Origin of the sequence: Autumnicola aciditolerans, assembly GCF_041679265.1 — a bacterium.
Taxonomy (GTDB): domain Bacteria; phylum Bacteroidota; class Bacteroidia; order Flavobacteriales; family Flavobacteriaceae; genus Autumnicola.
Window position 1 is genome coordinate 1 of the sequence record NZ_JBGFSM010000002.1, and the last position, 115,343, is coordinate 115,343.

A 115,343-nucleotide genomic window follows, 5' to 3' on the forward strand; every position below is an offset into this window, starting at 1 on the left:
TGGTTGGACGTTCAAGTTGGTAATAAGTGGTATACTTTTAAATTGAAATGTGGGGTAGTTCTATATTAATATATACAGTGGAGCATGCTTTTGCCATTAACACCAGGGGGGAAGTTATCCCCCTGAGCTGGCAGCTGCGCCGGGATAACCTTAAAGTGGAAGCCCTGGCGCACCTGGAATTGTTTCATCGTTATTTCTACGGCTTATCCCCGGCTACCTACGAGCAGCGGCTTGAGAAGGCGCTGTGGCTTGGGAATAGTTCCGTGGATAACGTGTATCGCCAGAAAAGAGCTGATGGGGTATATAACCGCATCCTGCAATATGCCCTTGTCCAGCAGATCGATACCGTGGAGTCGGAAGTGGAGCTGGACCAGGCACCTTATCCTTTTAGCACCCGTACGGTTTTTCGCATTAACCGGGGCAGTATTGAAGATACCTATGAACTGATTACCACTGGAAAACTGCTGCCGGTAGAACGACAGTTTCCCCAGAATACCCATGGCCTTCTGATCACGGACTTCTTTGAGAAGCGCCTGCGGAAAATGCCTGCGCAATAGAAGTTTAAATAAAACCATAAAACAAAAAACATGAAAATCGATAAGAAGAAAGTGGTATTCGGCTCCGTGCTGATCTGTGTCCTTGGGTTTATTATCTCCTATTGCCTGGTGGTTTTTGGAGGAGACCAAGAACAGGAGCAGGAAACAATTTCGGACCCCGAAGTGCCGCAGTTGAAGGAGGAAACCAAATCCTACGATTCCAGGCTTAATGCCATCAACGATCTCCGGGAGAAAAAGCCATCCCTGGCGCCAAGCCTTTATGATGAGATGGAAGAAGAACAGCAGGAGCGGTCGGAGGGTCAAAAAGGGGAATCCACCGATTCCTTACCTCCACAACAAGCCTGGACCATGGAGTCCTGGAGCTTTAACCGTGAAAATGCTGAAGATAGTATAACAGCTGCTTTTCCGGGAACACATGAGGTTGGTATAGCGGAAGCAGATACATCCAAAGGAACTTCCACAATGGAACTGGCCCTGGCCCAGGAGCTGTTTTTTAGCAGTACTATTGTGAATAACAATACAGTGGGTGGTAAAATGGATTCGGTGATTTGGGTCTTTGTGGACGGGCAACAGGTGGCCAGGGCAAATTCCCGCCTCCGCCTGCGGCTGATGGAACCTGCCCGGATAGGAGGAAAGTACCTGCCACGGCTTACCCCGTTATACGGGTTTGTAAGTTTTGCAGCCAACCGGGTGATGGTAAATATCGAGCAGGTCATGCATCGGCCTGTTTCCCTGAAGGCATACGATGTCCAGGATGGCAGCGAAGGGATCTACGTGGAATATAACTTCCGGGCAGAGGCTTCGCGGGAAATCCTGGATGACGCGTTGGGGGAAATCAATATTCCCAGCCTGCCACAGGTCAGTGGTATTAGCAGGCTGTTTCAAAAACATAACCGCAATATTAAGGTAAGCATTAGCGATCGCTACCAGTTACTGCTTAAACCGGAACTCTAAAATTTATTCCTATGAAAACTTTAGCACCCCTTCTTCTAGACATCTTTATACTGCTTTGCGGCAATTTAATTTATGCGCAGTCGCACCGGACTCCTGATACCCTCTATGCTAATGATCACCAGCAGGTTGCCCTCTTCTTCCCGGCTCCAATTCGCCAGGCGGTTACCGGGGCTCCTCACATGGTTTTTACTTATAACAAAGACCGGCCGCAGTATTTTGGGCTGCTGCAGGCCAAAGCAGGAGTGGTAAGCAACCTGTTTGTAATTGATCAGCAGGGAAATATCTTTTCCTTTGTACTAAAGTTCCGGGAAGAACTGCAGCATTTCTATTATTTGTTTACCGGTAAGGATGCGGTGGGTCGTGAAGCTTCTGTAAAGAAGGATACTGGGGCAACTGCTAAGGCTGAGTCTTCTCCCTACCTGGAACGGCTTTCGGAACATTTTCTCAATAGGGCAAAAGGAACGCTTCGGCGGCAGAAGAAATCCAACGTGGTACTGCGGGTAAACGATATTGTGTTTTTTAGTGAAAATTTTTTCGTGGTCATGGAAATAGAGAATCGCTCCGGGATCAGCTATGAACCTGATCAGCTTGATTTTTATGTCAGCACCAGAAAGCAGGGGAAACGAAAGTCCATGCAAAGCCTCCCATTGGAAAAAAAGTATACTTATAGCTTTCCGGAAAAAGTCCTGGCGGGAACAACAGATCGTTTTGTCGTGGTACTGCCCAAGTTCACTTTACCCAATAATAATGAAGTACTGGTCAGGCTTTTTGAGAAGCACGGGGCAAGGAATATTGAGCTAAAACTTCTCACAAAGCATATCAATGGGAAGAATGCAGCTAAATATACCACAAATAAGTAAAATCGAGGTGCAAATATGAGATCCTATTGCGACAAGCCAGGTCTGTTATAAAGTAAAAACTAAATTTTTAATCTAAATTTTTTCAATTATGAGTAATCTACGTAATAAAGTACAGCTAATCGGGAATGTAGGAAATACTCCTGAAGTCAGGAACCTGGAAAGTGGCAAAAAGGTAGCCGGGTTCTCCATCGCTACCAATGAATTTTATCGCACCTCAGGTGGAGAGAAAGTGCAGGATACCCAGTGGCACAATATCGTGGCTTGGGGAAAAACCGCCGAAATTGTGGAGAAGTACGTATCTAAAGGCAAAGAAATTGCCGTTGAAGGAAAACTGACTTCCCGTTCTTTTGAGTCCGAAGACGGCACCAAAAAATATGTGACTGAAATCATTGCGGGAGAAATTCTCCTGATAGGTAAGGGGTAATAATGTTTAAATACAGGCTAAAGAAGGGGGGATTTATCCAAAGTACCTCCCCCTTTACATATATTAAGAAGATTAAGATAAAACTGAGAATGGAAGTTTCAAATGGTCACATGGAAAACTCAACGTAAAAAGGTTTGAAATTAGCTATTCTGGTATATCACATTCCTAGGGAATATTAAAAGTATGGGTGTAGTTTGTAGGATGGATTAAAGCTCTTGATCGGCATTTCCATCCTATTGGGACCTGTAGATCAAAGCTTTAGTCGTCTTAGGACAGCCGATTTGTAAGTTTCTCCTATTGGTATTTTTGTGTTGCTGAGAAGTATACGGGATTTTTGCATAGCTGTAATAAAATCTAAATTCACAACGTAAGAGCGGTGAACCCTTAAAAATCTGTAGGATGGCAGTTTTTCCAGGATTTCCCTGAAATTAGACAAGGTGAGTACGGGTTTGGCCTGATCCTGCAAATGGATCTTTATGTAATCCTTAAGGCCTTCAATATATTTGATATCTTTAAGGTTTATCCTTAGTTTTTCATATTCGGCCTTTACAAATATGAAATCATCTTCTACCGCCGGGGAAGACATGTTTTTCATACCCCGATGCTCCATATCTAAAATTTTTCCGGATTCAAATTTTTCCCTGGCACGAGAAATCGCCTTCAGAAAACGGTGAAATGGGATTGGTTTTACCAGATAATCTGTGGCATTAAGATTAAAGCCATCCAATGCATATTGGGGATAAGCTGTTGTAAAAATGAATTGCGGAAGATTATCTATGCTTTTTACTAGATCTATCCCGTTTAAATTTGGCATTTCAATATCCAAAAAAACCAAATCTATTTTGTACTTATTCAAAACCTGAATCGCCTGCAACGGATTGGTGCATTTAGCGATGATTTCTACATCGCCCACCTGTTCAAGATATGATTCCACCACTTCTATCGCAAGCGGTTCATCATCTATTATTATGCACTTCATCTAGCTTAATTCTAAAACCAAATTTACAACAAATCGGTTTTCTTCTTCAGAAATCTCCAGCAAATGCCTATCCGGATATAAAAGATTCAATCTTTCTTTAGTGTTGGCAAGCCCAATTCCCGCATTCTCACTACCTGCTTTTTCACGTCCTATCAAATTTACACAGCTAAACCTTAAACGTTTCGGTTCTACAAGAATAGCAATTTTTACTTCAGTATTCCCTCTGAAATCTGTTCCGTATTTAAAGGCATTTTCAATAAAGGAAATAAGTAACAGCGGCCTTATTTTCTGATCGGTAACCGGCCCTTTGATATTTAACGTAACATTTTCATTGTTCGCTATCCGTATGCGCTGCAATTTGAGAAAATTTTGAATATACTCCAGTTCATCTTTAAGCGGAACAACATCAGTATTTGTTTGGTACAGCATATATCGCATTAGTTCAGAAAGTGTAATTACAGCTTCGGGAGCATCGGAAGATTTTTTGACACATAGTGAATAAATACTGTTAAGACTATTAAATAAAAAATGTGGACTTAGCTGATTTTTTAGAAAGTGTAATTCCGTTTTACTTTTCTGGTTTTCTATTTCTTTCTTTTTTATCTCATTCTGATTCCATTCAGAATACATTTTTATGGAAGTTCCCACAACCACAAAAGCAAGATTTACAATAAAGGGAATAAAAAAATGAAAAGGTATTCGAGGTCCCCTGTTCATAGGAAAACCTTCAGGCGGTGCAGGTGGAGGCGGTCCAGGTGGGTTATAAAATTGAACGAAAACGGGTAGTGCAATTAACACAGCCGCTAATAGAAGGTAAGCGAAGGTTTTCTTCTTCAACAAAAAATGTGGTACCAAAAAAAGATAATTCACATAAAAAACAATAAAATTTATTCCAAGAATCACCACGAGGCGCAATGCAATATCTCCGTTACCGGAGTATATTTGTAAAAGACAAATAATAAAAAAAACGAGCCACACGGCAGTATGCACCACCAGTACCTGTTTCTTATCCTTTAAGAAGCTGTTTGCCATATGTTCAATTCTGTTTTATATATATCCCTAATTTCTTTAGCTCTCCACAGCTAATACTAGGTTTTATTCTCCTTCTTAATTTTGCTCGAACCATACAACCTACCTTCTCCGCATCTGTGGCGGTAGAAAAAGAAATTTTTTCTTCTATAGCCGGAATATATTCCTGTTTTATTAAAGGTTTACCTTCCGCATTTATACTGTAACCGTAGCCATTGTCACCTTTGAAAACCACTACACTAAGATTATCTTTCCCAACAGTGGATCCCCATTTTACTGTACCAGCAACAATAATGAAAATAAGGACTAAACTAAATAAAATGCGGTAACCTAACTTAAAAAGCATAATTTTAAAAATTTTAAAAACCCAAAGCATCTAACGGAGGGCACAGTTAAAAATGCCTTGGGTTTTCTACTAAACAAACTAAAAATAAAAACCAACTAACTTAATCTTCATCATCATATTCCTCTTGAGGAAATAATTCGTAAATATCATCTAGGTATAAACTTCCAGACCTGCCAAGTAAAACAAAGGCCCTTTCACCGGTAGAAAAACTCACGGCATCCTGCCTTACGGTTCCTTCCAACTGGGTGATTTCTTCCCAGGTATCACCTGCAGGCTCATACTCCCATATACTCGAAACCGCACCCCCGGTATATCCCGTGGCTATGTATCCCAACCCCTCAAGGCTAAAGCCTACGGCATTAGCCCTGGTGATGTAATAATCGTCATCCTCATCTAAATCATTTAAGCGGGTAAACACCTCCGTCTGTGGGTCAAACATCCAAAAGTCATCTTTATAAAGCCCATTACTAACTCCGGTTCCAATGTAGACAAGGCCATCTATGGTAAACGTTGTGGCATTCCTGCGTTTATCGCCGCCAAATCCTACCAGCTCTGACCATTCGTCTATAGAAGGATCGTACTTATAAAAATCCTTTTTATCATTTTCACCATCATAACCGGTACCTATGTATCCTGTACTTTCCATCCCAAAACCTATAGCTGCACGCCTGGGACCACCTGAGAAATCTGCTTTCCTTTCCCAGATATTGGCAGATGCATTATATTCATAAAAATCACTTAATTCTTCTTCCCCATTGTAGCCTATACCTATGTAACCGAGATCATTAATTGCAAATCCTGTTGCAGAACTTCTTGCCTCCCCGGGAAAGTCGGCTTTCTGAATCCAGTAATTGCCTTCTATATTATACTCCCAAAAATCAGCGAGATAATCGTCTCCATCGTAACCTGTACCAATATATCCATTTCCATCAATTACAAATGAAACTGCATTGCTCCTTGGCACCCCGTCAAAAACCGAACGGGCTACCCAGTTGCCTCTTTCTTCCTCGTCATCATCACCCGAACAACCACCGAGCAGTAAGCCCAAAAGGCATAATTGAATAATATAACTTCTGTTCTTTATCATTTTTTAATTTGATTTGGTTTTTATATTGAATTTCACACCGGTTGTAAAAAACGGCTTTTCGTTAATATTGAAACTGAACAATTCCTCTCCTTCAGAATCATTTAAATTATAATTACTATTAAGCATATAGCCTCCTCCCAGACTGAATGACCAGGTATCGTCCATACGATATTCATACTCCAGTCCAAGGCTTCCGGTATTTATTTCAGCCTTTTCAGCCGTATTTCGTGTATCTGGTACCAGGCCTCCACTTAGATTTACATAAACACCTCTAAAATCGAGATTAGCTTTAAACAGGTGGTCTTGTTTATAATGGTAGGCAATTTCACTTTTTGGAAAACCTGCCTCAATAGATAAATCGTTACCTAACCAGGTAAAATAACTTACCACAGGATAAATTTCAGGTTTGCCAAAATAGGTATAGTATCCGGCTCCAAGACTAAGGCCGGAAGGTTTAGCTTCTTCCCCCCATTTTCTTGTTAAATACCCACCACCTGTAAGCAATACATCTTCAGTAGAAAGACCGGCGTGAAAATTTGATGCCAGCCCAATGCCCATTTCAGCATAAAGCTCCCATTGCTTTGTGGGTTTATAATTTAAGCCAATGGTATTGCGAAGGTTATAAAGATTATTTAAAGCATCTGTATTAAAACTGGTTTTCGCGGGATAGGTAAGCTGATAATATTTAAAAGCAGTAGTATTTTTTATCGTCCATTGATTAAAGTCATAGCTAAAAAAACTCGTAAGCCCTGTCTTATTAAAACTTACATTATCACTTCCATTGGGATAAAGAAGGTAATTCATTTCAAAAACCCCTTCCCGAAGCTGGCAGAATGATTTAGTCCCTATACCAATCATAAGAATCATCACAAGTTTTTTTCGCATTAGGATTTAAAGTTTGGCCAAAACTACACGGGCTTTTTTCCACAGGAAAATTAATTAGACGAGACAGGGCTTTTTCTATATGAGTAAGAAATATCTGCCGATAAACACTAATGCTATGTATTCATAGAGGAAAACAGGAAGCCGGTCGGGAAAAACACAGCACTTATATAAGTATTTTTATTTAGAAAGTCTGTTGAAGTAGGTTCGCTAAAAATTCATCGTTTATGAAGAATAGTTTGAATGTGAAATTGAGCTTATCCTGCTTTTTCCTATTGCTGACGTTTATTTCCTGCAATCAGGATGATTACTCTGCTATTGGCGAAGACTGGACCAGCAGTAATACCAAGGTAATGTCTATAGATACTCTGAGCGTGCTTTCTTCAACTTTTAAATTCGATTCTATTCCTGTTTCAGGCACAAACCGTCTCCTTATTGGTTCCTACGATGATCCTGTTTTTGGCCGTACCAGTGCCGAATCCTATGTGCAGCTTTCCAATAACACCTACACTCTGGACAATGATGCTGAATTTGATTCCATAGCGCTTATTTTAAAATATGATGGTTACACTTATAATGACACCATTCCTCTACAAAAATTTATGGTTGCCGAGGTTTTAGAAGATATAGAACCTGAAGAAGACTATTATTACAACACTACCACTTTTAATGCTGCGGAAAATTATCTTGGAGAAAAATTATTTAATCCTCTCCCCCACATCAGGGACTCCATTCAAATAAACGTGAATGATGATTACGGAAGGACAATGTTTGAAAAACTACGGGATAATGATATTAATAGTTCTGACGAATTTTTGCGGGAATACCCGGGACTGGTAATTTCTTCCGACGATTCCAATACGGCAATTCTTGGGTTTTCCAAAGAAAGTTACTTAAGGATATATTATTCAATTGAATCGGAAACCGAAGATGATGAACGCCACTTAGACTTCGCTTTTAATTTTACAAACAGCTTCCATCATATAGCTTCCAGTTTTAGCGGTACATTCTTTGAAGATATTGAAGATCAGGAAGATTATCTTTCCAGCACTACCACAGAAGACAAAAGTTATATACAAAGTGGTACCGGAATTGCCACCCGCTTAGATTTCCCTAGCCTTGAAAGATTAAACGATATTGCCGGGACTGGTGCTATTATAGAAGCGAATTTAAAAGTCTCACTCAAACAAACCCGGGAAGAAGCTGAACTTACCACAAGGGATTCTCTTCAGTTTTACATTATTAATCAACGTTCTGAGGTTTTAGAAAACCTGGTGGACTATAACGGCAATACCGTGTATGGTAGAATTGCTGAAGAGCATGAGGAGTATAATATCCTAACTTATACTATACCCCTAAAATATTATCTGGATACCAAAGCTACGACCTATAATGGTGACAAATGGTATTTAGCAATGTATCCCCAGGAGTTTGCTTCTTCTGTAGACCGGTATATTATTTACGGAGAAAAAGCGGCCCCTTCTTTAAAACTCAAACTGGAATTAATATATGCTGTTTACGATGAATAAACCATTGCCCCTGTCACTTATAATTTGCCTGATTATTATCTCGGGATTGCAGGCACAATCCAACCTGCTCTCCAATTCGCCTTATTCTTTATATGGATTAGGAGTTTCCAATAATTTAAGTACAGGAAAAACCAATGCTTTAGGGAATACCGGGATAGCTTTGCCTTCGGCTACAGAAATCAACAATTTAAATCCGGCTTCTTATGGTGCAATTCCCTCCAAAAGCTTCTTTTATGACATTGGCCTGAAGTATGAAATTACAACATTAAATGAAGGGAGCAGTGAAGAAGTAAAAACGAACGGGAATTTTTCCAATCTTGCTTTTGCCCTCGCATTAAATGAGAAATCGGGGATTGGGTTAAGCCTTATCCCATATACCAACGTGGGATATTCTGTTTCCGCTATCGAAACGGCTATAGAAGGGTCCCAGGAAAATTTCTACACTTATATAGAGGGTCACGGCGGGTTAAATGAATTTAAACTGAATTATGGCTATTCCCTTTCCCCATCTTTTAGAATAGGTGCCACAGGATCCCTCCTGTTTGGAAAAATAACTGAAGATGAAACTGATTATATTGGCACCAATATCCTTGAAATAAAGGAAGAAAACCGATATAGCGGGATGAGGCTGGGATTAGGTATGCAATACGATCTGTCTGAGAAATTCTCTCTTGGCTCCACGATTAATTTACCTGCAAGTCTTGGCGCAGAACAGGATCAGGAAGTATACCAATATTATAGCTCCACGCTAATTAACAGTACAACAGAAGATAATAATATTGATAATTTTAAACTCCCACTGGAACTTGGATTGGGAATAAATGCCAAAATCAGAAGAAACCTTTCCTTCTATGTAGATTATAAGAGGGAATTTTGGGATGCCACCGGCCAAACAGATGAACTTGGCTCTTTTACAGACCAGGATATTATAAGTGCCGGCCTGGAATTAATTCCAGGGGGAAACCCTCTTAAATATACCAATTACATCCAGTACCGCGCCGGGTTCAACTATAACTCCGGCTACCTGAGGGTTAATGAAGACAAAGTAAATAGTTATGGCTTAAGCCTGGGAATTGGCTTACCTGTTAAAACCGGCACCGCTTCCATGTTTAACCTAACATATTCCTATGGCAGGAAAGGGCAGGTAAACAATGGGCTTATTCAGGAAAATTACCATCTGTTAACCCTTAATATCAGCTTACAGGATTTTTGGTTCCAGCAGCTAAAATTTAATTAAAGGTGAAGTAAAAAGTCATTCTTAAGATATTGATAAATAAAGTATCAACACCCTTAAATTTACTGTAAAGCAGTTGTGCTTTTTTTAAAATGCATTAAGTACTTGAAACCTACTTGGTTTGAAGACAACAGAAAGAGATAGTCTGAATTATTATTTCAAATAACTTTGGTATAGACCTCTTTAACTTCTCCAAAGAAGCTAAGTATTCTCCAATCTCTTGAGGAAAAGCTACGCAGGGCGGGAATCACTTCGTTTAGAGGTTAAGAAACTTCTCGTTTCGTCTTTACGTTCCATGCTCCAGCTTGCCATTTTCAGAATTGGAGCACTTCACTTCAAGCCAAAACCGCAAGGAGATTAATCCCGGTTGGAAATTTCCATACTTGCATTTGGCTGCGCTTCCTGTGTGTTGGTACTTCTCCGGGAGCCTTTAGCCTTACTACCGGCCCATCACTGTACTTCCCTTTTTTTGTTGGCAAAGATACCAGGATTTAGAAGTTAGACGCACTGCATAAGCCAGTCGTGCCTCCTTTTTATAAGTGCTCCCTAATTCTAAATCCTGTAAAATGTATCAGCAACAAAAAAGGTAACAGCGACGGCTCTACGGGAAGTAAATCTAAAATGACTCTTATGAAATCGTACAAAAACATCAAAAAGGAAGCGCATCCAAAAAAACAAAAAAGGGAAAACGCTCAGGATACAATAAGTAAATCAATGTTTAATTTAAATTTTTCAATTATGAGTAATCTACGTAACAAAGTACAGCTGATCGGGAATGTTGGAAACACTCCTGAAATCAAAAACCTTGAAAGCGGCAAAAAAGTAGCCGGTTTTTCTATCGCTACCAATGATTTTTACCGCACCTCAGGTGGTGAGAAAGTACAGGATACCCAGTGGCATAATATCGTGGCATGGGGAAAAACCGCCGAAATTGTGGAGAAGTACGTGTCCAAAGGCAAAGAAATCGCCGTTGAAGGTAAACTTACTTCCCGCTCTTATGAAACTGCGGACGGCACCAAAAGGTATGTGACTGAAATTATTGCCGGGGAAATCCTCCTGCTTGGAGGGAATACAGCCAATGAATAGGCAATAAAATTAAGAGGGCGGTTAGAACCCATTCTATTTCCGCCCTCTTTTCATTATTAACTATAATGTAATTACCTATGAAATCTAAAGTTAACGAAATTTCGATAAAGTACAGGGGGAATTTGAAAGTAAAAGAAGCTCCCAAGATCAGCTCCTCCCTTTGCGCTAAAGAACTGCTTTTTAACCAGTGGAATAAAGACCATATCGCCCTTCACGAATGCTTTAAAATCCTGCTGCTTAATAATGCCAACAGGGTAAAAGGGATATTTGAAGTCTCCACAGGAGGGATTACCGGAACCCTGGTGGATGTGCGGATTGTTTTTGCGGTGGCGCTGAAGTCATTAACCACGGCGATGATCATTTCCCATAACCATCCCTCGGGAACTTTAAAGCCCAGTGAAAATGATAAACGCCTGACCCGGAAAATTAAAAGCGCCGGCGAATTTCTTGATATAAGGCTGCTGGACCACCTTATTATTACTCCCGATGGCAGTTATTTTAGCTTTGCCGATGAAGGAATTTTGTAACACCTAAACCGCTGCTTCCAAAGTAGCGGTTTTTTCTAATTTTATATGATGGTTCATTTAAAATTGACTATATTGAATTGACTTTTTTACACTCCGATCTTCACAAAGAAGGCGCCGTTTTTTCTGACTTTCAAAAGGTGCCGGTAACATAAGTTCAACATAGAATGGGAACGAAATTCCTAAACCAGTAGCGGTTTGCCGACAGGGAAATCGTGGCATTTTTGATCCGGCCCGCCGGGGAAAAAGGACAAGCAAGAGGGTAACACGCTGCGCGATGTTACGGGTCCTTTTTAAAATCATAAGTAAATGATTGTCAATTATTTACGATTAACTATAAGTGCCTGGTACAGAGATAAGAAGCTGGTTTTTTACTAAAAAATGCCGGCAGCCCAATGTTCCCGTTCGAATTTTTACTAAAAGATGGATACCTCACACCAAAAAGAGCCTTTTGAAACTTTTAAGCTTAAAGCTTCGGTAGGCCGGAAATTCAGGAAATATGCCCGGCATTTGGGCTGCTCCCAATCGATGACCCTGCTGCTGATGTTGGAGTTTTTTGAGACCAACCAGCTTTCTCCCAAAGAGAATTTGGGCCCGCATATGCAAACCCTGGAGCGCCTGGTTAAAAAACGTATCGATGCCCTGATCGCCATCGTGCGCAGTATCGAAAAAAACCAGACCAAACCCACCACCCTGATGTTGCAGTCTTTATTCGAAGAGGAGCACACGCCTTCCCAGCCGAAATTCAAAGAAAAGAAGTTCCAGGCAAAAGAGGAACCGGTACAGTTTCGTGAAAAGAAATCAAATAATTAAATACTTAAGCTCATGTACATTACAATCTCTCCACAGAAGACCGGTGGCTCCTTCCCGAAAAGCAGCAGCGGGTTCGTCAGTTACCTGGAAAAGGAAAATGAAGGCAAATCCCCGGAAGCGCAGGAATTCTTTTTTAACCAGGATGAAGACCGGGTTACCCCGGAGACGGTTATTAAAGAAATCGACGGCAATACCGCGAAACTTAAAAATTCGGAACCCAAGTTCTATTCCATTACCTTAAATCCCAGTGCCTACGAGCTGAAACAATTACAATCCAATGAGCAGCTGAAGGAATATACCCGGGAAGTTATGAAAGCCTACGCCGCATCTTTTAACCGGGAAATCGAGGGAAGGCCGGTCAACGTGAATGATCTTAAGTATTTTGCCAAGCTGGAAACACAGCGAACCTATAAAGGAACGGACTGGAAGATCAAAGAAAACCAGCCGTATGCCACCCGTATCCTGGAGCTTAAAAACGACATGCGGCGTATCCGGCAGGGGGAAACCACCGGAGATCTTAAATCCCTGCAGCAGCAAATCGATAAGCTGGAACGTGAAGCGCCGCACCAGCTAAACGGGCAGCGGATTACCCAGGGCATGCCCAAAGAAGGCAACCAGGCGCATATTCATATTATCATCAGTCGTAAAGATGCCTCCAACCGCTATAGTCTCTCCCCGGGCAGTAAATACAAAGCTTCCGGGGTAATGATGAACGGAAAAATGGTGCAAAGAGGTTTTGACCGGAATCATTTTTTTAAACAGGCAGAAAAGGTGTTTGACCGCCAATTCGGTTACCAGAGAAACTTTGTGGAATCCTACAAGGCCCGGAAAATGTTTCTGCAGCAGCCTAAAAGTTATCTGCATCAATTAACAAAATTACCCACTCCTGAAAAACGGATCGCATTCCAAATGCTTCGTGCTTCCGGTCTTCCTAATCTTCCTGCTATCCCCACCAACAAAGTACAGCTTGCCCTGAAGGTTTTTAAGAGCCTTAAGCGGGGAGTCGATATTGCTATTAAATCAGGTTCAATCGGTATATAAATTAAATCATTATGCTTGTAGATCTTTTTCATCCTTTAGTGGTCCTTTCCCTATGGTGTTTTGCCGGGGGAGGCTTTCTGGCCCTGCTTAAATATTCAAAATATGGTTTCTGGCTAAACCTTTTGCTGCTGGGGTCGTTGTTATGGCTGTTAAGCTTCCGGTACCCGGAAGGAGAGAGCTTGCGACTCACCCTTTGCTATGGCTGCCCGTTATTGCTGATCAACACCGCCCTTTACGTTTTTTTCGGAAAAGAAGCTTTTGATGAAAACGTGGAGGAGAAATACCGGGTAAACTTTAAGACTGCTAAAGGAAAATTTTCTATTGCCAATGTGCGCCGCGGCGTCTCCATTATAGGGGCCGCCGGGAGCGGAAAAACGGAAAGCGTGGTTTATCCTTTTCTGCAACATTTTCGCAGGTATAACTTCTCCGGGGTCATCCATGATTATAAGGATTTTGAACTGACCGAAATGGCGTACCCGCTGTATAAGGATAGCGATGTGCCGCTCTATATCATTTCCTTTGATAAGATCGTACACCGGGTCAATCCCATTGCCCCGCATTACCTGCCCAACGAGGAAAGCGTCAATGAAGTTTCCCGGGTATTACTGGAAAACCTGCTGGAACAGAAAGAAAGCGGCGGTTTCGGTTCTTCCAAATTCTTTAATGATGCCGTGGAAGGCCTGATAGGAGGGATTATCTGGCGCCTGCGCACGGATTACCAGGAGTATTGCACGCTGCCGCACCTGATTGCCATATACCAGCTGCTGGATACCGATAGCCTGATTGCCTTTCTCTCCGGGAACCAGACCTCCAAAGCAATGGCCAGTGCTTTTATCCAGGGCAAGGATTCCGAACGGCAAACCGCAGGGGTAAAAAGTACCCTGGCCAATGCCCTTAAGAAAATTACCACCGAAAAGATCTTTTACGTACTCTCCGGGGATGAAGTGCCCCTGGATATCAATAATCCCGAAAATCCCGCGGTAATCTCCATGGTCAATAATCCTAAGTATGACGCCGCATATTCCCCAATTATCGCCACCATCATGCATACCATTATTAAACAAATGAGTACCCGTAACCGGGAATCTTCGTTTGTACTGATGGAAGAGGCCCCGACCATTCGGCTCCTCAATATGCACCGGGTCCCGGCTACCCTTCGCAGTTACGACATCGCCACGCTTTACGTGATGCAGGATAAAATCCAGAACGACCTCATGTACGGGGAAAAGGCCAGTAAGGCTATTTTAAGCAATCTAAGCTACCAGTTTTTCGGAAAGGCTAATGATCCCGATACGGCCAGGTACTATGAGCGCTTTTTCGAATTGGTAAAACAACCTACCACCAGTGTAAATCGTAGTCATAGTCTTGCTTTTGATACCCGCGTGACAACAGGAGAGCGGGAGGTGGCAAAGATCAGGGCAAGCCGGTTCTTTGCATTAAAGCCAGGAGAGTTTGTTGTTTATGCGGATGGGGAGGAAAAGGTTCTTGATTTTAAGCTTAGAGGGATAGACAGGGCCTTGTTCAACCGGGAAGAGGTGCCGCCAGATGATGTAAGGAAATGTTTTGATGGAATATTTGCCGACATAAAAGATATGTTTGAAAGCTAGTCTGGGTAATATTAGCACAAAATTTTCCTCCTGAATATAAAGCGTCTATATTAGGATTTTATACATCATTATTTCTTGCAAACAGCAGTAAAAATGGGCTAAATGGAGTATCTTTATAGTACAAAATCTTTAGCCATGAAAAGAAAGATTTTTACCCCTCTCTCCCTTTTTTGCTTTCTAATTATTTCAGCTCAAAATCCGGAAAATATGGTGGGCTCCTGGACGCTTATTTCTGGTCAGCACAAAATTTCTGAAAAATGGAGTATTCCTACTATCACTATTCTTCAACATTATCGTGTTTATGAAGATTTTCAATTTGTGCTGGCCAGAACCGGTTTAAGTTATAGGTTCAATCCCATGGTACAGGCTACTCTGGGCTACGATTATTTTCATTCAAAACCCTTTGATGGCTCAGCAGCTTCTGGAAAAGATCAAAACAGGCTTTTTGAGGAGCTGGTGCTGAAGAATGCCTACGGGAAACTTGGTCTCTCTCACCGTTACCGCCTGGAAACTATCTGGACCAGTCAAAATTCTGAACATAGCTTTGGTCACCGCACAAGGTATAGGTTACGTTTACAATATCCTGTTTACAAAAAACTTTATGCGACAGCCTTTGATGAAGTTTTTATCATGCTGGAAAAGCCGTATTTCAATCAAAACCGTTTACACCTGGGAATTGGGTATGGGTTTAGCCCAAATTACAAAATGGAATTGGGCTACTTTAAAAATGATTTCAACACGGCATCTTATGACAGAGTTCGGATAGCAATCATCTTTAATACCGATCTAAGGAAAAGTTGAAGTAACTTTTATTGCTTATGAAAAATTCAAATGTGTCGGTTTTGATGTAAATGATTTTTAGCTATAATTTCTAAATTTACTAGGATAATATTTTCGTACTTTAGCTAAGCATCAATAAAAAAGACCGCAGTCTTAAAAAGAAGCATTGCGGTCTTTTCATTCGGCCTTCAGACTTCTATAGATCCGAAGGTATTTTGTGATGCTCATCAATCAATGGACCTCCTGCTACAATCTCCTGAGTAGCTTTAGGGGCGAATTTTTCAAAATTAAGATGGAAGGAATGAGCCAGTTGAATAGCCTTTTGAATGTAAGCTCCTTTCTGAAGCCAGGTGTTGATCGGGTTTAGCATTTCAGAAGGTACGCCATGACAATATTTTGGCATTTTTAACCCGAAAATAGGATGGGTTTCATAATCTACATCCTGTAGATTGCCTTTCAGGATTTCAGAGATCATGCTTCGGGTATATTTCAATTTAATCCTGGAGCCCACGCCATAAGGGCCGCCACTCCAGCCGGTATTTATAAGCCATACATTAACATTTGCTTCCTGCATTTTTTCACTGAGCATTTCAGCATAAACAGTAGGATGCAAAGGCATAAAGGGCTCGCCAAAACAGGCGGAAAATGACGGAACTGGTTCCGTAATTCCCGCTTCAGTACCGGCAACTTTGGCGGTGTAACCGGAAATAAAATGATACGCGGCCTGGCCTGGAGTGAGTTTGGAGACTGGAGGTAGTACTCCAAAAGCATCGCAGGTAAGAAAGAAAATATTTTGCGGATTTTCAGCATAAGAATCCTCCTGGATATTCTTAATATGATCTATTGGATAACTTACCCTCGTGTTTTGGGTAATACTGCTGTCAAAATAATCAACTTCGCCGGAGCCTTCTTTAAAAACCACATTTTCAAGAAGTGCTCCCGGTTTAATGGCGCGGTAAATATCGGGTTCGTTTTCTTCAGTCAGGCCAATCACCTTGGCATAACAACCACCTTCAAAATTAAATATCACATCATTTGGGGTCCAGCCGTGTTCATCATCCCCAATCAGCTTTCTTTCGGGATCTGCGGATAAGGTGGTTTTCCCGGTACCCGAAAGTCCGAAGAAAATAGCCGTGTCACCGTCTTTCCCAACATTGGCAGAGCAGTGCATTGGAAGTACATCTTTTTCGAGAGGAAGAATAAGGTTCAATGCTGAAAAAATACCCTTTTTCATTTCTCCCGTATATGCAGAGCCTGCAACAAGGGCAATTTTTTTGGTGAAGTTAAGAATGCTGAAGTTGCCCTGGCGCAAACCGTATTTTTCAGGATTTTCTTCAAGGTAACCAGGAGCACATAAAACCAGCCAGTCTTCTTCGAAATTTTCCAGTTGTTCTTTGTTAAACCTCAAAAACATGTTCTTTACGAAGAAGTTGGACCAGGGATATTCGGTGATGGTTCTTACGTCTAGCCGGTATTCAGCATACGCACAAACATATCCGTCATGCACGTAAATTTCCTTGCCTGAAAGATAAGCGGTCACTCTGTCATACAACAAATCAAAATTTTCGGGGGAAATGGGTTTGTTTATTTTTCCCCACCAGACTTTGCTGGTGTAATCGTCCTGAACAAGAAACCTGTCCTGTGGAGATCTTCCGGTAAACCGCCCGGTATTTACAGCAAGAGTGCCATTTTCGGTTTCCCTGCCCATGCCTTTTTCGACAGTGATTTTCTGAAGTTCTTCTCCGCTGAGATTCCACTGTATCAAGTTATCCTTTAAACCATACTTTTTAAGATTTCTGGCTTTTGGATGGTTGAGAACATTTTCCATAATAGTTGATTTTAAATTAGTTTATTTTAATAAGGCCAGATTACCGGAACCAGTAGAATGGTGGTAGCAAACATCAATAAAAGTAGGGGAGCTCCTACTTTAAAGTAATCCGCAAATTTATAGTTGCCTGCAGACATTACCATGGCATTGGTAGGTGTGGCCACAGGGGTAAGGCAGGCAGTAGAAGCGCTGATGGCGACAGTTATTAAAAATGGTGCCGGTGAAACATCTAAAGTGGTAGAGGCAATAAGTGCAATTGGTGCCATCAAAATGGCAGTGGCAGAATTGCTGATCGCCTGGCTAAATACAGAAGTCACTAAAAAGAATCCGGCCAGCAGGGCTGTTGGATGTATTTGCCCCAGACTATCTACAAGTGCCCCGGCGGTAATTTGTGCCAGGCCGGTTTTTTCCAGTGCAGCACCCATTGGTATCATGGCGGCAATCATTACCACACTGGTCCAGCTAATATTGCTGTAGGCTTTGGTAATGGGAACACATCCGGTCAACATCACCACTCCCGCACAAACTAAGGCAGCAACCGCACCGGGGAAAACATCGAGTACAAGCAAAAGTATCATGGCTAGTAAGGCGCCCATTGCGATGTAGGATTTTAGGCCTAAAACATCTACATCTTTGCTCATGTTCTCGGGACTGCCCACTATCACCAGGTTTTCATGCATGGCCTTAAGGGATTCAATATTTTCCCAGGAGCCTCTTACCAAAAGTGCATCTCCAGCCTGTATCCTAATATTACTGTCTTTTAAAGCTTTACTGCCGCGGTTTGCTCCAAGCAATTGAATATCACTTTTCTGAAGATAGCGACCTATACCAATATTCTCCCCAACAAGTCGGGAACCTGGAGTTACCAGCATTTCTGCCATTCCAACATCTTGATTGATAAGTTCTTCTTTCAGTCCTTTCTCATCAGGAGGGGAAGGGATAATGTCCAGGTTGAATAATAAAATAAGCTTATCTACTGCTTCTGCACTTCCTTTAACGGTAATAATATCGTGATAAAGCAATTTGGTTTCCTGTACAGGGAACTCAACATAAGAATGAATTCCTTTAAATGGATTTGGATGCCTCCTGCGTAACCTAACGATAGAGATATTGTATTTATCCTCCAGGTTCCAATCCTTTATCCTGGTATTCAAAAGCTGGGACATAGATCTTATTCTTAGGCGATAAAGATTATCCCCAATACTAAAATGTTCAATCCACTTATGCATTTCAGAATCAATATTAGCCGGCCTGCCTGCAGATTCTCTTTCAGGCAATAGCTTATGTCCAAAGAACCTGAAGTATAATAGCGTAACAATAAGTAGCGGTACCCCGATAAGGCTAAACTCAAAGAAGGAAAAGCCTTCAAAACCATTCTGCGCCAACGCATTGCTGACAATAATATTAGGGGGAGTACCGGTTAAAGTCAAAAGCCCGCCGGTATTTGAGCCGTACGCCATTGGAATAAGTAATTTAGAAGGTATGGTGCCGGCATTCCAGGCTGCAGAAGCTGTCATGGGCATCAAGGCTGCAACCGCGCCGGTATTGCTGACAAATCCCGAAAGAACTCCAGATCCTAAGGTTATAAGTATAAGCAGCCTGTTGGTGCTCTTTTTAGCCATGGCTACGAATTTTTTACCGGCAAGGGCAGTCCAACCGGTTCTGGAAAGTCCTTCTCCTATTATAAACAAGGCGGCTATCATAATTACCGTTGGATTGCTAAACCCACTAAGGGTTTCCGGGAGGTTCAGAATTCCGGTTAGGAAAAGTGCGAGCATAGACATTAATGCTACGACATCTGGCGGATATTTATCCCATATAAACATCCCCAGAGTGATCACAAGTATAATTAGGAGGATATACATTTTATAAGGCTTTAGTTACTAATCGAGCACCAGTAAGGGAGTTTGAGTATGCAAGGTTAATATCCTGGTGAGTTTTCCTTCAGAAGCATTTCCGTTTTCCAAATGAGTATTTGGCATTATCGCCAGCATATCAACCTTATGGGCATCCAGATATTCCATTATGCCTTTCTCGATATCTTCATTTTCAAGGAAGGAATGATGAGAATAAAACATTTCCAGAAAATACTGCAGGGTATTTTCATTGCCCTCATCATCTTCGGAATAACCCATTGCAGATTTATCTTTATCAATGGTGAGAATATGAACTTCAGCCTTAAACCTACGGGAGACTTCAAGCAAAGTGAATAAAACCTCTTTATCAGCTATTTTTTCTTTGCCAAGGGTAAGGATAATAGTCTTTAATTGAAAGTGTTTGGTGTTTTCAGGAATAACCAAAACCGGAAGATCGGCTTCCTGTACAAATTTTGAAGTTTTTGTGGCTATATTTTCTTCACCAGTTTCAGCTCCTTTAGTACCCATAATCACCAGGTCAATTTTCAATTCCTCCTGTATTTTGAGTATGGAGGGAATTAAATCTCCACTGCGTACCAGAACCTGGATTTTTGGTGTTAAAGATTTTTTATATTTAGATACAACATTTTCCAGTTTTTCCTGAATTTCTTTCTCATCTGTATCTTTTTCTTTCATGTGAAGAAGATAAAGAAGAATAGAAGGGTCTTCGGTTGAAAATTCAACCGCATAATCCAAAGCGTTAATTGAGGCTTTGGAAAAATCGAAGGGAATTAGCACGTTTTCCATGACTGGTGGATTTATAATTGGAATTTGATGATTTCTGATTTATCCTGAGCATTGCAATAAATATAGCGGCGAAATTCTACTGAAAATATGACTGTTGTCAGTTCTTAGGCGTTTGATTTCAACATGTTATCCCGATAACGATTGAAGTTAAGTAGCCTGAAATATTTCTATTAAACCCTTTGACGTATATCAAAAACTATAGGTAACGAATAGGATACTCTCACCGGCCTGTTTCGCTGTCTGCCGGGTATCATTTTCGGCAATAATTTTATTACCCGTTCAGCTTCTTCTTCCAGGCGTTTGTGAGGGCCTCTTGATCTTATATCGACTATATCCCCATTCTCGCTAATTTTAAAAACAACAATTATTCTATTAATCCCGCTTAAACCCAGTTCGGCACCAATCTCATTATTAAATTCATTTTGAACGAAAGCATCTATTTTCTTTGCCATACAGGCTTTCTTTGCTTCATTGTCCTTTTCGTTTTCACAACCAGGAAAAACAGGGACGTGTTCAACAAGTACAAAAGGTACTTGTTCTACCACCTCTTCAACCTTTTCCTCCTTAATCTCCGCTACCTGTACCACCTTTCCAATTTTTTCTTCCTGGCTGCTTTCGGTGGAAGTTATAAGGTCCTCCTCAACGTCCAGTTCATCTTCTACTATTGTAATCACTTCCGGAATAACAGGAGGTGGTGGGGGAGGAGGTGGAGGTGTAGTGATTTGAGTTATTGGAATTTCTTCCTGGACTTCATAAGGCACTTCTATTTTTAAATTTTCAATATCATTTTTTTCAGAAGTCCTCCATTCCAGGGCAAAATAAGTCGATGATAGAATCAGAATGAGCCCAATCTGAAAGAAGATAACACTTCCCCTGGAAAGATCTGCTTTTGGATTTTTTTTGGTTTCCATGGCGCATGTTTTAAAAAAATTACAAATCAGTTATTGCATTATTCTTTAATTTGTTCTTTTAGTATTTGTTTATAACAATGTTATTTCTCCAGTACAAAAATCCTTGATTAGGAAGGATGGAAGCCCGGAATATTTTCAAATACCGAACTGTATTTTGAAAAATATCCTACTAAACAGCATATTAAAATTAAGAAGTACAATGAGGAGGGACTATGACATATGTCAGTTAATGAAGGAATTTTCAAAAAAAGGCGAAACCTTTTTCAGCCAGAATATTTTTAAGCTAAACAATATTTCACCACTGACCCACCTGCTTTTAACTGTCCAATTAAATTAAAAATGAATCCGTTAATTAATGTGACCGGGAGAGATAAATTTGGAAACGGAAAGGGGGAAATGGCAATCAAAGTGTTTTCTCTTATTCCCGTTGTAAATGCAGGAAATAATGAAAAAGTAAATCAGGCAACATTACAGCGATATTTGGCTGAAATCGTTTGGTTTCCATCTGCCGCTTTGAGTCCTTATATAAGTTGGAAACCATTAAACGATAATTCTGCCCAGGCAACAATGGATTATAATGGAACAACTGGTTCGGGTGTTTTCCATTTTGACCTAAATGGTAATTTTCAAAAGTTCGTAGCCATGCGTTATAAAGATATTAAAGACACTATTCCTAAAGAATGGACTGTGTCGATGATCAAAAGTGAAATCCAAAATGGAATTAAAATACCCGTGGAATGTGAGGTGAGTTGGCTATTAGAAAATCAAGATTGGAGGTGGCTAAAACTGAGGGTAAAAAATATCCAGTATAACATAAAATAAGAGCTTTTTTAGCTAAGGGAAGTCTGGGTTTTAAGCTTTTCTAAGATCAATTGCTCACTCGGGTCTCCAGTTCTCGACACTGCAAGCGTGATCTGTTATCTAACTCCAAAATTATTCATTGCTAATATGATTTGGCTCATAAACTAAAGAGTATCTATTGCTCAACTTTGTAACGTAGAAAATTTAAAAACATACGTTATGAATACGCTGGAAACAAAAACGGTAGCCGATCTGGTAACTGAAAATATTAAAACCGCCCATATTTTTAAGAAGTACGGTATTGACTTTTGCTGCGGAGGAGGAATCTCTATTCAAAGAGCCTGTGAAAAGGCAAATATTAATTTTGAAGATTTAGAAAGGGATCTGCTTAACGTTGATCAAAGCAGGGATCGTGCGACAAATTACAATAGCTGGGAACTGGACTTTTTAACTGATCATATCATTAATGTTCATCATTCTTATGTAGAAGAGAACATCCCACTGCTCATCCAATATGCAGCTAAGGTAGCCAAAGTACATGGCGATCGAGATCCCGAGTTACTGGAAATTCAAAAGCTTTTTGCTCTTGTAGCTACTGAACTTAGCGGCCATTTACGTAAAGAGGAACTTATTCTCTTTCCTTTTATTAAAAAACTGGTAAAGGCGAAAAAAGATGGAGCAGCATTGCCAAAAGCTAATTTTGGTACTGTGGACAATCCTATAAAAATGATGGAAGCAGAACATGAAGAAGCGGGCGAGATCTTGAGAAAAATAGCAAAGCTCAGCAATAATTATACTCCGCCGGAAGGAGCCTGCAATACCTATCGTGCTTTCTTTGCAAAGCTTGATGAATTTGAACAGGATCTTCATCAACACGTGCACCTGGAAAATAACATTCTTTTTCCAAAAGCGATGCACCTGGAAGAACAATTACAATAAGAATCGAAACATTTACAGCCTTTTAGACTTGACCTACAACTGCTGTATTAACCGGAGGCAAAATGCAGTAGGTTTTGCCTCTTAAATAATTTTTTATGACCAAAGAAAGAAAGTTGTGGATCACATTTATCCTGGTGATGACGGCATCTTTTGCTGTACTGGGATACTATGGATTTGAAATTTATCAACAGGCACCGCCCTTGCCTGAAAAAGTGATCACTACAGATGGAAACACTGTATTTGAAGGGCAGGATATAAAAGACGGGCAGAACGTATGGCAAAGTATCGGAGGACAGGAAGTAGGATCGGTATGGGGACATGGGGCATATACTGCGCCGGATTGGACTGCCGATTGGCTGCACCGGGAAGCTCTGTTCTTTTTAGATCACTGGGCTCAGCAGGATTTTGATAAACCATATAAAGAATTGAGCAGTGAAAATAAGGCGGCTCTGGAAAAAAGGCTTCAGCTTGAACTAAGGAAAAACACCTATGATGAAGGAAGTGGTATGATAACAATTTCTCCCCTTAGGGCTAAAGCTGCCGCTTTTTTAAGTAATTACTATAGCGGCCTTTTTATGGAAAATCCGGAACTGGATGAGTTACGATCAAATTATGCCATTCCCAAGAATTCTATTAAAGATGAGCAGCGAATGCAGCAGATGAATGCTTTCTTTTTTTGGGCATCCTGGGCTGCAATAACAGAGCGGCCTGGTAATGAAGTAACATATACGCACAACTGGCCGGCAGATGATTTAATAGGCAATAAAGCAACCGGAGACCTGATTATTTGGACCGGATTTAGCATTATCCTGTTGCTTTTTGGAATAGGAATTATGATTTTCTATCATGCCCGGATGAAAGAAGAAGATGAGCCGGAAATGCCACGGGAAGATCCGCTGATGAGGCAGACTATTACCCCGTCTATGCTTGCCGTGAAAAAATATATGTGGGTGGTAAGCCTGCTCATTCTTATCCAGGTAACCTTTGGAGTGGTTACCGCGCATTATGGTGTTGAGGGTGATGCTTTCTACGGGTTGAATTTAGCTGAAGTTATGCCTTATTCCATTTCCAGAACCTGGCATGTGCAGCTGGGGATCCTCTGGATTGCCACCGCATGGCTCGCCACAGGTTTATATATTGCGCCGGCGGTATCTGGAAAAGACCCAAAATTCCAGCGGGTTGGTGTAAATTTCCTTTTTTTCTGCTTACTCATAATTGTACTAGGCTCTATGGTTGGCCAATGGATGGGAGTAATGCAAAAGCTAGGGCTGGCAGAGAACTTTTGGTTTGGACACCAGGGCTATGAATATGTAGATCTGGGCAGGTTTTGGCAAATCTTCCTGCTGGTTGGCTTATTTGTATGGCTCACCCTTATGGTAAGGCCTTTAATTCCGGTACTAAAAAGTAAAACTTCAGAAAAGAACCTGTTAATCATGTTCCTGGTATCTTCCGCAGCGATCGCGCTATTTTATGGTGCCGGGCTAATGTGGGGGAGACAAACCAATCTTGCCATTGCAGAATACTGGAGATGGTGGGTGGTACACCTTTGGGTGGAGGGCTTCTTTGAAGTTTTTGCCACCGTGGTTTCAGCATTTCTATTTGTCAGACTGGGATTACTTCGTACTAAAACAGCAACATTAAGTGTTTTACTGGCAACCATAATTTTCCTTTCCGGAGGAATACTTGGAACTTTTCACCACCTTTATTTCAGCGGAACGCCTACTGCAGTAATGGCTCTTGGGGCTACATTCAGTGCGCTGGAAGTAGTGCCGCTGGTATTAATTGGTTATGAAGTTTATGAAAACTACAAACTCAGCCGGGCTACAGAATGGATCAAAGATTATAAATGGCCAATTTACTGCCTTATAGCTGTAGCTTTCTGGAACTTCCTGGGAGCTGGAATCTTTGGTTTTGTAATAAACCCTCCTATAGCGCTCTATTATATGCAGGGATTAAATACCACCGCAGTGCATGCTCATACCGCCCTCTTTGGAGTTTACGGAATGCTTGGAATCGGTTTAATGTTATTCGTACTCCGAAGCCTTTACAGGGTGCAGGTTTGGAACGATAAATTACTCCGCTTCTCTTTTTGGAGCATCAATATTGGTCTGTTGCTAATGGTGGTGCTAAGTGTACTGCCAATTGGCCTATTGCAAACTGTTGCCAGTGTTAATGAAGGTATGTGGTATGCCCGTTCTGCCGAATTTATGCAACAGCCGGGTATGAATACTCTTAGATGGTTAAGGGTAATAGGGGATACCATTTTTGCCATAGGACTGATTGCTTTTGTTTGGTTTGTATTCAGCCTGGATAGCATGAAGAAATTACCTGAAGATAAAAAAGCTGCCCTTAAGGATTAGAAGTTTTAGGAAAAGAACTGGCTGGATTTCTTTTTTTGCAAATGAATCACAAGAGAGAAATTCAGTCACCTTTTGTTATTTTTATTTAATGATAAACTTGAAAAGACACACGAATATAGCATTAGGCTATTTTCTGTTGGTAGGTAGCATGGGAGTCCTTCTCAGGCTCTTTTTCGTTATGCCAATTTCAGAGACTTATGGGTTTATAGTCCATACACATTCACACATAGCTTTACTGGGTTGGGTTTATATCGGCTTAAGTACAATGATATACAGAATGTATTTTACCGATACTCTTAAAGACAATATTTATAAAAGGATATTCCTGTTTACCAATTTCACCCTGCTAGGAATGATGTTCTCCTTTCCTTTACAGGGGTATGCCTTGTTTTCAATTATCTTTTCTACGCTTTTTCTTTTTGCTTCTTATTTCCTGGCGTGGTTTGTTTTTAAATATGTTCCTCAGCGGTTTAGAGATCGTTTCTCCTATAGATGTATAAAGGCGGCATTGTGTTACATGGTTATTTCAAGCATTGGCCCCTGGGCAGTTGGAGGCGTTATGGCCATTTTGGGAAAAGCTTCCATCTGGTACAAATTGTCCATCTATTTTTATCTACATTTTCAATATAATGGCTGGTTTATTCTGGCGCTTACCGGCATTCTGCTTTTTATTGCTGAAAAAACCAAAGTCGCAATTAATAAAAAAAAATTCAGGGCTTTTTTCCTGCTTATGAATGCCGGAATTATTCTTAGTTTCTTCCTTTCAGTTTTATGGACCAATCCGCCGGTGGTTTTCTATTGGCTTGCCGCAGCTGGAGCGGTGTTACAGGTCCTGGCTTGCCTCCAATTTTTTGAAATTCTGAAAAAATCCTGGAAGAAAATTCATAATAGTCTTCAGCCGATTGTTGCTTTTCTTTTAGAGCTGAGCGGTATTTTACTAGTCGTAAAAGTTTTGCTTCAACTCAGCACCGCGCTGCCTTTTTTTGCGGAATTGTCTTTTCTATATACAGATTTTGTCATCGGCTATCTGCACTGGACCTTCCTGGGTGTGGTAAGCCTGGCGTTATTTGCTTTTCTCCATCATTTTGATTTTTTGAAAATCTCCCGCACGACCTTCTGGATTTATTTTTGCGGTTTTTCTTTATCTGAAGCTTTAATCTTTTACAAAGGCACGTCTTTATGGCTTCACCTGGTCTTACCTGGCAATTATTCCCTTTGGCTGGTGCTCATAAGCGCACTTATTCCTCTTTCCGTGGGAGTAATTTTATTTCAAAACATCACAAGCAGTAGAAGTAGATTAGAGAAATAGACTGGAATTCCTCTGTTTTAGGATGTATATAACCAGGGAAACAATTTAAATACTTCCTTTAATGAAAATAAAGTCATGGAGGCGCAATTATTGGATAATATCAGGAATCAGTCTTCAATACTTATATCCAAAGAAGAGAAATTCATTTTGATCTTAATCATAATGAGAATTTACAGGGCTTTAAAATGAAAATTTCGCAAAAGTTTGTGATTTTAAAATTCTCCTAAATTTGATTTTGATCATTTCTGTATACAGGTGAAATTTTCAATTTTGAACAAAAGTTTATTATGATTGATGAAAATGTACTCCTGGAATTTGGGGCCGGAAAAAGTAGTTATAGCAAAGGAGATCAACTTTTTGCGGAAGGGGAGGTGGCCCAAAATTATTATCAGGTTGCTTCGGGAGAGATAAAAATGAACAATTATAATCTTGATGGCAAGGAATTTATCCAGGGGATTTTTAAGAAAGGCGAGAGTTTTGGAGAACCCCCGCTGTTTGCTAACGTAAAATATCCTGCAAATGCGGAGGCTATCGCAGATAGTGAAGTGCTAAAACTTCACAAGCCACAATTTCTGACGCTACTGGCTGCACGACCAGAAATTCACCTTAGCATTACCCAAACTTTAGCCAAAAGACTTTACTACAAAGCTATAATGGCATCGGAAATCTCCAGCCAGGAGCCGGAACATCGTATCTTGCGGGTGCTGGATTACCTGAAAAAACATGTGCACAAAAAGGAAATACTCTTCTCTTTTAAAGTAGATCTTACCCGTCAGCAGATTGCGGATCTTACAGGTTTAAGGGTAGAGACTGTTATTCGGGCTACCAAATCCCTGGAGAGAAAAGGAGAGTTGAAGATAAAAAACCGAAAAGTTTACCGCTAGTAGATCTTTTGTGAAACTGTTCTGCTATTCTCCAAAATCAGGCTGCACTCCATTTTAAATTATTGCAGAAGATATAAAAGTCTTGTTGAACTTGAATTTCCAGGATTTTTAAAAATATTTGGTTTTAAACATAGGATTAAATTGCAGTTTGACAATTTTTCCTAAACCAGTGATAATGCCTAATTCCTGTTATTTATCTAATTTTGACCCTCTCGCTACGAACTAATTCCTGTATTTCATTTAATATAGCTTCTCCTTTATTATTGTTGTATCACAATTGTAAACTTTTTTAATATATCATCTATTTTCCCATTTTCATTCCGATATTCCTGAACCAGTTTGGTGGCCGCTACAGAGCGGGGGCCCATATATGAAAAATTTCCATATCTTGGTTTAGCATGATAAGCTTGGGAATAGAACGTGCGGCATTAGTTAGGAATAAATTAATTAAATCGCTATTGTCATCCCGTAGTAGGATCCTTAGATCAATTTTTTCTGAAAGCTCGGCAACCTTATTGAAAATTGGCAGGCTTTGAGCAGCATCCCCATACCAGGGTTCAGTAATGACCAGCCAAGTTCGCTTTTCATTTAAATTTTAAAAACATTCCTTTTGATCTTTTGAAATCATAATAGTTTTCTCCAATCGTTTACTACGTCTGTAATTCAACTTAATGTAAGTAATCTTTTCCTCAGTAGGCTCTCCCGTTGTTATTCCTTTGGTAACCATCTGTTTAAATAAGAGCTGATATTGATAATAATCCATTGCTTTTTTCAAGGTTTTATCTATGAACTGCTTCATAGTCTGTAATCAATACTAGTTCCACTATATGTTCCTATAATACTTGAAGAGATAGCCGTTCAACCTGTTGTTTCATCGCTGCTATCTCGGCTTCTGCAAGTTCCAGGGCTTTTTTGAATTTTTGTTCTTCAGGGATCAATTTTTCGTCAGTTAAAGTACGGTAGTAGTCGATTCCATTTTTTAAATTTTCTGAAAAGCTATTCCATTCTCTTATTTTTCTTTTGTCGGGAAAGGCAATCTCATCCAGCTGTTCTTTGAAAAAATCCAGGTATAACTGAAGTTCTTTTACAAAAAAGTGGGGCCGTTCTTTCTTTGATAAAATATTGGTCCGACCGTAAATATGGTCAGTCATTTCCTTTAGACTTACTTTTTTATCGAAATAAATAATATTAGGGCCGGGACAAATGGTCACTGCGTGTTGCTTTTTAAAAAAGGGAACCTGATATTTTATGGAAGCTGAATTGCTTAAGCCCACGCACAAACATTCCTTGCTAAGAACCTCATTCATCTGCCTTTCACGTTCTTTCTCGGGTAAATCTGATGCCTTTATCTGTGCTATTTTCTTTTTCTGGTATTTCCGGGAGGCAGTACAGATGGGACTTTTGCTAAACTCGGTGTTTGAAATGAGGAATTTCTCGGTACAGGGGCTTCCGGCCACCTCATTGTCTATTCGGTTCAATCTTTCTATTTCTCCGGTAGTTCCCTTCAGGTAGTTGAAACCCACGCCTAAAGGTGAAGCTTTGCTCCTGATAACATCTTTTTTTCCTGAGGAAAGAAGTAGCTCCATTGTCTTGTTATCTACCGTGGTTGCTTCCGGACACAACAGGAACGGAGTACCCCAGCCACTACCGTCCATTCCATAATGCTTACGCAAGAAAGCATCTTCCTCATAAGTACCTATCCCGCCCTGGACGGTAATTTTTAGTGGGTGGGGACTGGAGAATCGGGGTTTACCTTTTTGTTCCAGTGCAGCAGAATAAAGGCTGAAAAGACTTTCGATCAAGACTTCTCTATTTTCCCTGAATTCCCTTAAAATAGGTCCCAGTAATAATCCCTGGGTGGCAAAAACATGTCCCCCGCAATTGAGACCGGATTCAATCCTGAATTCGCTTACCCAGATACCTTTTTTGGCGAGATATTTTCCCTGGATAAGTGCCGATCGATAATCGCTTACTTTTATGATCACCTTTTTTTTAAAATCTCCCCAACCCAAAGCATCAAATTGGCTGAAATTTTCCAGATAATTATAAAGTCTTGGGTTCATACCTGCCGAGAAAATGATGGCCGAATTACTCAGGTCGCTTTGGGCATAAGCCCTTAAAGAAATCAGCGCATCCGATCCATTTTCTACAGGATGTCCTTCACTGTCTGTATTGTCTTTATCAACTTTGGTCATCACATTTACTTCAATAGCTCCGGGAACGATCTTCTCTTTTAAGCTGGACAAAAGCGCTGTTCTTTCCTGCTCATTTTCGATAGATAGAAGATGAAGGTATTTTTCCTTTAAACTACTTCCGTCGGGTAACATTTCGAAATATTTGCACAGTTCCGATCCCGTTTCAAAAGCAGAATTCTTTAATTTTTCGATTTTTAAACTTACCAACCTTTGTACAAGATTCAGATAATCGGTAATACGCCTGGCGCGGTAATCGGGTTCTTTAGTTGAAATTGGTATGTATTCTTCGTTGTTTTCCCTGTAATAATGCCTGCGCATGGCTTCTATCAGGTTATCCTCAATGATTGACATAGCGGAACTAATACCATAGCAGGCTACCTTGATTGGAGAATCTATAGAAAAGGCCAGTCCCATTACTGGGATATGAAAAGTATGTGGTGATGGTGTTTGCATTATAATATTTTGGAGCTCAAAGATGAGCTACCAAATTTTCCTTTTCTATGACGCTTATCATATAATCTAATATTTTTCTGCCTTTGCATTCGAGCAGGATGAGTGTATTGGAAAGTTCACCGGATTGAGCATGGTGGCAGCCAGGGAATATTATCCGAGGATACGCTTCAAATAAGCGTACGCCTTCTGGAGCAGTCCTTATAAACATTGCTTTTGTTGAATATTTAGTTACGTGACGAGTATCATATTTTGGAAATATTAGAGCCACTATTTTTGATTTTCCAAAATATAAAAACATGGAACAAAATTTAATTTCCAAATACAATGTTCCCGGCCCCCGTTATACCAGTTATCCTACGGTGCCATATTGGGACGAAAGCACATTTACGCTGAAAAAATGGCAAAAGGGTCTTCAAAAAAGTTTCCGGGAAAGCAACCATTCCGAAGGTATTAGTATCTATATTCACCTGCCTTTTTGTGAAAGTTTGTGTACTTTTTGCGGTTGCAACAAAAGGATCACTAGAAACCATTCAGTTGAGGTTCCTTATTTAGAATCTGTTCTGAAGGAATGGGAGCTGTATGTCAAGCTTTTTGATGAAAAACCCATAATAAAAGAACTTCATTTGGGAGGAGGGACGCCTACGTTCTTTTCGGCTGAAAACTTAAAATTATTACTGAATGGTATTTTTAAAAATTCTTCCAGAGCTGAAAACGCTGAATTGAGTTTTGAAGGTCACCCCAATAATACGAGTTCTGAACACCTCCGTCTTTTTTCTTCCTTTGGGTTTACCAGGGTAAGCTATGGAGTTCAGGATTATAATGAAAAGGTACAAAAAGCCATACATCGTGTGCAGCCACTTGAGAATGTAAAGAAAGCGACCGAGGTGGCCCGGGAAACTGGTTTTACTTCTGTGGGACACGATATTATTTTTGGCCTTCCGTTTCAAACCAAAGAACATATTATCCATACGATAGAAAGAACCAAAGAATTAATGCCAGATCGTATTGCTTTTTACAGTTACGCACATGTGCCCTGGATTAAAGGTAATGGCCAGCGGGGCTTTAAAGACAAAGATCTTCCCAGCGCCGATGAAAAACGGGTGCAGTACGAAACGGGAAAGAAAATGCTCCTGGATGCCGGATATATGGAAATTGGAATGGATCATTTCGCCTTGCAGTCCGATAGCCTGTATGCAGCTTTGGAAAACAAAAGGATACATCGAAATTTTATGGGCTATACCGCTTCAAAAACCCAGGCTATGATTGGGTTGGGGGTTTCAGCCATCAGTGATAGCTGGTATGGGTTTGCTCAAAATGTAAAACAGGTGGAAGCATACCAAAACCTTGTAAATAACGATAAGTTTCCTGTTTACAGAGGACATATCTTGAATGAAGAAGACTTAATCATCCGTAAACATGTCCTGAATTTAATGTGTACATTAAGAACACCCTGGTATATCGGCAATAAATTTCCTAAAGGCTTGCCTGCTGCTCTGGACCATTTAAAAGAGATGCAAAAAGACGGACTTGTGGAAATTGATAAAAACTTTCTCGAGATTACCGAAAAAGGGAGGCCTTTTATGCGAAATGTATGTATGGCATTCGACATGCGCTTGCAACGTAAAAAACCAGAAACACAACTGTTCTCTATGACAGTTTAGCACGTAACTATATTTTAAAATTTATCCCAATGCTCATAGCTACGAAAATTGGAATTCATATTTAAATCTTCTTTAAGATACTTAACAATTATAATTGTGTATCTTAATAAGAAAAATGAAAATTAAACCGCTCACCTGGCTCTATATCACCACAATTGTTCTGGTTTTGGTGACGGTATTTTCATATTTCAACTTCCCGTTCCCGGTAATTTTTTTCCTTGTTGTTGGCGGCCAGGGACTATTGATTTATACCGTTTACAGGATTCTTACCGACAACTATTCTACACGTAAAACCTTTGATGATTTTTACGAGGATCATCCGATGGAATAAAATCTTTAAAACTCTCAAAAACCTTGTGGTTTAAAAAAGCATTTTCCTGATGTCCGTCATATTTTCACAGGGATGCTTTTTTCAGTTTTGTAAGCGTAAAATCAATAACAATCAATGGAGAATTGTTTTCATTGCGGTGAAGAATGCCTGGACGAGACAGTATTTTATTATGATAAAACCTTTTGTTGTTCCGGCTGTAAAACTGTTTTTGAGATATTGAACAGTAATAACCTTTCCTATTATTATGATCTTGAAAGAAACCCCGGTATTTCCCCCAGGATCAGGGAAGGGAAATTTGATTATCTGGAAAATGCAGAGATCATAGACAGGTTGCTGGAATTTGATCATGGCAGTACTCAAATTGTCTCTTTTGACATTCCGTCTATTCATTGTAGTTCCTGCATATGGGTCTTGGAAAATCTAAATAAATTAAATAAAGCAGTAAAAAGCTCACAGGTAGATTTCCCTAAAAAGAAGATCAGGTTGAGCTTTTCTTCGGAAGAAATTTCATTAAAGGACCTGGTTCTTTTACTTGGCGGGATAGGATATGAGCCAAATATTTCTCTTGATAACTTCGAAGAGAAACAAACTGGCTTGGATAGAAGCCTTATCTACAAACTTGGCGTGGCTGGTTTTGCCTTTGGGAATGTGATGTTTCTTTCTTTTCCCGAATATTTTAACCTGTCTGCCGGTCAGGCAGAAGTACAGGAATTCTGGCTGGACCAGTTTAAATTCCTCTTTCGCTGGTTAATGTTTGGCTTTTCGCTGCCGGTGGTTTTTTATAGTGGGTGGGACTACTTTGTTTCGGCATACAAAGGCCTGCGGGCAAAAATGCTCAATATTGATGTGCCTATTGCACTGGGAATTGCGGTATTGTTTATCCGCAGTTCCGCAGAAATTATCCTGAATCTGGGAGCAGGATTTTTCGACAGTCTTACGGGACTGGTTTTCTTCTTGCTCCTCGGAAGGTTTTTTCAGCAGAAAACCTATGCTTATTTATCTTTTGAGAGGGATTATAAATCTTATTTCCCTATTGCGGTAACGCGGATTTCTTCCGAAGAAAATAAACTTAAAGAAGAGCAGGTACAGGTTTATGATATCAAAAAAGGTGATCGTATTGTCATTAGAAATGAAGAATTGATCCCCATGGACGCCATTCTTATAAAAGGAAATGCGCTCATAGATTACAGTTTTGTTACGGGTGAGGCAGATCCCGTGGCAAAAGCTGGGGGTGATAAAATATATGCCGGCGGAAGGCAACAAGGCGGCATTATTGAGATTGAGGCATTAAAACCGGTAAAACAGAGTTACCTCACCCAACTGTGGAGCGATGAAGTGTTTAGCAAAGATAAACGTAGCGCCTTCCAATCGCTTACCAACAGGATTAGCAAAAAATTTACCACTGCAGTCTTAGCTATTGCTTTTCTTTCCGCGCTTTTTTGGCTGATTTATGATCCTTCAAAAGCCTTAAATGTGTTTACGGCGGTTTTGATTATCGCTTGTCCCTGCGCCATTGCCCTCGCCGCTCCCTTTACACTGGGAAACCTGCTGCGGATTTTTGGCAAAAATAAATTTTACATCAAAGAAGCCGCCGTAATTGAACAAATGGCGCAAATAGACACTATAGTGTTTGATAAGACAGGAACCATTACCTGTAACAGCAAAAATACCATTTCTTATGAAGGTGTGGAATTAAGTCCTGCGGAAGAGGAAATTTTGGGCAGCAGCTTTCGAGCCTCCGGTCATCCGCTTAGCCGCGCCTTATACGAACTCTTGAAAAAGCATAATATCAGCACTCCCGATGAATTTAAAGAAATTACCGGAAAAGGAATTGAAAGCCGCTACAAAGGCATCCAAATGAAAATTGGGTCCGAAGCTTTTGTGAAAGAAAAATCTACAGTTTCCACCCTGGAGAAGCCGAACAAAACCGCCGTTCATATTTGCAGTAATAATAGTTACAAGGGCTGTTATGTTTTTCAAAATACTTACCGGAAAGAAGTTTCAGCTTTATTTGAAGATTTAGGGAAAAATAAAAACCTGGTGATCCTTTCAGGGGATAATGATGGTGAAAAGGAAAATCTACAAAAACTTTTGCCTCACAACACGCAGCTTTTCTTTAATCAAAAACCTAAAGACAAACTCACTTTCATCAAAAACCTTCAGCAGCAGGGAAAAAAGGTGATGATGGTGGGCGATGGATTAAATGATGCCGGGGCACTGGCGCAAAGCCATGTGGGAATAGTAATTTCAGAAAATATAAACGTCTTTTCTCCTGCATGCGACGGGATCCTGGATGCTTCAGAATTCGGCAATTTCAGCAGATTTCTTCAGCTTTCAGCAAAAGGAATAAAGGTGATAAAATGGAGTTTTTTGCTGTCCCTCTGTTATAACATTATTGGGATATCTTTCGCAATTAGTGGCCATTTAGCGCCTGTTGTTGCTGCTATTCTTATGCCGCTAAGTTCTATAAGTATTGTCCTCTTTACCAGCTTTATGACCTATCTATTGGGGAAGAAGCTCAACCGGTTTAAATAAATTCTTTCTGCCCAACTGCGAATAAGCAGTAAAAAATAATTGCAGATTACCGTTTACTAGTTCAATAAGATAAATTCTTAATAAAAACTTAAAACCTGATAATGATCATTTTTTAGGGTTGCTGCTCAGAATACATTTACAGCATCATTATTTAAGCTATGGAAATAATTTACATGTTGCTGGGATTAAGCCTTATCGTTGCGCTCGTCTTTTTTGTAGCCTTTATTCTTTCGGTTAAAAAAGGCCAGTATGACGATGTTTACACCCCTTCTGTACGAATGCTTTTTGATGACGAATTAGTTAAACCGCAATCTGATAACAACACTACCAAACACGAGAAATCTAATTAAAACTATGGAAGTACAGCAATTTTATTACGATAACAAGATCGTAAAGAAGTTTATCGTGGCCACTATGTTCTGGGGCATCGTGGGAATGAGCGTGGGGCTGCTCCTCGCCTTTATGTTTTTGTTTCCTAACCTTACCGATGGTATTTCCTGGCTAAGTTTTGGCCGCCTTCGTCCGTTGCATACCAATGCGGTGATTTTTGCCTTTGTTGGAAACGCGATTTTCGCCGGTGTTTATTACTCCACCCAACGGTTGCTTAAGGCAAGGATGTTCAGTGACTTTTTAAGCAGTCTCAATTTTTGGGGCTGGCAGGCGATTATTGTGGCAGCAGCCATTACCCTGCCGCTTGGCTTTACTTCCTCTAAAGAATATGCCGAGCTGGAATGGCCAATAGATATAGCCATTGCATTAGTATGGGTTGCCTTTGGGATTAACCTGATAGGTACGATTTTAAAAAGAAGGCAACGCCATCTTTACGTGGCAATATGGTTTTACCTGGCAACATTTGTAACCGTAGCCGTACTTCATATTTTTAATAATATAGAACTTCCTGTAGGAGCTTTAAAAAGTTATTCTGTATATGCAGGGGTCCAGGATGCGCTGGTACAGTGGTGGTACGGCCACAACGCAGTGGCATTCTTCCTTACCACGCCGTTTTTGGGGCTTATGTATTATTTTGTTCCGAAAGCGGCAAACCGCCCGGTGTACTCTTATAGGCTGTCAATTGTGCATTTTTGGTCGCTCATTTTTATATACATTTGGGCTGGGCCACACCACCTGTTGTATTCCGCTTTACCAGACTGGGCGCAAAATCTCGGAGTTGCTTTTTCTGTAATGCTGCTATTCCCTTCCTGGGGCGGAATGATAAACGGTTTGCTCACCCTGCGTGGCGCATGGGATAAAGTAAGAGTAGATCCCGTACTTAAATTTATGGTGGTGGCTATTACCGGCTACGGAATGGCAACTTTTGAAGGACCAATGCTTTCGCTTAAAAATATCAATGCTGTTGCGCATTTTAGTGACTGGATTATTGCCCACGTACACGTTGGCGCATTGGCCTGGAACGGATTTTTAACTTTCGGAATGGTTTATTGGCTGGTGCCAAGGTTGTTTAAAACCCGGTTATGGTCGGTCAAACTTGCCAACACCCACTTCTGGATAGGAACACTGGGAATGATTATGTATGCGCTGCCTATGTACGTTGCCGGATTTGCCCAGGCTTCTATGTGGAAACAGTTTAACCCCGATGGCACTTTAGTTTATGGAAACTTCCTTGAAACCGTTAGTGAAATTATCCCCATGTACTGGATGCGTGCCATTGGAGGAAGCCTCTACATTTGCGGAGCTTTGGTAATGCTTTATAACATTGTAAAAACTGCAAAACAGGGAAGCATTGTACAGGATGAGTTAGCTGAAGCCGCCGCCCTTGCAACGGTAACCTCAAAACGTACTGCAGGAGAAGCATACCATAGCTGGCTGGAAAGAAGGCCGGTAAAACTTACCATTTTCGCCACAATTGCCATTCTTATTGGTGGGATGGTACAAATTATCCCGTCTTTAATGGTAGATAAATATGTACCGGTAATTTCCAGCGTAAAGCCTTATACGCCGCTGGAACTGGAAGGCCGGGATCTTTATATTCGTGAAGGATGTGTTTCCTGCCATTCCCAGATGATACGCCCTTTCCGCAGTGAGGTGGAACGTTATGGGGAGTATGCCAAACCCGGAGAATTTGTTTACGACCACCCGTTCCTTTGGGGAAGCAAACGTACCGGGCCCGATTTGCTTCGTGTAGGTGGAAAATATTCTGATAACTGGCATTTAAACCACCTGTATGATCCGCAGAGTACATCTTCAGGTTCCATAATGCCTTCTTATAAATGGCTTGTGCAAAATGAGCTGGACAAGAGCAATACTGAAGATAAAATGCGGGCCATGGTACAACTTGGGGTGCCTTATTCCGAAGAAGAAATAGCACGAGCCCAGGAATGGATGGCTGAACAGGGGACTAAAATTGAAGAAAATCTTTATAACGACCCAGATTTTGCCAAAACTTATGAAGCAGATAAACAATATGCCCAGGAAAACAACCTGGAGTTTACCGAAATGCGGAACAGGGAAATCGTGGCACTTATTGCTTACCTCCAACGCCTGGGAACCGATATAAAAGTTAAAAATGCACAAGAAGTATCCAGTAATTAAAAAATCACCATCATGTTGAAATTTATTAAAGGACCAATGGAAAGTATAGAAGGGGTGGCAATCTACCCTATTATTTCCCTGCTTATTTTCTTCATCTTTTTTGCCGCCCTCTTCTGGTGGGTGGTGACCGCAAAAAGAGATTACATCAAAGAAGTGAGCAATTTACCACTGGATACTAACCAAAACGAAGATTATAAATGAGAACCACAGCTTTCATATTAAGAATAACAGGCTTTGTATTGCTCGCCTATGTGCTGATGGAGTTTACGCTGGATACGGGAGATAAATACGCAATTCAGGAATACCCGGTGATATGGCTTATCCTGGGAGTGATTATGGTCTTTGCCATAGCCATAGAAGTTTCTGTACATGCACTGCAAAGCGTGCTTTATAAAGCCCTGAAGCCCGATGCGAAAATAAGATATGACCTTGCCGTAAAAGAGCGGGAGGAAAAACGCTATGCCTGGATAAGGAACACCTATAAAAAGCTGGTTGATAAAAAACCTATAGAAAAAGAAGACGAAATCCTGCTGGACCATAATTATGACGGCATTAGGGAACTGGACAACAACCTGCCGCCATGGTGGTTATATGGATTTTATATCAGTATTCTATTTGCTGCTGTTTACCTGGCGAAATATCACATTTTTGACGGGACAGACCAGGCAGAAGAATACAGAATGGAAATTGCCGCCGCCCGGGAAGCAATAGAAGAGTACAAACGAACCGCTAAGGATTTAATAGATGAGAATACGGTTGAACTGCTTACCGGTGAGGAAGATATCAATGCCGGAAAAGCTATTTTCACTGCTAATTGTACCGCCTGCCACCGTGCAGACGCGGGAGGTGCCATAGGCCCTAACCTCACGGATGATTACTGGATTTTGGGTGGCGGTATTAAGAATGTATTCCACACCATTTCTGAAGGAGGCCGCGCCGGGAAAGGAATGGTTTCCTGGAAAACAGATTTAAAGCCCAGCGAGATGGCCCAGGTGGCAAGTTATGTTTTAAGCCTGCATGGCAGCGAACCGTTAGATCCTAAGGAACCCCAGGGTGAGATTTGGATAGATCCCGATGCGCGCATAGAAGAAGCCGATGTGGATGTTATCGACTCTACCCATATAGAAATGGAAATGGGCTATGACGAAGATGTGAAATTTGAAATGAAATAGAACGATACTTTTTGAAGATGGCAGTGGCAGAGAAACAGGAAAAATTTCGAGATAGTATTTCTACAGTAAACAGCGAGGGTAAAAGATCCTGGGTTTATCCCAAAAAACCTTCTGGAAAACTGTACACCTATCGCAAATATGTAAGTTATATACTGCTCGGGTTTCTCTTTGCCGCCCCGTTTATCAAAGTAAACAGCAATCAGTTCCTCATGTTCAATGTGCTGGAGAGAAGGTTCAATATATTTGGGTTTCCTTTCTGGCCACAGGATTTCCACCTTTTCGTGATGAGCATGCTTATTGGGGTTGTTTTTATAATCCTCTTTACTGTTGCCTTCGGAAGAATTTTTTGCGGGTGGATTTGCCCGCAAACTATCTTTATGGAAATGGTTTTCCGCCGGATCGAGTACTGGATTGAAGGTGATCGTGGAAAACAGATAAGGCTGGACAAGCAACCGTGGAATGCTGAAAAAATCAGGAAAAAGTCATTGAAGTGGCTGTCTTTCCTGGTAATTTCCTTTCTTATTGCAAATGTTTTTCTAGCTTATCTTATTGGCAGCGATCGGCTCATACAATATGTAGTGGACGGCCCTGCCGCACATGCCAGCACCCTTGTTTCGCTTTCAATTTTTACGGCAGTCTTTTATTTTGTTTTCGCCTGGTTCAGGGAACAGGTTTGTGTGATCGCTTGCCCTTACGGCCGGCTTCAAAGTGTGCTGCTGGATAATAAATCTATAGTGGTTGCCTACGATCATAAGCGGGGAGAAAAAGAAAAAGGACGTGCAAAATTCAGAAGAAATGAAGACAGGGCTGCTACGGGAAAAGGAGATTGTATAGATTGTTCCCAGTGTGTACAGGTTTGCCCTACGGGAATAGACATCAGGAACGGTACGCAGCTGGAATGCATCAACTGTACCGCATGTATTGATGCCTGCAACAATATGATGGAAGCCGTAGACCTTCCAAAAGGCCTTATTCGCTATGCCAGTGAAGAAAATATAGAGAAGAAAGCCAGATTTCATTTTTCCGCACGCCTTAAAGGATATACTGTTGTACTAGGAATTCTTGTAGCTGTTCTCAGCGGAATGTTGTTTTTAAGGAGCGACGTGGAAGCCAGAATTCTAAGGTTGCCCGGGCAGCTTTATGAGCATAAAGCCAATAACATCATCAGTAATGTTTACACTTATAAACTGGTGAACAAAACGGTGGATGATATCGATAATGTACATTTTGAACTCAGCTCCCATAAAGGAACTATAAAAATGGTAAAAAATCATGATGTAAATGTGCCGGGACAGGGTCTGGCAGAAGGAACTTTATTTATAGAAATAAACAGCGCAGCTTTGGAAGACGATAAAGAAAAATTAAAGATAGATGTTTACAGCGGCGGCAGGTTTGTAGAAAGTACCTCTACCACTTTCCTGGGGCCAAGAAGTTATAATTAAATAGACTTGAAAGTAATAAAAGAGGAAAGAGGTAAGAATAAGATATTGAAAATTTCACATTCCACTCTCCACTCTTCACTTTTCACTAAAAAAGACAATTATGAAAATAAACTGGGGAACAGGACTGGCAATAGGCATGACTGCTTTTATAAGCTTTATCATGTATTTTGTGATCACCATGCTTACAGACAAAAAGTTTGACCATGATCTGGTAACTGAAGAGTATTACGCGGCAGAACTGCATTTCCAGCAGGAAATTAATGCTGAAGAGAATGCCAATGCTCTTCCTGAAAACGTTAAAAGCCGAAGAACTGCCAAGGGATGGCTAATCACCTTTCCAAAGAACCTGGAATTATCAGAAATTAATGGAAAAGTATTGGTCTACAGGCCTTCAAACAAGCTATTGGATTTTGAAATTCCGCTGAAACTTACCAACAGGGAATTGCTTATTCCTGATGAAAAACTAATTGGCGGCCGCTGGAATATTACCGTAAACTGGGAATATAAGGGTAAAGAATACCTGTATAAAAACGAAATAGTGTATTAAATTATGTTGTTTTCAGCCTTAATATTCGGCTTTTTGGGAAGTTTTCACTGCGTAGGGATGTGTGGCCCAATTGCTTTTCTATTGCCCGTAGACCGCAACAACAAACTTAAAAAACTCAGCCAGATTTTTATTTATCACTTCGGAAGAATTCTTGCTTACAGCATAATTGGTTTCACCTTTGGCCTGGTAGGAAAAAGCCTTAGCCTTTTTGGAATGCAACAGCAACTTTCAATTTTAATAGGTACTTTAATGATAATTGCCATATTAATACCTTCTCATAAATTTCAAAAATTGAATTTATCAAAACCTGTTTTTAAGACGATTTCAAGAATTAAAACCAGTCTTGGAAAAGAACTGCGTAAGAAAACGCCCGACACTTTTCTAACTGTTGGATTTTTGAACGGTTTCCTTCCCTGCGGACTTGTATATATGGCAGTTTTAGGAGCTATTGCCGGGGGCAGCGCCTTAGAGGGCGGTTTCTATATGAGTTTATTTGGAATTGGCACTATTCCTTTAATGACAGCGGTATTATGGTTGGGAAATTTTATTAGTGGTAAAGCCAGGCAACATATTCGTCGTGCCATTCCTGTATTTGTTATTTTGATGGGCTTGCTTTTTATTATTCGCGGTCTTGGACTTGGAATTCCGTATATCTCTCCAGAGATTAATAATGTGAAAATTTCAGCATCCTATTTTTGTTATTAGCAACAGTTTTAAGCATGTAACTTCAATTCTTTTTACTCAGCTGATAAATGTTCCATAACTAGTTGTGTCTTACAGCATTTTTTCTACTGCAAAGTAAGGATCTTTACGCTTAATTTCACATCGTTCTCAACTGTTCCAAAGGTGAGCCCAATAGATTCGCCCCTGGTCAGCTCTTGGTCCATTCCACGTTAGGAACTTGTTTTTCTACTTGTTTACATTCGGAGCTAGTTTTAATATAGCTTTAGAAGCTGAAATTAATTCTTACTCTTTTTTCTTCTTTTTATGATCTGTAGGTTTTTTAGCTTCTTTTTCTGCCAATTTCATTTTTAATGCTTTCATATCATCACTAATTTTTCGGTTTACGATTTTTGCATAGTGCTGGGTAGTTCTTAAATCCTGGTGCCCCAACATTTTACTTACGGATTCTATGGGCACGCCATTGGTGAGCGTAATTGTAGTTGCAAAAGTGTGCCTGGCCAGGTGAGTGGTGAGTGGTTTCTGTATGCCACATAGTGCCGCGATCTCTTTTAAAAAGGCATTGGATTTCTGGTTGCTCAATACGGGTAAAACATATTTCCCGTCTTTTACTTCCGGGTGGTCTTTATAACGGTCTAAAATTTCTTCGGCAACGGGTAGCAGAGGGATGCTGCTCAGAGATTTTGTCTTGGTTCTTTTAATCCGGATCCATTTCCCACCGTCTATGCCTTTAGTGATATCTGCACTGCTCAGTTTCTTTACATCAGAATATGCCAGGCCGGTATAACAACTAAAAACAAACATATCTCTCACCAGTTTAAGCCGGTCCAAGTGAAGATCTTTTTCGATCAGCTTCTGCACTTCCTCTTCATTTAAAAATTCTCGTTCCACTGTTTCAAACTGGACTTTGTAATTATAGAACGGGTCACGGTCCATCCATTGGTTGGCCAAAGCGATTCGAATGATCTTTTTAAAATTGTTTACGTACTTCAAAGCGGAGTTATGATTACACTCCCGCTTGGTCTTCAAAAAGTACTCGAATTTAGTGATGAACTGGTGGTTGATATCGTTCATCGGGTAATCTTTGGTCTTATATTCTTCTTTGAGAAACTGCTCAACATGATTATAACATGTCCAGTAACGCTTAGCAGTGCTTTTAGAGATGCTTTTACCTGAAAGGCGATCCATTTGTTCATTATGCTCTTTAAAAACTTCCAGAGTCATTTTAGGCTTGGGTTTGTTGTCACCTTTCAATTCTCCAATCATTACGTCAGCCGTAATGAGTTGGTCATTGTCAGATAATACCTGGTGAATTTTATTGAGCTTATGGCGAAGATTGTTGATATGAGTGTTGATTTCTTTCTCGTTTGGATTATTCCCCATTACCTTTTGTAGTTTGGTACTCCAGTATTCCGGTTGTATCCTACGGGATATACTGTATTCTGTTCTTTTCCTGTCAACGGTAAGTCTCAAGTAAATAGGTGCAAGCCCTCGTTTATTTTTCTTTTTTGCGAGGAGGTGAAAATGGACGTGGAAATCAGTTCTCATAAGCTTTAAAATTTTAGGTCTCGATTGGTCTCCCAAAGTACCTAAAAAGGGCTTACGATTTTAAACTTTAACTTTATGTAAAGAATTGAAAAACAGTATTTTGATGGCTTAGCGAGACCCCTTTTTTGGTTTTCCAATAGGTCACCGTATTGGTCTCGTTTCAGGTGCAATTATTTGCCATCAAATGACTTCATTAAAAATGAAAAACCCTGTAAATCATACATTTACAGGGTTTTTGTTATTAGCTGGTAGCCAAAGAGTGGAGTCGGAGGGGTTCGAACCCTCGTCCAAACAAGCAATTCAGAAGCTTTCTACACGTTTAGTCTTCGTTTGGTTGTCGATGCAAAGCCGGCCGAAAACCACCAACTTTACACGTATCCTCAATTAAGTTTCAGAAACTCATCAAGGCCCTGAGCTTCCTATATTTACTTTATCGGTGCCCCTGTTGCGAATGCCGTAAATCAAGGCCTTCGCGGGACATCTTGGCTCCCTGTCTTACAGGGACTAAGTATAACCTACTATAATTCGGTTACGCAGCCAAGGCGTAGTTATTCTCGCCGTTTAAAAAAGTGTGAAATATGAGATTAAAGAGCTATATCCCAGCGCTCTACGTGCTTACAACTCAATTAGACTCGCTGTCAAAACCAAGTCGACCCCATAAAATAAAGAACATTTCGAAGTACGAGTTACGAAGTTTGAAGTTAGAACTTCCAATATTTCGTAGTTCGTCCTTCATACTTCTAATTTCAATAATGGCGTTCCGCTCCTGCTATCGCAGTCGCGGCGGGCTATCCGCTGCAATCTTTTTGCGCGTCAGGCTGAGCCTGTCGAAGCGCGCAAAAAGGATTTCCGCTGCTATCCCTAACGCAAAAATTTCAAAGAAATCCGACTGTAGTTTACAATCGGGCCTGCAAAGATACAGAATTTAATTTATATCTTTGAGACACTTCAAAATTGTGCAAAACCCATACCAGAAAATGATCAAATTTGCCCTTATCAAAGAACGAAAAACCCCGCCAGATCGCCGCGTGGTTTTTTCACCTTCAAAATTAAAGGAAGCGGTACAAAAATTTCCCGAAGCCGAGTTTAAAGTTGAAAGTTCTGATATTCGCATTTTTAGCGATCAGCAATATCGGGAGGCAGGTTTTGAAGTTTCAGAAGATATTTCAGATTGTGATATTCTATTGGGGGTAAAGGAAGTGCCCATCCCGGCATTGATTCCGAATAAAAAATACTTTTTCTTTTCTCATACCATTAAAAAACAGCCCTACAACCGTGACCTTTTACGCGAAATTCTAAATAAGAATATTGAGCTTTGCGATCATGAAGTGATTATTAACGAAAAAGGGGCTAGGTTAATCGGTTTTGGCAGGTATGCCGGTTTGGTGGGAACGTATAACATTTTCAGGGCAATTGGATTAAAGGAAAATACTTTCAGTATTCCTAAAGCTGAAAGTCTGCCCGACCTGAATGCCATGTTGGCAGAACTGGATAAAAATAAAATACCGCCGTTCAAATTTGTACTTACCGGTAGCGGAAAAGTGGCTTATGGAGCAAAGGAAATCCTCGATCATCTTCAAATTAAAGAAGTAGGGGTAGAGGAATACCTGGGGCAGGATTTCGAGGAGCCGGTTTATTGCCATATCGATGTACTGGATTATAACAAAAGAAAAGATGGTTCTGCAGGAACTATTGAAGAATTTTTTCAGCATTCTGAAAAATATGAATCTGATTTCTGGAGATTTGCCGTGGCCAGCGATGTATTTATTGCGGGGCATTTTTACGGGCAGGGCGCGCCAAAATTTTATACCAAAGAGGAAGCAAAATTGCCCGATTTCAGAATAAAATATGTAGCCGATATTTCCTGCGATATTGCCGGACCAATCGCCAGTACTATCCGACCTTCCACCATTGCCGAGCCTCTTTACGGTTACGATCCGGAGAGTGAAGCTGAAGTCGATTTCCGCGAAAAGAATTCCATCTGCGTAATGGCGGTAGATAACCTGCCCTGTGAATTGCCTAAAGACGCCAGCGAAGGTTTTGGCGCAATGTTTCTTCAAAACGTGTTGCCGGCTTTTTTTAATGGCGATAAAAACGGAATTTTAGAAAGGGCAAGAATGACCAAAAACGGTAAACTCACCAAACGTTTTGAGTATCTTCAGGATTACGTGCAGAGTTAAATAAAGAAATACTAATATTCCAAAAAGACATTGAGAGGCGATAGCCGAAGCAATCTTTTTGTCAAGAATAGTACTATGTTTTTCTAAGCATTGAATTATGGTAAAATTCGATTCCTGCCGTAAATAAAATTCCCAGCGTGTAAGCCAATAAATCCCAAACCGAAAAGCTGCTTCCCAGAACGATCATCACCACCTTTGGCGGCTGGTATTGCAGCACTTTTACAATATTTATAAGCTGAAAAAACTCTACTGCAAAAGAAAACAGTAACACGATCATCAAAGCGCGCAAAACCGAAAGATTGCTTATCGTCATTAAAAAGCAATAGATTAAAATCACCACCAGGAAATCCCCTAAATATGGCCTGATAAAGTCATCTTTTATCCATATCGCGATGGAAATTTCTATTAAAAGCAGCATTAAAAACGAGATGAAATATGCCTTTTTTGACCTTCTATTTAATTGCATCTCTCTGAGGTTTCAGTTTCTGAAAAATAAAAAATAAAAGGATCAGCAAAATCCCGAAGCAAAAAGTAAAAAGCCATACATGAAAATGCTGAATGGGAAACCGGATAAAATCACGGCAATCCAGCGCCAGGTTAAACGGATTTTTCAGAATATCCCAGGAATTATACCGAAGAAATCTTCCCAGGTAAATTCCGAAGGAGCAGAGAAATAAGATAAAGCTATCCAGCAGGAACTTGTTAAAAATCCTCATTTTCTGGTATAAGATGCTGCTAATCTTCTGCATTGAAGAAAAACCCAGGAATAAACACAGGAGCGCGAATAAGGAAATCATTATTGTGTCGTAAACAGGCATTGCTGAGGTTCTTAAATGAATAAGATCTGTAACTACGTAAAAGGAATTGGGCAAAAACAGCAGCCAGAGTGCTAAAAAAGGGTAAAGAAACTTTTTCCTACCCGATTCCAGATATTGAGAAATCAATAACGGAATCCCCGCCAGAAATAAATTCCAGATCAGGAAAAAATAATAGTAGTCTAATGTAAGGCACCACCGCAAGACCACCAGCAGGAAGCAAAAACCACCGGCCAGAATAAGATTTTTATTTTCTACTAGATATTTATATATCTTCATTTTTCAAAAAAAATATTTCAGTTTTTGATCTTAACTCCGAACTCCGAACTCCGAACTCCAAACTCCAAACTCCGAACTCAAAACTCCGAACTCCAAACTCCGAACTCAAAACTCTGAACTCCAAACTCCGAACTCCGAACTCCAAACTCCAAACTCTACTTCCTAAAATCCTTACCATACTTTTCTAAACATTCATCCAGTGGATTTCCGTTTTCATGGATACATTCACAAAAGGAAAAACAGGCTTCAGTATTGCTGCTATTGGTGCATTGCTCTTCACAATCGGCAATATGGTTTCGCGGCATAATCGCTTTCTGGTTCATGGTGAAAACAAGGGCGACTTCAATAACAAGAATTATAAAAATCGCTGTAAGAAACTTTAGAGGAAATTTATTGATTCGCATATTCAGTTCTGCCGGTAAATCTTTAAAAGCCGATTTTTTAAATGGTAGGATAAATTTCCAGCGGTGATAATCCCAGCAAATCAGGTAAAGATTTGCCAGTACCATTAACGGAGAAGTGAGAATAGAACCTTCAAATCTCACCGCATAAGAGAGGATGGTAATATTAAAAATAATTGGGAAATACATGAAAGCGCCCAATAAAGCAGTTCGTGGAATCAGCAGCAGCAGGCCGGCGAGCATTTGCATCACCCCGATAAACGTATAGTAGTACCCGGTATGAAAAAGGGCTTCCAGGTAATGTCCCATCGGGTGGTTATTGGAAAGCGAGGTAAAACGCTCACCATTCACCTTTATAAAACCGGCGAAAATAAAAGCGTATGCCAGGGCAATTCTCAGGAAAACGGTGAAATATCCCATCCACTTGTTTCTCCGTACTTCTGCGTGAAAATGATCAAATTTGGTGGTGAGTTGCATAATATTAAAGGACTAATATTAGGGATAATTGATTGATTTTTAGTTTTTTAAGAATAAGGATTGATTTTAAGCCGGCACGTGATCCAGCGCTTTTATCTCGTTTTTGTAAGCTGAAGGAAGAATTAAAGATTTCAGCAACCAGTCCAGTTTAAAGTTTCGGCTTAATTTATAAACCAGGATCAGCGGACTCAATAAGGAGAATTTCCGAATTGATAATAATTGCCGGACTTTTTTTGGGGTAATTAAACTCTGTGTTTCCAGAAGTAACCGGTACCTGGAAAAGCCAAGATGTTTGCGGTATTGTTTATACAGATCATGGCTGTAATCTCCATAAAAAAGATGCTGTTCCAGGTGCATTTTTCTCATTTTCGCAAATTGTTCAAAGGTTACAGGAAGATCGCTAATATTCATTCTAACTCCCACCTCCCAGAACACCTGGAAAACTTCCTTTTTCTCATCTGGGCTTAGTTTTCTTTCCAAAATTTCATAAGCCCTGATGGAATAATCAATCAGCATAAAAAGTACATCCCGGTAAGCCCAGTCAGGTATGGATTTGCCACGACTTGATTCTACGGAAGCATGTATTTTATTCATGTTATCAATGGCTTTTACTGCGGAATCTTTTTCAGCAAAAACAATTCTTCGGGCATACTCAACAGTAGAAAAGAGGCGTCCCAGAGGATCTTTGGGAAGCCTGCCGGTATAATACAGCCAGTCTACCGCTTTATTGAGGGCAAATTCCGCCGAAGCGCCCGCGAAAATGAATAAAATCGTATCGCTTTTGCCCCAGATTTCGCGAACTATAGAGTTCTCTTTTACAAAATATTCTGTCTTCATGATTTCTTCAATTTTTCAAATATTATTTTATTTCTCATTTTCCTCGTCTTCAGGAATAAATACGTTTTCAATATTGTCACCTTCCCGCCAGTCTAAAAGATTATATGGATCTACCCCTGCCTTTGCAGGTTTCGCGGGAACTTCAATAGTGAGGGTTTGGGTTCCGCTTTTTATAAAATGTTTTTGGAGATATCGAGATTCTCCTAAAAATTCTCCTGAAGCGGCAGGCGCGAAAACACCAATTTCAACCCATTGATCTACCGGAACTTCGGTTTCCGCACCGGCACTGTCTGAAACCACTTTTCGGGCTTCTATTTCCATCTCCACTTCCCAACGATTATCTTTCATTTTCCTGGCCTTAAGATTTTTGGTCTCAAAAGTCCAGTAGGTATCTTTCTTAAACAGGTCATGTAATAAGGGTTTCAAAGAATCCGGGGTAACCGCTTCAAATTCATTGTACATATCCAGAGTGGTGGCCAGTTTTCCTTTGTTTTTCTGAATAAGATTTTTTAATGCGCTATTAATCTTTTTCTCACCAACATATTCGCTCAAAGCATAAATGGCAAATGGGCCTTTTCTGTAATTGGCATACGGATCCATAGCGCGTATCAAAGGTAAGCCGGTCTTCATTGGCGGCCACGGATTAGGCTGGCGCATGATGTACATGAACCGCCTCAAAGCTTCGCGGCTTTTGGTATTTTTCACGAGCTGCATTCCGGAATACCAGGCAAGACTTTCTGAAATAACCCCGGCACCTTCGGCAAAAGCAGGTTTTAATTGAATGCCCCACCACTGATGGCCCATTTCATGAGCCGTGATCTCAAACATGCCATCAAATCCATTTCCTTCAGGATTGAAAAGGAAAAAACCTTCACCGCCGGTAATCACTCCACTGCCATCCACACCCATTCCCATAAAATTCCCCGGCTGTTCTATCACTTTCAGAAAACTATACGGATACTCTCCAAACTCTTCGGAATAATATTCCAGGGAAGCACGCAGGCTTTTTAGTAATCGGTCCCGATGAGTCGTATGTTCCGGATGCAGATACACAGAAAGTGCTACTCCTTTATAATTTTCTTTGTAGGCATCATAATTTGCAGAAAAATACAGGTCTGTTCCGCTCAAAGGTATTTCCCCGGAATATTCAAAATAAGCTCTGCCATTTTCATTCCACTGGCGAATCAGTTTTCCGGGTGCCACCGCAGTTTGCCCTTCCGCAGTGCTTACAATAGCCTCATAATAGGCCGGGGGAGTGGAAGTAATTTCGGGATCAATCTCGCCGGGATCCGGCAAGGTAACCTGGCGCGGGAGATTGTAATCCCTACGGTCATCTGCGCTCATCAGTTCACGCCTGGAATTGTAACCAATCACCGGAAGCATCCCGCCCGTAATATACGTGCCATTGGATAAAATTCCTCTTCCTGCACCGTTTGAACGCAGCCCGTCGTTGGTAAAACCTTGCCTCGTAAAACTGACTTCAAAATGTAATTCTAACAAATCTCCGGGCATCAGAGGTTCCTTTAAGCCATAGATCGAATGACCTAATGTCTCATCTCTGATTTCAAGCTTGGAAGCTCGATCAAATTCAATTTTTGTTTCCACATTAAAGGCCGGCTCAATATGAATTTCCTTTACCGGATTTTTATCCTTATTAACCAGCGTATAAAAACCTTTTAGAGAAGCCGAATGTTTTTCAGGATAAAGATCGACACTAAGTTTTGAAGCAACTTTTTCAGGCTGGTACAGATTTTCATATTTGCCGAATTTCTTCTCGTATTGGGCCCGACTTTCGGTAACTTCTGAATCGGTCAAGTATTCGTTCAGAATATTGGTGTTGTAAAAGATAAATCCGCCGGCAAGAATAATGATCATAAAAGAAATAATCACCGTTACCTTTGCAGCGGAATCCAGGCGGAGCCTTGCATTTCTGATTCTTTTTTTGAAGGGTGATTCAAAGCCGCGTACCCAAAACAACTTTGCGATTAAAATCAAAAATAAAGCCCATCCCAGCCAGTAAATTCTAAAAAACAGCCAGGGTAGAATAGATGATCCCCATCCGCGAATATCTGTATAAGACCAGGCAGCACCGGAACCGTAAACCAGCAGATGGTATTCAATTCCTATATAGGATGAAAAAACAATCAGCGCGTAAACGACAAGCGCGAGAATGTGTCCCAGATATTTCTGATTTACAATTGCCTGAACGGTAAGAATCAACGCAGCAAACAAAACATAATCCGTTAATTGAAAACCAAGAAGCGCCTGTAGATAAAGGCCAATCTCAAAATTATAGTATCCCAGTATGGTTTGCGCCAGCATTCCCACGAGAATAATTATTCCCATAAACAGGGCGATTATGAAAACTAATCCGGTGAATTTTCCCAAATAAAGAACCCAATCCGGAAGCGGCGTGGTATCTACAATTTCGTTGATCTGTTTGTCCCGGTCTCGCCAAACCAGTTCTCCGGCAAAATAAATGATGAAAAGCGGTACGATCACCCAGTAATTTATGGGAGAAGTAAGCATTCCGGTGAGGTGTTTGGCAAGTAAATAAGAAGTCTTTGGCAACATTGGAATTCCCCAGTGTTCAGATTGTACCGAAACCATAAAAGTCAAGAGCATGGGAAAGACTATCAGCAAAAAAATGCCGCCGGGACTTTTCAGAATATACCAGAATGAGCTTTTTCCAATGGAAAAGATCTGAAAAAGATTGGCTTTAAATCCGTACGATTTTTGGATTTCAGGAAGTCTTATCGCTTTTGGTGTTTTCAGTTCAGTTTCTGCGGAAGATTTTCTGCGGAAAAAATTAAAATATCTTGCTTTTATATTTTTCCACCATAAAAGTCCGGAAGGGTAGGAAAGTTTGAATTTGAAATAAGTGAACAGAAGAAGCAAAATTGAAAACGAAATCCAGAAAATCCGGTTCCCCAGCATAGCTCCTTCCAGCGTAAACATTCGCACATTCTTTTCAACAATGGTCCAGTTAGACATTAATTCGTTCATAATGGACAAAATGCCAATGGGGTCGGCATAAAGCGCGTAATCAAATCCAGTCATGAAAAGTATGATGGTCATAGGGTAAGATAGCACGAACAGGACCAGGCTTCCGAAGTAACTGGCCATAGACTTTCCGGTAAATAACGCAAACACAAACTGAAAAGCAGTGCCAATCAGGGCGTTGGTAAGCGCCACAAAAACAAATGCTGAAAAGTATGCACCGGGCCGGAAGGGGCCAATAATTTCAGGATCGAGACCTGGTCCCTGGAAAGCAGCGAGCATGCCAAATTGTACTCCGGATAATATAAAAGAATTCAATATAAACGCGGCCATAAACCTGCCGCCCAGATATTGCCATTTTTTAAGCGGAGTAGTATAAACAAGAGGAAACATCCTGGAATGTAAATCCCTGGAGGCCACTTCCCCTGCAACTACGGGAGCCAGAAATAGCCAGAGCTGACACGAAAAAATGGTAATGGTGGCAATGGTGAAAGGGGAGTTCATAATAAAATCCTCCTGTAAAGTGACCGGCATAAAAGCGACTCTGGCCGCAGAATAACCGATGATAAACATGACCAGAAACGATAACCAGATCCAGGCTCTGCTGAGCTGATAGGTGATTTCAAATTTTAAGATTTCCAGGAGTTTCATTGTGCCGCAGTTTTAGAAGCATTCTTAAAATGACCTGCCATGGTAGTAAAATACACATCCTCCAAACCTGGTTTTTTCTGCCGGAAATCGGCACCCGGACTGGTTTCACTGTAGACCTGAACAAGGCTGCGGCCGCTTTGCAGTTTGGTAGAGATCACGTTATGCTTATTTTCAATCTCCGAAAGTTCATCCCTGTTGATGATTTTATTCCAGACTTTACCTTCCAAATTTTTTACAGCCTGCAGCGGTTCGGCTTCCAGTAAAATTTCGCCTTTATTGATAATTGCCATTCGGGTACATAGTTCGCTAACATCTTCCACGATATGAGTAGAGAGAATCACCACGCTGTTTTCCCCAATTTCGCTCAGCAGGTTGAGGAAACGTACCCGCTCTGCCGGGTCGAGGCCGGCGGTAGGTTCGTCTACAATCATTAATTTTGGGTTACCCAGCAGGGCAATGGCTACACCAAAGCGCTGTTTCATTCCTCCTGAAAATCCACCAACTCTTTGCCTTTTAACATCCCACAGATTGGTTTGTTTCAGTAAATTTTCCACTATTTTTTTCCGTTCCGAAGAATCAATAATTCCCTTCAGGATGACGAAATGATTTAAAAGATCTTCAGCACGAGATTTTGAATATAAACCGAACTCCTGGGGTAAATAGCCGAGTGTTTCCCTTATTTTTCCTTTCTGCTGAAGAAGATTATAATTTCCGAAAGTGATGCTTCCGGTATCGGGTTCCTGCAGGGTGGCGATGATTCGCATTAAGGTAGATTTTCCCGCGCCATTAGGACCCAGCATGCCATACATTCCCTGCGGAATGCTAAGATTAATATCTTTTAGTGCCTGGACACCGTTGGGATAGGTTTTGCTGATGTTGCTGAGAGTAAGTTCCATTTTTAAAAAGATTTAGCGATTAGGATAAAAATGAAGTTGAATGAGTATGGCTGGGGTGAAAACAGGCGGTGGCCAAAACTTCCGGGCTTCATTTTGATGATTTTGATGAAAGTGTTCATGTCCATAATTGATTGAAGAATGATATAGGGTTACGTAAAATTGAAAATAAATGGAAACAGAAATACCACGATCACCGCCCAGGCAACATAAACCGGGAGGTAGTTCACAATGGAACTTCCAATCAGTTGGGCAGATGGTTTTTTAGCGATCGCCTGGTATAATCTGAACGTTACGATAAACATTTGCAGCAGGATAAGCATATTTGCACCCAGAACTGCCAGACGGTTAGGCGTAATTCCCCATTCTGATATGCGGAAAAGAATAGCAGAAAGAGCTATGCTATTTACTAAAATTGTTACCAGGGAGAGGAGAAAGAGCACCCATTTTTCTGCAGAATACTGCTTTAAAGAAATTTTGGCTACCGAAAAGAAGATCAGCGCCATTACTCCTATAAGCAAAATATTGAAGAGCAACAGGAATTCCCTGTCGGTGTATAGGTTTTTTCCGGTCAAGATCAACGTTCCCAGGTAAACGACGAGCATTGCCAGGACGAGAGGGCTAAAAATTCTGGCAATAACAGGAGAAACGCGGTTCACAAGCTGCGGATTGGTATAGTTGAGGAACATACCTGCGATGGGTACGGCAGGAAGGCCAAAAACTACCACATAATCAAAATAAAATTTTACAATCTGAACTCCTATAAGTTCAAACAAGCCAAGGGTAATTCCTGTAAATATTACTCCGGATAGCACAAGAAAAGCCATGGTAACCAGTAGATCCCCGTTAAATCTAAGAAAATCCAGTCTTTTTTCTGAATAACCAGGATCATTACCTACAAAGGAGACACCAAAAAGCGCCCATAACAAAAATGGTAAATGCAGGCAGGCGAGGATAAAAGTGTCGCTATTCTTATCGTTGGGCAATAAATTAATATACAGGAGGCTCGCAATGACAATTATGGCCAGAATAGCTGTTTTGGTAATTGAAAATTTATTTTTCCAGATAAAGAATCCGGCGAGGAATGGAAAAATGATAAAACCGCTATTCCGCAGGTAAAATAACTCTTCATCAAGGGAGAAGATATCCGGGAGTTTGGCCAGTAAACCTGCAAGTAAGGTGGAAATAATGATAAAGACCCATTCGGCTTTACCCGCCCGTGAAGCTTTTTCAGAAGAATAATGAAGCCTTTCCTGCCAGAAATTTGCAAGTAGATAATCCTTTATTTCCGGATAGATATTATCGAACTGTCTTCGAAATTCTGTTTTATCTCTTCGATATAATTTTTCCAGTTCTCCTGCCTTATTGGATATTATAAAGTCACGCATGCTATTATTATTTAAGTACTTTGTATTTCAAAGTAGATGTTTAAAATTTTTTATTTTTTCCCTTTGTTATTGATCTCTTTTCCTGAAGTAAGCAGCTTTTCGAGAGCGTCCAAATGTTCCTGAAATGCTTTCCTGCCTTTTTGAGTGGCCATATATTTTGTATTGGGTTTCCTGTCTATAAACGATTTTTCCACTTTTACATATTCCTGTTTTTCCAGTGCCTTGATATGGCTCGCAATATTTCCATCTGTTACGCCCAGTAATTCCTTAAGTGTGGTAAAATCGGCGAAATCATTAACCATAAGCACACTCATGATCCCAAGCCTTACCCGATGATCAAAAGCCTTATTGATATTGCCAATAATATTCTTCATTTATTCCGCTTTGCGTTCATACCTGTTATACATCCAGATGCCATACAGGATGTGAAAAAGGCCAAAACCTGCAGCCCAGAAATAAAGTCCGTAGCCTATAAACTGGGTAGCGATGAGTCCAAGAATGAGATTGGTATATCCAAGGGATTTAAGATCGTTAAAAGTGTATTTGCTTGCGTGAATAAGGGCAAGGCCGTAAAATATGAGCATGGAGGGGGCAATTAATCCAATAAGTTGATATTGCAATAAGACCACACAAAATAAACCTCCGGCAGCCAGGGGTGCGAAAAAGTTTATAATAAGCCTCCGGCTGGTATTATCCCATATCTTCTGGTTGTGTTTTTTGGCTTTTCTGGTAGTGAAGAGAATAGCTGTGGCAATGGCTAAGATGAGAACACTAAGAGCGATTACGAGCAGATTTACCAATAAATCAGGATCTGTTGTTTCAATTCTTACTGTATTGTAATCATGGTCATACAAACTGCCGTGGCGGGATAAGAGGATCTTTGCGATTACTGCTCCAATAATGGCATAAATTCCTGCAAAGACCCCGGCCAATCCGTTAAGGGAAATAAACCGGGAAGAGCGGCTCATCATTTGCTTGATCTCACTAAGGTCGTCCAGATACTTTTTATTCTCCATATTAAAGTACTTTGAAAAACAAAGTAAATAAAAATTCCACATGTTTTTGTATTTTTTTCTGGAAATTTTATTTCTGCCTAATTCCTGCGGAAATGTTTATGATAATTTAATATGCAGACTGGTTTTTTCCCCTTAATTTTCTATGCTCTTACAACCGCTAAACCTGCTACATGAGAATAATGACTTATAATATTAAATATGCGAATGAAGAGGATGGAGAGAACAGCTGGTCTTATAGAAAAGAGGCGCTTACGGGGCTTCTTCAATATTTCGAGCCCGCGGTAATAGGGCTGCAGGAAGCAATGCAGGAACAATTGCAATATTTTAAACAAAATTTACAACAGTACCATCAATTGGGAGTGGGTAGAAAAGATGGTAAAACTGAAGGGGAATTTACTCCTATTCTGTATCGTTCAGACAAATTTGATGTTTTAAAGAGCGATACATTCTGGCTTTCGGAAACTCCTGAGAAACCTTCAAAGGGGTGGGATGCAGCTTACCCTCGTATTTGCACTTATGCACTTTTTCAGCATAAAGAAACCGGCAAAGAATTTTACTTCTTTAATACTCATTTTGACCATAAGGGAGATGAGGCAAGGAAAAAGAGTGCAGCATTAATCTTTAATAAATCTCAAGAATTTAATAAAGAAAACCTGCCGGTAATCCTTACAGGAGATTTAAACCTGGAACCAGATACAGAACCAGTCCACTTTTTGGCAGAAAAATTTTGTGATAGCCGTGAGCTTAGCAAAACTGCAAGTTTTGGCCCTGAAAAAACTTTTAATGCCTACCATTTTGAGGAAGAACCTGTTAACCGGATAGATTATATCTTTACGAGCAGAAAAGGTGTGGAAGTTGAAAAATACGGGGTGCTGAATAATTCTTACGATCAAAAATATCCTTCAGATCATTTTCCGGTAATGGTAGAACTTCAGCTAAAATAGTTTTCTCTAATATGACTTCAATTTGCTTCAAATGAATAAATTTAAAATTCTCGCGGTATTTGCCATTTTCCTAACTGTTTCTTCTTACGCGCAGATAGCAGTGATGACGTATAATATCAAATATGCCAATGAAAATGATGGCGAAAACTCCTGGTCTAAAAGAAAAGATTTCATTACAAATCAGCTTAAATTTTATGAACCCGATGTTTTTGGAGTTCAGGAAGCCTTATTGTTGCAAATCGATTATTTTACCTCCCAACTTTATGGCTATGATTATGTTGGCGTGGGCAGGGAAAATGGAGCTGAAAAAGGGGAATACAGTGCGATTCTCTACAAAAAGGATAAATTTGAGGTGCTTGAAACCAGTACTTTCTGGTTATCCAAAACTCCAGAAAAAGTTTCAACCGGCTGGGATGCGGCATTGCCAAGAATTTGCACCTATGCATTATTTCGGGATAAGGAAAGCGGCAAAAAGTTCTGGTATTTTAATACCCATTTCGATCATATAGGAGAAAAGGCAAGACAGGAAAGTGCAAAACTGATTATTTCAAAAATAAATGAAATTAATACGTCCAGCCTGCCGGTAATCTTATCAGGAGATTTTAATCTTGAGCCGGAAACAACCGGCATCCGGTATCTTTCCGAAGAAATGAGCGATAGCAAAAAGATTGCTAAAAATGTAGTTTTTGGCCCGGAAGGCACTTTTAACGGGTATAAATTTCAGGAGCCGGCCACGCGAAGAATCGATTATATTTTCGTAAACGGGCAGGTGGAGGTTTTAAAGTATGCCGTACTTACAGATTCGAAGAAAATGCGTTATCCTTCAGATCACTTTCCGGTTTTTGTTATTTTGAAACTGGAGTAAAATTTCTACATAAAACCTCGCAGGTTTTGAAGACCAGTGAGGTTTGGATTTTGATTTGGAAAACTGTAGAAAGGCTTTAGAATTACAAAAAACTATTGATCGTCTTCCTGATAGCAACCAGGTTAGTCAGCAGTTTTTCAAGATGTTTTAAATCCAGCATATTGGCGCCGTCGCTCTTGGCGTTAGCGGGATCAAAATGCGTCTCCATAAAAAGTCCGTCAACACCTGCAGCAATTCCGGCACGGGCAATGGTACCAATCATCTCCGGCCTGCCGCCGGTAACGCCGCTGCTCTGGTTGGGCTGCTGCAGGGAATGGGTAACATCTAAAACAGTAGTGGCAAACTCCTTCATGGTAGGAATTCCGCGAAAATCAACAATCATATCCCTATATCCAAACATGGTCCCGCGGTCTGTAACCATCACATTTTCATTATTGCACTCTTCCACTTTTGTAACTGCATGTTTCATGCTTTCGGGACTCATAAACTGGCCTTTCTTGAGATTTACCGTTTTTCCGGTTTCGGCAGCGGCCACTACAAGATCTGTTTGTCTCACCAAAAAAGCGGGAATCTGCAAAATATCCACATATTCCGCAGCCATAGCAGCGTCACGTATTTCATGAATATCGGTAATAGTTGGAATATCAAATGATTCCGAAACTTTTCTTAAAATTTTCAATGCTTTCTCATCTCCAATTCCCGTAAAACTATCAATCCGGCTTCGGTTTGCCTTTTTAAAGGAGCCTTTAAAAACGTATGGGATTTCCAGCTTGCTGGTTACTTCCACTACCTTCTCAGCAATTCTCAAAGCCATTTCTTCACCCTCAATGGCGCATGGGCCACAAAGCAAAAAGAAGTTATTCGCATTGGTGTTTTTTATCTTAGGAATAGTAGTGAGATTCATTTCTATTGGTTTAGTGATTTATTCTTTCCCAAAAACCTAATGTAATTTCAAGAAAGAAATTCTGGGCAAAGATAAAGGAAATTCAGGCGGCTTAATAATTTAGAAAACAGGTTTACCGAAAAAATATTTCAGCAGAAAAAAGGAGCACGATGTTTTTTATTGTAAATTTCGCGGTTATTTTTTAATCCGTTGTAAAATGAAAATTCAGGAGTTTTTAATCCCGGAACTTCAATATGAAGTCGCATTAACAGAAAAATTTCTGAAGCGCCTTCCGGAAGATAAACTGGCATGGAAGCCTCATCCTAAATCTATGAGTTTGGGGGAACTTGCCAATCATTTAGCTGAAATTCCCAGCTGGATAAATGCTACCATGGAACTGGATGAATTAGACCTGGAAGGTTTTCAATCTGCCGGTTTTAAGAAGGTTTCTAAAATAATCGAAGCCCTTAAATTAAATACTTCCCAGGCTGAGATCGCCCTGCGGAAACCGGACAGCGAATATGAGAAGAACTGGAGGATGCTTAGCGGGGAAAACGTATTGCTGGAAATGCCAAAATTTAATGTATTAAGAACCATTGTTTTTAATCAGCTCCCGCACCATCGTGCCCAAATGGGAGTGTACTTTAGGCTACTGGACATTCCTGTACCTTCCACATATGGCCCCTCGGCAGATGAGAAATAATAAAAATATTATCTTACGGAAAAATTTTCCGCATGAAATTTAAAAAACTAGTCGCCGAATATTTTACCAGGAAAAGATTACTTACCAATGCTATTTTCCTGCTGCTTCTTTCTGCAGCCCTTTTTATCTTTAAGCCTGAAAAGGAGATTTTAGGGGCCTCCTTTATGGTTGCTGCTCTTATTTATTTTGTCCTTTACTTTTATTTCTGGTTAAAAGCCAGAAAGTCATAGGTTTTGATTTTCAATAATCTAACTTGTTTTGAGCTGCGGCTTATTTGGCGGTAATTATCTGATATATTTATAGTTATTTCCTGAAAAATAACTGTACATTTGCAGCCTTTTAAAACAGGCTTGTATGACAGCTATCAGAAATATCGCGATTATCGCTCACGTTGACCACGGGAAAACCACCCTGGTAGACAAAATTATGTATCATTGCCGCCTCTTTCGCGACAATGAAAATACCGGGGATCTTATCCTGGATAATAACGATCTGGAAAGGGAACGGGGGATTACCATTACTTCCAAGAACGTTTCAGTAGTTTACAAAGACACCAAAATCAATATTATAGATACTCCCGGTCACGCCGACTTTGGGGGAGAAGTAGAACGGGTATTAAATATGGCAGACGGAGTGCTGCTATTGGTAGATGCCTTTGAAGGGCCCATGCCGCAAACCCGATTTGTGCTTCAAAAAGCCATAGACCTTGGACTAAAGCCCTGTGTGGTGATTAATAAGGTTGATAAGGAAAACTGTACCCCAGATGAGGTTCATGAAAAAGTTTTTGACCTTATGTTTGAGCTGGGTGCAGAAGAGTGGCAGCTTGACTTTCCTACCGTTTACGGTTCTGCCAAAAACAACTGGATGAATGATGACTGGAGAAAAGAAACCAAAAATATCGAACCGCTTTTGGATATGGTTATAGAGCATATTCCCGCGCCTAAAGTAGATCTTGAGGGTTCTCCACAAATGCTTATTACTTCCCTGGATTTCTCTTCTTTTACGGGAAGGATCGCTATTGGAAGGCTCCAGAGGGGCACATTAAAAGAAAATCAGCAGGTTTCCCTGGTAAAAAGGGATGGCAGCGTTAAAAAAACCAGGATCAAGGAACTTCATACTTTTGAAGGTTTAGGCCGAAGAAAAATAGAGGAAGTACAGGCTGGGGATATTTGCGCCATTGTTGGCCTTGAAGGTTTTGAAATTGGGGATACTGTTGCCGATGCTGAAAATCCTGAAGGATTAAAAACCATCGCTATAGACGAGCCTACCATGAGTATGCTTTTTACCATAAATGACTCGCCTTTCTTCGGGAAGGATGGAAAATTTGTAACTTCCAGGCATATAAAAGATCGTCTTCACAAAGAGCTGGAAAAGAACCTGGCCCTGCGTGTGGAGGAAACCGATAGTGCAGATAAGTTTATGGTATATGGCCGCGGTGTATTACATTTATCTGTATTAATTGAAACCATGAGGCGGGAAGGCTATGAACTTCAAATTGGCCAGCCACAGGTGATCATCAAAGAAATTGATGGTGTTAAATGTGAGCCGGTAGAGGAACTTACCATAGATTTACCTGAAAATGTTTCCGGGAAGGCCGTGGAAATGGTGACCCTTAGAAAAGGGGAAATGCTAAGCATGGAAGGAAAAGGAGACCGTATGGTCATACAATTTACTATCCCTTCCAGAGGCATTATAGGTTTAAGAAACCAGTTATTAACTGCCACAGCGGGTGAAGCCATCATGGCGCACCGCTTTAAGGAATACCAGCCATTAAAAGGAGGGATTCCTGAAAGGCAAAATGGCTCCCTGGTTTCAATGGAAAAAGGGAAATCCATACCTTACTCCATAGACAAGCTTCAGGATAGAGGTAAATTCTTTGTAGATCCGGGAGAAGATATTTACGAAGGGCAGGTAATTGGAGAAAATTCAAGACAGGATGATATGGTGGTAAACATCACCAAAACCAAAAAACTTTCTAACGTTCGTTCTTCAGGAGCCGATGATAAAGCTAAAATTGTTCCTGCGGTTAAATTTTCCCTGGAAGAAGCCCTGGAATATATTCAAAAAGATGAATATGTAGAGGTAACACCACATCATCTTAGGCTTAGGAAAATTTATCTTACTGAAAATGATCGTAAGCGTAACAAAATAATATAATTCATTACATACCAAAGCGCTGTGAAAAGTCTTAAAATCTTTTCACAGCTTTTTTTTGCCATAAAGCGAAATGGAATTTCTAGGAATTAGCTTAACAGAATGGAGTGGTTATCTGGCTTCTCTATTTGTCCTGCTGGCGTTTTTAATGAAAAACATTAAGACCCTACGCTGTGTGAACTCCGTTGGCTGTGTCTTTTTTGTGATTTACGGAATTTTACTGGAATCATGGCCGGTGGTAATTACCAATGCTGCTATTATTGGCGTAAACCTATACTACTTGTTAAGGAAACGCGACAAAGCAGTTTCTACTCATGAAGTTAAGGCATAACAGCCCGGGTTAAGACTTGCCTGTTCCTAAATCGGCCTTTTTACTTTTATGTGAAGTCGTAAGTTCTCCGGCAGTACATAACAGAGAGATTTTTCCCGTTTTTCCTTTTTTATTCTAAATAGAGCAGTTCTTCCTTTTTTTGGCATTGAAGAAATTTAGTATCTTTAATGGGAGGCTGCCAGCCTTTTATTTGAAGAGATATTGAAGAATCCAGGTGCCGGTTAAATACAGCTGTCTGGAACAGGAATTCCAGTTTAGCTTTGGTTTATCTACTGTTCTTCTCTTCCAATCTTATGTAGGGAAATAATAATTTTAATTGTTTTTAAATGCTTTAATATAATGAATGCACATGAAATAGATTACCAGATTTTTGGTGAGGAGATGCAATATGTAGAACTGGAACTGGATCCTGAGGAAGCAGTCATCGCTGAAGCCGGGAATTTTATGATGATGGATAATGGGATTAGGATGAATACTATTTTTGGGGATGGCTCGGCCAGGGATGAAGGTTTTTTAGGAAAGGTACTGGGCGCCGGGAAACGCCTGCTTACCGGGGAGAGCCTTTTTATGACTATTTTCAGCAATGAAGTACAGGGAAAAAAGAAAATCTGCTTTGCTTCTCCATATCCAGGGAAAATACTGCCGATAGACCTCACCCGATTCAACGGAAAATTTATCTGCCAGAAAGATGCTTTTTTGTGTGCTGCAAAAGGAGTCTCCATAGGAATTGAATTCAGCAGAAAGCTCGGCCGGGGACTATTTGGCTGGGAAGGTTTCATCATGCAGAAAATTGAAGGAGACGGGATGGCTTTTGTTCATGCCGGAGGTACCATGGCAACCAAGGAACTTCAGCCCGGAGAGAAATTAAAAGTAGATACCGGCTGTATCATTGGTTTTACACAGGATGTTGATTATGATATAGAATTTATTGGAGGAATAAAAAACACCTTTTTTGGAGGGGAAGGCCTCTTCTTTGCTACTTTAACCGGTCCCGGAACTGTTTTTATACAATCTTTGCCATTTAGCAGGCTGGCCAGCAGGATACATCAGGCAGCGCCCCAGGGAGGTGGTAAGGACAAAGGAGAAGGAAGTATTCTTGGAGGTTTGGGAGATGTGATAAGCGGGGATAACCGGTTCTGATTATTGTTAAATAAATGCGGAAATAGAAGAGGAACACTTTTATTTCTTATATTTATTACAAATTTATTCGCCTATAACCGTAAAACTACCCATTTTTATCAACCTAATTTCTAACTAAACCAGTATCAAATTATGGCGAGAGCGATGTTTGATTACACCAAAACAGTACTTGATAAAGTAAGTTTTGATGCTAATTTATTCTGTAAAGAGGTGAAGAAGGCTATCCAAAGGTTACTACCTCATGAAATTGAGGAACTTAAAATCTGGATTATTTCGCTCATCAAGCAGAACCCCGAACTTAATGATTGTTTAATTTATTTAAATACCTGAAAAAAGCGGCTTTTGCCGCTTTTTTAGTAAGAAAACAGGTGGAGGGAGCAATTTTCTTCTATTTTTTATTAACCGGACTAATAATTTGAACATTCTGGAAAGTGATGGCACCTTTTACTACTCCCGCTATGGTGCTTCGCAGCGCTTCAATAATCTGAATTTTTAATTCACTTCGGTTATATATAAGGCTCACTTCCCGTGCCGGGACAGGGTCTTCAAACATTTTTAAATTCTCCTTCTCAGATTCCTTTGTTTCCAGGGTATGCAAGTAGGGGAGCAAGGTCATGCCAAGGCCTTCATTCGCCAGTTTTATAAGCGTTTCAAAACTTCCGCTTTCCAGTTGAAAATGGTCATCGCCAAAACCGCGGGAAACCTTGCAAAGATTAATAATCCCATCCTTAAAACAGTGCCCGTCCTGTAAGAGCAAAATATCATCCAGGTCCAGGTCTTCCACAGTTATTTTATTCTTTTTGTGCAACCTGTGAGAGGCAGGAATATAACCTACGAACGGTTCATAATAAAGCACATTCTCTTTTATTCCTTCCTGTTCCAGCGGGGTGGCAGCAATTGCGGCATCCAGATGTCCTTCTTTTAATTTTTCGATAATGGCCTGGGTGTTCAGCTCTTCAATTTTAAGCTTTACCTTAGGATATTTTTTTATAAAGTTATTAATGAATAGCGGCAACAAGGTAGGCATAACGGTAGGAATTACCCCAAGCCTGAAAATGCCACCCACATAACCTTTTTGCTGATCTACAATATCCTGTATCCTATCGCTTTCGTTAACAATGTTGCGTGCCTGGTGCACAATTTTCTGGCCGGTTTCAGTAAGCTGGATGGGTTTCTTGGTACGGTCAAAAATTTGCACATCCAGTTCTTCTTCCAGTTTCTGAATTTGCATGCTTAAGGTTGGCTGCGTTACAAAAACCTTTTGTGCGGCTTTTGTAAAATTTTTATGTTCGGCAACCGCCAGAACATAATGGAGCTGGGTTATAGTCATAAAAGGTTAAATTTTACAACTACAAAGGTATTGGTTTTTTCTATAGTAACATCAAATAATTTATATAGTGGCAGTAGCCTGCCTGCCTTCTCAACAAATCTAAAATCGAATCTCTATATCTTTAGTGCCTTCATCAAAAACAAATTTGGATTCCTCCCATTGGGGGGGTCCGTAAGAAAGGGCATTTCCGGAAGTTCCGTAACTTTCCACAGGCATTCCGCTACTGTCAAAATCCATACGTTTGTTGCCGTTTTTATCGTGAAGTGCAATTATAGCATATGTTCCTTCAGGCACGTCTTCAAATGTAGCTTTGGCCACGCCGTCTTTTATCTCACTTGTTGCGCTGTAATCAGGATCTGCTTTCATAAAAGTATCTTCAGTATATAATCCAAAGAGGACTTCTCCTTCATCACTGCTTACATTGCTGATAGTGACCATGATTTTACTATTTTCTTCCTGTTTTTCCTGAGCGGTTAAAAAATTGAAGAATAAAATTGCTGCCAGTACTGCTAAAGTTTTCATAGTTATCTGTTTTTAGTTATTACTTCAAATATATCCTGAAGTTTTAACCAAATAGATAATGTTTTACTGAACCGTAGAATTTTAGTGCTGAGTTGTAAAGGCCTAAAGCAATCCCCTTGCTTTAACCTCCAGGTATTTGTTTATAGTATTCATGCTAAGGTCTTCGGGTTTGGTAAGCAGTGTTTGTATCCCGTGGCGTTGCAGTTCTTTGGCCATCTTCATCTTATCATAATAAAACTGTTCGGCTATAGTCTGGTGAGCACTTGCCGGAACAGAATCTGCTTCAGCATCTATGAGTCTTTGAAGCGCGGTGTTTTCAAAAAAGATCACTACTAAAACATGTTTTCTGGCCAGTGCTTTTAAATAAGGGAGCTGTCTTTGCAATCCCGAAATATGCTCAAAGTTAGTATAGAGCATGAGTAAACTGCGGTGATAGAGGTGTTTGTTTATGTTGGCATATAAGAGGCCGTAATCGGAATCCCAATAGCCGGTTTTAATATTGTACAATGCTTCCAGGATCTGGTTGAGCTGGCTGAATTTTGAGCTGGCAGCCAGTACATATTCCATTTTGTTTGAAAAGCTTAAAAGTCCCACCTTATCTTTTTTCTTCAGGGCCACGTTGGAAAACGCAAGAGCACTGTTAATGGCGTAATCTAGAAGACTTAGCCCGTTAAAAGGCATTTTCATAACCCTGCCCGTATCTATTATAGAATAAACAGGCTGTGCTTTTTCATCCTGAAACTGGTTTACCATCAGGTTTCCCTGTTTAGCAGTCGCTTTCCAGTTAATGGTGCGCACATCATCCCCGTTTACATATTCCTTTATCTGCTCAAACTCCATAGTATGCCCAATCCTGCGGATCTTCTTAATTCCCGGCTGGACAATTTTATTATCTATGGCCAGAAAATCCAGTTTTTTCATTTGGATAAAGGAAGGATAAACCTTAACCATTTGGTCTTTATCAAAAACCTTGCGTTTTTTAACCAGTTTAAGCTGAGTGGAAGCGTAAATATTCAGTTTTCCAAAGATATATTCGCCGCGATGTAATGGTATAACCAGGTATTCGAAAACATGGTTTCCTTTTGCGGAAATTTGAAATTTCTTAAGGAAATCCCTTTTCTGAAACTGCACAGGCAACTCGTCTATCACCTCGCAATAAACATTAAAATTATAATTATTCTGAAGTTTTAAAACCACCGGATTCTCATCAGAATTTGAAAATTTTTCCGGTAAATTTCTTTCTGCGGTTACACCTGTGTTTTTAAATAGGGTAACGGTATCCAGCAGAAGCAAGAGAAGGAGTAGCACACTTAAGATCCAGGCGATAGAATAGAGGAACTCAAACCAGTACGAAAAAAGGAAAATTACGGCAATGCTGAAGAGCGCCACAAAAACCCTTTGGGTAAAATATAAAGATTTGAGGAAGTTAACCACTTATCTAGGGATTTCTACAGATTGGCTTATCATCTCAAGAACATTTTTGGCAGTCATGCCCTCCATCTCCCTGTCTGGGGAAAGAATAATCCTGTGCCCAAGTACCGGATTGAGTGCACGTTTAATATCTTCAGGAATTACAAAATCCCGGCCGTTAATAGCAGCAAAGGCTTTGGAGGCATTCATAACAGCAATAGAGGCCCGTGGGGAGGCACCAAGGTACAAATGCGGGTGTTGTCGTGTTTTTCCAACCAGCTGGGCGATATAATTAAGCAGTTTTTCTTCAATTATAATCTCATGAATCTGCCTCTTTAAATCCTGCAGTTTTTCAGGATTTAAAACCGGTTCAATATGGGCTTCAGGCAATTTCCCTTTTCTTTCGTGGTGGGATTGTAAAATTTTAACTTCATCTTCCATAGTGGGATAGCCAACTTCAATTTTAAATAGGAACCTGTCCAGCTGTGCCTCGGGGAGGGCATAAGTGCCTTCCTGTTCTATTGGGTTTTGTGTGGCCAGAACCATAAATGGAGCTTCCATAATATGTTGTTTCCCATCTATGGTAATTTGCCGTTCTTCCATTACCTCAAAAAGGGCGGCCTGGGTCTTGGCTGGTGCCCGGTTTATTTCATCTATCAGGATAAGGTTTGAGAATACTGGCCCGGGTTTAAATTCAAATTCTGAAGTCTTCATGTTCAGTACAGAGGTTCCCAATACATCACTTGGCATAAGATCTGGGGTAAACTGTATCCTGCTGAAACCCGTGTGCAGGCTTTTCGCAAAAAGTTTGGCCGTAACTGTTTTGGCTACTCCGGGAACCCCTTCAATAAGCACATGGCCATTAGAAAGTAAACCTACAATAAGCAGTTCTACAAATTCTTCCTGGCCAACAATTACCTTTGCGAGTTGTTCTTTGAGTTTATCCACAGAAATTTTAAGATCTTCCAATGGAACACGGCTGTTAAAATTGAGCTCTTCATTTTGTAAATTATTTTCAGGCGGTATCTGTTCGTTTTCCATTTTTCTGTACTTTAAAATTGTTGATCTCCCGGCTTAGCTGAAGAAATTCATCCTTGGTAACCTGTTTTCTATTTTTTAACAGGTTGATCTTCTTAAATAAGTTGTGAGCATCTTCCGGCTCTTTTTCTGCTCTGGAAGCCAGGTCTCTGCAAAATTTATCATTAATCTCCTGAGTGGAAAGGCGATAATTGAGCCGGATATATTCTAAAAATAAATCAATTTTTTTATCTGTTAGCTCTTTATATTTCTTTTGCTCAAGATAAAGGTCTGCAACGGTTTGAGCATACTCATAAGTTTGATTTTTTAGTGCTTGTACCACCGGTATGGGCCGCTGTTTTCTTTTGCCTTCAAAAACTATGAAGAGTATCCCGGCAATAATTGCAAAATAATAAGCCCATTTAAGCGATCTGTTGCTTAACAAGATATAAAGCGGGGAAGAATAAAAAGTTTTGCCAGATTTATAATAGGCATCCCATAATATTTTACCGCCGGGGTTTAGGTAAGACAAAACCCTCTCAGCATATTCATAATTATTATCTAATAATAAAAAGTAATTGCTAAAGGCCTGCGGATTTGTGTGCAGTAAAAATGTCCCATCTCCATAGGGCACTTTTATAAAATTAATCTTTTGGTCTTTAGGATCAGGATCGTCTTCAAGGCTTGCTGTTCCCAATACAACGTGATTTGCAGTGTCTATTTTGCTGAAGAAGATCGCGTCTATATTATGATTTAATTTATAAGCAGTTTTATTTTTAAGCTCAGGATTTACCAGATTAAAACGAGGGGCTGAAGAAAAATCTTTTTCGCTCATAAATTCGCTGGTCTCAATTTGCAGGGTATCCAGTAAATTTAGACTTAGATAATTAGCAGACAGGAAGGCAGAATTTCCCTTTTTTACCCATTCCAGCAAATCCTCCAGCTCCGCATCGTCTAAAGCGATATAATGGTTCAGGAAAAAATAGGTGCCGCCGGGGACACTATCCTGCTGAAAAAATTCATAAGGCGGGATGCTTATTTTCTCAATTTCTGCAGATTTGCTGTTTTTCCAGCTTTCAAAAAAAACGTAGCTTCCCAGAGGGATCTTATCTTTGGCAGTATAGCTAGGGGTCCAGTTAACAGGCTCCGGCTCGCTGGCTTCCAGGTAGGTAAGCGCAAGGACAAGCAGTATAAAGGCGGCAAATGTTATTTTAAAGGTGTTATTCATTGGCCGGATTTTTCAGGAGATGATCCATTTGAGAAAAACCCTTTTCAGCTAAGTGAAATTCATTTTCCGAAACCTTAAAATCCCCATACCATATATACTCGTAAAGCCTGGTAATCTTGCGGAATTGCTGTTTTACCGCTTCCGCAGAAATTTCAGCAGTGTAATCTTCATTGGTTTTTTGAAACTGGTAGGAAATTAATCCCATAGCATCCAGTTTTTTTAAATTATACAGGTAATAATACCTTACTGCCAATCGATATTGGTGGTTTTCTATGGCTTCTTCTATAAGGTGACTTATATCTTTGGATTGTATAATTTCTTCTTCTTCAGATAAAAAAACCTTTGGTTCTGCAGGAGTTTCCAGTAGCGAACTTCCTGGATCCAGTTTGGTGATGAGCCAGAAAATAAATCCCAAAACCGCTACCAGGATCACATAGGGAAGAATGGTGATAAAAAATTGCAAAATTCCGCCGGGAGTATAATCGCCAAAAAGCCATTCCAGGAACTGGTTGTATTTTAAGTCCAGCCATTTTTTAAACCGGCTCCACCAGGAATCTTTTTCAGTTTGGTTTAAATAATCAAATTCCGGCTGCTCCCTATATTCTTTAATCTGTTCCTTATTAAAAGATGCTTTTTGAAGTGCTGGAGATTGGTCATACTTAATTTCAGCAATAGAGTCACGGGCAGTCTCCTGTTGCGGAAGAGCTTTTCCGCAGCAGAAAAAAGTAAATAAAATTGCTAACATAAACCTGTACATTATTCGCGTTTGCCGAGGTTTTCTATAGATTCAAAAGTTCCCGTAAAGTTTTGTCTTTCATTTAAATTGAAATAGATAAAGGAAAGCCCTAGCGGAAGAATGGAATATAACATATATTGAAATATAGAAGCGATTATGGAAAGTAGCATGTACACCCAATCAAAAACCCCGGTAATATCTGCTGCAGAATTTTCCTGGAATACCGTAAACATCTTAATGATGGTATAGATAAGCAGGGGAATTTGAAATATAAAACTAATCACATAGATAAGCAAAACAATTACAAAAATGGTGAAAAAGGTAATCCACCAGTTATTTCTTATCATTTGAAAAGCTTCTGAAATACTTTCGGTAATACTGGTCCCCCTAAAAACAAGAATTGCGGCACTAAGGCTTAGGGGCACGCTTATGTATATTCCTGGAATTAACAAAAGCATAAGTCCGGCTAAAGTTAATACCCAAACGACCAACTGGAGGCCAATGAGACTTCCCAGGTCCTTTTTTATACCTTGCCCTATCTCTTCCTGTTTCACCTGCCCATTATTGGCAATGTAGGATTTTACATAATGTAGTACGGTTCCACTCAAAACAGCGGAATACAATAATACCGATATCCCCAGAACAAAAATGGAGATAAGTACTTCTCCTTCATTAAGAACACCGGCATTTAAAACCGAGCTGCCTACAGTAGAATACATATAGTAGCTTAAGGCTGCAATAAGCAGGATAAAGGCCGGAGTGACAAATTTAAAGAAGCTGGCGAAAAAAGTTTTGTAATTTTCCCGAAGAAATCTAAAGAGTACACTTATAATATCCCCTAATTCCCGCTGTTGTTTAAACCTGATATAATTGCTGTTCATGGCTGGATTTTTTATGATGAAGGTAAATTGGATATAAAACGTAATAAAACAGGATCAGGCACAAAGAAAGCAAAATAATTAATATAGCAAGCCAGTCCGGCATGTGGGTTTGCCTGGTCACAAAACCTTCCAGGAAGCCGGCGATAATAAAAAAAGGAATGGTACTAATGACGATTTTTAAGCCATTTTTGATTCCTGAAGTAAAAGAACGAAGGCGGGAATAGGTTCCCGGAAATAATATACTTTTTCCCACTACCAGGCCCGCACAACCCGCCACGATGATCACAGAAATCTCTATGGTCCCATGGATCCAGATGGTCCTGGCAGATTCCCAAAGCAGGCCTTTCGCATAAAAGAAATATTGAAAAGAGCCCAGCATCACCGCATTCTGCATCAGGATAAAGGCAGTGCCCAAACCGGCAAGAATGCCCAGGGTAAAAGCAAAGAGCCCCACCCTTATATTATTAATGGTGATCCCCAGGAACATATCTGTTTCAGCAGCCTGCTTATAAACAGCCATGGGATCATTATTGGCAATATTTTCAAGAGTCATATTTACGTAAGCATCGCCAAGAATTCCCCGTACAAAGGCGCCGTCACTTGCTGCGGAAAAAGCGCCGATCACTGCAAATAGTGCAAAAATAAGAAAACTTAACAGCAATTGTTTTTGATGATAATAAAAGAAAAGCGGAAATTCTTCTGTAAAGAAGTTTAAGAACCTGTTCTTAGGCTCCTTCTTGTTCTTATACATTTTCTGGTGTGCGGCAGAAGCGATTTCATTCAGAAAAAGTACAGTATTGCTTTGCGGATAAAAAGTTTGGGCATAGCTTAAATCATCGCTTACTTCTATATAAATAGCAGAAAGTTGCTCCGGGGGAATGGCATTTTTATTTTGAAGGAGGCTTTCGAACTTCAACCATTTATCCTTATTTTGCTTCACAAAGGCGGCCTCGCGCATGTTTTTTTAATTAGGACTCAAAGTAACATATTTAATGGATAATTTTCAAATAGAAACTGCTCAAAATATAAGTATAAAACAGAAAGTGGCTGGAGTTGGAGATCGCATTGTGGCCTTTATTATAGACAGTTTTATTTTGGTGCTTTATGGGATCTTTATGGGGCTCATTATTGCGGGAACTTCTTTAGACCGAGGAGGAGATATGATGTATTACCTGGTGCTGGGACTGCCTGTTTTTTTATATTATCTGCTTTGGGAAACTTTCTGGAACGGGCAAACGCCGGGAAAAGCTGCAATGCAGATACGTGTGGTAATGCAGGACGGTTCCAGGCCTTCTTTTGCAAATTATCTCATCCGCTGGCTGTTACGTTTTGTAGATATTAGCCTTACCAGTGGGGCAGTGGCGGTGGTGGTTATTCTGCTTAATGGCAAAGGGCAGCGCCTGGGAGATATTGCCGCAAAGACCACGGTAATTTCTGAAAAGCGCCAGGTAAGTATTGGCAATACCCTGGCGGTTGACCTGCCGCAGGATTATATTCCTAAATATCCCCAGGTGACGGTTTTAAAAGATGCTGATATCCAGGAGATCAAAGGGATTTTTAGAAAAGCTAAAATTAATGGTAACCACCATATTATTCTTAGCCTGGCTAAAAAAGTGTCTGATCTTTTGGAGGTGGAATTTGAAGAAAATCCCATGGACTTTTTAAACCGGGTGATTTCAGATTATAATTATTATACGCAACAGTAAAGATGTGATTGCTACGCTTACTTACACTTCGCTTGTAATGTATTGAAGATCATTGTTTTGTCAAGGTAAATGGCTGATTAGCGCTGCAGCCGCGTCATGGAGAGACGGCAGCTAAATCAGCCTAATTATTCAATTATCTCCACATCCATATAAACATTGTCTATTGGCCATTCAGATTGTCCGGTTTTTACCTGCGAGATTTTTTCAGCTACCTCCATACCGCTGGTCACTTCGCCAAACACCGTGTGTTCATTATTAAGATGCGGAGCACCGCCCTTATCCATCACAATAAAAAATTCAAAAGGAGAAGAAGCTTTGCTTACGTTTTGCTCACTGTACTTTGCTGCAGAAAAAGCTCCGTAAGTATGCTTATGGCCGGCATCAAATTCGTTGGGAATAAGATAATTGCCAATATCACGGCGCATTTCATACGTACTTTTATTGTCTGAATTTCCGCCCTGTATTACAAACCCCGGGGCAACGCGGTGAAAATAAGTGTCGTCAAAATAGCCTTTTTTAACCAGCATAATAAAATTTGCGCGATGCAGCGGAGTGTCATTAAAAAGCCGTACCTCAATATCACCAAAACTGGTTTTAATCCGCACCCTGTTTTCAGGATTTTTCTTGCCATACTCGGTTAAAAATGGAATTAATTTTTCCTGCGGAATGGGATAAGAATCGCCTAATTCTTCTGCCGTGCCTTCTTTTTCTTCGGAATTACTTCCTGCAATGGCCGCTTCAGTAGAATCTGGTTCTTCTAATTGATCGGCTACCGTTTCAGCTGCGCTTTTCTGGGAAGATTTCTTATCTTCACAACTTGCAAAAAAAAGAACAAAGAAAACTGCAATTATCGTAAGGCTGGGTCTCATGGAATTCGACATCTTTAAATCTGAAATCTCAAAATTAAAAAAAATAGGGCTACCCGGCGAACCTGCACACCATAAATTAGCCCCTCAAATGAGGATTGATGAACTGGCCAACATCGATTTTAAAAAGCTGAAGCCCAATGAAGCCGGGGTGATGGCGCTTTTTTATCCCGATGCCAGCACCCATACCAATCTTGCACTAATATTAAGGAAAACTTATAAAGGGGTACATTCTAACCAGATTGGTTTTCCCGGGGGGCGGGTGGAAGCAACGGATAAGGACCTGGAGGAAACCGCGCTCAGGGAAACCGAAGAGGAGATTGGGGTGCCCCAAAAAGACATTACAGTCATCAAAAAATTGACTAAACTTTATATCCCGCCAAGTAACTTCTGGGTACATCCTTTTGTTGGAATCCTTGAAAAAACACCGGAACTCATTCCGCAGGAGTCTGAAGTGGAAGCTATTTTGGAAGTAAAACTGGAGCATTTTATGGACGATGAAAATATGGTGAACCAGCGTTTAAGCACCTCTTACGCCAAAAACATTGAAGTCCCGGCATTTAAGTTAAACGGGCATATTGTATGGGGCGCCACAGGGATGATGTTGAGTGAGTTGAAGGAAATGCTGAAACAGGTGCTGTAATAAAGGAATTATTATATTTGCTCCCGCTCAGGTAAATGCAGATAATATTAGCGAATTAAAAATGGGCCTTTTTAAGAAAAATCCTTTTGGACACATTTTATTTCTGAAGAAGTGGCTTATCCGCATCTTTGGAGTCATGACTCACAGAAGGTACCGTGGGTTCAATGAATTGAAAATAGAAGGTTCTGAAATTATTAAAAACCTTCCCGAGACCAATGTGCTGTTTGTTTCTAACCATCAAACCTATTTTGCAGATGTCGTGGCGATGTTCCACGTCTTTAACGCCAGTTTGAGCGGCAGGGTAGATTCCATCAAGAATATAGGCTATATCTGGCAGCCAAAAATGAATATTTATTATGTTGCGGCCAAAGAAACCATGCGTGCCGGACTTTTAACCCGTATTATGGCTTATGCCGGTGCGATAACCGTAGAACGCACCTGGAGGGAGAAAGGTAAAGAAATAAAGCGTGAAGTTAATCCCCAGGATTCTGAAAATATTGGGGAGGCACTGGAAGATGGCTGGGTAATCACTTTTCCGCAGGGCACCACAAAACCTTTTAAACCCATTAGAAAAGGTACTGCACATATTATAAAGAATTATAAGCCGGTGGTGATTCCCATAGTAATTGATGGCTTTCGAAGGTCTTTTGATAAAAAAGGACTCCGTATAAAAAAGAGAGGGATCTTACAGTCTTTTCAGATAAAAGAGCCTTTGCAAATAGATTATGAGAATGAATCTATTGAAGAAATTGTTGAAAAACTGGAGTATGCCATCGAGCAACACCCTTCCTTTCTAAAGGTAATCCCTGCGGAAGAAATCAAGGACATGGAAGAGCTTAATAAAAAGCGGAAATGGGAGTATTAGTTGTTTTAAGTGTAGAATGTTTAATGCTGAATTTTGAATTGTAGCTGTTTAGTTTTGCTAATTGTTAATTGTCAGTTTTCAACATTTTCACAACGAACTACGAACTATGAACTGCGAACTCCGAACTCTGAAAAAACCACCCCGGCCTTTGGCCACCCCTCCTTAAAAAGTAGGGGAGCGTTTTAAATTTGTTTTAAATGTTGAATGCTAAATACTGAATTTTGAATTTTGAATTGTAGCTGTTTAGTTTTGCTAATTGTTAATTGTCAGTTTTCAAAATTTTCACAACGAACTATGAACTATGAACTGCGAACTCTGAAAAAACCACCCCGGCCTTTGGCCACCCCTCCTTAAAAAGTATGGGAGCGTTTTAAATTTGTTTGAAATGTTGAATGCAAATACTGAATTGTGAATTGTAGCTGTTTTGCTAATTGCTAATTGTCAGTTTTCAACATTTTCACAACGAACTATGAACTGCGAACTCTGAAAAAACCACCCCGGCCTTTGGCCACCCCTCCTTGAAAAGTAGGGGAGCGTTTTAAATTTGTTTTAAATGTTGAATGCAAATACTGAATTTTGAATTGTAGCTGTTTTGCTAATTGCTAATTGTTAATTGTCAGTTTTCAACATTTTCACAACGAACTATGAACTATGAACTGCGAACTGCGAACTCTGAAAAAACCACCCCGGCCTTTGGCCACCCCTCCTTAAAAAATAGGGGAGCGTTTTAAATTTGTTTTAAATGTTGAATGTAAATACTGAATTTTGAATTGTAGCTGTTTTGCTAATTGCTAATTGTCAGTTTTGAACATTTTCACAACGAACTATGAACTATGAACTGCGAACTCCGAACTCTGAAAAAACCACCCCGGCCTTTGGCCACCCCTCCTTAAAAAGTAGGGGAGCGTTTTAAATTTGTTTTAAATGTTGAATGCTAAATACTGAATTTTGAATTGTTGCTGTTTAGTTTTGCTACTTGTCCATTTTCAATATTTTGCCCCTTAACTCCAAACTCCAAACTCCAAACTCCAAACCACGAACTTCATTCTCTATTAAAATCCAACGTCTAGCCGCTAAAGACTACCTCCTGTTTCACACGTCCAGTTTTTTTAATTCCTGATAATTGCGGTTTAGCCTTCTTAGCAGGATCCCGTAGATAAGCCTGTAAAACAACCAGATGATTCCCATCAGTAAAGCCAGCCCTATTAAAACAATAAGAGAAAGCTTTATCCAGGCGAAGGTGTTAAAGGCATAACTTCCTGTTGTGGCTGCCTCTGCAGTTGCACTGTGGTGTTCAAGAATAAAATATAGGGAAACCAGGCCCGTAAATGCTGAACCAATAAGTACAAAAGCAATATAGTATTTTACTGTTTTACGTGTTTTTAAGATGTTTTTCATCAAATCTGAAGCGCTATCGGTGGAATTAATCCTCCTGTAATTTCGGTAAAACTTAAAAATAAAGAAGAGCGTAACGAGATAACCTACCACATTGGAAATAACGGTAAATTCAGTCAGGTCAAATTCCTCTATTTCCTTCCAGTAATTTTTATCAATAATAGCAATGTCCAATACGGCCCAGAATAAAAATTCCAGTACACTTATAATAAATATCCACTTTACAATAGAAGAAGATTTCTTCCAGATCATATTGTAAATTTCATTATAAGAAAGGTGGGGCAGGCTTGCTTCCCTGCTCTTCCAGTCCTTTTTTAATAAATCCAATCCATCCATTTATTCCTAAGGATTTAATATGGTTCGCAATTTTGTCTTCACCCTGTTCATCTTCACTCTTGCATTTACTTCAGAAATTCCCAGGGTTTCTGAAATTTCCTTATAATTTTTATCTTCCAGATATAAAAAAACAAGTGCTTTTTCTATATCATTTAATTCCTTTATAGCATCATACATCAGCTTTATTTGCTGCTCTTCTTCATCATTGTACTCTTCAGCCTTAATTTTAAAGTGAACACTCTCATAATCCTGAGTCTGTATTCCCCGCTTTTTCTTACGATAAAGTGTAATTGCCGTATTTAAAGCTACCCTGTACATCCAGGTACTAAACTTTGCATCGCCACGAAATTTTGGATAAGCCTTCCATAGCTGGATTGTTATCTCCTGAAATAAATCGTTATGTGAAGCCTGGTCGTTTGTGTAAATTCGGCATATTTTATGCGCAATGTTCTGGTGCTTTTCCAGGTTCGTCACAAACTGATGTTCTAGTTCCTTATTCACAGTAATTGGTTAGCTCTTATTGGTAGCCTGAAGAGCGGCAATGTTACAAAAAACTATAAATTATAGTTAATGCCATATCAATTTTTCTTTGGCAACTTCAGAAAAGTTAAATTTGGGTAAAACCAACCAAATATGAATATTCCCCAGTCGGATTTACCAAGAGTAGTAGTTATAGGAGGAGGTTTCGCCGGAATGGCCCTTGCCCGAAAATTGCTGAAGGAGGATGTACAAATGGTATTGCTGGACAAGCATAATTATCACACCTTCCAGCCATTGCTTTACCAGGTTTCTACAGCCAGCCTGGAACCAGATTCTATTGCCTATCCTTTGCGTAAGATTACCCGGGACAGTAAGAAATGCTTTTTCAGGCTTACCGAGGTTTCTTCAATTTCTCCTGAAGAACAAGTTGTGCATACAAATATTGGGGATATAGTATATGATTACCTGGTGATTGCCACCGGATCCAAGACCAATTTCTTTGGCAACGAAAGCATAGAAAAAAATGGCATGTGGATGAAAACGGTGCCCCAGGCGCTTAATATCCGCAGTCTTATCCTGGAAAACCTGGAACAGGCCGTAATTACCGATGATGCTGAAAAAAGAAAAGCCTTACTTAATTTCGTAATCGTGGGAGCAGGCCCTACCGGTGTGGAATTAAGCGGAGCCATAGCCGAGCTTAGAAATAATATTGTGCCTAAAGACTATCCAGATATCAATCCGGAAGAAATGAATATACATTTGCTGGAAGGCCTGGGAAGAGTACTTCCGCCTATGAGCGAAGAAGCTTCTAAAAAGGCGGACAAGTTCCTCAAAGAGCTGGGAGTTCATATTCATTTAAACACCATGGTTGAAAATTATGATGGCCACCTGGTGAAAACAAATACCGATCTTGCTCTTAAAACCGAAACCTTTATCTGGTCCGCAGGAGTAACCGGGGCGCCTGTTAAAGGCCTTAATGCTTCGGCAATGGTAGAAAAAGCCAATAGGTACGAGGTTAATTCTTTTAACCAGGTAAAAGGTTATGAGAATATTTTTGCAATTGGAGATATCGCCCTTATGCAAAGTGAAGAATATCCCAAAGGCCACCCTATGGTCGCCCAGCCGGCTATTCAGCAGGGAAAACATTTAGCTAAAAATATAAAGAAACTTATTAAAGGTGAGAAACTGGAGCCATTTGACTATTACGATAAAGGGACTATGGCCACTGTAGGCAGGAACCGCGCCGTGGTAGATATGGGGAAGCTCAAATTTGGAGGATTTCTTGCCTGGTTTATCTGGATGTTTGTTCACTTATGGTTCCTCATAGGTTTTAGAAACCGGTTAGTAACTTTCTTTAACTGGGTATATAATTATATTAATTTTGATAAAGCCGCCAGGCTTATTGTGAGGCCGTTTAAAGCAAATAAGGAGATCATGGAAGTAGATGATGATGTTTAAATTCCATTTCTTCTTAAAATAGACAGAGTTCTACCAATATTCTAGGCCTTCTGGAAATGCAATAGATCAAAACAATTCAGCTTTAATATTTTACACTTCGGTAAGCTTTAATTCTTAAGCAGGTTTTTCAGGTTCATATTTGTTTCATAAACAATATGAGATGAAAACTTTTTTACTTCTTTTAATTTTTTCTTCCGGCGGATACCTTTTTGCCCAGCAAACCGTAAGCGGCAGGATTACAGACGGGCATAATAATCCTGTTTATGGTGCAAACGTCTACCTTCTTAATACTTATGATGGCACCACAAGTGCAGAAGATGGCAGTTTCTGGTTCCAGACCTCAGAAACAGGATTGCAAAGCCTCGTTCTTTCGTTTATTTCTTTTGAAAAATTTGAAAAAACCTTAGAAGTAAGTGCAATGCAGGATATGCACATTGTATTAAAGGAAGACGTAAGTGCCTTAGATGCTGTGGTGCTAAATGCGGGAACTTTTTCTGCCGGGGATAATTCCCGGGTTTCTGTTTTAAAGCCATTAGACGTGGTGACCACCGCCGGGGTGGCCGGGGATTTTATTGCGGCTTTGCAAACCCTGCCCGGTACCCAAACGGTGGGAGAAGACGGGAGGTTATTTGTAAGAGGAGGTACTGCTGAAGAAACTCAGATTTTCATAGATGGCTTAAGGGTGTTTCAGCCATATACTGCCTCGGCAAATAATTTACCCTCACGTGGAAGGTATTCTCCATTCCTTTTTGATGGGATCACCTTTTCTACCGGTGGCTATTCGGCTGAATACGGCCAGGCGCTTTCCAGCGTTTTGCTGTTGAACACCATCAACGAACCAGATCAAACTGAAACCAACATTTCCCTGATGAGCGTAGGAGCGGGCCTTGGCCATACTCAAAAATGGCAAAAATCTTCTTTGTCCATCAATGCCAATTACATCAACCTGGCGCCATACCAGGAACTGGTGCCGAATAATGAAAATGCTAATTTTCAAAAGCCTTATGAAAACCTTGGTGGAGAAGCAGTTTTTAGAAGGCAATTTGCCAATGGACTTTTAAAGGTGTACACCGCTTACGACCATACAAATTTTGAGATCTTACAACCGGATATCAACCTTCAAAGGCCGGTAGATTTTAAACTAAATAATGATAATTTCTATGGGAATACTTCATATAAAGGTCGGTTAGGCAATGGCTGGAGCATTGAGCCGGGGATGAGTATTTCCCGTGCTCTAAATACATTTAACATTGATGAATCCAGGGTGAATTCTAAAGAAGATGCCGCGCATCTTAAACTCAAGGCCGGAAAGAGATTCGACAATCATTTTAAACTGAATTATGGAGCTGAGATAATTTTTCAGGAATATTCTGAAGATTTTACGGAGGAAGAAGCGCTTTCCAAGCTTAATTATCAAAATACTATTTTCGCGGCATATTCAGAAGCCGATATCATTTTCACTAAAAATTTTGCTTTAAAGGCAGGGGCAAGGACTTCCTATATGGCACTTAATGAGGAAGTAAAATTAGCTCCAAGAATTTCGCTTGCCTATAAATTAAATGCAGCAGGGCAATTTTCATTTGCTTACGGAGAATTTTTTCAACAGCCTCAAAATCTCTATTTAAAGTATGACGAACAGCTAAAGCCCGAAAATGCTACTCATTTTATTCTAAATTACCTGTATACAAAGCCAGGATATATGATGAGGGCTGAAGCTTATTACAAAATATATGACCAGCTTATAAAGTACAATACCAAACGTCCCGGTTATGATTCAAATTTTAGTAATGCGGGCAGTGGTTACGCTACGGGGCTTGATCTCTTCTTCAGGGGTAATAAAAGTATAGAGAACCTGGAATACTGGTTTTCCTATAGCTATATAGATTCTAAGCGTGATTTTAAGAATTATCCCGCTAAAGCGACTCCAGATTTTGTGGCCAAACAATCAGCCAGTCTTGTTACCAAATACTGGATAGAAGATTGGCAAAGTCAAATGGGATTCACCTATAACTTTTCCAGCGGGAGACCTTATGAAAACCCCAAAACCACTGGTTTTATGAATGAGAAAACCCGGAATTACCACAACCTGAGTTTTAACTGGGCCTATTTAATAGATCAACAAAAGATCCTTTATTTCTCGGTTTCCAATATTACCGGGAGTAAAAACATTTTTGGTTATGAGTATGCTGATGCGCCTGCCATTGACGGGAAATTTGCAGAAAGGGCCATTACTCCTGCAGCAGACAGGTTTTTCTTTGTTGGCTTTTTCTGGACCATTAGTAGTGATAAACATTCCAACCAGTTAGAAAATTTGTAAAAGGCAATTCATCCTGAAAAAACTACAGTTCAGGAATTTAAAATTTCATTAGTTATTGTTAATTACCAATTTTGAGGATACTTAAAACTAAAAATCATGAAAAAAATCACGTTTTGTTGTTTAAGCTTTTTGCTGATAATTTTACAGGCTACCGCGCAAACCAAATATGAATCGGGCATGGAAAAAGCTTTTGGTTTATGGCAAAATGAACAGACTACTGAAGCTGCAAACCTCTTTGAAAGAATAGCGGTAGCTGAAAAAAATAAATGGATTCCCTATTACTATGCAGCCCAAATTAAAATTGTAGAAAGTTTTGATATGGCAGATCCCGTAAAGAAAGAGCAGCAGCTGGTACAGGCACAGTCACTTTTGGATGCTGCTAGAGCTAATGCTGCCAGAAATAATGTGGAACTTATGGTGTTGCAGGCTTTGCTACATACGGCTTACATCACGCTGGAACCTTCGGTGTATGGAATGAAGCTCTCTCCTGTAATCAGCAATATCTATGAAGAAGCGGCAAAAATTGCACCTGATAATCCGCGTGTTGTTCTTTCTAAAGCCGAATGGAATATGGGAGCGGCAAAATTCTTCGGAAAAGATCCGGGCGAATATTGTGATGATCTAAAAAGCAGCCTCAAGCTTTTTTCAGATTTTACTCCTGAAGAAAAATTCTGGCCAGAATGGGGGGAAGACCGGGCAAAGCAACTTATAAAGGCAAATTGCGGAGAATAAATTTTAATTAAATTGAAGTTTTATACAACTCAGTATTTAAATATAACAGTCCGGCAGATTTAAATTTTATATCATTCAAAAGAACCGGAAATTAGTCCTGTAAATAATAATAAGAATGAAAACCTTTCTGAAAATTTTAAAAATAGCACTGGTAATAAGTCTTATCGTGGTTGTTCTGGATGCAATATTTGGAAGCTTCAGGCTGGAAAACTTGTTACAGTGGAAGGTGTGGACAATGTATTTTTTCTACTCATTTGTGCTAACCTTATTAAATGCCATTTATTTTGATTTTTTCAGAAAAAAAATTGGGTGGAAAAATGCCGGTTTAAAAAGGGTGGCACTGGCATCTGGTGGCAGCATTATTTTAACTTTAATAGGCTTCTTTTTTTGCAGGCTGGTTAACTACACTATTGTTAAGGATTCCAGCCTTAATGAGTTTCTTGAAAATGAAAGTCTCCGGTACTATCTTTTTCCGCTGTTGTTTACCACTTTGGTTTCCCTTTTTTTTCATCTTATTTACTTTTATAAAGCCCTTCAGGAGCAAAAGGTAACCGAACAAAAAATTATTGCCGGGACGGCTTCTGCTAAATTTGAGAGTCTCAAGAACCAGATAGATCCGCATTTTTTATTCAACAGCCTTAACGTTCTTACGTCGCTTATTGATGAAAACCCGGAACAGGCCCAAAAATTCACCACCTCTCTTTCAAAAATTTACCGGTATGTACTGGAACAAAAAGATAAAGAACTGGTAAACCTGGAAGAGGAACTGGCGTTTGCCGTGACTTATATGAAACTGCTTAAAATGAGGTTTGAAAACAGTATTTTTTATGAAGTGCCGGAGAAACTCTCTTCTCCCGATGCCAAAGTGGTTCCCCTGTCCCTTCAGCTGTTGTTGGAAAATACCATAAAACATAATGTGGTAAGCGAGAACAGGCCATTAAAAATTAAAATTTTTGAAGAGGATGGTTACCTGGTTATTGAAAATAACCTCCAGAAAAAAGAAGTTATCCATCAGCGAAAAGGAGTGGGCCTTCAAAATATTGTAGACCGTTACGGACTTATAACGAATCGAAAAGTAACTATAGAAGAAAACAGGGCGTTCTTTAAAGTGCGCTTACCAGTACTAACAAAACAAATTTCAATTATGGACACTACACAAATCAATCAGGACAACGCCTATTTTAAAGCCAAACAGCGGGTGAAAGAATTAAAGGAATTCTACGGGAATTTAATTTCTTATTGCGTGGTTATCCCGTTTCTTATCTTTATAAATTATTACACATTCTGGGGATTTCAATGGTTCTGGTTTCCTTTATTCGGATGGGGAATAGGTTTAACCATTCACGGATTTTCAGTTTTTGGTTACGGCTCAGAATGGGAAGAACGTAAAATAAAGGAGATCATGGAAAAAGAGCAACAACAAAAAACCTCGTGGAAATAATGGAAACTAAAGATACAGAAAGCATTAATTACCTTTCCGCTAAAAAAAGGGTAAAAAAGATACGGGGTTTTTATATTCATTTCGTGATTTACCTTTTCCTCAATATTTCCTTCTTTATTGTGGGTGCACGTGATGAGGGAGTATGGGAGGCTTTGGGAGACCTGTCTAATTATAGTACGGCCTTTTTCTGGGGCATTGGATTATTTGCACACTGGTCCAGCGTTTTTGGAAGAGATCTCTTCTTTGGTAAACACTGGGAAGAAAAGAAGATTAAGGAAATCCTTCAAAAGGAAAGAAGAAAAACCTGGGAATAGGTTAATAATATACATCACATGATCAAAGCTCTTATAATAGAAGATGAAAAGCCCTCAGCCAGGCGGCTGCAGCGAATGCTGGAGAAACTGGAAGTAGAAGTGATTTCCACCTTACATTCTGTAGATGAGGCCACAAACTGGTTTTTGCAAAACGAACATCCGGAACTTATCTTTTTGGATATACAGTTAAGTGACGGGCTGTCTTTTGAAATTTTTGATAATGTTGAGGTGAAGAGCGCCATAATCTTTACCACCGCTTATGATGAGTATGCGCTAAAGGCTTTTAAACTGAACAGTATTGATTACCTTTTGAAGCCTATAGATGATGAAGAGCTGGAAACTGCCCTGAAAAAGTATAATGAAAAGCGAATATCCAACTCTGGCAATATGGATATTAAAAACCTTAAAAGTTTGTTGAACCTTAGCGAAGCGGAATATAAAAAAAGATTTACGGTCCAGGTGGGGCAACATCTTAAATTAATAAACGTAGAAGAGATAAGCTGTTTTTATTCTGAAAATAAATCTACCTATATCCATACCCTGGATGGCCGAAACTATCCGGTGGATACTTCTCTTGAAAATCTCGAAAAAGAACTGAATCCCGATAAATTCTTCCGGATAAACCGCCAGGCTATTGTTCATGTGAACGCTATAAAAGATATTATAGCATATACTAATTCCCGATTAAAATTAGTGCTGAATTCATTTAATGAATTTCCATTGATTGTAAGCCGGGAAAGGGTAAAGGAATTTAAAAGCTGGCTTTCTTAAATGTTAAATTTTGATTTTCTTAAAACCGTAAAGAGAAAGATTCCGTACATATAAATGAAGTTCAAATAACTATTGAATTTAAATATGATTCTTTTTTGGCGAAATTCTCTATTTGAGCTTTAATTTTTTTGGTTGGTTATGGAGAAGGTTTGTTCGTTGGGGACAAACCTTCTCTCTTTTATTTTTATACTAAAACAGCCTTTCTTTTTAAGGAAAGGCTGTTTTGGTAAATTTCTTTTTAGCATACTTATGGTGTTGCGGCAACGGTACCCAAAACGTATAATTGATCCATACTTGGGGTTTCACTACCACCTTCCGGTTCCAGGGTGATTCCAAAAGCTTCAGATTGATTTGCATTCTCCAGTTGGAAAACTTTGTTTTCGTCTTGATAAAAATCATCAAGCAATCCAATGCTTGTAGGTTGTAAAGGCTGCATGGTTAGCGACCAGACCTGGTACACTTTACCCCGGGGTGGTTCCGGCAAACCCTGCGCATCTATAAATATCTGGTTTTGTTCAGCATTCCAGAAAACCGTGGCGTAGGAATCTGGGGCAGCATCCTGGCCTGCGAGCAGAACCCTTTCGGTATTCCTGTCTCTAATTATGGCCAGAAGTTCTTCGGCTTTGTCTGCACTTTTACGAGCATCGGCGATTTGTTGTTCCATTTGTGCATTTCGAGCCTGCTGATTTCTTAGAGCCTCCCTTAACTCGTTATTTTTATTGAATAAAAAGAATAGCCCTACAAGGAGCAGGAGACTTGCCGCCCATCCTAAATAGGTTATAACAGTGGCTGTTTTACGTTGCGCAGGTATGGTTTGACCTCTTTCTTCATTGTTTATTTTGGTGTTGATGGCCGCTAAAACCTCCTGGGGATTATAGGGCGCCACCGATACCGCCAGGCGGGAAAGCGCTGCTTCAATTTCTTCCACTTCCTCTCTAATTTCAGGATGTTGTTTCAGTTCATTAGAAACCTCCCGGCTTTCTTCTTCACTTAAGGCCCCGCAAACATAAAGTTCTAAAACTCCTGATGATATGTATTCCTGTAAATCCATATTATTCCAGTACAAACTTCCTTAAACTTTTAATACACGCCCTGTTTTTAGTTTTTACAGACCCCAGGGGCATTTTCAATTCTTCGGCGGTTTCCTTTTGGGTGTAGCCTTTAAAGAAAAGCAGGTCGATGAGCTTTTTACATATAGGTTCAAGTGCCTCAATAAATTTTCTAATCCCTATAGCATCTGTAGCGGCGGCGTGATTAGTCCTGGTCTCTAAAATATCTACGAAATTTTCGGGCTGCAGGTTTTGTCTCTTATTTTTGAAGTCTTTGGAGCGCAACTTGTCAATGGATGCATTTCGCGCAATATTAAGTACCCAGGTGAAAAATCTTCCTTTATCAGAATCATATGAAGAAGCGTTATTCCATATTTTCATAAAAACATCCTGAAGTAGTTCTTCCGCGACTTTTTCATCATTTACTATGCTGTAAATAATTCCAAACGTACTTTCTGAATAAAGTTCGTAAATACGCTCAAAAGCACGTTGATTTCCGTTTTGTAGCTCCCGGATTAGGCCGTCTTGTTGCATGTGGAGTGTTTCATAAAGCTTAAATGTATAAAATAATTAGGTATATAAATAATAAAAGCAGCTCACCGGCTGCTTTTATTATTTATATACAAGTACAAAAGATTACATGGTAATTTCTGCACATCCTACTCTTGTTCCGGCATCTCCGGAAGGTTGAGAAGTATAGTCATCTACCCCGTCATGTACAATAATTGCTTTTCCAACAATATTCTTATTAGGATCGTCACATCCTATACACCATTCATCTGTAGAGAAATCTATGGTACCTTCTCCGTCACTGTTTACTTCGAAGTTTCCTATATCTCCCCGGTGATATCCTTCTTCATCACCCCATTCTCCGTGAGGTTGATTGGTAGGATTCCAGTGTCCTCCGGCAGAAGTTCCGTCTTCTGCAGAGCAATCTGCTTTCTCATGGATATGAATGGCATGTGTACCTTCAGACAGGCCGGTAATGGTACCTTCCATGGTTACTTCCCCGTCTTCTTCAGTAAAAGTGATAGTTCCTGCGAGGTCACTTCCACTTTTAGCTTCAAGATTTACGGTTATTTCCTGAGGCTCTTCAGATTCCATGTTATTCTGATTCATTTCTGAAGTTTCCTCAACCTCCATTTGATTTTCTGTCTCATTCTCTCCCTGGTTATTTTTGCAACCAACAACAAAGAGAGAAGCGCAAAATAATAATGATAAACTAATACGTTTCATAATTTCAGGTTTGGTTTAGTAATTAAACATAACTAAATTACACGTATTGCAGGCATTCACCAAAGTTTTAAGTATAGCTTAACAGTGAAGGAGCGGGATAAAGTCTAAATATTTACGTGAAGGCGATCTAAGATTAAAATTTTCCCAGTTTGGTTTTTACCTGAATTTTCCCGGTAAGGCTTTTATGAACAGGGCATTTATCGGCGATTTCAAGCAGCTTTGCCTTTTGCTTTTCATTCACTTCTCCATCAATTATAATTTCCCTCAGGAAGGTATCTATTTTAGAATCATTTTTTTCACAGTTTTCACAATCTGCGGCGTGTTGCCTGGTATAATCTACATGGGTTTCAACATTTTTTAAATGCCATTTTTTACGCCGGGCATACATTTGCAAAGTCATGGAAGTGCAGGCGGCCAGCCCGGCAGAAAGCAATTCGTAGGGTGTAGGGCCAAAATTATCTCCTCCAATATTTACAGGTTCATCTGCAATAAAGTTATGAGGACCGGCTTTAATTTGAGTTGTAAGGCCTTCTTCTCCAAGATTTGCCACAATCTGATGATCTGTTTGCAAGTCTATTTCTTCTTCTTTATCAATATATCGCTCTGCCCAGGCAGCAATTACTTTCCCGGCATAGGAAGCATCTTTTCTTTCACCTAGTAAATGGCTGGCGCCATCCAGGGAAACAAAACTTTTAGGATGGCCAAGATTGCGGTATAGTGCTTCGGCATTTTTAATTTCAACAATTTTATCCTGCGGAGAATGCATGAGAAGAACTGCCTTTTCGAGGCTTGCCAGTTTTTTCTGAAGATCGTGCTTGTGAAGGTCTTCCAGGAACTGTTTTTTAATCTTAAAAGACCTTCCGCCAATATTCACCTGGGCATCTGCATCTTTTTGAAGTTCATCCAATTGTTCAGCCAGTAATCCTTTTACGTGGGTAACTGTGGAGGGGGCTGCAATTGTGGCAACTGCCTTCACAGAGGGTATTTTTTCTGAAGCCATTAAAACCGCAGCTCCTCCCAGAGAATGCCCTACCATAACAGAGGGAGCACCAAACTCCTTTTCAAGAAAACCGGCAGCGGCAAGTAAATCTTCAATATTTCCGGAAAAATTTGTTTCAGAAAAATCGCCTTCACTTTCCCCCAATCCTGTAAAATCAAACCGCAGCACGCCAAATCCCAGCGCTGCCAGATTCCTGCTGATAATCTTTGGGGCAAAGAAATTCTTATTACAGGTAAAGCAATGTGCAAACAGTACAAAGTTATGCGGTTTTTGATTGGTGGGAAGTTCCATGTAGCCTGAAAGATGATCACCATTCTTATTCTCAAATTCCACTTTGCTTGTCCTCATAGTAGTTGCTTCTTTGATACTGATAAAATAGAGAAATTTATCTGTTTCCAAAAAAATAAAAAGGCATTCAGAAAAATATATTCCCAAATGCCTTTAAAGTATTTCAAGCGGAAATGGATTATTCCAATTCCCGTATTTTAATATTCCTGAAGGATACCTGGTTGCCATGATCCTGAAGGGCAATATGGCCACTTTCATTTTTTCCAAAGTCTTCCCAATCAGCAAACTTAGATTTACCTATCATTTCTTTCCATTTTTCACCATGTACAGGGAATTCTGCCACTATCGTACCATTAAGCGTAACGCTGCCCTTGTTGGTTTTATGGTTAATCATAATAGTTTCTTCATTCCATTCTCCTGCAGGTTTGGTAACATCTTCGCTTGCCGGTACCATATCATATAAAGCCCCGGCCTGGCGGATGGGCCCGTTTTTAGCATCTGGATGCTTTTCATTATCCAACACCTGTATTTCGGGACCTGTGTAATAAGGTTCGTTGTATTTGTCCATTTCCTGTACTCCCCACATCACGCCGCTATTGCCGCCTTCTGAAATTTTCCATTCAAAATTTAACTCAAAATTTTTATATTGTTTATTGGATATAAGATTTTCAGAGCCTTCACGATCACCTTCAGCAGGGGTAAAAATAATTGTATTCCCTTCTTTTTTCCATTGCTCTGAAATAGAATCAGAGTTATAGGCCTTCCACTGCTCCAGATTATCCCCGGCGGTAAGGTCTTCCCAATTATTTTGTTCTTCATTCATAGCCTGTTCTTCATTTACGGGCTCTTCCATTTGTTCCTTTGTTTCACTGTTATTTTTGCAACTTGCAGCTATTAATACCAGGGCAAGAAGGCTCAATCTTAGCTTTTTCATAATGTAGAGATTAGTTGGTTCCTAATAATTGTTTTAACCTTTCTTCATCTATCTCAGAACCGGCAAAATCATCAAACTTTTTGTCGGTTGCCTGGATGATATTACTTGCAATAAAAGGAGCGCCTTCCTTAGCGCCTTGTTCCGGAGATTTAATGCAGCATTCCCATTCCATTACTGCCCAGACATCACAACCATATTCGGTTAATTTTGAAAAAATGGTTTTAAAATCCACCTGGCCGTCGCCGGGGCTTCTGTATCGTCCTGCCCGGTTTATCCAGTCTTCATAACCACCAAAAGTTCCTTTTTTTCCTGTAGGATTAAATTCGGCATCTTTTACATGAAACATTTTAATGTAATCGTGGTAAAAGTCTATATACTGAATGTAATCCAGTTGTTGTAATACAAAATGGCTGGGATCGTATAAAATATTAACCCGTTTATGATTGTTGGTGGCTTCAAGAAAACGTTCAAAAGTCACCCCGTCATGGAGGTCTTCCCCGGGATGTATCTCATAGCACACATCTACATCCTGTTCTTCAAATTCGTTTAAAATAGGCAACCACCTTTCTGCCAGCTCCTGGAAACCTAATTCCACAAGCCCTGCAGGCCGCTGGGGCCATGGGTGCATGGTGTGCCAAAGCAGGGAGCCGCTAAAAGTTCCCATTACGTCCAGTCCAAGGTTACGGCTTGCCTTAGCAGCACTTTTGAGCTGATCTATTGCCCAGGCTGTACGTTCTTTTGGGTTATTATGCAGTTCCTTTGGGGCAAAATTGTCAAACATCTTGTCGTATGCAGGATGCACGGCCACCAGCTGCCCCTGTAAATGGGTGCAAAGCTCTGTTATCTCCAGCCCGTAAGATTGTATTTTACCCTTTAGTTCATCGCAATAATCTTTGCTTTCAGCAGCCTTTTTCAGGTCAATAAGCCCTTTTTCCCAGGTTGGTATTTGTATTCCTTTATATCCTAATCCCGAAGCCCATTTGCAAAGACCGTCCAGGGAGTTAAAAGGTTCTTTTTCATCAATAAATTGTGCTAAAAATACAGCAGGTCCTTTAATTGTCTTCATACTTAATCGTCAATTTTTACCCATACATTTCCCTGTTGGTGGGAATGCACGGTTTTTTCAATAAAATTCATTCCCCTAAGGCCGTCTTCAAGAGTAGGGAATTCTCCATCATAAATTTTTTCTCCGTTTATGGCTTTAGCAACTCCTTTGTAGATATTGCCCATGGAATCAAAAATTCCTTCTGGGTGTCCCGGCGGCAATTTTGTTCCGTCCAGAGAAAATGCGCTATTGTATTCATGTCCAGGTTTAAAAACCTGAACAGGTTCTCCTTCCTTCAGCAAATAAAGATAATTGGGATTTTCCTGTTCCCATTTTAGCCCTCCTTTTTTACCATAAATTTTTACGGCAAAATTATTCTCCTCACCAGTGGCAATTTGGCTGGAACGTAAAACTCCTTTCACATATTCTGAAAATCGTAAAAGAACAGTACCATCTATATCCATGGCATTGTCTTTATACATATAATTGAGGTCGGCCAAAATTTCTTTTACCTGTAGCCCGCTTACATATTCTATCATATCAAAAGCATGGGTGCCAATGTCTCCAATACAACAACTTATTCCAGACTTTTTGGGATCAAGCCTCCAGATACTGGAACGCTCCTCCTTATTATGAATAATAGGATTTATCCAGCCCTGGTAATATTGTACATCTATTTTTTGAATATCCCCAATAGCCCCGGAAGCAATCATTTCTTTCATTTGGCGTACCATGGGATAACCGGTATAGGTGTAGGTAACAGCAAATATACCTCCCGATTTTTCCTTTGTTTCTTTGAGAATTTTGGCTTCTTCATACGTAGTGGTCATTGGCTTCTCACAAATAACATTAAAGCCGTTTTCAAGAAGTTTTTTAGCCATGGAAAAGTGCAGGAAATTAGGTGTTAAAACAGAGATCACCTGCATCCTTTCCCCTTCTGGCAAAGACTTTTCTTTGGAAATTAGGGAATCCAGGTCTTTATAAACCCTGTCTGTTCTTATTCCTAATTCTTCAGCAAAATTTATACTTTCCTGAAGTTCAATGTTAAATGCTCCTCCCACAAGTTCATATTTATCGAACATTGCAGAAGCCACCCGGTGAAGAATTCCTATAAGGGAATCTCCGCCTCCGCCAAGAATTCCAAGTTTAATTTTTTTACCCATAATTTAAATTTCAATATCTTTTTTCTCAATTTTTTCATTTCTAAAGAAGATAGCAAAAAGAATCATTACTGCAAAGGCGAAAATTGCCGGAACGGTCCAGATTCCTGTCCAGTCTCTATTGCCATCGCTCATAATATAAGCATCGCTAACTAATCCTGCTGCGTAAAACCCAATAAGCATACCCACCCCGTAGGTTGCCAATGTAATAAGTCCCTGGGCAGAACTTTTAAATTTCTCCCCGGCTTTGGAATCGGTATAAATTTGGCCTGAGACAAAAAAGAAATCATAACATACGCCGTGCAATGCTATTCCTATCATCAGCATAAAGGAAAGTTCATCTGCATTACCATAAGCAAAAAGAAGATAGCGTACGCCCCAGGCAATCATCCCCATTAGCAGGGTCATTTTTATTCCATAGCGCTTCAGAAAGAATGGGATAAGCAACATAAACAGCACTTCAGAAGCCTGCCCTATAGCTGCCTTTGCGGTGGAATTGCCTACTTCAATATCTGTAAGAAAGGGGCTTAAGTGCTGGTAGTAAAAAGCAAGCGGAATACTTATAAGAATAGAGGAAACAAAAAAGATGAGGAAATTTTTACTCTTCAGCAGTTTTAAAGCATCCAGTCCCAGGATTTCAGAAATATTAGGTTTTTCCCCAGTATCTGCTTTAGGAGGAGTAGCTGGAAGGAAAAAGCTGAATATTCCCAGGAATGCAGAAGCCGCCGCAGTCATTAGAAAGGTATTTTCAAGCATTCCGTTTTCGATTGCTTCGGCCGAGTCCCAGCTAAAAATGAGGCTTATTGCCAGTCCTGAAACAATCCACCCAATGGTGCCAAAAACCCGTATAAATGAAAATTCTTTGGCAGGATCTTCCATTTGGTTGAAACTAACAGAATTTACAAGGGCAAGAGTAGGCATATAGGCAATCATATACCCAAGGATGTATGGGTAAAAAGAGGTGAAATCTTCTGCATAGGCCATTTGATACATAAGAAAAGCGCCAATTAGGTGCAAAACAGCAAGAATTTTTTCCGCATTAAAATACCTGTCGGCTATGAGCCCGATCACAAAAGGAGCAATAATAGCCCCCCAGGACTGTGTTGAAAAGGCAGTGGAAATTTGAGCCTGGGTAGCCTGCAGGTTATTTCCCAGAAATGTTCCAAGGGTAACAAACCAGCCTCCCCAGATAAAAAATTCTACAAACATCATTATGGAAAGCTGGATTCTCGTAATTTTTTTCATGTTACTGTATTTCTTGGTTTAAATTGGTTCCTTTTTTAATTAAAAGTTCTCTTGTGGCAAGTATTCCTTCTTCGGGGGGTAATCCTGTTCCTTCGTATTCTATGCCTATATAACTGTTATACCCGGCATCCTTTACAATATTCATCATTCGTCCGTAATCTATGGTTGTTTCTTCACCTTCCTCGTTAAAGGCAAAAGTTTTAGCACTTACTGCTTTGGCATATGGCATCATTTCAGCCACACCTTCATATTTTGGATATTCCTTTACACATGGTGCATCCCATAGTTCCCCATTTTCCCGTCTAAGGCAAAAATTGCCAAAATCTGGCAGCGTTCCACAGTTTTCCATGTTTACCTCTTCCATTACTTCAACCAAAAGCTTTGCATCTGAAGATAAATAGCCATGATTTTCCACCAGTACATTAATGTTTTTACCAGCAGCATATTCAGATATTCCCTTTAGGCCGGCAACAGACGAATTTCTCCAAATATCCCTGTCTTCACTACCAAATAGATTTACCCTTATGGAGTGGCATCCAAGTTTTTGAGCTGCATCAACCCATTTCTTGTGATTTTCAATAGCTTCTTCTCTGGCAGATGCATCTGGAGAGGCAAGGTCACCTTCATTGTCTACCATTATAAGGACATTCCTCACGTTGTATTCTTCGCTTTTTTGCTTCAGGGTGTCAATTAAGGCATTAAAGGCAGCCTGAGGGTCTTCTGCATCCTTGTATTTACTGGTGTAAAGCTGGCTTACATATTCAATGCCTTCAAAGCCTAATTCCCTTGCTTTTTCAGCAAAATCAACAGGATCCAGAGAACCTTCCATTATAGGTTCATGCAAAGACCATTGTGCCAGGGAAATTTTAAAAAAAGGCTCTTTATTAACTTCTACAGTTGCTGTCTCTGCCTGGGGTTCATTTTTTTTTGGAGAATTATTGCAGGAAATAAGAACAAAAAGAAGCAGCATAAAAGAGGCCGATTTTCCTTTTGCCCGGAGGAGAAATAAGTTCATAATTTTAAGTAAATGTAAGGGTTTGGTTAATTTTGATTTTGAAATTTAAATGTAGACTTTTTTTTAAAGATGTAAAATAATAAGCTTAATTTTCTATATTTGGCAGTATACCGAAAGATTTACTATTAATTAACTCCTGAAATGTGAATAATTTATATGAAAATGACAGCTATGATGCTATAGTTGTTGGTACCGGAATAAGCGGGGGATGGGCCGCTAAAGAATTGTGTGAAAAGGGTTTTAAAACCCTGGTGTTGGAGAGAGGCCCTATGGTGGAACATATTAAAGATTACCCTACCATGAATGATGATCCCTGGGACTATAAGTACAAGGGACAACTCACCCGCGAAGAGCAAAAAAGGCAATATAAACAATCCCGCGCCGGTTACACTACCAATAAGGCAAGCGCCCATTGGTTTGTAGACGATATAAAACATCCTTACAATGAAGCAAAAAGGTTTGACTGGATGCGCGGCTATCATGTGGGAGGCAGATCTATCATGTGGGGCCGGCATAGCTACAGGTTAAGCGATATAGATTTTACAGCAAACAAAAACGATGGGGTTGGAGTAGATTGGCCTATACGATATAAAGATATTGCTCCATGGTACGATTATGTTGAATCCTATATTGGAGTGAGCGGGGAGAAACTTGGGTTGGCCCAACTGCCTGATGGCATTTTTCTTCCGCCCATGGAACTCAATTGTGTGGAAGACCATCTAAGAAAAAGTATTGCAGAGAATTTTGACGGGAGGGTAATGACGATGGGCCGGGTGGCGCATATCACCGGAGATAAGAAGTTTGAAGGGCGTAACAAGTGTATGTTCAGGAACAGGTGTATAAGAGGCTGCCCTTATGGTGCTTATTTTAGCAGTAATGCTTCAACGCTTCCCGCTGCAGGAAGAACGGGAAATATGACCCTCAGGCCAAATTCTATTGTTCATGAAGTGGTTTATGATCCTGATACTAAAAAGGCCACCGGCGTTAAAATTATTGATGCTGAAACTAAAGAGAGTATAGAATATAAGGCTAATGTAGTCTTTCTTTGTGCTTCTACAATGGCCTCAACAAGTATACTTTTACAGTCAAAATCGGACCGCTTTCCCGACGGACTTGGAAATGACAGTGGAGAACTGGGACATAATGTGATGGATCATCACTTTAAGGTAGGAGCATCTGCCACTTATGATGGGTTTGAAGACTCTTATTATAAAGGAAGGAAACCAAATGGCATTTATCTGCCGCGTTTTAGAAATCTGGAAGGCAGTGAGAAAATGCCGTTCAAGCGCGGTTACGGTTACCAGGGAGGAGCCAGCAGGACCAATTGGGAAGATAGTATTGCTGAAGCTTCTTATGGAAAAGAGTTAAAAGAAGCGGTCTCAAAACCCGGTAAATGGACAATGGGACTTGTAGGTTTTGGGGAAACCCTTCCTTATCATGAAAACCGGATGTTTCTGGATTATGACAAAAAGGATGAATGGGGTTTGCCAACCATTACTTTTGACGCCGAATTTAAAGAAAATGAAATGCTGATGCGTAAAGACATGCAGGAACAGGCCGTGGCTATGTTGGAAAAAGGTGGTTTTAAAGAGGTAAGGCCTTATGATGAACTTGGGGCACCGGGATTGGGAATACATGAGATGGGAACTGCCAGGATGGGCAGGGATCCTGAAACGTCTGTTTTAAACGGAAACAATCAACTACATGCCGTATCCAATGTGTACGTGACCGATGGTGCTTTTATGGCTTCTTCGGGCTGCCAAAACCCTTCCTTAACGTATATGGCAATGACGGCAAGAGCTGCAGATCATGCATCAAAAAACTTTAAAAAATCTAACGCTTAAATTCTAAAATGATGAATAGAAGACAGGCATTAAAAAATATTGGCCTTGGAGCGGGCATCATGGTTGTGGGACCAACAACCTTAAGCTTACTCCAAAGCTGTAAAAATGACCCCTCATATAGCTGGCAGCCCGTATTTTTAACAGCAGCAAATGGGCATGCTCTAAAAAGGGTGCTTGATGTAATTCTTCCCACAACAGATACTCCAGGGGCAGAAGATTTAAATATCGCCAAATTCCTGGATTCTTATATGGCTGAAGTGGCCTCTCCTGATAGACAGGAACAATTTACAAACTCTGCCAATGCTTTTGCTCAGGCTTTTAAAAATGAATTTGATAAAGAACCTCACGAAGCAGATCAGGAAGAATTTGAAAAAATTGTGGAAAAATATCTTCGGGCAACTCCGGCTGAAAAGGAGCGTTACATGAAGCGGAATTCAGAAACGCAGGACCCGCAGGATAAAGATCCAGATCAAGATCCCGTAGAGGAGGAGCCAAAAAATGAAGGAAATCTAGACCCAGATGCAGGAGCATATTCCTATCTTCAGGAGGTTAGGCAAATGGGTATTTGGGCATGGAAAACCAGTGAAGAAATTGGGGAAAATGTCTTATGGTATGATCCTGTTCCAGGACAATACATCCCATGTGCACCGGTAGAAGAGGTTGGTAATGGTAAAGCCATGGCTCTTTAAACCACCTGTTAGTTATTTTTTAAAGTTTCCGGAACTGCAATACGTGCCTTCTCCGGCAACATGTTAACCTCTATCTTCGTCCTTTCCCCCCTGTATTCTCCGTCTATCTGGAATGGTACGGGGTGAGGAGAGGTTACGGTAGCCTTTTTTACAGGAATTATCCTTATAAAGTCCTTGCTGAGTGCAGCCTCATTGCGTAAAGTTTTCAGCATCTCCATGAGATCAAAATCTTTAAATATCAGGATTTCCATTATTCCGTCATTTAGCTTCCCATTAGGATTCACATTAGCCCCGGTACCATATTTCTTGGCGTTGGCAAAAGCCAGCAAGATACCTTCTTCAGTAATAGTTTCTCCTTCGGTTTCTATGGTAAATGTATAGGGATACTTGCTCTTAATAAGTGTGGGCACGGTTTGCAACAGATAGCCAAATTTTCCGCGGAAGGAAGATTCTTCATAATTCCGGATTAATTCTGCATTGATGCCCAGATCACTCATGTGTAGCCCAATTTCATCATTAAGGCAAATGAGATCGATATCCAGAAATGTATTGCCCAAGGCTACATCAATTTGTTCCTCAAGGCTTTCCGGGATATTAAGATTAAGGGCCAGGGCATTTGCCGAGCCGCTGGGGATAATTCCCATGGGAATTTTAAAACCTTTGGTAGCTTCTGCCACCATTTTTATAGTGCCGTCGCCGCCTGCGGCAATAATCCTCCAGGGTTTTCTTTCTTCAGCCATTCTTTTAATATTCTCAAGATCTTTTTCCCCTTTGGTATAATAGATAAAAAGTTCTACTCCGGTATCTTCTATTATCGCTTTTAATTCATCTATCATGTGTTGTTTATCAATGTCTCCTGAAATAGGATTTACAATTAATAAAATTTCTTTAATGTCTCCCATAGATTTACTCATATTGCTTAAAATTAAGTATTTTGTAGATGAATGTTAGTTAGAGAAAAATTAAAGCTTTGAAACTTGATTTAAAATTGTACCGGGGTTATGTTAACGACCAGGAACTCATTGTTTTTGGGCATGTTTTTAAATCCTGGGCTCCAGATAAATACCGCCTTGACCGTAAAGGAATTCGCCACGCTTTTTCCATTATCCATATGTTCAGGATCAAGCCCCTGCCAAATGTAAAAATCAGGCTGAAATTTAAAAATCTAGATGTTACTACAAAAACACAGGAAGATGGTTATTTTCGTTTTTCGGTGCCTTTCACAGATGAACTGGAAAGCGGCTGGCACAAATATGAGGTCATTTGCGACCTGCATGAATTCGGTATTATTGAAAAAGGAGAATTGCTTAAACCTTACAAAAGTAAATTTGCCATTATTTCAGATATAGATGATACCTTCCTGATCTCCCACAGCAACAGCTTCTTTAAAAAGCTGTATGTGATGCTTTCCAAAAATGTGAACAAGCGCAAAATCTTCAGCGATGTGGTAAAACATTACCGCGCCCTTAGTATTGCGGGGCAGGATAGTGAAGAAGCTTCAAACTCTTTTTTCTATGTTTCCAGCAGTGAATGGAATTTATATGAGTTTATTGAAGAATTTGCGCGCATACATGAGCTTCCCAAAGCGGTTATTAAGCTGAAAAAAATAAAGACAGGGATTCGTGATTTTCTTTCCAGCGGAAGAGGCAGCCACAATCACAAATATGATAAAATAAAAGATATTATCGCCTTTTATCCAAAATTGCAATATGTACTGCTGGGGGACGATTCGCAAAAAGACCCTTATCTTTATGAAAGAATTTGTAAAACTTATCCGTTAAGTATTGGGGCCATTTATATTAGGCAGACCAGAAGTTCCCAAAAAAAGGAAGTGCTGGAAGTGCTTAAGAATATAGAAGATATGGGTGTGTCCACCTGCTATTTTAAAAACAGCGAAAAGGCCATAGAGCATTCAAAGGAAGTAGAAATTATCTAAAATTTTTCAACTATTTTCAGTACGCTTTCTGCAGAAATGACCACCGTTTTTCTATTGTTTCCAATATCTTTGTGGTTTTTTAAACATCCAAAAACCTTTCCTGTTGGAATTATTAGATTTTGTTGCTTCTCAAACTGAAATCAGCCGGAAAAGCCTGACAAATACTCTGGGCCTTTTAGGCCAGGATGCCACTATCCCCTTTATTGCCCGTTATAGAAAAGAGGCCACAGGCAACCTGTCTGAAGTGGAGATTGAAAAAATTGCCAACCTTGCCAATTTATGGACAGAACTTGAAAAAAGAAAGGTTAGTATCCTTAAATCTGTTGAAGAACAAGGGGTATTAAGTGATTCCTTAAAGCAACAAATAAAAAATACCAAAAGTTTAATTGAGCTGGAAGATCTTTACCTGCCATTTAAAAAGAAAAGAAAAACTAAAGCAGATGCCGCAAGGGAACAGGGCTTAGAGCCTCTTGCCAGAATTATTATGGCACAGAATGCCGCGCATCCCGAAGCAACGGCTGAAAAATTTGTAAAGGGTGAAATCGTTTCGGCTTCAGAAGCAATTGAAGGCGCTAAGAATATTATAGCCGAATGGATAAATGAAAACAAGATCGTACGTTCCCGTTTGAGAACGCTTTATGGCAGGACGGCTGTAATTTCTTCAAAAGTGGTAAAAGCAGAAGAAAATAAAGCTGAAGCACAAAAGTATCAGCAGTATTTTGACTGGACAGAAAGCTTAAGCCGGATTCCTTCCCATCGATTCCTTGCACTTCACAGGGCACAGGTAGAAAATATTTTGCGTATTAAAATTGAAGTAGATCCGGAAGAGGCCAGGAGGCTGATTTCCCGTACTATTATCAAGGGAACTTCTTCTAAGGCAACTGCCGTAATTTCTGAAGCGATAGCTGATGCTTTTAAGAGACTGCTAAAACCTTCATTTACCGCAGAATTTTTAAATTCGGCTAAAGAAAAGGCAGACGAAGAGGCTATCGCCGTTTTTGCCTCGAACCTGGAGCAGTTGTTAATTGCACCCCCGCTTGGCAGTAAGAGGATTCTTGCTATTGATCCCGGATTTAAGTCTGGATGCAAAGTAGTGTGCCTTGATGAAAATGGAGGTTTGCTTTACAATGAAAATATTTATCCGCATCCGCCACAGAAGGAATTTACCATGGCGATGAAGAAATTAAAATCGCTGGTTAACGCCTATAAAATTGAAGCAATTTCTATTGGAAACGGCACGGCCTCCCGGGAAACGGAACACCTGGTTAAAAAGATCAAATTTGACAAAGAAGTGCCCATTTTTGTAGTAAATGAGGCCGGGGCTTCGGTTTATTCCGCATCAAAAATTGCCAGGGAAGAGTTTCTCGATTATGATATAACGGTTCGCGGGGCGGTTTCCATAGGCCGCAGGCTAATTGATCCTTTGGCAGAACTGGTGAAAATTGATCCCAAATCTATCGGGGTAGGGCAGTACCAGCATGAGGTAGATCAAACAAAGTTGAAGAATAAACTGGATAATGTGGTAATGAGCTGCGTAAACCGCATTGGGGTGAATGTGAATACGGCAAGTAAGGAACTTTTGTCTTATGTTTCGGGGATTGGTCCTGGCTTAGCATCTCACATTATTAGCTATAGGAGCGAAAACAACGGGTTCCATAACCGGCAGGAATTACTGAAGGTGCCGCGGTTAGGCGTAAAAGCTTTTGAACAGTCTGCAGGTTTTCTGCGGATAAAAAACACTAAAAACCCGCTGGATAATACCGGGATTCATCCGGAAAGTTATGCCATTGTAGAAAAAATGGCGGCTGATAAAAACCTGACACTGGAGCAGCTGGTTGGAAATAAAGAAGCTGTTCAAAATTTGAAATTTTCGGCTTATACTTCTGCGGAAGTTGGGCTGCCTACGCTACAGGATATCAAACAAGAACTTGAAAAGCCAGGGCTGGATCCCCGAAGTAAAATCACCCAATTTGAATTTGACCCTTCAGTTAAAACAATTGAGGATCTAAAGGAAGGAATGAAATTGCCGGGACTGGTAAACAACATTACCAATTTTGGTTGTTTTGTGGATATCGGCATTAAAGAAAGCGGCCTTGTTCATATTTCCAAACTTGCCAAAAAGTATGTTTCTGATGTAAATGAAGTAGTAAAACTAAATCAGCAGGTAGAAGTAACTGTTCTGGAAGTAGATTTGGCCCGGAAGAGGATACAATTGTCGCTGGTGGATTAAATATTTCTACACGTGATTTTGTGATGCTAATAAAAAGGGCCAACTAAAGTCGGCCCCAATTCTCATAGGTTAAATTTACATCGAGATTAGCTGTCTAAGTCTCTTCGCCCCCTGTATTCCCGGTTTCTAAATTCTTCGCGGTCATAAAAAGGATCGTCTTCATTATATTCGTGTTCCCGTTCGGCTTCTTCCCTGTCTGCAGCGTAACTGCTTTTTCTCTTCCTTTCATAATCGCCCTTCTCCCGGCTAAAGGCATCATCACCAATATATTCATCCTGCGGCCGCTCTGAGGATTGCTCACTTTCAAAATCCCTGTTATAAGAAGTGTTGCCACGCGTATCAGGGCCATTTACTTTTTTTCTTCTGGCCTGTTCGTCTACATCTTCAAAACGCTGATGTTCCTTTTCTCTTTCACTTTGAAATTCCCGGTCATAAGAAGTATCGGCATGCCGGGCAGAACCTACTGTACCTTTCTTCGGCCTGTCTTCTGTAGCTCGATGGCGTGGATGATCCCTTTCTTCAATTTCCCTTCGGCGTATTTCTTCATCAGATAGGGAATTAATTGAGGTTCCGCGGTGTCTGCCGTCATCTACCAAATCTTCAGCCTCCCTTTCCCGGCTGCTGTGCGCTCTTTTCCTGTCTTCCTCTACAATGTCCCGGTCGCGGTTATAGGATTTAAGGACATTATTTTCATAATGACGCTCTACATTAGTGCCGGAACGGTATCTTTTTGTCTCTGAAAAAGTCTGGTAATCAATAGTATCTGTGTAAACAAATTTCTGATCTTTATTAAAACCCACCATTCCAATGGGAATAATTACGTGATTTTCGCCCTCTTTGTTTATAAACTCATGCACATTTTCATTAGCAGGCGCACCGTATGGGTCGTGGTCTGCTTCAATTATGGTAGAATCTACTTCTACATCAAGATAAACCACCCTTTCCAGGTCCTTATTAACCAACAAGTTATCTACCTTCCCAATAACGCGGTTGTCCCTGTCTTTTACGGACCATCCGCGGACATCGGGATCATGTTTCGAAATTTTATAATCTGACAACTCGCTAAAATGGTATAAATGCTTATGCTTTTCTGTGGTACTCATATTCTTCTATATTTAAAATGGTTGTTTCTATGTTGTATTTCCTGAACCTGAGCAAGAGCTTCATTTTGAAAATAGAATTGACCCTGTAAGGCTTTTTTCAGATAAAAAATATTAGATTGTTTGTACAGGTTCTTCAAATTTTGATTTATAGCTACTTTCTCTGTTCTTTTAAACTGAAGGATAATTACTCCCTTATCATTCATCAGGATAAGAAAAAGCAGCATTCCCAATGTTGTTATCAGAAAAATTATTCTAAAGCTCTTTTTCTTTTTCAGGTTCATTAATAATATCCTTTGTGTAAACAATTCTAAGGTAATAACATCAAATTCTAAATATATTTAAGCTTTGCATAAAGTATTGTTAATTAAGGCTTAAGAAAAATAGGGAAATGTAAAATATAAAAAAGCCGGAAAAATTTTCCGGCCTTCGTATTTACTGAAAATTGCTAATTATTGGTTTAAAAAGTTCCTGAAGGGAAAACCACCAGACTTTCATGACCGTTTTTTCCAACTGTAGAAACCCCAAAGAAGTAATTGTCTATTACAATACCTTCCAGTGTAAATTCATTTACATCGCCCACAAATCGTGAATTGTCCCAGGTTGGGGAAGTAGTGTCTCTCCAGTAGATCTTATAACCTGCAATATCCCCCTCTGCTTTTTCCCATCGAAGTTTAGCTGAAGGCTCTACAATCCCGCCAATTTTTACATTTTTGGGAGCTGGAGGAGCCCAGGCAAGGCTCGCCATATTAATGGCATTTACTGCAGTTAATTTTTTCGCATAATCAAAATTTACTCCTTCTATTACATCTCCGTATTTAATCCCGTTTTCTGTTCTTAAATCCTGGTGTTGCCTATTATAATTTTCATGAGCTTCCATAATCCTTACCCCGGCGTAACCAAGATCGTTAAAAGACCTGTGGTGGCCGCCGCGCCCAAAACGATCCAGCCTGTACACCATAATCGGGTTCATTTCCGGCATGTAGTTTTCTGTGGTTTTATGGATATATCGTGCAAGCTGCCGGGAGATACCGTCTACCTCGCCACCGTAATACCTACGCATTCTTCTTTCCTGTTCTGTCTCTGTAGGCGGGACGGGCTCTGAAAAAATCCTGAAGTCCCTGTTGCTAATTACCCCGTCTACACCTTCAATATTTCCAATCATATCGTTATTGAGAACTCCAATAATTTCCCAGTTATTCTCTTTTGCATATTCTGCCAGCCCTTTTCCGCCAAAAAGGCCCTGTTCTTCCCCGGAGAGTCCCGCATAAATAATACTGCTTTCAAATTTGTACTGAGACAACACCCGGGCAGCTTCCATTGCACCGGCCATTCCGCTGGCATTATCGTTAGCACCTGGGGCATCTCCTTTAAAATCTGTGGCATCAGAATTTCGGGAATCAATATCCCCGCTCATTATTATATACCGGTTTGGATATTTTGTCCCTTTCTGGATGGCAACCACATTTACCACAAGAGCTTCGTGTGGGATTCTCTCGCCATCTTCAGGGGATACTAAATTCTTTTGATAAAAGACATCCAGGCAGTTATCACATTCTGCTGAAATCTGGTCAAATTGCGATTTTATCCAGCGTCTTGCGGCACCAATTCCACGAGTGTTGGAGACTGTGTCGCTAAAAGTGTTCCTTGTTCCAAACCCGGCCAGTTTCCTGATATCTTTTTCAATTCTGTCTGCAGAGACATGGTCTATGATATCATACAGGCGCTCATCTGTACTCTGGGAAAATGCAGGAGTGAAAAAACAGAAGCTAAAGAATAAAAGAATTGGACTAAGGGAGAGTTTTCTAAATTTTACCATGAAATTTTTTTGAAGGTAATTTAAGCAAAGTTTTCTCTACGGTACAAATGCAACGGAGAATAATAGGCATAAAAAAACCCCGGGATTCCGAGGTTTTGTTTTTTTACTTCTTCAGGTCTAGCTGGCTTTCATCTCGTGAACTTCTGCCTTAGCTTCGTTTACCTTCTCTTTTGTTTTCGAATCGGTAAGGTTAGCCTTCGATTTTGCTTTAAGAGCATCCACTTTGTGGCTAAGAGAATCGGTGAAATTATTTATTTTTCCTTTTGCTCCGGAGATGTAATCATCTGAAGTCTGTGCGATCCTTTTACGGGTATCTGCACCTTTTTTGGGAGCAAGTAGAAGGCCTGCAAGCGCTCCCGCAGCTGCACCTGATATTAATCCAAGCAATAATTTTCCTGATTTCATAATAGCTATATTTTAAATTTTAGTTTGTAATAGGTTAGCAGTAAATATAAGGCAATGTTAATTTGGAACCATACATACAGAGTTAACATTGGCATAAACTTTAACCAGAATTGTCAATAAATTTAACATATTTAAACCTTATTCTATTCCTGCAAATGCCTTAAGGAGATTGCGCACCTTTTTAGTATCTTCCACATAGTACCTGGCACTGGTCTGCTTAATTCCCACTTTTACGGTAATTGCCTTTTCAGGTAGTTCCTTAAACATATATTCATCTGTCCAGTCGTCTCCCAGGGCAAAAATAAAGTCGAATTCTCTTCCTCCTATTTTTTTACTGGCGGATTTTCCTTTGTTTACACCACTGCTTTTAATTTCCAGTACCTTATTGCCTTCAAGAACACTAAGGCCCCGGTTGGAAATAAGTTCTTTCAGGACGTTGGAAAGTTCGTTAGCGCGTATTTCGCCCAGCTGCGGATCTGCCTTTCTAAAATGCCATGCCAGGGAATAGTTTTTTTCTTCTATAAAAGTACCTGGTGTCCTGTCTACAAAATTTTCGATCACCGGTCTAACCGCTTCCATCCAGTCATTTTTTACATTTTCGGAAAGCTGCCATTCCCCGTTAATTTTTCTAATCCAGGTACCATGTTCAGAAATTAGTTCTACAGGAATATCCTGCCACCAGTTCCCCAGGGTATCTTTATCCCGGCCGCTTATAAGTACCACCTCTGTATTTTCCTGTTTTATGAGTTCAGAAATCAGCAATTTAAGATCTTCGTCTGGCCTGGCATTTTCAGGTTTATCTGTGAAATTAACCAGGGTTCCGTCGTAATCTAAAAACAAAATCCTGTTTTTTGCTTTATGGTAACTTTCTTTAAGATCATTTAAAACAGAAGGAGATATTCTGGACGCTTCAAAAGCCTGCCTGTTATCTTCTGTATTTCGTAAGGCTTTCATAAAATCCTGAGCCCATTTTTCCACGCTGTACCGCTTCAGTCTTTTCTGAAGCATTTTATTGCGTTCCATCTGCTCTTCAAGAGGCATTTCAAAAGCCTGCTTCAGGGCATTGGCCATTTGATCGAAGTTATTTGGGTTTATCAGGATAGCTTCATTCATTTCGTGTGCTGCCCCGGCCATTTCACTTAAGATTAACACGCCGCTATGGTCTGTTCTGGTAGCAATATATTCTTTGGCTACCAGGTTCATCCCGTCACGAATTGGAGTAAGTAGCGCTATATCACAGGAGGTGTAAAGGTCTATAAGATTTTCAAAAGGCATAGAACGGTAAAAATACCAGATAGGAGTCCAGCTAACGGTAGAAAATTTCCCGTTAATCCTTCCTACCAGTTCATCAATTTCCCTTTTAAGGCGTTGATATTGTGGTACATTAGAACGGGAAGGCACAGCGAGCATCACCAGGCGCACTTTTTCTATAAATTCGGGATACTTGTCCAGGAAGAATTCAAAGGCACGCAGCCTGTTAGCAATCCCTTTGGTGTAATCCAGCCTGTCCAGGCTCAAAATAAGTTTCGCATCGGGAGTGGCTTTAAGATGGTGGTCTAGCCTTCTTTGTAATTCCGATTTATCTTCGGCAGTATTTTCAAAATGATTAAGCGCGGCTTTTTCAAATTTATCATAGTCAATTCCCATTGGGAAAGAATCTACTTTTACAATCCTGTCCGGCAGGGTAATTTCATTAAAATCTACCTGGTGCCTCAAAATTCGGCTCACCGAACTTAGAAAATGCCTTTCATAATCATAGGTATGGAAGCCAATAAGATCTGCTCCCAAAACTCCCTCCAGTACCTCTTCCCGCCAGGGAAGGGTTCTAAATACTTCATAAGATGGAAAAGGTATATGGTTAAAAAAGCCAATAATAGCCTCCGGCGCTTGTTCACGAATCATGTTAGGAACTAAAAGAAGCTGATAATCATGCACCCAGATATGGTCTCCTACTTCATAATGTTTTAAAACTTCTTCTGCATATTTCTGATTTACCTTTTTATAGGTTTCCCAGTACCAGTCATCAGATTCGGTATATTCCATAAAATAATGGAAAAGAGGCCACACGGTCCTGTTACTAAAGCCATAGTAAAAACCATCAATCTCTTCTGCGGTAAGATTTACGGCAATACAATCTTCTTCTCTTGCCTTAATTTTTACATCCTCCAAAAGGTGCTCTGGAATTTCTTCCTCCGGCATGCCACTCCATCCTATCCAGATGCTGTCTCCTTCTTTGTGAAAAGATTTGAGACCTGTGGCTAGTCCTCCCACACTGGGTATAACTTCCAAATGATTATTTTCGATGTTTATTTGTAAGGGTAAGCGATTAGATATAATAATTGTTTTGCTCATTTTTTGTTTGGTTCTGTTGCTGCCAAGTTGAATTTTCTTAAATTTCCGAAAATCATTTTAGAATACCATTCTTTTAAAAGAACTTTAAGATTATATGGAAAACTTAGATTACGGAATAATCGGAAACTGTAAGAGTGCCGCTTTGGTCTCAAAAACAGGATCCATGGATTGGTGTTGTCTCCCCAACTTTGATTCAGCAGGAATATTTGCCAAACTTTTAGATGACGAAATAGGTGGAAGCTTTGAAGTTAATGTAAGCGATGACTATAGGATAACCCAGGAATACCTTTGGGAAACCAACATATTAAGCACGGTTTTTGAAAATGGAGAGGATGCTTTTCAGCTTATAGATTTTATGCCCAGATACCCGCGGGACGACGGTTCCTATTATGCCCCACCGGATGTGATAAGGTTTTTCAGGTTGTTAAAGGGAGCACCTAAATTAAAGGTGAAATATGATCCCCGACTGGAATTTGCAAGGGAGGAAACCTTTAATGAAAATAAAGGTGATTACATAAAAAGTTTTACCAGGCAGGGCAAGTATGATGCTATTTTCCTCTATTCAAGTTTTGATTTAGATGATATTCTGGAATATCGTGAAATCACTTTAACAGAAAATGCTTATTGTCTTGTGGGATATCATGAGAAATTAGTAACCCAATCCCTGGATAGGTCCTACTTAAAATTCCAGCGAACCAAGACGTACTGGATGAACTGGAGTGAAAAAACCACCCGCTACTCCCATTATCAAAATGAAATAATGCGAAGTGCACTGGTTTTAAAGGCTTTGAGTTATAAAAAATCTGGGGCGGTGCTGGCAGCAGCCACTACTTCTTTACCAGAAACCATTGGAGAGGAACGCAACTGGGATTACCGTTTTTGCTGGATTCGCGATGCTTCTATGGTAATAAAGGTAATGGCCGGCCTGGGACACGTAAAATCTGCCAAGGATTTTCTTCAGTTTATAATAGATATTATCCCGAACAAGGATGAAAAAATCCAGATTATGTACGGAATAAACGGAGAGAAAGAACTTACCGAGCATATCCTTGACCACTTGAAAGGATACAAAAGTTCTTTCCCGGTTAGAACGGGCAACGCCGCCTATATCCAGAAGCAAAATGATATCTACGGAATTTTAATGGAGGTCATCTATCAGCAATTCCTACAGTTTGAAACCTCTCTTGAGAACAGTGAGGAATTATGGACCATTGTGCGCGGAATTGTGATGATTGTTGAAGAAAACTGGGAAAAACCTGATAAGGGCATCTGGGAATTGCGCACCGAAGACCGGCACTTTGTATTTTCAAAATTATTATGCTGGGTTGCCGTAGATCGCGCTATTAAAATTGGGGAAGTTCTTAGGATGGGCGTTAACGATACCAAATGGAAAACGCTGCGGGCTGATATTTACAATGATATTTATAACAATGGCTGGAATGATGAAATCCAGGCATATACACAGTCTTACGGTTCTAAAGACCTTGATGCTTCTACTTTATTAATGGAGTCCTACGGTTTTATTGAAGCCCGGGACCCGCGATTTGTTAGCACCGTTCAGGCTACCGAGAAGGAATTATGTAAGGATGGCCTTATGTACCGCTATAAAAATAAAGACGATTTTGGAGAGCCCAGCTCTTCTTTTACTATTTGTACCTTTTGGTTAATAGACAGCCTTTATAAAATTGGAGAAAAAGAAAAGGCCAAAGATATGTTTGACCGCCTTCTTTCTTATAGTAATCACTTAGGACTTTTTAGTGAGGATATTGATTTTGAAACCAAGCGTTTGCTAGGAAATTTCCCACAGGCCTACAGCCACCTGGCTTTGATAGAAACAGCCGCTAACTTTAGCAAGGGACTGGTTTCCGAAGAAAACTTCTTAGGTGTCTTCTGATGCTGTTTTCTGTTGAATAGGTCCGGGAATTTCAATTCTTGTACGCGGCAGGCTTTCAGGGTAATTCTTTTGAAGGAAAACAAGTATTTTTTCTCTGAGAAGTACCCTGAGGTCCCATGCTGTGGGAGAATCTTTGGCGCTAACCAGTAAACGTATTTGCACAGATTTTTCGGTAGCATCGGTTACCTGCACCACATTCACCTGTTGGTCCCAAAGCGGCGTGCTTTCCAGGATTCGGGTTTGCTCTGCCCTTAATTCATCAAACGGAACGTCATAATCGGTATAAATAAAAACGGTTCCTAAAATATCTGCCGACTGCCGGGTCCAGTTTTGAAAAGTATTTTCTATAAAATAAGTAGAAGGCACTACCAGCCTTCGTTTATCCCAAATTTTAACCACCACATAAGTGAGGGTAATTTCTTCAATCCGGCCCCATTCTCCTTCCACAATAACCACGTCCTCCAGGCGCATGGGCTGGGTAATGGCAATCTGGATACCTGCCAGCAAGGTTCCAATGGCTTTTTGAGCAGCCAGACCAATAATAATCCCCGCTATCCCTGCAGAGGTTAACAGGCTAACTCCTACAGATCTAATACTTTCAAAGCTCATAAGCGCAATCCCCAACGCGAGAATCACAATTATAAAAATTACAATGTTCTCCAGGATCATAAACTGTGTGTAAACTTTCCTTGCTTTAAGGTTGTCTTCAGAAGAAACATCATATTTGCGCAGCATATGGCTCTTGAAAATTCTTAAGCCAATAATTAAAAACCAGGCAACACTTATAATAAATCCTATGGTAGTGGCGTGTCCTACCACTTTGTAGGTGTAATTAAAGTGAAAGATCCTGCTAACTATAGCTACTTTTCCCAGGAGGCTGATGAGGAAAATTAGCAGAGGGATCTTTATTCGATGGGCTAGATTTACGGGCAGGATATTGCGAGGATCTTTTCCTATTCTTTTAAGAAGATAAAAAGTGGCACCAAAAAGAGCCATTAAAGTAATAATACCAATAATTGCATATTTTACCCATTCCTGATCCATATTATCCATATAAAATTATTTGGGGATTTCCCTAAATCTATTGAAAAATGCTATATTTTTAATCCCATCCTCTTAAAAATTATAGAGTTTTTAACCTAAAACATTTTCGCCCTTCAAGATTATGTTTAAAAAAAATCAAAAATGAAGAAATTTTATATCCTGAGTATTTCATTTCTTGCCTGCTGCTTTTATACCAATGCACAGGAAAAATCTATTATTTCTGAAAATGCAAAATTACAACTGGTATCTGATGAATTTGAATTTACTGAAGGCCCTGCTGCAGACAGCCAGGGAAATGTTTACTTTACAGATCAGCCAAATAACCAGATATTGAAATGGGATGCCGGAACAGGTAAGATTTCTGTTTTTCTTGAGAACGCTAAAAGGGCAAACGGACTTTTTGTTGATGATAAAGGCAATATTCTCGCCTGTGCCGATGAAAATTTCCAGTTGATCAAAATTTCTCCAAATAAAGAAATTGAAGCCCTGGTAAGTAATGTTGAAGAGGGAAATCTTAATGGGCCCAATGATTTGTGGGTAGATAAGGAAGGAGGAATTTATTTTACAGATCCTTACTACCAGCGGGAATATTGGGAAAGAGAGCAACCGGATCTTCAAGGCCAATATGTCTATTATTTAGCTCCCAGTGAAAAAAAACCCGTGGTTGTGGCTAAAGACCTTAAAAAACCAAATGGAATTATAGGCACAGCAAATGGGGAAAAATTATACATCGCTGATATTGGTGACGATAAAACCTATTCTTATTCTATTTCTGCGGAAGGAACACTAAAGGATAAAACGCTTTTTGCTGAACAGGGTTCTGATAGGATGACTATAGATAATGAAGGGAATGTATATCTAACCGGAAACGGGGTGACTGTGTACAATAACAATGGCGAAATAATCAAACATATTCCGGTGGATGAAAACTGGACCGCCAATGTTACTTTTGGAGGTAAGGATTTTAAAACCTTGTTCATTACCGCAATGGATGCGGTTTACATTCTTAAAATGAACGTCCACGGCACCCGCTGGTAATACTCAAAAAAGGCAAAAGCCATTCCCTGAAGAATGGCTTCTGCACTAATCTAACAAAAAGCTTTTAAAAGCAGTATTTATTTTCTGAAGTCAGTTTTTCAGCAATGGTATTTCTGAGTTCCACAACATTAGGCTGATTTTGATACTTGGTGAACCTTTTTAGCCCCATGAGCATCATACGCTGTTCATCACCTTCAGCAAAAGAAACAATGCCCTCTTTTGCTTTTTGTGTAATGGTATCTACGGCATGGTAAAGGTAAAGTTTCGCCATGGCAATTTGTTCTTTTTGTTCTTCTTCACCAAAACGTCTGGCATTCTTTTCTGCTCTCAGAATAGCAGATTCCGCCAGATAAATTTCAATTAAAATATCTGCGGAAGCCAGTAAAAGCTGCTGATGTTCCTCCAGTTGCGGCCCAAATTTTTGCACAGCGCTTCCTGCAGTCATTAAAAATACTTTCTTAAGCTTGCCAATCATTTCTTTTTCTTCAGCAAGAAGTTCAGAATAATCAGGTTTGTCCATAGACGGAATCCCGGTTAATTCATCTGCAACGGCGGTAGCCGGACCTAAAAGGTCAACATGCCCTTTCATGGCTTTTTTAACCAGCATGCCAACGGTCAACATTCTGTTAATCTCGTTGGTACCTTCATAAATCCTGGCGATCCGGGCATCCCTCCAGGCAGATTCCATAGGTGTATCTGCCGAGAATCCCATTCCCCCAAAGATCTGGATTCCTTCATCGCTGCAGTTCTGGATATCTTCAGAACAGGCTACTTTTAGAATAGAACATTCAATAGCATATTCCTCAACACCTTTCAATTCTGCCTCTGCATGGGAATTCCCGCTGTCCTGGCGAATCTGGATCCTGTCTTCTATATTTTTAGCGGCACGGTAAGCAGCCGCTTCCCCGGCGTAGGCTGAAGTTGCCATCTCGGCAAGTTTAGACTTTATTGCCCCAAATTTTGCAATAGGGGTATCAAATTGTACACGGTCATTAGCATATTTCACAGCGAGATCTGTAACCCTGCGCTGCGCATCAAGGGAAGCAGCAGCAAGTTTAATACGCCCAACATTTAAGGCATTCATGGCGATTTTAAAACCATTGCCTCTTTCAGAAAGCATATTCTCCACAGGTACTTTAGTATCATTAAAAAATACCTGCCGGGTAGAGGAGGAGTGAATCCCTAATTTCTTTTCTTCTTCGCCAAAAGACATTCCGTTGGGATTGTCTTTATCATATTCCACGATAAATCCGGTTATGTATTTATCATTTTCAATACGCGCAAATACAATAAATAAATCGGCAAAGCCTGCATTGGAAATCCACATTTTCTGCCCGCTGATGCTGTAATATTTACCGTCATCAGAAAGTACGGCTTTGGTTTTCCCTGAATTCGCATCACTTCCCGCTCCGGGTTCCGTTAAACAATAAGCCCCAAACCATTCGCCGGTAGCAAGTTTGGGAACATATTTTTTCTTTTGTTCCTCGGTACCATACAAGGTGATGGGCATAGTACCAATTCCAGTATGCGCACCAAAAGCAGTGGCAATAGAACCTGTAGCTCCGGAAATATAATCACACACCAGCATGGTGGAGACAAAGCCCATCCCAAGGCCGTCATATTCTTCCGGAACTGCCACACCAAGGAAACCAAGTTCCCCGGCTTTTTGCATAATTTCTTCGGTTAAAGCATAATTCTTTTTTTCGAATTCCTCTTTGTTTGGCCAGATTTCGCGATCTACAAATTCCTTTACAGAATCGCGCATCATTTTTTGCTCGTCATTAAAATCTTCAGGAGTGAAGACCTCTTTGCAGTTGGTTTCCTTTACCAGGAATTGCCCGCCACGGAGTAATTGTTTATCTGTTTTAGTTTCCATTTTATTATTTTGAATTTTGTATTATAAATTTTGAATGTTCATAATGCGCATTTATTAAATGTTCTTTTGTGCTGTTATTATGATTTTTGTAATAATATTGATTATGTGAGTTAACTCTTCTATTTCATTTGAGACTTCAAGCTTTGTCAGCTCCGATTCTTTTAATAATCTCAACCAATATTTGGTTTCTCTAGCTTCTTTTGAAGCAATAGACATTTTACTTATAAAATCTTTTTTTGATTGTGCAGCAGTTGCTTCTTCTACATTTGCACCAATACTGGTTGCAGATCTTAATAGTTGCTTTGAAATAATGAATTCTTTTTCCGCCTGAAGTTTCTTGAAAAGAGAAATCATATTTAGTGAGAACTTGAAAGTTTTGTCCAATATGATATTTTTACTTTTCAAATTTTTCTCATTTATAATTCAACATTCAGCATCCAACATTTAACATCATTTAAAATACTTCATACACTCCCGCAGCTCCCTGTCCGGTTCCCACGCACATGGTTACCATGGCATATTTGTCTTTTAGGTTACGTTTTCGCATTTCATCAAAAATCTGAACCGAGAGTTTTGCTCCTGTACATCCTAATGGATGGCCCATAGAAATCGCCCCGCCATTCACATTTAATCGCTCTTTATCCAGTCCAAGTTCCCTTATCACCGCAAGGGATTGGGAAGCAAAGGCTTCATTAAGTTCAATAAGTTCTATATCGTCCTGTTTAAGACCTGCCTGTTTCAGTGCTTTTGGAATGGCATGAACAGGGCCAATGCCCATGATGCGTGGTTCTACTCCCACGGCCGTATAACTTACCAGCCTGGCGATGGGTTCTATGTTTAATTCTTTTACCATTTCTTCGCTCATCACCATGGTAAAGGCTGCGCCATCGCTCATTTGTGATGAATTTCCCGCGGTTACACTTCCGCCTTCAGCAAAAACGGGACGCAGCTTATTTAAAACTTCAATGGAAGTATCGGCACGTGGCCCTTCATCTTTATTTATGGTATAAGACCTGGTTTGTTTTTTACCATTTTCATCCACATAGGTCTGGTCGATTTTTATAGGAACAATCTGATCCTGGAAACGATCTTCTTCCTGGGCTTTTAAAGACTTTTGATGAGAATTATAAGCGAATTCATCCTGGTCTTCCCGGCTAACATCATATTTTTTTGCAACGGCTTCCGCAGTAAGGCCCATTCCCCAGTAATAATCCTCATGGCCTTCTTTTGCCAGTTTATAATCGGGTACCGGTTTATATCCTCCCATTGGGATATAGCTCATGCTTTCGGCGCCACCTGCAATAATGCAATCTGCCATTCCGCTCTGGATTTTTGCCGTTGCCATGGCGATGGTTTCCAATCCCGAGGCGCAATACCGGTTAACGGTGACTCCGGGAACATCTTCAATTTTAAGTCCCATCAGCGAAATTAAACGTCCTACATTCAGGCCTTGTTCTGCCTCGGGCATGGCGTTTCCAACCATCACATCGTCAATGCGCTTTTTATCAAATTCAGGCAACTGTTCCATCATGTACTGTATGGTTTCCGCTGCAAGCTCATCTGGCCTTTTAAATCTGAAAACTCCGCGAGGCGCTTTTCCTACCGCGGTTCTGTATGCTTTTACTATGTATGCTGTTTTGTTCATTGTTTTGAATTTTAAATTTTAAATGCTGAATTATTAATCTTTTGTAACTCAACATTCATCATTCAGCCTTTTTAATTTCTTAGCGGTTTCCCCTTTTTCAACATATGCTCGAGTCTTTCAAGGGTTTTTCGCTCTCCTGTGAGGGAAAGGAATGCTTCTCTTTCCAGATCAAGTAAATATTGTTCACTCACATAAGATGCTTCAGACAAATCTCCCCCGGCCATTACATAAGCCAGTTTGTTGGCAATCTTCTTATCATGTTCGCTAATATATTTTCCGGCATACATCTGGTCTGTTCCCACATAAAATGCTCCCAAAGCCTGTTTTCCCAAAACTTTAATATCTTTCCGCGGAATGGGTTTTGTATATCCGTTCTCGGCCATTAGCAAAGCATGTTTTTTAGCAATTGCCAACTGCCGGTCTGGATTTATAACCACAATATCTTTTCCTTTTTGAAGAATATTGGTATCGTACGCTTCATAAGCTGAAGTGGACACTTTTGCCATTCCAATAGTGAGGAAGTGTTCGCGCAAACGGTTCAATTCCACATCATCTTTCTGATAAGTCTCCGCGGCCCTTACGGTCATTTCCTTAGAACCTCCGCCGCCGGGAATTACCCCCACACCAAATTCAACTAAACCAATGTAGGTTTCGGCTGCCGCAACGACTTTATCTGCATGTAAAGAAAGTTCACAGCCACCACCAAGCGTCATTGCGTGTGGTGCGGCCACTGTGGGGATAGAGGAGTAGCGCATGCGCATCATGGTATCCTGAAAATACTTGATGGCCATGTTCAATTCTTCGTATTCCTGCTCCACAGCCATCATAAAGATCATCCCAATATTGGCGCCCACAGAAAAATTCTTGCCATTATTGGCAACAACCAGCCCCTGGTAATCTTTTTCAGCAATATCAAAAGCCTTGTTTATTCCGTCTAAAACATCCCCGCCAATAGTATTCATTTTACTGCGGAACTCTACGTTCAGGATTCCGTCACCAAGATCTTCAACAACAACTCCACTGTTGCTAAAAACTTCTTTAGATTCCCTGATATTATCCAGAATGATAAAGGCATCCTGCCCGGGTACTTTTACCTGTTCTTTTTTCTCAAGATCGTAGTAATAGGAATTGCCATTTTTAACGGTGTAAAAGCTCTTGCTTCCGCTTTCCAGCATTTCATTAACCCAGGCGGCGGGCTCTTTGCCTTCTGCCTTCATCATTTCAATGCCTTTTTCAACGCCAATGGCGTCCCAAATTTGAAAAGGCCCATGTTCCCAGCCAAAACCTGCCTTCATGGCATCGTCTATTTTGTAAAGCTGATCTGTAATTTCCGGAATACGATTAGAAGCATAAGCAAAAAGGGCGGAAAAATTCTTGCGGAAAAATTCCCCGGCTTTATCTTTTCCATTTACTAATACCGGAAAACGATCTGCAACTTTATCTATGGTTTTGGTTTGTTCCAGGGTGGCGAAATTTGCCTTTTTCTGGTCACGATATTCAAGGGTTTCTAAATCAAGCGACTTAATGGTGCTGGATCCATCCTCACTTTTAATCTTCTTATAAAATCCCTGTCCGCTTTTACTGCCAAACCATTCATTTTCTACCATGGTTCCAATATAATCCGGCATCGCAAAAAGGTGATGCGCTTCGTCCTGTGGCACGCCTTTATGAAGTCCGTTTGCAACATGTACCAAAGTATCCAGGCCAACCACATCTACAGTTCTAAAAGTAGCCGACTTCTGCCGGCCAATTACAGGGCCGGTAAGTTTATCTACTTCCTCAATGGTCATTCCCATATCTTTCACCGTATGGAAAAGGCTCATAATGCTGAAAATACCAACGCGGTTTCCAATAAATGCCGGAGTATCTTTAGCTACTACAGAAGTTTTACCGAGGAACTTTTCTCCATATTCATTTAGAAACTCAAGAACTTCATCTGAAGTTTCCGGGCCGGGAATTATTTCAAATAACCTTAGATATCTTGGCGGGTTGAAAAAGTGGGTTCCGCAGAAGTGCTTCTGAAAATCTTCACTCCGGCCTTCGCTCATTTGCTGGATTGGAATTCCAGAGGTATTTGAAGTAATTAAAGTTCCTTCTTTCCTGTGTTTTTCAAGATTATCAAAAACCTGTTTTTTAATGTCCAGTCGTTCCACCACCACTTCAATAATCCAGTCGGCTTCAGAAACTTTAGAAATATCGTCCTGAAGGTTTCCTGTTTCAATGCGATTGGCAAAATCTTTATGATAAATAGGGGAGGGCTTGGATTTTAAAGCAGTTTGGAGGGAATCGTTCACAATCCTGTTACGAACCTGTTCATCCTCAAGTGTTAGCCCCTTTTTCTTTTCTCTCTCATTAAGTTCCCGCGGAACAATATCCAGAAGCAGTACCTCCACGCCAATATTGGCAAAATGGCAGGCAATGCCGCTTCCCATAATTCCTGAACCAATGACAGCAACTTTATTAATTCTTCTCTTCATTTCCTGGTTAATTTTATAGTTTATCTCAACGGGATTATTCTTCCCGCTGTTTAGCGTTTATCGCAATTTCTTCCCGGTAAATTTTTTTCTCGGCAATAAGATCGGTAATGGTATTTGCTACTTTATTGAAGGTCTTAAGATCTTCTTCGGAAACGTTTTCTTTAACAGCTTCGTCAAACCTTAGCACCACCGTTTTAGAGAATTCCCGCATTTCTTTTCCAAAATCGGTTAAATGCAAAAGAACACTTCGGCCATCTTCCGGATTTCTTTTGCGTAAAATGAGCCCCTTCTCTTCCATAGATTTTAAAATGCGTGACAGGCTGGTGGCTTCCATGCCCATTTTTGGACCAAGAGAGGTAGAAGGAGTACCTTTTTCAGGATCTATGCTTAAAAGGGCAAATCCCGTTGCCATTGTACTTCCTGCTTTTCCGGCTTCTTCATTATACATTTTTGAAACCGCCATCCAGGTTGCTCGCAATACATAATCTATAGTTTTTTCCTTCATCTTTTATGGGATGAATTCCAAAGTTAATAAAAAATATTATGCATGCATAATAAATTGATGTAAATTAATTATTATCCCTGAGTGATGAGATAATAGTATCTAAAACAACTAACTCCCCGGATTACGGAGAGTTAGTTTGTGTATAACATATTGAATATCAAAATTTAATGCTGGTATATTTTATTATAAAGATCTATATAGCGTTCTTTGATATTCCTTCTTTTCAATTTCATGGTAGGGGTAAGCTGGTCATTGTCTATCCCCCAGACTTCCGGGGTAAGTTCGAAACGTTTGATCTGTTCCCAATGTCCGAATTTTTCATTGTAGAAGCTAACTTCTTCCTGAATGCGTTCAATTACTTCAGTATTATTCACAATATCTTCATTGCTGTCTCCCAACTCTATTTTTTTAAGCCTGGCCCAGTCTTTAATGAAATCAAAATTCGGCTGAATTAAAGCCGCAGGCATTTTTTCTCCTTCGCCTACCACCATGATCTGTTCGATAAAGCGGGATTGCTTCATAGTGTTTTCAATAATTTGCGGGGCCACATATTTGCCTCCCGAAGTTTTGAACATCTCCTTCTTTCTGTCGGTAATCTTAAGAAAACCGTCTTCATCTAGCTCACCAATATCACCGGTATGAAAATATCCTTCGGCATTAATGGCTTCTTTGGTTTTTTCTTCATCTTTATAATAGCCCATCATAAGGTTGGGGCCTTTAGTAAGAATTTCTCCGTCTTCAGCAATTTTTACTTCCACGGTATCAATTACCCTTCCAACAGTCCCGATTTTAAATCCTTTATTGCGTTGATCGTTAACGGCAATTACGGGTGAGGTTTCTGTTAATCCATAGCCTTCCATTACCGGAATTCCTGCTGCTGCAAAAATGCGGGTAAGCCTTGGTTGTAGCGCCGCACTACCCGAAACAATTAAATCTATATTACCGCCAAGCCCTTCTTTCCATTTGGAAAAAATCAGTTTTCTGGCAATTTTTAATTTTGTTTCGTACCACCAGCCATTGGCTCCGTATGGTTCATATTCTAAACCTGTTTCCACCGCCCAGTAAAAAAGCTTTCTTTTAACGCCTTCCAGAGAATTCCCTTTAGCGATGATTTTATCATAAACTTTTTCCAGTAACCTGGGAACTGCAGTAATTACATGCGGTTTTACCTCCTTAAGGTTATCGCTTATTTTATCTATAGATTCAGCAAAATAAATGGAGACGCTGTAGTACTGATAGAGGTAAAGGATCATCCTTTCAAAAATATGGCAAACGGGAAGAAAGCTTAAGGCAGTGTAACTTCCGGTTTCAAAAGGAACCCGTTTTGCACTGTTAAGCACATCGCTAACAATATTTTTATGTGAAAGCATTACGCCTTTTGGCTTTCCGGTAGTTCCGGAGGTATAAATAAGGGTCGCAAGATCGTCTTCTGTAACCGACTTTTTTAATTTTTCTACCTCGTCCTGATTCTTTTTATCTTCCCCTAGTTCCAAAACTTCTTTCCAGTTTTTGCAACCTTCAATCTGGTCGAAACTATACACCTCTTTTAATTTGGTGCCAGCCTTTATGG

Annotated in this window: 103 protein-coding genes, 1 other RNA gene and 2 pseudogenes (1 of these 106 running past the window's edge); 51 read left to right on the forward strand and 55 right to left on the reverse strand. The window is 40.1% G+C overall.

All coding sequences use genetic code 11. The features are described from left to right. The first annotated feature begins 47 nt into the window (after positions 1–47). The 4 genes from AB8M93_RS01725 to AB8M93_RS01740 all read left to right on the forward strand — a co-directional run bounded on the left by AB8M93_RS01725 (position 48) and on the right by AB8M93_RS01740 (position 2,795). Positions 48–557, forward strand: a complete 510-nt coding sequence (locus AB8M93_RS01725) for a conjugal transfer protein TraK (RefSeq protein ID WP_373055903.1) — start codon at positions 48–50, stop codon at positions 555–557. Positions 558–587: 30 nt separating this feature from the next. Next, on the forward strand, positions 588–1,511 hold the full coding sequence (traM, locus tag AB8M93_RS01730) for a conjugative transposon protein TraM (protein ID WP_373055904.1): 924 nt from the start codon (positions 588–590) through the stop codon (positions 1,509–1,511). Between the two features lie 11 nt (positions 1,512–1,522). After that, positions 1,523–2,371: a DUF4138 domain-containing protein gene (locus tag AB8M93_RS01735; RefSeq protein ID WP_373055905.1), complete on the forward strand. Its 849-nt coding sequence runs from the start codon at positions 1,523–1,525 to the stop codon at positions 2,369–2,371. Between the two features lie 88 nt (positions 2,372–2,459). After that, the gene (locus AB8M93_RS01740; RefSeq protein ID WP_373055906.1) at positions 2,460–2,795 is read left to right on the forward strand and encodes a single-stranded DNA-binding protein; all 336 of its coding nucleotides are present in this window, start codon (positions 2,460–2,462) and stop codon (positions 2,793–2,795) included. Between the two features lie 250 nt (positions 2,796–3,045). On the opposite strand, the gene AB8M93_RS01745 is transcribed toward AB8M93_RS01740, so the two are convergent. The 5 genes from AB8M93_RS01745 to AB8M93_RS01765 form a co-directional block, all read right to left on the reverse strand. Continuing rightward, positions 3,046–3,774 (reverse strand): LytR/AlgR family response regulator transcription factor, encoded by a 729-nt coding sequence (locus AB8M93_RS01745; protein WP_373055907.1) that lies wholly within the window; start codon positions 3,772–3,774, stop codon positions 3,046–3,048. Next, complete coding sequence (locus tag AB8M93_RS01750; RefSeq protein ID WP_373055908.1) at positions 3,775–4,806, reverse strand: sensor histidine kinase; 1,032 nt, start codon at positions 4,804–4,806, stop codon at positions 3,775–3,777. It abuts the gene before it with no gap. Between the two features lie 4 nt (positions 4,807–4,810). Further along, positions 4,811–5,149 (reverse strand): DUF4907 domain-containing protein, encoded by a 339-nt coding sequence (locus AB8M93_RS01755; RefSeq protein ID WP_373055909.1) that lies wholly within the window; start codon positions 5,147–5,149, stop codon positions 4,811–4,813. A 100-nt stretch (positions 5,150–5,249) separates the two neighbouring features. Then, positions 5,250–6,236: a Kelch repeat-containing protein gene (locus AB8M93_RS01760; RefSeq protein WP_373055910.1), complete on the reverse strand. Its 987-nt coding sequence runs from the start codon at positions 6,234–6,236 to the stop codon at positions 5,250–5,252. A 3-nt stretch (positions 6,237–6,239) separates the two neighbouring features. After that, positions 6,240–7,121: a DUF6268 family outer membrane beta-barrel protein gene (locus AB8M93_RS01765; RefSeq protein WP_373055911.1), complete on the reverse strand. Its 882-nt coding sequence runs from the start codon at positions 7,119–7,121 to the stop codon at positions 6,240–6,242. 224 nt (positions 7,122–7,345) lie between these two features. Between AB8M93_RS01765 and AB8M93_RS01770 the strand changes: the two genes are divergently transcribed. The 8 genes from AB8M93_RS01770 to AB8M93_RS01805 all read left to right on the forward strand — a co-directional run bounded on the left by AB8M93_RS01770 (position 7,346) and on the right by AB8M93_RS01805 (position 15,753). Further along, entirely contained in the window at positions 7,346–8,647 is a 1,302-nt protein-coding gene (locus AB8M93_RS01770; protein ID WP_373055912.1) for a DUF4270 family protein, read from the forward strand. Beyond that, complete coding sequence (bamG, locus tag AB8M93_RS01775; protein WP_373055913.1) at positions 8,640–9,884, forward strand: BamG family beta-barrel-assembly machinery protein; 1,245 nt, start codon at positions 8,640–8,642, stop codon at positions 9,882–9,884. The genes AB8M93_RS01770 and bamG overlap by 8 nt, the downstream gene beginning before the upstream one ends. Before the next feature lie 735 nt (positions 9,885–10,619). After that, complete coding sequence (locus AB8M93_RS01780) at positions 10,620–10,967, forward strand: single-stranded DNA-binding protein (RefSeq protein WP_373055914.1); 348 nt, start codon at positions 10,620–10,622, stop codon at positions 10,965–10,967. 77 nt (positions 10,968–11,044) lie between these two features. Further along, on the forward strand, positions 11,045–11,494 hold the full coding sequence (locus tag AB8M93_RS01785) for a JAB domain-containing protein (RefSeq protein WP_373055915.1): 450 nt from the start codon (positions 11,045–11,047) through the stop codon (positions 11,492–11,494). 420 nt (positions 11,495–11,914) lie between these two features. Continuing rightward, positions 11,915–12,304, forward strand: coding sequence for a BfmA/BtgA family mobilization protein (locus AB8M93_RS01790; protein ID WP_373055916.1), 390 nt, complete (start codon positions 11,915–11,917; stop codon positions 12,302–12,304). Positions 12,305–12,316: 12 nt separating this feature from the next. After that, a complete protein-coding gene (mobB, locus tag AB8M93_RS01795) occupies positions 12,317–13,345 on the forward strand; it encodes a MobB family relaxase (RefSeq protein ID WP_373055917.1) in 1,029 nt (342 codons plus the stop codon). Positions 13,346–13,356: 11 nt separating this feature from the next. Continuing rightward, positions 13,357–14,952, forward strand: a complete 1,596-nt coding sequence (locus tag AB8M93_RS01800) for a type IV secretory system conjugative DNA transfer family protein (RefSeq protein ID WP_373055918.1) — start codon at positions 13,357–13,359, stop codon at positions 14,950–14,952. Between the two features lie 135 nt (positions 14,953–15,087). Then, complete coding sequence (locus AB8M93_RS01805; RefSeq protein WP_373055919.1) at positions 15,088–15,753, forward strand: DUF2490 domain-containing protein; 666 nt, start codon at positions 15,088–15,090, stop codon at positions 15,751–15,753. A gap of 175 nt (positions 15,754–15,928) precedes the next feature. On the opposite strand, the gene pckA is transcribed toward AB8M93_RS01805, so the two are convergent. The 4 genes from pckA to AB8M93_RS01825 form a co-directional block, all read right to left on the reverse strand. After that, positions 15,929–17,560, reverse strand: a complete 1,632-nt coding sequence (pckA, locus tag AB8M93_RS01810) for a phosphoenolpyruvate carboxykinase (ATP) (protein ID WP_373055920.1) — start codon at positions 17,558–17,560, stop codon at positions 15,929–15,931. A gap of 26 nt (positions 17,561–17,586) precedes the next feature. Beyond that, positions 17,587–19,425, reverse strand: coding sequence for an SLC13 family permease (locus AB8M93_RS01815; RefSeq protein WP_373055921.1), 1,839 nt, complete (start codon positions 19,423–19,425; stop codon positions 17,587–17,589). Positions 19,426–19,443: 18 nt separating this feature from the next. After that, positions 19,444–20,223 carry a universal stress protein gene (locus tag AB8M93_RS01820; RefSeq protein ID WP_373055922.1) on the reverse strand — a complete coding sequence of 260 codons (780 nt, stop codon included), beginning with the start codon at positions 20,221–20,223 and terminating at the stop codon, positions 19,444–19,446. A 170-nt stretch (positions 20,224–20,393) separates the two neighbouring features. Next, positions 20,394–21,134 carry an energy transducer TonB gene (locus tag AB8M93_RS01825; RefSeq protein ID WP_373055923.1) on the reverse strand — a complete coding sequence of 247 codons (741 nt, stop codon included), beginning with the start codon at positions 21,132–21,134 and terminating at the stop codon, positions 20,394–20,396. 294 nt (positions 21,135–21,428) lie between these two features. Between AB8M93_RS01825 and AB8M93_RS01830 the strand changes: the two are divergent. The 5 genes and pseudogenes from AB8M93_RS01830 to AB8M93_RS01850 all read left to right on the forward strand — a co-directional run. After that, positions 21,429–21,956 (forward strand): annotated as a pseudogene (locus AB8M93_RS01830) (DUF6920 family protein); the annotation flags it as partial. 198 nt (positions 21,957–22,154) lie between these two features. Continuing rightward, complete coding sequence (gene ric / locus AB8M93_RS01835; RefSeq protein ID WP_373055924.1) at positions 22,155–22,874, forward strand: iron-sulfur cluster repair di-iron protein; 720 nt, start codon at positions 22,155–22,157, stop codon at positions 22,872–22,874. Between the two features lie 95 nt (positions 22,875–22,969). Then, on the forward strand, positions 22,970–25,234 hold the full coding sequence (locus tag AB8M93_RS01840; RefSeq protein WP_373055925.1) for a nitric-oxide reductase large subunit: 2,265 nt from the start codon (positions 22,970–22,972) through the stop codon (positions 25,232–25,234). Between the two features lie 265 nt (positions 25,235–25,499). After that, complete coding sequence (locus AB8M93_RS01845) at positions 25,500–26,543, forward strand: hypothetical protein (protein WP_373055926.1); 1,044 nt, start codon at positions 25,500–25,502, stop codon at positions 26,541–26,543. 287 nt (positions 26,544–26,830) lie between these two features. Next, positions 26,831–27,427, forward strand: a complete 597-nt coding sequence (locus tag AB8M93_RS01850) for a Crp/Fnr family transcriptional regulator (protein WP_373055927.1) — start codon at positions 26,831–26,833, stop codon at positions 27,425–27,427. Between the two features lie 349 nt (positions 27,428–27,776). On the opposite strand, the pseudogene AB8M93_RS01855 reads toward AB8M93_RS01850, so the two are convergent. Then, positions 27,777–28,007: pseudogene (locus tag AB8M93_RS01855) on the reverse strand (thioredoxin family protein); the annotation flags it as partial. A 253-nt stretch (positions 28,008–28,260) separates the two neighbouring features. Then, positions 28,261–30,075, reverse strand: a complete 1,815-nt coding sequence (locus AB8M93_RS01860) for a hypothetical protein (RefSeq protein ID WP_373055928.1) — start codon at positions 30,073–30,075, stop codon at positions 28,261–28,263. Positions 30,076–30,371: 296 nt separating this feature from the next. On the opposite strand from AB8M93_RS01860, the gene hemN reads away from it, so the two are divergent. From hemN to AB8M93_RS01910, 10 genes are all read left to right on the forward strand, one after another. After that, positions 30,372–31,736 carry an oxygen-independent coproporphyrinogen III oxidase gene (hemN, locus tag AB8M93_RS01865; protein WP_373055929.1) on the forward strand — a complete coding sequence of 455 codons (1,365 nt, stop codon included), beginning with the start codon at positions 30,372–30,374 and terminating at the stop codon, positions 31,734–31,736. A gap of 115 nt (positions 31,737–31,851) precedes the next feature. Next, positions 31,852–32,067: a hypothetical protein gene (locus AB8M93_RS01870; protein ID WP_373055930.1), complete on the forward strand. Its 216-nt coding sequence runs from the start codon at positions 31,852–31,854 to the stop codon at positions 32,065–32,067. 114 nt (positions 32,068–32,181) lie between these two features. Then, positions 32,182–34,602, forward strand: a complete 2,421-nt coding sequence (locus tag AB8M93_RS01875) for a heavy metal translocating P-type ATPase (protein ID WP_373055931.1) — start codon at positions 32,182–32,184, stop codon at positions 34,600–34,602. 158 nt (positions 34,603–34,760) lie between these two features. Next, entirely contained in the window at positions 34,761–34,952 is a 192-nt protein-coding gene (gene ccoS, locus AB8M93_RS01880) for a cbb3-type cytochrome oxidase assembly protein CcoS (protein ID WP_373055932.1), read from the forward strand. A gap of 4 nt (positions 34,953–34,956) precedes the next feature. Further along, the gene (ccoN, locus tag AB8M93_RS01885; RefSeq protein WP_373055933.1) at positions 34,957–37,152 is read left to right on the forward strand and encodes a cytochrome-c oxidase, cbb3-type subunit I; all 2,196 of its coding nucleotides are present in this window, start codon (positions 34,957–34,959) and stop codon (positions 37,150–37,152) included. 12 nt (positions 37,153–37,164) lie between these two features. Then, positions 37,165–37,353, forward strand: a complete 189-nt coding sequence (locus AB8M93_RS01890) for a CcoQ/FixQ family Cbb3-type cytochrome c oxidase assembly chaperone (protein WP_373055934.1) — start codon at positions 37,165–37,167, stop codon at positions 37,351–37,353. After that, on the forward strand, positions 37,350–38,324 hold the full coding sequence (locus tag AB8M93_RS01895) for a cbb3-type cytochrome c oxidase N-terminal domain-containing protein (protein WP_373055935.1): 975 nt from the start codon (positions 37,350–37,352) through the stop codon (positions 38,322–38,324). The genes AB8M93_RS01890 and AB8M93_RS01895 overlap by 4 nt, the downstream gene beginning before the upstream one ends. 17 nt (positions 38,325–38,341) lie before the next feature. Then, positions 38,342–39,766, forward strand: a complete 1,425-nt coding sequence (gene ccoG / locus AB8M93_RS01900; protein ID WP_373056211.1) for a cytochrome c oxidase accessory protein CcoG — start codon at positions 38,342–38,344, stop codon at positions 39,764–39,766. Positions 39,767–39,866: 100 nt separating this feature from the next. Continuing rightward, positions 39,867–40,313 carry a FixH family protein gene (locus AB8M93_RS01905; RefSeq protein ID WP_373055936.1) on the forward strand — a complete coding sequence of 149 codons (447 nt, stop codon included), beginning with the start codon at positions 39,867–39,869 and terminating at the stop codon, positions 40,311–40,313. A 3-nt stretch (positions 40,314–40,316) separates the two neighbouring features. Then, entirely contained in the window at positions 40,317–41,018 is a 702-nt protein-coding gene (locus tag AB8M93_RS01910) for a sulfite exporter TauE/SafE family protein (RefSeq protein WP_373055937.1), read from the forward strand. A 261-nt stretch (positions 41,019–41,279) separates the two neighbouring features. Here the strand turns inward: AB8M93_RS01910 and AB8M93_RS01915 are convergent, their stop codons facing one another. Next, positions 41,280–42,542, reverse strand: a complete 1,263-nt coding sequence (locus tag AB8M93_RS01915) for a site-specific integrase (RefSeq protein WP_373055938.1) — start codon at positions 42,540–42,542, stop codon at positions 41,280–41,282. 257 nt (positions 42,543–42,799) lie between these two features. Next, positions 42,800–43,199: a transfer-messenger RNA gene (ssrA, locus tag AB8M93_RS01920) on the reverse strand. A 320-nt stretch (positions 43,200–43,519) separates the two neighbouring features. On the opposite strand from ssrA, the gene AB8M93_RS01925 reads away from it, so the two are divergent. Next, positions 43,520–44,722 (forward strand): NAD(P)-dependent oxidoreductase, encoded by a 1,203-nt coding sequence (locus tag AB8M93_RS01925; RefSeq protein WP_373055939.1) that lies wholly within the window; start codon positions 43,520–43,522, stop codon positions 44,720–44,722. A gap of 73 nt (positions 44,723–44,795) precedes the next feature. Here AB8M93_RS01925 and AB8M93_RS01930 read toward each other — a convergent pair whose 3' ends face one another. From AB8M93_RS01930 to AB8M93_RS01970, 9 genes are all read right to left on the reverse strand, one after another. Continuing rightward, positions 44,796–45,188, reverse strand: coding sequence for a ribosomal maturation YjgA family protein (locus AB8M93_RS01930; RefSeq protein WP_373055940.1), 393 nt, complete (start codon positions 45,186–45,188; stop codon positions 44,796–44,798). Further along, the gene (locus tag AB8M93_RS01935; RefSeq protein WP_373055941.1) at positions 45,175–45,816 is read right to left on the reverse strand and encodes a DUF1361 domain-containing protein; all 642 of its coding nucleotides are present in this window, start codon (positions 45,814–45,816) and stop codon (positions 45,175–45,177) included. Before AB8M93_RS01935 ends, AB8M93_RS01930 begins: the two co-directional genes overlap by 14 nt. Positions 45,817–45,971: 155 nt before the next feature. Then, positions 45,972–46,694 (reverse strand): DoxX family protein, encoded by a 723-nt coding sequence (locus tag AB8M93_RS01940; protein WP_373055942.1) that lies wholly within the window; start codon positions 46,692–46,694, stop codon positions 45,972–45,974. Positions 46,695–46,760: 66 nt separating this feature from the next. Continuing rightward, positions 46,761–47,531 (reverse strand): oxygenase MpaB family protein, encoded by a 771-nt coding sequence (locus AB8M93_RS01945; protein WP_373055943.1) that lies wholly within the window; start codon positions 47,529–47,531, stop codon positions 46,761–46,763. 27 nt (positions 47,532–47,558) lie between these two features. After that, a complete protein-coding gene (locus AB8M93_RS01950) occupies positions 47,559–51,182 on the reverse strand; it encodes an ABC transporter permease/M1 family aminopeptidase (protein WP_373055944.1) in 3,624 nt (1,207 codons plus the stop codon). After that, the gene (locus AB8M93_RS01955) at positions 51,179–52,078 is read right to left on the reverse strand and encodes an ABC transporter ATP-binding protein (protein WP_373055945.1); all 900 of its coding nucleotides are present in this window, start codon (positions 52,076–52,078) and stop codon (positions 51,179–51,181) included. Before AB8M93_RS01955 ends, AB8M93_RS01950 begins: the two co-directional genes overlap by 4 nt. A gap of 149 nt (positions 52,079–52,227) precedes the next feature. After that, entirely contained in the window at positions 52,228–53,463 is a 1,236-nt protein-coding gene (locus AB8M93_RS01960; RefSeq protein WP_373055946.1) for a hypothetical protein, read from the reverse strand. A 50-nt stretch (positions 53,464–53,513) separates the two neighbouring features. Then, positions 53,514–53,837 (reverse strand): winged helix-turn-helix domain-containing protein, encoded by a 324-nt coding sequence (locus tag AB8M93_RS01965; RefSeq protein WP_373055947.1) that lies wholly within the window; start codon positions 53,835–53,837, stop codon positions 53,514–53,516. After that, the gene (locus AB8M93_RS01970) at positions 53,838–54,479 is read right to left on the reverse strand and encodes a hypothetical protein (RefSeq protein WP_373055948.1); all 642 of its coding nucleotides are present in this window, start codon (positions 54,477–54,479) and stop codon (positions 53,838–53,840) included. 170 nt (positions 54,480–54,649) lie between these two features. Between AB8M93_RS01970 and AB8M93_RS01975 the strand changes: the two genes are divergently transcribed. Next, positions 54,650–55,423, forward strand: a complete 774-nt coding sequence (locus AB8M93_RS01975; protein WP_373055949.1) for an endonuclease/exonuclease/phosphatase family protein — start codon at positions 54,650–54,652, stop codon at positions 55,421–55,423. Positions 55,424–55,454: 31 nt separating this feature from the next. Next, entirely contained in the window at positions 55,455–56,288 is an 834-nt protein-coding gene (locus AB8M93_RS01980) for an endonuclease/exonuclease/phosphatase family protein (RefSeq protein ID WP_373055950.1), read from the forward strand. Between the two features lie 82 nt (positions 56,289–56,370). Here the strand turns inward: AB8M93_RS01980 and kdsA are convergent, their stop codons facing one another. Next, a complete protein-coding gene (kdsA, locus tag AB8M93_RS01985) occupies positions 56,371–57,192 on the reverse strand; it encodes a 3-deoxy-8-phosphooctulonate synthase (protein ID WP_373055951.1) in 822 nt (273 codons plus the stop codon). 196 nt (positions 57,193–57,388) lie between these two features. Between kdsA and AB8M93_RS01990 the strand changes: the two genes are divergently transcribed. The 6 genes from AB8M93_RS01990 to AB8M93_RS02015 all read left to right on the forward strand — a co-directional run bounded on the left by AB8M93_RS01990 (position 57,389) and on the right by AB8M93_RS02015 (position 61,829). Next, complete coding sequence (locus AB8M93_RS01990) at positions 57,389–57,874, forward strand: DinB family protein (protein WP_373055952.1); 486 nt, start codon at positions 57,389–57,391, stop codon at positions 57,872–57,874. A 32-nt stretch (positions 57,875–57,906) separates the two neighbouring features. After that, positions 57,907–58,104 (forward strand): hypothetical protein, encoded by a 198-nt coding sequence (locus AB8M93_RS01995; protein ID WP_373055953.1) that lies wholly within the window; start codon positions 57,907–57,909, stop codon positions 58,102–58,104. Positions 58,105–58,228: 124 nt separating this feature from the next. Then, positions 58,229–60,031, forward strand: a complete 1,803-nt coding sequence (gene typA, locus AB8M93_RS02000; protein WP_373055954.1) for a translational GTPase TypA — start codon at positions 58,229–58,231, stop codon at positions 60,029–60,031. Positions 60,032–60,101: 70 nt separating this feature from the next. Next, positions 60,102–60,359 (forward strand): YgjV family protein, encoded by a 258-nt coding sequence (locus AB8M93_RS02005; RefSeq protein WP_373055955.1) that lies wholly within the window; start codon positions 60,102–60,104, stop codon positions 60,357–60,359. A gap of 339 nt (positions 60,360–60,698) precedes the next feature. Further along, positions 60,699–61,499, forward strand: coding sequence for a TIGR00266 family protein (locus tag AB8M93_RS02010; protein ID WP_373055956.1), 801 nt, complete (start codon positions 60,699–60,701; stop codon positions 61,497–61,499). A gap of 132 nt (positions 61,500–61,631) precedes the next feature. After that, positions 61,632–61,829, forward strand: coding sequence for a hypothetical protein (locus tag AB8M93_RS02015; protein ID WP_373055957.1), 198 nt, complete (start codon positions 61,632–61,634; stop codon positions 61,827–61,829). A 58-nt stretch (positions 61,830–61,887) separates the two neighbouring features. Here AB8M93_RS02015 and AB8M93_RS02020 read toward each other — a convergent pair whose 3' ends face one another. From AB8M93_RS02020 to AB8M93_RS02055, 8 genes are all read right to left on the reverse strand, one after another. After that, complete coding sequence (locus tag AB8M93_RS02020; protein ID WP_373055958.1) at positions 61,888–62,829, reverse strand: LysR family transcriptional regulator; 942 nt, start codon at positions 62,827–62,829, stop codon at positions 61,888–61,890. Between the two features lie 99 nt (positions 62,830–62,928). Beyond that, positions 62,929–63,351 carry a DUF2141 domain-containing protein gene (locus AB8M93_RS02025; RefSeq protein WP_373055959.1) on the reverse strand — a complete coding sequence of 141 codons (423 nt, stop codon included), beginning with the start codon at positions 63,349–63,351 and terminating at the stop codon, positions 62,929–62,931. A 102-nt stretch (positions 63,352–63,453) separates the two neighbouring features. Next, positions 63,454–64,785 carry a DUF58 domain-containing protein gene (locus tag AB8M93_RS02030; RefSeq protein ID WP_373055960.1) on the reverse strand — a complete coding sequence of 444 codons (1,332 nt, stop codon included), beginning with the start codon at positions 64,783–64,785 and terminating at the stop codon, positions 63,454–63,456. Further along, positions 64,786–65,802, reverse strand: coding sequence for an AAA family ATPase (locus tag AB8M93_RS02035; RefSeq protein WP_373055961.1), 1,017 nt, complete (start codon positions 65,800–65,802; stop codon positions 64,786–64,788). Next, positions 65,777–67,006 carry a DUF4350 domain-containing protein gene (locus AB8M93_RS02040; protein ID WP_373055962.1) on the reverse strand — a complete coding sequence of 410 codons (1,230 nt, stop codon included), beginning with the start codon at positions 67,004–67,006 and terminating at the stop codon, positions 65,777–65,779. The genes AB8M93_RS02035 and AB8M93_RS02040 overlap by 26 nt, the downstream gene beginning before the upstream one ends. Next, positions 66,999–67,751 (reverse strand): DUF4129 domain-containing protein, encoded by a 753-nt coding sequence (locus AB8M93_RS02045; RefSeq protein WP_373055963.1) that lies wholly within the window; start codon positions 67,749–67,751, stop codon positions 66,999–67,001. Before AB8M93_RS02045 ends, AB8M93_RS02040 begins: the two co-directional genes overlap by 8 nt. 11 nt (positions 67,752–67,762) lie before the next feature. Further along, positions 67,763–68,623: a hypothetical protein gene (locus tag AB8M93_RS02050; RefSeq protein WP_373055964.1), complete on the reverse strand. Its 861-nt coding sequence runs from the start codon at positions 68,621–68,623 to the stop codon at positions 67,763–67,765. Next, the gene (locus tag AB8M93_RS02055; protein ID WP_373055965.1) at positions 68,598–69,581 is read right to left on the reverse strand and encodes a stage II sporulation protein M; all 984 of its coding nucleotides are present in this window, start codon (positions 69,579–69,581) and stop codon (positions 68,598–68,600) included. The genes AB8M93_RS02050 and AB8M93_RS02055 overlap by 26 nt, the downstream gene beginning before the upstream one ends. Before the next feature lie 34 nt (positions 69,582–69,615). Here AB8M93_RS02055 and AB8M93_RS02060 point away from each other — a divergent pair, with 34 nt between their 5' ends. Then, entirely contained in the window at positions 69,616–70,329 is a 714-nt protein-coding gene (locus AB8M93_RS02060; RefSeq protein WP_373055966.1) for an RDD family protein, read from the forward strand. Positions 70,330–70,454: 125 nt separating this feature from the next. Here the strand turns inward: AB8M93_RS02060 and AB8M93_RS02065 are convergent, their stop codons facing one another. Beyond that, positions 70,455–71,198: a peptidylprolyl isomerase gene (locus AB8M93_RS02065; RefSeq protein ID WP_373055967.1), complete on the reverse strand. Its 744-nt coding sequence runs from the start codon at positions 71,196–71,198 to the stop codon at positions 70,455–70,457. Here AB8M93_RS02065 and AB8M93_RS02070 point away from each other — a divergent pair. Beyond that, positions 71,197–71,838, forward strand: a complete 642-nt coding sequence (locus tag AB8M93_RS02070) for an NUDIX hydrolase (protein ID WP_373055968.1) — start codon at positions 71,197–71,199, stop codon at positions 71,836–71,838. The genes AB8M93_RS02065 and AB8M93_RS02070 overlap by 2 nt on opposite strands. 61 nt (positions 71,839–71,899) lie before the next feature. After that, positions 71,900–72,703 (forward strand): lysophospholipid acyltransferase family protein, encoded by an 804-nt coding sequence (locus AB8M93_RS02075; RefSeq protein ID WP_373055969.1) that lies wholly within the window; start codon positions 71,900–71,902, stop codon positions 72,701–72,703. Positions 72,704–73,795: 1,092 nt separating this feature from the next. On the opposite strand, the gene AB8M93_RS02080 is transcribed toward AB8M93_RS02075, so the two are convergent. Together AB8M93_RS02080 and AB8M93_RS02085 are read right to left on the reverse strand one after the other, a co-directional pair. Continuing rightward, a complete protein-coding gene (locus AB8M93_RS02080) occupies positions 73,796–74,434 on the reverse strand; it encodes a DUF8845 family protein (protein WP_373055970.1) in 639 nt (212 codons plus the stop codon). Positions 74,435–74,440: 6 nt separating this feature from the next. Next, on the reverse strand, positions 74,441–74,935 hold the full coding sequence (locus AB8M93_RS02085; RefSeq protein WP_373055971.1) for an RNA polymerase sigma factor: 495 nt from the start codon (positions 74,933–74,935) through the stop codon (positions 74,441–74,443). A 132-nt stretch (positions 74,936–75,067) separates the two neighbouring features. Here AB8M93_RS02085 and AB8M93_RS02090 point away from each other — a divergent pair, with 132 nt between their 5' ends. From AB8M93_RS02090 to AB8M93_RS02115, 6 genes are all read left to right on the forward strand, one after another. Beyond that, on the forward strand, positions 75,068–76,372 hold the full coding sequence (locus AB8M93_RS02090) for an NAD(P)/FAD-dependent oxidoreductase (protein WP_373055972.1): 1,305 nt from the start codon (positions 75,068–75,070) through the stop codon (positions 76,370–76,372). A 160-nt stretch (positions 76,373–76,532) separates the two neighbouring features. After that, positions 76,533–78,689, forward strand: coding sequence for a TonB-dependent receptor (locus AB8M93_RS02095; RefSeq protein WP_373055973.1), 2,157 nt, complete (start codon positions 76,533–76,535; stop codon positions 78,687–78,689). 96 nt (positions 78,690–78,785) lie between these two features. Beyond that, entirely contained in the window at positions 78,786–79,421 is a 636-nt protein-coding gene (locus tag AB8M93_RS02100) for a hypothetical protein (protein ID WP_373055974.1), read from the forward strand. Between the two features lie 115 nt (positions 79,422–79,536). Continuing rightward, positions 79,537–80,862: a 2TM domain-containing protein gene (locus tag AB8M93_RS02105; protein ID WP_373055975.1), complete on the forward strand. Its 1,326-nt coding sequence runs from the start codon at positions 79,537–79,539 to the stop codon at positions 80,860–80,862. Continuing rightward, complete coding sequence (locus AB8M93_RS02110) at positions 80,862–81,176, forward strand: 2TM domain-containing protein (protein WP_373055976.1); 315 nt, start codon at positions 80,862–80,864, stop codon at positions 81,174–81,176. The genes AB8M93_RS02105 and AB8M93_RS02110 overlap by 1 nt, the downstream gene beginning before the upstream one ends. Positions 81,177–81,197: 21 nt before the next feature. Next, entirely contained in the window at positions 81,198–81,947 is a 750-nt protein-coding gene (locus AB8M93_RS02115; RefSeq protein WP_373056212.1) for a LytR/AlgR family response regulator transcription factor, read from the forward strand. 247 nt (positions 81,948–82,194) lie between these two features. Here the strand turns inward: AB8M93_RS02115 and AB8M93_RS02120 are convergent, their stop codons facing one another. From AB8M93_RS02120 to AB8M93_RS02160, 9 genes are all read right to left on the reverse strand, one after another. Next, positions 82,195–82,998: an anti-sigma factor gene (locus tag AB8M93_RS02120; protein WP_373055977.1), complete on the reverse strand. Its 804-nt coding sequence runs from the start codon at positions 82,996–82,998 to the stop codon at positions 82,195–82,197. A gap of 1 nt (position 82,999) precedes the next feature. Further along, positions 83,000–83,530: an RNA polymerase sigma factor gene (locus AB8M93_RS02125; RefSeq protein WP_373055978.1), complete on the reverse strand. Its 531-nt coding sequence runs from the start codon at positions 83,528–83,530 to the stop codon at positions 83,000–83,002. A gap of 102 nt (positions 83,531–83,632) precedes the next feature. Continuing rightward, positions 83,633–84,232, reverse strand: coding sequence for a superoxide dismutase family protein (locus AB8M93_RS02130; protein WP_373055979.1), 600 nt, complete (start codon positions 84,230–84,232; stop codon positions 83,633–83,635). A gap of 133 nt (positions 84,233–84,365) precedes the next feature. Further along, positions 84,366–85,580, reverse strand: coding sequence for a bifunctional alpha/beta hydrolase/OsmC family protein (locus AB8M93_RS02135; protein WP_373055980.1), 1,215 nt, complete (start codon positions 85,578–85,580; stop codon positions 84,366–84,368). Positions 85,581–85,698: 118 nt separating this feature from the next. Then, the gene (locus AB8M93_RS02140) at positions 85,699–86,454 is read right to left on the reverse strand and encodes a 3-keto-disaccharide hydrolase (protein ID WP_373055981.1); all 756 of its coding nucleotides are present in this window, start codon (positions 86,452–86,454) and stop codon (positions 85,699–85,701) included. A 10-nt stretch (positions 86,455–86,464) separates the two neighbouring features. Continuing rightward, positions 86,465–87,520: a sugar phosphate isomerase/epimerase family protein gene (locus AB8M93_RS02145; protein ID WP_373055982.1), complete on the reverse strand. Its 1,056-nt coding sequence runs from the start codon at positions 87,518–87,520 to the stop codon at positions 86,465–86,467. A gap of 2 nt (positions 87,521–87,522) precedes the next feature. Next, a complete protein-coding gene (locus tag AB8M93_RS02150) occupies positions 87,523–88,662 on the reverse strand; it encodes a Gfo/Idh/MocA family protein (protein ID WP_373055983.1) in 1,140 nt (379 codons plus the stop codon). 3 nt (positions 88,663–88,665) lie between these two features. After that, a complete protein-coding gene (locus tag AB8M93_RS02155; RefSeq protein WP_373055984.1) occupies positions 88,666–89,904 on the reverse strand; it encodes a nucleoside permease in 1,239 nt (412 codons plus the stop codon). Between the two features lies 1 nt (position 89,905). Beyond that, positions 89,906–90,919 (reverse strand): sugar phosphate isomerase/epimerase family protein, encoded by a 1,014-nt coding sequence (locus AB8M93_RS02160; RefSeq protein ID WP_373055985.1) that lies wholly within the window; start codon positions 90,917–90,919, stop codon positions 89,906–89,908. A 143-nt stretch (positions 90,920–91,062) separates the two neighbouring features. Here AB8M93_RS02160 and AB8M93_RS02165 point away from each other — a divergent pair, with 143 nt between their 5' ends. Next, positions 91,063–92,763, forward strand: a complete 1,701-nt coding sequence (locus AB8M93_RS02165; RefSeq protein WP_373055986.1) for a GMC oxidoreductase — start codon at positions 91,063–91,065, stop codon at positions 92,761–92,763. An 8-nt stretch (positions 92,764–92,771) separates the two neighbouring features. Continuing rightward, positions 92,772–93,452 carry a gluconate 2-dehydrogenase subunit 3 family protein gene (locus AB8M93_RS02170; RefSeq protein ID WP_373055987.1) on the forward strand — a complete coding sequence of 227 codons (681 nt, stop codon included), beginning with the start codon at positions 92,772–92,774 and terminating at the stop codon, positions 93,450–93,452. Positions 93,453–93,460: 8 nt separating this feature from the next. Here AB8M93_RS02170 and AB8M93_RS02175 read toward each other — a convergent pair whose 3' ends face one another. After that, positions 93,461–94,366, reverse strand: a complete 906-nt coding sequence (locus tag AB8M93_RS02175) for a diacylglycerol/lipid kinase family protein (protein WP_373055988.1) — start codon at positions 94,364–94,366, stop codon at positions 93,461–93,463. A gap of 56 nt (positions 94,367–94,422) precedes the next feature. On the opposite strand from AB8M93_RS02175, the gene AB8M93_RS02180 reads away from it, so the two are divergent. Both AB8M93_RS02180 and AB8M93_RS02185 read left to right on the forward strand, forming a co-directional pair. Continuing rightward, positions 94,423–95,388, forward strand: a complete 966-nt coding sequence (locus AB8M93_RS02180; protein WP_373055989.1) for an App1 family protein phosphatidate phosphatase — start codon at positions 94,423–94,425, stop codon at positions 95,386–95,388. Between the two features lie 103 nt (positions 95,389–95,491). After that, positions 95,492–97,618 carry a Tex family protein gene (locus tag AB8M93_RS02185; protein ID WP_373055990.1) on the forward strand — a complete coding sequence of 709 codons (2,127 nt, stop codon included), beginning with the start codon at positions 95,492–95,494 and terminating at the stop codon, positions 97,616–97,618. 86 nt (positions 97,619–97,704) lie between these two features. Here the strand turns inward: AB8M93_RS02185 and AB8M93_RS02190 are convergent, their stop codons facing one another. From AB8M93_RS02190 to AB8M93_RS02205, 4 genes are all read right to left on the reverse strand, one after another. Continuing rightward, positions 97,705–98,721: a YlmC/YmxH family sporulation protein gene (locus AB8M93_RS02190; RefSeq protein WP_373055991.1), complete on the reverse strand. Its 1,017-nt coding sequence runs from the start codon at positions 98,719–98,721 to the stop codon at positions 97,705–97,707. 457 nt (positions 98,722–99,178) lie between these two features. Then, positions 99,179–100,537 carry a M28 family metallopeptidase gene (locus AB8M93_RS02195; protein WP_373055992.1) on the reverse strand — a complete coding sequence of 453 codons (1,359 nt, stop codon included), beginning with the start codon at positions 100,535–100,537 and terminating at the stop codon, positions 99,179–99,181. A gap of 117 nt (positions 100,538–100,654) precedes the next feature. Continuing rightward, on the reverse strand, positions 100,655–100,942 hold the full coding sequence (locus AB8M93_RS02200; RefSeq protein ID WP_373055993.1) for a YtxH domain-containing protein: 288 nt from the start codon (positions 100,940–100,942) through the stop codon (positions 100,655–100,657). 138 nt (positions 100,943–101,080) lie between these two features. Next, positions 101,081–103,294: a bifunctional alpha,alpha-trehalose-phosphate synthase (UDP-forming)/trehalose-phosphatase gene (locus AB8M93_RS02205; protein WP_373055994.1), complete on the reverse strand. Its 2,214-nt coding sequence runs from the start codon at positions 103,292–103,294 to the stop codon at positions 101,081–101,083. 94 nt (positions 103,295–103,388) lie between these two features. On the opposite strand from AB8M93_RS02205, the gene AB8M93_RS02210 reads away from it, so the two are divergent. Next, on the forward strand, positions 103,389–105,188 hold the full coding sequence (locus tag AB8M93_RS02210; protein WP_373055995.1) for a glycoside hydrolase family 15 protein: 1,800 nt from the start codon (positions 103,389–103,391) through the stop codon (positions 105,186–105,188). On the opposite strand, the gene AB8M93_RS02215 is transcribed toward AB8M93_RS02210, so the two are convergent. Continuing rightward, positions 105,174–106,241, reverse strand: coding sequence for a mechanosensitive ion channel family protein (locus AB8M93_RS02215; RefSeq protein ID WP_373055996.1), 1,068 nt, complete (start codon positions 106,239–106,241; stop codon positions 105,174–105,176). The two genes, AB8M93_RS02210 and AB8M93_RS02215, sit on opposite strands and share 15 nt — an antisense overlap. Before the next feature lie 132 nt (positions 106,242–106,373). Between AB8M93_RS02215 and AB8M93_RS02220 the strand changes: the two genes are divergently transcribed. Then, complete coding sequence (locus tag AB8M93_RS02220) at positions 106,374–107,270, forward strand: SMP-30/gluconolactonase/LRE family protein (protein WP_373055997.1); 897 nt, start codon at positions 106,374–106,376, stop codon at positions 107,268–107,270. A gap of 64 nt (positions 107,271–107,334) precedes the next feature. Here AB8M93_RS02220 and AB8M93_RS02225 read toward each other — a convergent pair whose 3' ends face one another. The 6 genes from AB8M93_RS02225 to AB8M93_RS02250 all read right to left on the reverse strand — a co-directional run. Then, positions 107,335–109,146 carry an acyl-CoA dehydrogenase FadE gene (locus AB8M93_RS02225; RefSeq protein WP_373055998.1) on the reverse strand — a complete coding sequence of 604 codons (1,812 nt, stop codon included), beginning with the start codon at positions 109,144–109,146 and terminating at the stop codon, positions 107,335–107,337. Positions 109,147–109,200: 54 nt separating this feature from the next. Continuing rightward, on the reverse strand, positions 109,201–109,500 hold the full coding sequence (locus AB8M93_RS02230; RefSeq protein WP_373055999.1) for a four helix bundle protein: 300 nt from the start codon (positions 109,498–109,500) through the stop codon (positions 109,201–109,203). A 100-nt stretch (positions 109,501–109,600) separates the two neighbouring features. Then, positions 109,601–110,791: an acetyl-CoA C-acyltransferase gene (locus AB8M93_RS02235; protein WP_373056000.1), complete on the reverse strand. Its 1,191-nt coding sequence runs from the start codon at positions 110,789–110,791 to the stop codon at positions 109,601–109,603. Positions 110,792–110,862: 71 nt separating this feature from the next. Next, positions 110,863–113,268, reverse strand: a complete 2,406-nt coding sequence (locus AB8M93_RS02240) for a 3-hydroxyacyl-CoA dehydrogenase NAD-binding domain-containing protein (protein ID WP_373056001.1) — start codon at positions 113,266–113,268, stop codon at positions 110,863–110,865. A gap of 34 nt (positions 113,269–113,302) precedes the next feature. After that, positions 113,303–113,773 (reverse strand): MarR family winged helix-turn-helix transcriptional regulator, encoded by a 471-nt coding sequence (locus AB8M93_RS02245; protein WP_373056002.1) that lies wholly within the window; start codon positions 113,771–113,773, stop codon positions 113,303–113,305. A 164-nt stretch (positions 113,774–113,937) separates the two neighbouring features. Beyond that, positions 113,938–115,343: the 3' portion of an AMP-dependent synthetase/ligase gene (locus tag AB8M93_RS02250; protein WP_373056003.1), read on the reverse strand. Its footprint extends 370 nt past the window's final position; 1,406 of the gene's 1,776 nt are visible here — the last part of the coding sequence; the start codon falls outside the window, past its right edge; its stop codon occupies positions 113,938–113,940.

Coding starts and splice junctions, on each gene's coding strand:
- AB8M93_RS01725 (WP_373055903.1), top strand. CDS start 48: ATGTGGGGTAGTTCTATATTAATATATACAGTGGAGCATGCTTTTGCC.
- traM (WP_373055904.1), top strand. CDS start 588: ATGAAAATCGATAAGAAGAAAGTGGTATTCGGCTCCGTGCTGATCTGT.
- AB8M93_RS01735 (WP_373055905.1), top strand. CDS start 1,523: ATGAAAACTTTAGCACCCCTTCTTCTAGACATCTTTATACTGCTTTGC.
- AB8M93_RS01740 (WP_373055906.1), top strand. CDS start 2,460: ATGAGTAATCTACGTAATAAAGTACAGCTAATCGGGAATGTAGGAAAT.
- AB8M93_RS01745 (WP_373055907.1), bottom strand. CDS start 3,774: ATGAAGTGCATAATAATAGATGATGAACCGCTTGCGATAGAAGTGGTG.
- AB8M93_RS01750 (WP_373055908.1), bottom strand. CDS start 4,806: ATGGCAAACAGCTTCTTAAAGGATAAGAAACAGGTACTGGTGGTGCAT.
- AB8M93_RS01755 (WP_373055909.1), bottom strand. CDS start 5,149: ATGCTTTTTAAGTTAGGTTACCGCATTTTATTTAGTTTAGTCCTTATT.
- AB8M93_RS01760 (WP_373055910.1), bottom strand. CDS start 6,236: ATGATAAAGAACAGAAGTTATATTATTCAATTATGCCTTTTGGGCTTA.
- AB8M93_RS01765 (WP_373055911.1), bottom strand. CDS start 7,121: ATGCGAAAAAAACTTGTGATGATTCTTATGATTGGTATAGGGACTAAA.
- AB8M93_RS01770 (WP_373055912.1), top strand. CDS start 7,346: ATGAAGAATAGTTTGAATGTGAAATTGAGCTTATCCTGCTTTTTCCTA.
- bamG (WP_373055913.1), top strand. CDS start 8,640: ATGAATAAACCATTGCCCCTGTCACTTATAATTTGCCTGATTATTATC.
- AB8M93_RS01780 (WP_373055914.1), top strand. CDS start 10,620: ATGAGTAATCTACGTAACAAAGTACAGCTGATCGGGAATGTTGGAAAC.
- AB8M93_RS01785 (WP_373055915.1), top strand. CDS start 11,045: ATGAAATCTAAAGTTAACGAAATTTCGATAAAGTACAGGGGGAATTTG.
- AB8M93_RS01790 (WP_373055916.1), top strand. CDS start 11,915: ATGGATACCTCACACCAAAAAGAGCCTTTTGAAACTTTTAAGCTTAAA.
- mobB (WP_373055917.1), top strand. CDS start 12,317: ATGTACATTACAATCTCTCCACAGAAGACCGGTGGCTCCTTCCCGAAA.
- AB8M93_RS01800 (WP_373055918.1), top strand. CDS start 13,357: ATGCTTGTAGATCTTTTTCATCCTTTAGTGGTCCTTTCCCTATGGTGT.
- AB8M93_RS01805 (WP_373055919.1), top strand. CDS start 15,088: ATGAAAAGAAAGATTTTTACCCCTCTCTCCCTTTTTTGCTTTCTAATT.
- pckA (WP_373055920.1), bottom strand. CDS start 17,560: ATGGAAAATGTTCTCAACCATCCAAAAGCCAGAAATCTTAAAAAGTAT.
- AB8M93_RS01815 (WP_373055921.1), bottom strand. CDS start 19,425: ATGTATATCCTCCTAATTATACTTGTGATCACTCTGGGGATGTTTATA.
- AB8M93_RS01820 (WP_373055922.1), bottom strand. CDS start 20,223: ATGGAAAACGTGCTAATTCCCTTCGATTTTTCCAAAGCCTCAATTAAC.
- AB8M93_RS01825 (WP_373055923.1), bottom strand. CDS start 21,134: ATGGAAACCAAAAAAAATCCAAAAGCAGATCTTTCCAGGGGAAGTGTT.
- ric (WP_373055924.1), top strand. CDS start 22,155: ATGAATACGCTGGAAACAAAAACGGTAGCCGATCTGGTAACTGAAAAT.
- AB8M93_RS01840 (WP_373055925.1), top strand. CDS start 22,970: ATGACCAAAGAAAGAAAGTTGTGGATCACATTTATCCTGGTGATGACG.
- AB8M93_RS01845 (WP_373055926.1), top strand. CDS start 25,500: ATGATATACAGAATGTATTTTACCGATACTCTTAAAGACAATATTTAT.
- AB8M93_RS01850 (WP_373055927.1), top strand. CDS start 26,831: ATGATTGATGAAAATGTACTCCTGGAATTTGGGGCCGGAAAAAGTAGT.
- AB8M93_RS01860 (WP_373055928.1), bottom strand. CDS start 30,075: ATGCAAACACCATCACCACATACTTTTCATATCCCAGTAATGGGACTG.
- hemN (WP_373055929.1), top strand. CDS start 30,372: ATGGAACAAAATTTAATTTCCAAATACAATGTTCCCGGCCCCCGTTAT.
- AB8M93_RS01870 (WP_373055930.1), top strand. CDS start 31,852: ATGAAAATTAAACCGCTCACCTGGCTCTATATCACCACAATTGTTCTG.
- AB8M93_RS01875 (WP_373055931.1), top strand. CDS start 32,182: ATGGAGAATTGTTTTCATTGCGGTGAAGAATGCCTGGACGAGACAGTA.
- ccoS (WP_373055932.1), top strand. CDS start 34,761: ATGGAAATAATTTACATGTTGCTGGGATTAAGCCTTATCGTTGCGCTC.
- ccoN (WP_373055933.1), top strand. CDS start 34,957: ATGGAAGTACAGCAATTTTATTACGATAACAAGATCGTAAAGAAGTTT.
- AB8M93_RS01890 (WP_373055934.1), top strand. CDS start 37,165: ATGTTGAAATTTATTAAAGGACCAATGGAAAGTATAGAAGGGGTGGCA.
- AB8M93_RS01895 (WP_373055935.1), top strand. CDS start 37,350: ATGAGAACCACAGCTTTCATATTAAGAATAACAGGCTTTGTATTGCTC.
- ccoG (WP_373056211.1), top strand. CDS start 38,342: ATGGCAGTGGCAGAGAAACAGGAAAAATTTCGAGATAGTATTTCTACA.
- AB8M93_RS01905 (WP_373055936.1), top strand. CDS start 39,867: ATGAAAATAAACTGGGGAACAGGACTGGCAATAGGCATGACTGCTTTT.
- AB8M93_RS01910 (WP_373055937.1), top strand. CDS start 40,317: ATGTTGTTTTCAGCCTTAATATTCGGCTTTTTGGGAAGTTTTCACTGC.
- AB8M93_RS01915 (WP_373055938.1), bottom strand. CDS start 42,542: ATGAGAACTGATTTCCACGTCCATTTTCACCTCCTCGCAAAAAAGAAA.
- AB8M93_RS01925 (WP_373055939.1), top strand. CDS start 43,520: ATGATCAAATTTGCCCTTATCAAAGAACGAAAAACCCCGCCAGATCGC.
- AB8M93_RS01930 (WP_373055940.1), bottom strand. CDS start 45,188: ATGCAATTAAATAGAAGGTCAAAAAAGGCATATTTCATCTCGTTTTTA.
- AB8M93_RS01935 (WP_373055941.1), bottom strand. CDS start 45,816: ATGAAGATATATAAATATCTAGTAGAAAATAAAAATCTTATTCTGGCC.
- AB8M93_RS01940 (WP_373055942.1), bottom strand. CDS start 46,694: ATGCAACTCACCACCAAATTTGATCATTTTCACGCAGAAGTACGGAGA.
- AB8M93_RS01945 (WP_373055943.1), bottom strand. CDS start 47,531: ATGAAGACAGAATATTTTGTAAAAGAGAACTCTATAGTTCGCGAAATC.
- AB8M93_RS01950 (WP_373055944.1), bottom strand. CDS start 51,182: ATGAAACTCCTGGAAATCTTAAAATTTGAAATCACCTATCAGCTCAGC.
- AB8M93_RS01955 (WP_373055945.1), bottom strand. CDS start 52,078: ATGGAACTTACTCTCAGCAACATCAGCAAAACCTATCCCAACGGTGTC.
- AB8M93_RS01960 (WP_373055946.1), bottom strand. CDS start 53,463: ATGCGTGACTTTATAATATCCAATAAGGCAGGAGAACTGGAAAAATTA.
- AB8M93_RS01965 (WP_373055947.1), bottom strand. CDS start 53,837: ATGAAGAATATTATTGGCAATATCAATAAGGCTTTTGATCATCGGGTA.
- AB8M93_RS01970 (WP_373055948.1), bottom strand. CDS start 54,479: ATGGAGAATAAAAAGTATCTGGACGACCTTAGTGAGATCAAGCAAATG.
- AB8M93_RS01975 (WP_373055949.1), top strand. CDS start 54,650: ATGAGAATAATGACTTATAATATTAAATATGCGAATGAAGAGGATGGA.
- AB8M93_RS01980 (WP_373055950.1), top strand. CDS start 55,455: ATGAATAAATTTAAAATTCTCGCGGTATTTGCCATTTTCCTAACTGTT.
- kdsA (WP_373055951.1), bottom strand. CDS start 57,192: ATGAATCTCACTACTATTCCTAAGATAAAAAACACCAATGCGAATAAC.
- AB8M93_RS01990 (WP_373055952.1), top strand. CDS start 57,389: ATGAAAATTCAGGAGTTTTTAATCCCGGAACTTCAATATGAAGTCGCA.
- AB8M93_RS01995 (WP_373055953.1), top strand. CDS start 57,907: ATGAAATTTAAAAAACTAGTCGCCGAATATTTTACCAGGAAAAGATTA.
- typA (WP_373055954.1), top strand. CDS start 58,229: ATGACAGCTATCAGAAATATCGCGATTATCGCTCACGTTGACCACGGG.
- AB8M93_RS02005 (WP_373055955.1), top strand. CDS start 60,102: ATGGAATTTCTAGGAATTAGCTTAACAGAATGGAGTGGTTATCTGGCT.
- AB8M93_RS02010 (WP_373055956.1), top strand. CDS start 60,699: ATGAATGCACATGAAATAGATTACCAGATTTTTGGTGAGGAGATGCAA.
- AB8M93_RS02015 (WP_373055957.1), top strand. CDS start 61,632: ATGGCGAGAGCGATGTTTGATTACACCAAAACAGTACTTGATAAAGTA.
- AB8M93_RS02020 (WP_373055958.1), bottom strand. CDS start 62,829: ATGACTATAACCCAGCTCCATTATGTTCTGGCGGTTGCCGAACATAAA.
- AB8M93_RS02025 (WP_373055959.1), bottom strand. CDS start 63,351: ATGAAAACTTTAGCAGTACTGGCAGCAATTTTATTCTTCAATTTTTTA.
- AB8M93_RS02035 (WP_373055961.1), bottom strand. CDS start 65,802: ATGGAAAACGAACAGATACCGCCTGAAAATAATTTACAAAATGAAGAG.
- AB8M93_RS02040 (WP_373055962.1), bottom strand. CDS start 67,006: ATGAATAACACCTTTAAAATAACATTTGCCGCCTTTATACTGCTTGTC.
- AB8M93_RS02045 (WP_373055963.1), bottom strand. CDS start 67,751: ATGTTAGCAATTTTATTTACTTTTTTCTGCTGCGGAAAAGCTCTTCCG.
- AB8M93_RS02050 (WP_373055964.1), bottom strand. CDS start 68,623: ATGAACAGCAATTATATCAGGTTTAAACAACAGCGGGAATTAGGGGAT.
- AB8M93_RS02055 (WP_373055965.1), bottom strand. CDS start 69,581: ATGCGCGAGGCCGCCTTTGTGAAGCAAAATAAGGATAAATGGTTGAAG.
- AB8M93_RS02060 (WP_373055966.1), top strand. CDS start 69,616: ATGGATAATTTTCAAATAGAAACTGCTCAAAATATAAGTATAAAACAG.
- AB8M93_RS02070 (WP_373055968.1), top strand. CDS start 71,197: ATGGAATTCGACATCTTTAAATCTGAAATCTCAAAATTAAAAAAAATA.
- AB8M93_RS02065 (WP_373055967.1), bottom strand. CDS start 71,198: ATGAGACCCAGCCTTACGATAATTGCAGTTTTCTTTGTTCTTTTTTTT.
- AB8M93_RS02075 (WP_373055969.1), top strand. CDS start 71,900: ATGGGCCTTTTTAAGAAAAATCCTTTTGGACACATTTTATTTCTGAAG.
- AB8M93_RS02080 (WP_373055970.1), bottom strand. CDS start 74,434: ATGGATGGATTGGATTTATTAAAAAAGGACTGGAAGAGCAGGGAAGCA.
- AB8M93_RS02090 (WP_373055972.1), top strand. CDS start 75,068: ATGAATATTCCCCAGTCGGATTTACCAAGAGTAGTAGTTATAGGAGGA.
- AB8M93_RS02095 (WP_373055973.1), top strand. CDS start 76,533: ATGAAAACTTTTTTACTTCTTTTAATTTTTTCTTCCGGCGGATACCTT.
- AB8M93_RS02100 (WP_373055974.1), top strand. CDS start 78,786: ATGAAAAAAATCACGTTTTGTTGTTTAAGCTTTTTGCTGATAATTTTA.
- AB8M93_RS02105 (WP_373055975.1), top strand. CDS start 79,537: ATGAAAACCTTTCTGAAAATTTTAAAAATAGCACTGGTAATAAGTCTT.
- AB8M93_RS02110 (WP_373055976.1), top strand. CDS start 80,862: ATGGAAACTAAAGATACAGAAAGCATTAATTACCTTTCCGCTAAAAAA.
- AB8M93_RS02120 (WP_373055977.1), bottom strand. CDS start 82,998: ATGGATTTACAGGAATACATATCATCAGGAGTTTTAGAACTTTATGTT.
- AB8M93_RS02125 (WP_373055978.1), bottom strand. CDS start 83,530: ATGCAACAAGACGGCCTAATCCGGGAGCTACAAAACGGAAATCAACGT.
- AB8M93_RS02130 (WP_373055979.1), bottom strand. CDS start 84,232: ATGAAACGTATTAGTTTATCATTATTATTTTGCGCTTCTCTCTTTGTT.
- AB8M93_RS02135 (WP_373055980.1), bottom strand. CDS start 85,580: ATGAGGACAAGCAAAGTGGAATTTGAGAATAAGAATGGTGATCATCTT.
- AB8M93_RS02140 (WP_373055981.1), bottom strand. CDS start 86,454: ATGAAAAAGCTAAGATTGAGCCTTCTTGCCCTGGTATTAATAGCTGCA.
- AB8M93_RS02145 (WP_373055982.1), bottom strand. CDS start 87,520: ATGAAGACAATTAAAGGACCTGCTGTATTTTTAGCACAATTTATTGAT.
- AB8M93_RS02150 (WP_373055983.1), bottom strand. CDS start 88,662: ATGGGTAAAAAAATTAAACTTGGAATTCTTGGCGGAGGCGGAGATTCC.
- AB8M93_RS02155 (WP_373055984.1), bottom strand. CDS start 89,904: ATGAAAAAAATTACGAGAATCCAGCTTTCCATAATGATGTTTGTAGAA.
- AB8M93_RS02160 (WP_373055985.1), bottom strand. CDS start 90,919: ATGAACTTATTTCTCCTCCGGGCAAAAGGAAAATCGGCCTCTTTTATG.
- AB8M93_RS02170 (WP_373055987.1), top strand. CDS start 92,772: ATGATGAATAGAAGACAGGCATTAAAAAATATTGGCCTTGGAGCGGGC.
- AB8M93_RS02175 (WP_373055988.1), bottom strand. CDS start 94,366: ATGAGTAAATCTATGGGAGACATTAAAGAAATTTTATTAATTGTAAAT.
- AB8M93_RS02190 (WP_373055991.1), bottom strand. CDS start 98,721: ATGAGTACCACAGAAAAGCATAAGCATTTATACCATTTTAGCGAGTTG.
- AB8M93_RS02195 (WP_373055992.1), bottom strand. CDS start 100,537: ATGGTAAAATTTAGAAAACTCTCCCTTAGTCCAATTCTTTTATTCTTT.
- AB8M93_RS02200 (WP_373055993.1), bottom strand. CDS start 100,942: ATGAAATCAGGAAAATTATTGCTTGGATTAATATCAGGTGCAGCTGCG.
- AB8M93_RS02205 (WP_373055994.1), bottom strand. CDS start 103,294: ATGAGCAAAACAATTATTATATCTAATCGCTTACCCTTACAAATAAAC.
- AB8M93_RS02210 (WP_373055995.1), top strand. CDS start 103,389: ATGGAAAACTTAGATTACGGAATAATCGGAAACTGTAAGAGTGCCGCT.
- AB8M93_RS02215 (WP_373055996.1), bottom strand. CDS start 106,241: ATGGATAATATGGATCAGGAATGGGTAAAATATGCAATTATTGGTATT.
- AB8M93_RS02220 (WP_373055997.1), top strand. CDS start 106,374: ATGAAGAAATTTTATATCCTGAGTATTTCATTTCTTGCCTGCTGCTTT.
- AB8M93_RS02225 (WP_373055998.1), bottom strand. CDS start 109,146: ATGGAAACTAAAACAGATAAACAATTACTCCGTGGCGGGCAATTCCTG.
- AB8M93_RS02230 (WP_373055999.1), bottom strand. CDS start 109,500: ATGATTTCTCTTTTCAAGAAACTTCAGGCGGAAAAAGAATTCATTATT.
- AB8M93_RS02235 (WP_373056000.1), bottom strand. CDS start 110,791: ATGAACAAAACAGCATACATAGTAAAAGCATACAGAACCGCGGTAGGA.
- AB8M93_RS02240 (WP_373056001.1), bottom strand. CDS start 113,268: ATGAAGAGAAGAATTAATAAAGTTGCTGTCATTGGTTCAGGAATTATG.
- AB8M93_RS02245 (WP_373056002.1), bottom strand. CDS start 113,773: ATGAAGGAAAAAACTATAGATTATGTATTGCGAGCAACCTGGATGGCG.